General features: G+C 71.1%; 101 protein-coding genes, 2 tRNA genes, 4 pseudogenes and 1 riboswitch (1 of these 108 cut by a window edge). Of the genes and pseudogenes, 47 read left to right on the top strand and 60 right to left on the bottom strand.

Going from position 1 to position 113,272, the window contains the following annotated elements; all coding sequences use genetic code 11:
* Positions 1–705: the 3' portion of a hypothetical protein gene (locus LOK55_RS08870; protein ID WP_036288955.1), read on the top strand. It extends 549 nt beyond the left edge of the window; 705 of the gene's 1,254 nt are visible here — the last part of the coding sequence; its start codon lies off the left edge, out of view; it ends in the stop codon at positions 703–705.
* 238 nt (positions 706–943) lie between these two features.
* Here LOK55_RS08870 and LOK55_RS08865 read toward each other — a convergent pair.
* From LOK55_RS08865 to LOK55_RS08840, 6 genes are all read right to left on the bottom strand, one after another.
* Positions 944–1,032: transfer RNA gene (locus tag LOK55_RS08865), tRNA-Ser, on the bottom strand.
* 88 nt (positions 1,033–1,120) lie between these two features.
* Complete coding sequence (locus tag LOK55_RS08860; protein ID WP_229935083.1) at positions 1,121–2,413, bottom strand: LCP family protein; 1,293 nt, start codon at positions 2,411–2,413, stop codon at positions 1,121–1,123.
* A 48-nt stretch (positions 2,414–2,461) separates the two neighbouring features.
* Positions 2,462–2,546: transfer RNA gene (locus tag LOK55_RS08855), tRNA-Ser, on the bottom strand.
* A 156-nt stretch (positions 2,547–2,702) separates the two neighbouring features.
* A complete protein-coding gene (locus LOK55_RS08850; protein ID WP_141381309.1) occupies positions 2,703–3,632 on the bottom strand; it encodes an HAD family hydrolase in 930 nt (309 codons plus the stop codon).
* Complete coding sequence (gene serS, locus LOK55_RS08845; RefSeq protein WP_141381310.1) at positions 3,629–4,909, bottom strand: serine--tRNA ligase; 1,281 nt, start codon at positions 4,907–4,909, stop codon at positions 3,629–3,631. The genes LOK55_RS08850 and serS overlap by 4 nt, the downstream gene beginning before the upstream one ends.
* 9 nt (positions 4,910–4,918) lie before the next feature.
* Positions 4,919–5,065 (bottom strand): hypothetical protein, encoded by a 147-nt coding sequence (locus LOK55_RS08840; protein ID WP_229935082.1) that lies wholly within the window; start codon positions 5,063–5,065, stop codon positions 4,919–4,921.
* A gap of 41 nt (positions 5,066–5,106) precedes the next feature.
* Between LOK55_RS08840 and LOK55_RS08835 the strand changes: the two genes are divergently transcribed.
* The 3 genes from LOK55_RS08835 (at position 5,107) to LOK55_RS08825 (ending at position 8,883) form a co-directional block, all read left to right on the top strand.
* Positions 5,107–6,108 carry a diacylglycerol kinase family protein gene (locus LOK55_RS08835; RefSeq protein ID WP_229935081.1) on the top strand — a complete coding sequence of 334 codons (1,002 nt, stop codon included), beginning with the start codon at positions 5,107–5,109 and terminating at the stop codon, positions 6,106–6,108.
* Between the two features lie 94 nt (positions 6,109–6,202).
* Positions 6,203–7,546, top strand: coding sequence for a deoxyribodipyrimidine photo-lyase (locus tag LOK55_RS08830; protein WP_229935080.1), 1,344 nt, complete (start codon positions 6,203–6,205; stop codon positions 7,544–7,546).
* A 287-nt stretch (positions 7,547–7,833) separates the two neighbouring features.
* Positions 7,834–8,883, top strand: a complete 1,050-nt coding sequence (locus LOK55_RS08825) for an LLM class flavin-dependent oxidoreductase (RefSeq protein WP_229935079.1) — start codon at positions 7,834–7,836, stop codon at positions 8,881–8,883.
* Positions 8,884–8,904: 21 nt separating this feature from the next.
* Here LOK55_RS08825 and pheA read toward each other — a convergent pair whose 3' ends face one another.
* Positions 8,905–9,855: a prephenate dehydratase gene (gene pheA / locus LOK55_RS08820; RefSeq protein WP_196324369.1), complete on the bottom strand. Its 951-nt coding sequence runs from the start codon at positions 9,853–9,855 to the stop codon at positions 8,905–8,907.
* A 159-nt stretch (positions 9,856–10,014) separates the two neighbouring features.
* On the opposite strand from pheA, the gene LOK55_RS08815 reads away from it, so the two are divergent.
* The 3 genes from LOK55_RS08815 to galE all read left to right on the top strand — a co-directional run bounded on the left by LOK55_RS08815 (position 10,015) and on the right by galE (position 13,551).
* A complete protein-coding gene (locus LOK55_RS08815) occupies positions 10,015–10,662 on the top strand; it encodes a hypothetical protein (protein WP_229935078.1) in 648 nt (215 codons plus the stop codon).
* 100 nt (positions 10,663–10,762) lie between these two features.
* Positions 10,763–12,406, top strand: a complete 1,644-nt coding sequence (gene pgm, locus LOK55_RS08810) for a phosphoglucomutase (alpha-D-glucose-1,6-bisphosphate-dependent) (protein WP_229935077.1) — start codon at positions 10,763–10,765, stop codon at positions 12,404–12,406.
* A gap of 161 nt (positions 12,407–12,567) precedes the next feature.
* Positions 12,568–13,551, top strand: a complete 984-nt coding sequence (gene galE, locus LOK55_RS08805) for a UDP-glucose 4-epimerase GalE (protein WP_374107641.1) — start codon at positions 12,568–12,570, stop codon at positions 13,549–13,551.
* 36 nt (positions 13,552–13,587) lie between these two features.
* Here galE and LOK55_RS08800 read toward each other — a convergent pair whose 3' ends face one another.
* The gene (locus tag LOK55_RS08800; RefSeq protein WP_229935075.1) at positions 13,588–14,583 is read right to left on the bottom strand and encodes a LacI family DNA-binding transcriptional regulator; all 996 of its coding nucleotides are present in this window, start codon (positions 14,581–14,583) and stop codon (positions 13,588–13,590) included.
* Positions 14,584–14,747: 164 nt separating this feature from the next.
* Between LOK55_RS08800 and galT the strand changes: the two genes are divergently transcribed.
* The 5 genes from galT (at position 14,748) to LOK55_RS08775 (ending at position 19,193) form a co-directional block, all read left to right on the top strand.
* On the top strand, positions 14,748–15,890 hold the full coding sequence (gene galT, locus LOK55_RS08795; protein ID WP_229935099.1) for a galactose-1-phosphate uridylyltransferase: 1,143 nt from the start codon (positions 14,748–14,750) through the stop codon (positions 15,888–15,890).
* Positions 15,887–17,086: a galactokinase gene (gene galK / locus LOK55_RS08790; protein WP_229935074.1), complete on the top strand. Its 1,200-nt coding sequence runs from the start codon at positions 15,887–15,889 to the stop codon at positions 17,084–17,086. The genes galT and galK overlap by 4 nt, the downstream gene beginning before the upstream one ends.
* Before the next feature lie 27 nt (positions 17,087–17,113).
* Positions 17,114–17,536, top strand: coding sequence for a GNAT family N-acetyltransferase (locus LOK55_RS08785; protein WP_229935073.1), 423 nt, complete (start codon positions 17,114–17,116; stop codon positions 17,534–17,536).
* 116 nt (positions 17,537–17,652) lie between these two features.
* Positions 17,653–18,504 (top strand): alpha/beta fold hydrolase, encoded by an 852-nt coding sequence (locus LOK55_RS08780; protein ID WP_229935072.1) that lies wholly within the window; start codon positions 17,653–17,655, stop codon positions 18,502–18,504.
* Positions 18,505–18,539: 35 nt separating this feature from the next.
* Positions 18,540–19,193 carry a YdcF family protein gene (locus tag LOK55_RS08775; RefSeq protein ID WP_229935071.1) on the top strand — a complete coding sequence of 218 codons (654 nt, stop codon included), beginning with the start codon at positions 18,540–18,542 and terminating at the stop codon, positions 19,191–19,193.
* A 106-nt stretch (positions 19,194–19,299) separates the two neighbouring features.
* Here LOK55_RS08775 and LOK55_RS08770 read toward each other — a convergent pair whose 3' ends face one another.
* The 3 genes from LOK55_RS08770 to LOK55_RS08760 form a co-directional block, all read right to left on the bottom strand.
* Positions 19,300–20,211: a site-specific DNA-methyltransferase gene (locus LOK55_RS08770; RefSeq protein WP_229935070.1), complete on the bottom strand. Its 912-nt coding sequence runs from the start codon at positions 20,209–20,211 to the stop codon at positions 19,300–19,302.
* Positions 20,208–21,257 carry a lipoate--protein ligase family protein gene (locus LOK55_RS08765; RefSeq protein WP_229935069.1) on the bottom strand — a complete coding sequence of 350 codons (1,050 nt, stop codon included), beginning with the start codon at positions 21,255–21,257 and terminating at the stop codon, positions 20,208–20,210. The genes LOK55_RS08770 and LOK55_RS08765 overlap by 4 nt, the downstream gene beginning before the upstream one ends.
* A gap of 76 nt (positions 21,258–21,333) precedes the next feature.
* Positions 21,334–22,206 carry an alpha/beta hydrolase gene (locus tag LOK55_RS08760; protein ID WP_229935068.1) on the bottom strand — a complete coding sequence of 291 codons (873 nt, stop codon included), beginning with the start codon at positions 22,204–22,206 and terminating at the stop codon, positions 21,334–21,336.
* A 67-nt stretch (positions 22,207–22,273) separates the two neighbouring features.
* Here LOK55_RS08760 and LOK55_RS08755 point away from each other — a divergent pair, with 67 nt between their 5' ends.
* The 3 genes from LOK55_RS08755 (at position 22,274) to LOK55_RS08745 (ending at position 25,667) form a co-directional block, all read left to right on the top strand.
* The gene (locus LOK55_RS08755) at positions 22,274–23,776 is read left to right on the top strand and encodes an MFS transporter (protein WP_229935067.1); all 1,503 of its coding nucleotides are present in this window, start codon (positions 22,274–22,276) and stop codon (positions 23,774–23,776) included.
* 101 nt (positions 23,777–23,877) lie between these two features.
* Entirely contained in the window at positions 23,878–24,264 is a 387-nt protein-coding gene (locus tag LOK55_RS08750; RefSeq protein ID WP_374107640.1) for a MarR family winged helix-turn-helix transcriptional regulator, read from the top strand.
* Positions 24,261–25,667: an MFS transporter gene (locus LOK55_RS08745; RefSeq protein WP_229935065.1), complete on the top strand. Its 1,407-nt coding sequence runs from the start codon at positions 24,261–24,263 to the stop codon at positions 25,665–25,667. The genes LOK55_RS08750 and LOK55_RS08745 overlap by 4 nt, the downstream gene beginning before the upstream one ends.
* 323 nt (positions 25,668–25,990) lie before the next feature.
* On the opposite strand, the gene LOK55_RS08740 is transcribed toward LOK55_RS08745, so the two are convergent.
* Positions 25,991–26,245 (bottom strand): hypothetical protein, encoded by a 255-nt coding sequence (locus LOK55_RS08740; protein WP_229935064.1) that lies wholly within the window; start codon positions 26,243–26,245, stop codon positions 25,991–25,993.
* A gap of 321 nt (positions 26,246–26,566) precedes the next feature.
* On the opposite strand from LOK55_RS08740, the gene LOK55_RS08735 reads away from it, so the two are divergent.
* Positions 26,567–28,147: a carboxyl transferase domain-containing protein gene (locus tag LOK55_RS08735; RefSeq protein WP_229935063.1), complete on the top strand. Its 1,581-nt coding sequence runs from the start codon at positions 26,567–26,569 to the stop codon at positions 28,145–28,147.
* Positions 28,148–28,160: 13 nt separating this feature from the next.
* Positions 28,161–30,206: a biotin carboxylase N-terminal domain-containing protein gene (locus LOK55_RS08730; RefSeq protein ID WP_229935062.1), complete on the top strand. Its 2,046-nt coding sequence runs from the start codon at positions 28,161–28,163 to the stop codon at positions 30,204–30,206.
* Positions 30,207–30,260: 54 nt separating this feature from the next.
* Here the strand turns inward: LOK55_RS08730 and LOK55_RS08725 are convergent, their stop codons facing one another.
* From LOK55_RS08725 to ddaH, 6 genes are all read right to left on the bottom strand, one after another.
* Positions 30,261–30,839, bottom strand: a complete 579-nt coding sequence (locus tag LOK55_RS08725) for a TetR/AcrR family transcriptional regulator (protein ID WP_229935061.1) — start codon at positions 30,837–30,839, stop codon at positions 30,261–30,263.
* A 25-nt stretch (positions 30,840–30,864) separates the two neighbouring features.
* A complete protein-coding gene (locus LOK55_RS08720; protein ID WP_229935060.1) occupies positions 30,865–31,710 on the bottom strand; it encodes a transglutaminase family protein in 846 nt (281 codons plus the stop codon).
* Between the two features lie 52 nt (positions 31,711–31,762).
* Positions 31,763–32,695, bottom strand: a complete 933-nt coding sequence (locus LOK55_RS08715; protein WP_229935059.1) for an alpha-E domain-containing protein — start codon at positions 32,693–32,695, stop codon at positions 31,763–31,765.
* Positions 32,689–34,386 carry a circularly permuted type 2 ATP-grasp protein gene (locus LOK55_RS08710; RefSeq protein WP_229935058.1) on the bottom strand — a complete coding sequence of 566 codons (1,698 nt, stop codon included), beginning with the start codon at positions 34,384–34,386 and terminating at the stop codon, positions 32,689–32,691. The genes LOK55_RS08715 and LOK55_RS08710 overlap by 7 nt, the downstream gene beginning before the upstream one ends.
* Positions 34,387–34,456: 70 nt before the next feature.
* Positions 34,457–35,683: an ornithine--oxo-acid transaminase gene (rocD, locus tag LOK55_RS08705; protein WP_229935057.1), complete on the bottom strand. Its 1,227-nt coding sequence runs from the start codon at positions 35,681–35,683 to the stop codon at positions 34,457–34,459.
* A complete protein-coding gene (gene ddaH, locus LOK55_RS08700) occupies positions 35,680–36,564 on the bottom strand; it encodes a dimethylargininase (RefSeq protein ID WP_229935056.1) in 885 nt (294 codons plus the stop codon). The genes rocD and ddaH overlap by 4 nt, the downstream gene beginning before the upstream one ends.
* Positions 36,565–36,737: 173 nt before the next feature.
* Here ddaH and LOK55_RS08695 point away from each other — a divergent pair, with 173 nt between their 5' ends.
* The gene (locus LOK55_RS08695) at positions 36,738–37,502 is read left to right on the top strand and encodes a hypothetical protein (RefSeq protein ID WP_229935055.1); all 765 of its coding nucleotides are present in this window, start codon (positions 36,738–36,740) and stop codon (positions 37,500–37,502) included.
* Positions 37,503–37,724: 222 nt separating this feature from the next.
* Here the strand turns inward: LOK55_RS08695 and LOK55_RS08690 are convergent, their stop codons facing one another.
* Entirely contained in the window at positions 37,725–41,462 is a 3,738-nt protein-coding gene (locus tag LOK55_RS08690) for a bifunctional proline dehydrogenase/L-glutamate gamma-semialdehyde dehydrogenase (protein ID WP_229935054.1), read from the bottom strand.
* A gap of 136 nt (positions 41,463–41,598) precedes the next feature.
* Between LOK55_RS08690 and LOK55_RS08685 the strand changes: the two genes are divergently transcribed.
* The gene (locus LOK55_RS08685; RefSeq protein WP_229935053.1) at positions 41,599–42,483 is read left to right on the top strand and encodes a LysR family transcriptional regulator; all 885 of its coding nucleotides are present in this window, start codon (positions 41,599–41,601) and stop codon (positions 42,481–42,483) included.
* Between the two features lie 37 nt (positions 42,484–42,520).
* On the opposite strand, the gene LOK55_RS08680 is transcribed toward LOK55_RS08685, so the two are convergent.
* Positions 42,521–43,081, bottom strand: a complete 561-nt coding sequence (locus LOK55_RS08680) for a thioesterase family protein (RefSeq protein WP_229935052.1) — start codon at positions 43,079–43,081, stop codon at positions 42,521–42,523.
* Between the two features lie 130 nt (positions 43,082–43,211).
* Between LOK55_RS08680 and LOK55_RS08675 the strand changes: the two genes are divergently transcribed.
* On the top strand, positions 43,212–43,742 hold the full coding sequence (locus tag LOK55_RS08675) for a GNAT family N-acetyltransferase (protein ID WP_229935051.1): 531 nt from the start codon (positions 43,212–43,214) through the stop codon (positions 43,740–43,742).
* 55 nt (positions 43,743–43,797) lie between these two features.
* Here LOK55_RS08675 and LOK55_RS08670 read toward each other — a convergent pair whose 3' ends face one another.
* The 12 genes from LOK55_RS08670 to LOK55_RS08615 all read right to left on the bottom strand — a co-directional run bounded on the left by LOK55_RS08670 (position 43,798) and on the right by LOK55_RS08615 (position 63,260).
* Entirely contained in the window at positions 43,798–45,579 is a 1,782-nt protein-coding gene (locus LOK55_RS08670) for a cytochrome b/b6 domain-containing protein (protein WP_229935050.1), read from the bottom strand.
* Positions 45,579–46,577, bottom strand: coding sequence for an electron transfer flavoprotein subunit alpha/FixB family protein (locus LOK55_RS08665; RefSeq protein ID WP_229935049.1), 999 nt, complete (start codon positions 46,575–46,577; stop codon positions 45,579–45,581). Before LOK55_RS08665 ends, LOK55_RS08670 begins: the two co-directional genes overlap by 1 nt.
* 10 nt (positions 46,578–46,587) lie before the next feature.
* The gene (locus tag LOK55_RS08660; RefSeq protein WP_229935048.1) at positions 46,588–47,364 is read right to left on the bottom strand and encodes an electron transfer flavoprotein subunit beta/FixA family protein; all 777 of its coding nucleotides are present in this window, start codon (positions 47,362–47,364) and stop codon (positions 46,588–46,590) included.
* A gap of 127 nt (positions 47,365–47,491) precedes the next feature.
* A complete protein-coding gene (locus LOK55_RS08655; RefSeq protein WP_229935047.1) occupies positions 47,492–48,268 on the bottom strand; it encodes an enoyl-CoA hydratase-related protein in 777 nt (258 codons plus the stop codon).
* Between the two features lie 4 nt (positions 48,269–48,272).
* Positions 48,273–49,430, bottom strand: a complete 1,158-nt coding sequence (locus LOK55_RS08650; protein WP_229935046.1) for an acyl-CoA dehydrogenase family protein — start codon at positions 49,428–49,430, stop codon at positions 48,273–48,275.
* A gap of 148 nt (positions 49,431–49,578) precedes the next feature.
* A complete protein-coding gene (locus tag LOK55_RS08645; protein ID WP_229935098.1) occupies positions 49,579–50,760 on the bottom strand; it encodes a thiolase family protein in 1,182 nt (393 codons plus the stop codon).
* Positions 50,761–50,851: 91 nt separating this feature from the next.
* Positions 50,852–56,911, bottom strand: a complete 6,060-nt coding sequence (gene pulA, locus LOK55_RS08640) for a pullulanase-type alpha-1,6-glucosidase (RefSeq protein WP_229935045.1) — start codon at positions 56,909–56,911, stop codon at positions 50,852–50,854.
* Positions 56,912–57,112: 201 nt separating this feature from the next.
* Positions 57,113–58,303: a bifunctional 2-methylcitrate synthase/citrate synthase gene (locus tag LOK55_RS08635; RefSeq protein ID WP_229935044.1), complete on the bottom strand. Its 1,191-nt coding sequence runs from the start codon at positions 58,301–58,303 to the stop codon at positions 57,113–57,115.
* Positions 58,300–59,202 (bottom strand): methylisocitrate lyase, encoded by a 903-nt coding sequence (gene prpB, locus LOK55_RS08630; RefSeq protein ID WP_229935043.1) that lies wholly within the window; start codon positions 59,200–59,202, stop codon positions 58,300–58,302. The genes LOK55_RS08635 and prpB overlap by 4 nt, the downstream gene beginning before the upstream one ends.
* Before the next feature lie 151 nt (positions 59,203–59,353).
* Positions 59,354–60,880 (bottom strand): MmgE/PrpD family protein, encoded by a 1,527-nt coding sequence (locus LOK55_RS08625; protein WP_229935042.1) that lies wholly within the window; start codon positions 60,878–60,880, stop codon positions 59,354–59,356.
* A complete protein-coding gene (locus LOK55_RS08620) occupies positions 60,877–61,515 on the bottom strand; it encodes a GntR family transcriptional regulator (protein ID WP_229935041.1) in 639 nt (212 codons plus the stop codon). The genes LOK55_RS08625 and LOK55_RS08620 overlap by 4 nt, the downstream gene beginning before the upstream one ends.
* Positions 61,516–61,622: 107 nt before the next feature.
* The gene (locus LOK55_RS08615; protein WP_308066655.1) at positions 61,623–63,260 is read right to left on the bottom strand and encodes a PucR family transcriptional regulator ligand-binding domain-containing protein; all 1,638 of its coding nucleotides are present in this window, start codon (positions 63,258–63,260) and stop codon (positions 61,623–61,625) included.
* 145 nt (positions 63,261–63,405) lie between these two features.
* Between LOK55_RS08615 and LOK55_RS08610 the strand changes: the two genes are divergently transcribed.
* Genes LOK55_RS08610 through LOK55_RS08600 form a run of 3 tightly spaced genes read left to right on the top strand, consistent with a single transcriptional unit; the run spans position 63,406 to position 67,719 of the window.
* Entirely contained in the window at positions 63,406–64,893 is a 1,488-nt protein-coding gene (locus tag LOK55_RS08610) for a CoA-acylating methylmalonate-semialdehyde dehydrogenase (RefSeq protein WP_229935039.1), read from the top strand.
* 25 nt (positions 64,894–64,918) lie between these two features.
* Positions 64,919–66,286, top strand: coding sequence for an aspartate aminotransferase family protein (locus LOK55_RS08605; RefSeq protein ID WP_229935038.1), 1,368 nt, complete (start codon positions 64,919–64,921; stop codon positions 66,284–66,286).
* A complete protein-coding gene (locus tag LOK55_RS08600; RefSeq protein ID WP_229935037.1) occupies positions 66,283–67,719 on the top strand; it encodes an aminobutyraldehyde dehydrogenase in 1,437 nt (478 codons plus the stop codon). The genes LOK55_RS08605 and LOK55_RS08600 overlap by 4 nt, the downstream gene beginning before the upstream one ends.
* On the opposite strand, the gene LOK55_RS08595 is transcribed toward LOK55_RS08600, so the two are convergent.
* The gene (locus LOK55_RS08595; protein WP_005047783.1) at positions 67,700–68,329 is read right to left on the bottom strand and encodes a TetR/AcrR family transcriptional regulator; all 630 of its coding nucleotides are present in this window, start codon (positions 68,327–68,329) and stop codon (positions 67,700–67,702) included. The genes LOK55_RS08600 and LOK55_RS08595 overlap by 20 nt on opposite strands.
* Before the next feature lie 76 nt (positions 68,330–68,405).
* Between LOK55_RS08595 and LOK55_RS08590 the strand changes: the two genes are divergently transcribed.
* The 5 genes from LOK55_RS08590 to LOK55_RS08570 all read left to right on the top strand — a co-directional run bounded on the left by LOK55_RS08590 (position 68,406) and on the right by LOK55_RS08570 (position 74,481).
* Complete coding sequence (locus LOK55_RS08590; RefSeq protein WP_229935036.1) at positions 68,406–69,452, top strand: agmatine/peptidylarginine deiminase; 1,047 nt, start codon at positions 68,406–68,408, stop codon at positions 69,450–69,452.
* Complete coding sequence (locus LOK55_RS08585; RefSeq protein ID WP_229935035.1) at positions 69,449–71,161, top strand: amidase; 1,713 nt, start codon at positions 69,449–69,451, stop codon at positions 71,159–71,161. The genes LOK55_RS08590 and LOK55_RS08585 overlap by 4 nt, the downstream gene beginning before the upstream one ends.
* The gene (locus LOK55_RS08580) at positions 71,158–72,534 is read left to right on the top strand and encodes an aminotransferase class V-fold PLP-dependent enzyme (RefSeq protein WP_229935034.1); all 1,377 of its coding nucleotides are present in this window, start codon (positions 71,158–71,160) and stop codon (positions 72,532–72,534) included. The genes LOK55_RS08585 and LOK55_RS08580 overlap by 4 nt, the downstream gene beginning before the upstream one ends.
* Before the next feature lie 85 nt (positions 72,535–72,619).
* Complete coding sequence (locus LOK55_RS08575) at positions 72,620–73,102, top strand: Lrp/AsnC family transcriptional regulator (protein ID WP_196384588.1); 483 nt, start codon at positions 72,620–72,622, stop codon at positions 73,100–73,102.
* Entirely contained in the window at positions 73,099–74,481 is a 1,383-nt protein-coding gene (locus tag LOK55_RS08570) for an aspartate aminotransferase family protein (RefSeq protein ID WP_229935033.1), read from the top strand. Before LOK55_RS08575 ends, LOK55_RS08570 begins: the two co-directional genes overlap by 4 nt.
* Positions 74,482–74,549: 68 nt before the next feature.
* Here the strand turns inward: LOK55_RS08570 and ald are convergent, their stop codons facing one another.
* Positions 74,550–75,623 (bottom strand): alanine dehydrogenase, encoded by a 1,074-nt coding sequence (gene ald / locus LOK55_RS08565; protein WP_229935032.1) that lies wholly within the window; start codon positions 75,621–75,623, stop codon positions 74,550–74,552.
* A 142-nt stretch (positions 75,624–75,765) separates the two neighbouring features.
* On the opposite strand from ald, the gene LOK55_RS08560 reads away from it, so the two are divergent.
* From LOK55_RS08560 to LOK55_RS08550, 3 genes and pseudogenes are all read left to right on the top strand, one after another.
* A complete protein-coding gene (locus LOK55_RS08560; protein ID WP_229935031.1) occupies positions 75,766–76,239 on the top strand; it encodes an Lrp/AsnC family transcriptional regulator in 474 nt (157 codons plus the stop codon).
* A gap of 220 nt (positions 76,240–76,459) precedes the next feature.
* Complete coding sequence (locus LOK55_RS08555; protein WP_229935030.1) at positions 76,460–77,818, top strand: APC family permease; 1,359 nt, start codon at positions 76,460–76,462, stop codon at positions 77,816–77,818.
* A 37-nt stretch (positions 77,819–77,855) separates the two neighbouring features.
* Positions 77,856–78,263 (top strand): annotated as a pseudogene (locus LOK55_RS08550) (ATP-binding cassette domain-containing protein); the annotation flags it as partial.
* Between the two features lie 132 nt (positions 78,264–78,395).
* On the opposite strand, the gene LOK55_RS08545 reads toward LOK55_RS08550, so the two are convergent.
* Both LOK55_RS08545 and LOK55_RS08540 read right to left on the bottom strand, forming a co-directional pair.
* Entirely contained in the window at positions 78,396–79,202 is an 807-nt protein-coding gene (locus tag LOK55_RS08545) for an MBL fold metallo-hydrolase (RefSeq protein ID WP_229935029.1), read from the bottom strand.
* A gap of 135 nt (positions 79,203–79,337) precedes the next feature.
* A complete protein-coding gene (locus tag LOK55_RS08540; RefSeq protein ID WP_229935028.1) occupies positions 79,338–79,499 on the bottom strand; it encodes a hypothetical protein in 162 nt (53 codons plus the stop codon).
* A gap of 73 nt (positions 79,500–79,572) precedes the next feature.
* Between LOK55_RS08540 and LOK55_RS08535 the strand changes: the two genes are divergently transcribed.
* Complete coding sequence (locus LOK55_RS08535; RefSeq protein WP_229935027.1) at positions 79,573–80,106, top strand: ribonuclease H; 534 nt, start codon at positions 79,573–79,575, stop codon at positions 80,104–80,106.
* Here the strand turns inward: LOK55_RS08535 and LOK55_RS08530 are convergent.
* The 8 genes from LOK55_RS08530 to LOK55_RS08495 all read right to left on the bottom strand — a co-directional run bounded on the left by LOK55_RS08530 (position 80,103) and on the right by LOK55_RS08495 (position 86,968).
* The gene (locus tag LOK55_RS08530) at positions 80,103–80,465 is read right to left on the bottom strand and encodes a VOC family protein (RefSeq protein WP_229935026.1); all 363 of its coding nucleotides are present in this window, start codon (positions 80,463–80,465) and stop codon (positions 80,103–80,105) included. The genes LOK55_RS08535 and LOK55_RS08530 overlap by 4 nt on opposite strands.
* 57 nt (positions 80,466–80,522) lie before the next feature.
* Complete coding sequence (locus tag LOK55_RS08525; protein ID WP_229935025.1) at positions 80,523–81,014, bottom strand: NUDIX domain-containing protein; 492 nt, start codon at positions 81,012–81,014, stop codon at positions 80,523–80,525.
* Between the two features lie 34 nt (positions 81,015–81,048).
* Positions 81,049–82,062: an aldo/keto reductase family protein gene (locus LOK55_RS08520; protein WP_229935024.1), complete on the bottom strand. Its 1,014-nt coding sequence runs from the start codon at positions 82,060–82,062 to the stop codon at positions 81,049–81,051.
* Positions 82,063–82,208: 146 nt separating this feature from the next.
* The gene (locus tag LOK55_RS08515) at positions 82,209–83,399 is read right to left on the bottom strand and encodes an FAD-binding oxidoreductase (RefSeq protein ID WP_229935023.1); all 1,191 of its coding nucleotides are present in this window, start codon (positions 83,397–83,399) and stop codon (positions 82,209–82,211) included.
* Complete coding sequence (locus tag LOK55_RS08510) at positions 83,396–84,484, bottom strand: Gfo/Idh/MocA family oxidoreductase (RefSeq protein WP_229935022.1); 1,089 nt, start codon at positions 84,482–84,484, stop codon at positions 83,396–83,398. The genes LOK55_RS08515 and LOK55_RS08510 overlap by 4 nt, the downstream gene beginning before the upstream one ends.
* Positions 84,484–85,254: an amino acid ABC transporter ATP-binding protein gene (locus LOK55_RS08505; protein WP_308066654.1), complete on the bottom strand. Its 771-nt coding sequence runs from the start codon at positions 85,252–85,254 to the stop codon at positions 84,484–84,486. Before LOK55_RS08505 ends, LOK55_RS08510 begins: the two co-directional genes overlap by 1 nt.
* Positions 85,251–86,027, bottom strand: coding sequence for an amino acid ABC transporter permease (locus LOK55_RS08500; protein ID WP_229935096.1), 777 nt, complete (start codon positions 86,025–86,027; stop codon positions 85,251–85,253). The genes LOK55_RS08505 and LOK55_RS08500 overlap by 4 nt, the downstream gene beginning before the upstream one ends.
* A gap of 65 nt (positions 86,028–86,092) precedes the next feature.
* Positions 86,093–86,968, bottom strand: a complete 876-nt coding sequence (locus LOK55_RS08495; protein ID WP_229935021.1) for an ABC transporter substrate-binding protein — start codon at positions 86,966–86,968, stop codon at positions 86,093–86,095.
* Between the two features lie 190 nt (positions 86,969–87,158).
* On the opposite strand from LOK55_RS08495, the gene LOK55_RS08490 reads away from it, so the two are divergent.
* The gene (locus LOK55_RS08490) at positions 87,159–88,244 is read left to right on the top strand and encodes a LacI family DNA-binding transcriptional regulator (RefSeq protein ID WP_229935020.1); all 1,086 of its coding nucleotides are present in this window, start codon (positions 87,159–87,161) and stop codon (positions 88,242–88,244) included.
* A gap of 15 nt (positions 88,245–88,259) precedes the next feature.
* Here the strand turns inward: LOK55_RS08490 and rlmN are convergent, their stop codons facing one another.
* Positions 88,260–89,516, bottom strand: coding sequence for a 23S rRNA (adenine(2503)-C(2))-methyltransferase RlmN (gene rlmN / locus LOK55_RS08485; protein ID WP_229935019.1), 1,257 nt, complete (start codon positions 89,514–89,516; stop codon positions 88,260–88,262).
* 106 nt (positions 89,517–89,622) lie between these two features.
* Here rlmN and LOK55_RS08480 point away from each other — a divergent pair.
* The 4 genes and pseudogenes from LOK55_RS08480 to LOK55_RS08465 all read left to right on the top strand — a co-directional run.
* Positions 89,623–89,763: pseudogene (locus LOK55_RS08480) on the top strand (CAT RNA binding domain-containing protein); the annotation flags it as partial.
* A gap of 260 nt (positions 89,764–90,023) precedes the next feature.
* Positions 90,024–90,146 (top strand): annotated as a pseudogene (locus LOK55_RS08475) (family 1 glycosylhydrolase); the annotation flags it as partial.
* A complete protein-coding gene (locus LOK55_RS08470) occupies positions 90,135–90,383 on the top strand; it encodes an HAD family hydrolase (RefSeq protein ID WP_229935095.1) in 249 nt (82 codons plus the stop codon). The pseudogene LOK55_RS08475 and the gene LOK55_RS08470, both read left to right, overlap by 12 nt.
* Before the next feature lie 81 nt (positions 90,384–90,464).
* Positions 90,465–91,355: a Cof-type HAD-IIB family hydrolase gene (locus tag LOK55_RS08465; protein WP_141380901.1), complete on the top strand. Its 891-nt coding sequence runs from the start codon at positions 90,465–90,467 to the stop codon at positions 91,353–91,355.
* Positions 91,356–91,547: 192 nt separating this feature from the next.
* On the opposite strand, the gene LOK55_RS08460 is transcribed toward LOK55_RS08465, so the two are convergent.
* The 3 genes from LOK55_RS08460 to LOK55_RS08450 form a co-directional block, all read right to left on the bottom strand.
* A complete protein-coding gene (locus tag LOK55_RS08460; protein WP_229935018.1) occupies positions 91,548–92,384 on the bottom strand; it encodes an NAD(P)-dependent oxidoreductase in 837 nt (278 codons plus the stop codon).
* Positions 92,381–93,223 carry an enoyl-CoA hydratase/isomerase family protein gene (locus tag LOK55_RS08455; protein WP_229935017.1) on the bottom strand — a complete coding sequence of 281 codons (843 nt, stop codon included), beginning with the start codon at positions 93,221–93,223 and terminating at the stop codon, positions 92,381–92,383. The genes LOK55_RS08460 and LOK55_RS08455 overlap by 4 nt, the downstream gene beginning before the upstream one ends.
* 157 nt (positions 93,224–93,380) lie before the next feature.
* Entirely contained in the window at positions 93,381–94,142 is a 762-nt protein-coding gene (locus LOK55_RS08450) for an SDR family NAD(P)-dependent oxidoreductase (protein WP_229935016.1), read from the bottom strand.
* Between the two features lie 156 nt (positions 94,143–94,298).
* On the opposite strand from LOK55_RS08450, the pseudogene LOK55_RS08445 reads away from it, so the two are divergent.
* Both LOK55_RS08445 and LOK55_RS08440 read left to right on the top strand, forming a co-directional pair.
* Positions 94,299–94,634, top strand: a pseudogene (locus LOK55_RS08445) (phosphotransferase); the annotation flags it as partial.
* Between the two features lie 20 nt (positions 94,635–94,654).
* Positions 94,655–95,059: an MmcQ/YjbR family DNA-binding protein gene (locus LOK55_RS08440; protein ID WP_196324167.1), complete on the top strand. Its 405-nt coding sequence runs from the start codon at positions 94,655–94,657 to the stop codon at positions 95,057–95,059.
* Between the two features lie 103 nt (positions 95,060–95,162).
* On the opposite strand, the gene glpK is transcribed toward LOK55_RS08440, so the two are convergent.
* The 3 genes from glpK to LOK55_RS08425 all read right to left on the bottom strand — a co-directional run bounded on the left by glpK (position 95,163) and on the right by LOK55_RS08425 (position 99,348).
* Positions 95,163–96,677 carry a glycerol kinase GlpK gene (gene glpK / locus LOK55_RS08435; protein ID WP_229935015.1) on the bottom strand — a complete coding sequence of 505 codons (1,515 nt, stop codon included), beginning with the start codon at positions 96,675–96,677 and terminating at the stop codon, positions 95,163–95,165.
* Between the two features lie 73 nt (positions 96,678–96,750).
* On the bottom strand, positions 96,751–97,515 hold the full coding sequence (locus LOK55_RS08430; RefSeq protein WP_229935014.1) for an MIP/aquaporin family protein: 765 nt from the start codon (positions 97,513–97,515) through the stop codon (positions 96,751–96,753).
* Between the two features lie 114 nt (positions 97,516–97,629).
* Entirely contained in the window at positions 97,630–99,348 is a 1,719-nt protein-coding gene (locus tag LOK55_RS08425; protein ID WP_229935013.1) for a glycerol-3-phosphate dehydrogenase/oxidase, read from the bottom strand.
* Positions 99,349–99,470: 122 nt separating this feature from the next.
* Here LOK55_RS08425 and LOK55_RS08420 point away from each other — a divergent pair, with 122 nt between their 5' ends.
* Complete coding sequence (locus LOK55_RS08420) at positions 99,471–100,433, top strand: sugar-binding transcriptional regulator (protein WP_229935012.1); 963 nt, start codon at positions 99,471–99,473, stop codon at positions 100,431–100,433.
* 86 nt (positions 100,434–100,519) lie between these two features.
* On the opposite strand, the gene LOK55_RS08415 is transcribed toward LOK55_RS08420, so the two are convergent.
* From LOK55_RS08415 to LOK55_RS08405, 3 genes are all read right to left on the bottom strand, one after another.
* Positions 100,520–101,263, bottom strand: a complete 744-nt coding sequence (locus tag LOK55_RS08415; RefSeq protein WP_229935094.1) for an energy-coupling factor transporter transmembrane protein EcfT — start codon at positions 101,261–101,263, stop codon at positions 100,520–100,522.
* 80 nt (positions 101,264–101,343) lie between these two features.
* Entirely contained in the window at positions 101,344–102,873 is a 1,530-nt protein-coding gene (locus LOK55_RS08410) for an ABC transporter ATP-binding protein (RefSeq protein WP_229935011.1), read from the bottom strand.
* Positions 102,874–102,941: 68 nt separating this feature from the next.
* Entirely contained in the window at positions 102,942–103,595 is a 654-nt protein-coding gene (locus tag LOK55_RS08405; protein WP_229935010.1) for an ECF transporter S component, read from the bottom strand.
* A riboswitch (TPP riboswitch) is annotated at positions 103,588–103,697 on the bottom strand. Its footprint overlaps the gene before it by 8 nt.
* Positions 103,698–103,730: 33 nt before the next feature.
* Here LOK55_RS08405 and LOK55_RS08400 point away from each other — a divergent pair.
* The 4 genes from LOK55_RS08400 (at position 103,731) to LOK55_RS08385 (ending at position 106,391) form a co-directional block, all read left to right on the top strand.
* A complete protein-coding gene (locus tag LOK55_RS08400) occupies positions 103,731–105,227 on the top strand; it encodes a D-alanyl-D-alanine carboxypeptidase family protein (protein WP_229935009.1) in 1,497 nt (498 codons plus the stop codon).
* Between the two features lie 74 nt (positions 105,228–105,301).
* Complete coding sequence (locus tag LOK55_RS08395; RefSeq protein WP_229935008.1) at positions 105,302–105,778, top strand: DUF2975 domain-containing protein; 477 nt, start codon at positions 105,302–105,304, stop codon at positions 105,776–105,778.
* The gene (locus LOK55_RS08390; protein WP_196325183.1) at positions 105,778–106,011 is read left to right on the top strand and encodes a helix-turn-helix transcriptional regulator; all 234 of its coding nucleotides are present in this window, start codon (positions 105,778–105,780) and stop codon (positions 106,009–106,011) included. Before LOK55_RS08395 ends, LOK55_RS08390 begins: the two co-directional genes overlap by 1 nt.
* 5 nt (positions 106,012–106,016) lie before the next feature.
* On the top strand, positions 106,017–106,391 hold the full coding sequence (locus tag LOK55_RS08385; RefSeq protein ID WP_229935007.1) for a hypothetical protein: 375 nt from the start codon (positions 106,017–106,019) through the stop codon (positions 106,389–106,391).
* A 98-nt stretch (positions 106,392–106,489) separates the two neighbouring features.
* Here LOK55_RS08385 and LOK55_RS08380 read toward each other — a convergent pair whose 3' ends face one another.
* Genes LOK55_RS08380 through LOK55_RS08360 form a run of 5 tightly spaced genes read right to left on the bottom strand, consistent with a single transcriptional unit; the run spans position 106,490 to position 111,724 of the window.
* Complete coding sequence (locus tag LOK55_RS08380; protein WP_229935006.1) at positions 106,490–108,082, bottom strand: SLC13 family permease; 1,593 nt, start codon at positions 108,080–108,082, stop codon at positions 106,490–106,492.
* A gap of 32 nt (positions 108,083–108,114) precedes the next feature.
* Positions 108,115–108,621 (bottom strand): MarR family winged helix-turn-helix transcriptional regulator, encoded by a 507-nt coding sequence (locus LOK55_RS08375; RefSeq protein WP_229935005.1) that lies wholly within the window; start codon positions 108,619–108,621, stop codon positions 108,115–108,117.
* 26 nt (positions 108,622–108,647) lie between these two features.
* Positions 108,648–109,121 carry a MarR family winged helix-turn-helix transcriptional regulator gene (locus tag LOK55_RS08370; RefSeq protein ID WP_229935004.1) on the bottom strand — a complete coding sequence of 158 codons (474 nt, stop codon included), beginning with the start codon at positions 109,119–109,121 and terminating at the stop codon, positions 108,648–108,650.
* 1 nt (position 109,122) lies between these two features.
* Complete coding sequence (locus tag LOK55_RS08365; protein ID WP_374107639.1) at positions 109,123–110,934, bottom strand: DHA2 family efflux MFS transporter permease subunit; 1,812 nt, start codon at positions 110,932–110,934, stop codon at positions 109,123–109,125.
* Positions 110,935–110,959: 25 nt separating this feature from the next.
* The gene (locus LOK55_RS08360; protein ID WP_229935002.1) at positions 110,960–111,724 is read right to left on the bottom strand and encodes an EI24 domain-containing protein; all 765 of its coding nucleotides are present in this window, start codon (positions 111,722–111,724) and stop codon (positions 110,960–110,962) included.
* Between the two features lie 249 nt (positions 111,725–111,973).
* Between LOK55_RS08360 and LOK55_RS08355 the strand changes: the two genes are divergently transcribed.
* Genes LOK55_RS08355 through LOK55_RS08345 form a run of 3 tightly spaced genes read left to right on the top strand, consistent with a single transcriptional unit; the run spans position 111,974 to position 112,981 of the window.
* The gene (locus tag LOK55_RS08355) at positions 111,974–112,294 is read left to right on the top strand and encodes a hypothetical protein (protein WP_229935001.1); all 321 of its coding nucleotides are present in this window, start codon (positions 111,974–111,976) and stop codon (positions 112,292–112,294) included.
* The gene (locus LOK55_RS08350; protein ID WP_229935000.1) at positions 112,281–112,787 is read left to right on the top strand and encodes a PKD domain-containing protein; all 507 of its coding nucleotides are present in this window, start codon (positions 112,281–112,283) and stop codon (positions 112,785–112,787) included. The genes LOK55_RS08355 and LOK55_RS08350 overlap by 14 nt, the downstream gene beginning before the upstream one ends.
* The gene (locus LOK55_RS08345) at positions 112,709–112,981 is read left to right on the top strand and encodes a transposase (protein ID WP_374107638.1); all 273 of its coding nucleotides are present in this window, start codon (positions 112,709–112,711) and stop codon (positions 112,979–112,981) included. The genes LOK55_RS08350 and LOK55_RS08345 overlap by 79 nt, the downstream gene beginning before the upstream one ends.
* Here the strand turns inward: LOK55_RS08345 and LOK55_RS08340 are convergent.
* Positions 112,943–113,272: integrase core domain-containing protein (locus tag LOK55_RS08340; protein WP_229934999.1), on the bottom strand; the 330-nt coding region annotated here is incomplete at its 5' end. The genes LOK55_RS08345 and LOK55_RS08340 overlap by 39 nt on opposite strands.

The following is a 113,272-nucleotide window of genomic DNA, read 5'->3' as shown; positions in this document are numbered from 1 at the left end:
CACGGTGACGAGGAGGCGATCGTCCGCACTCACGGCGGAGACATGCCACGCGCACACCTGCACGCCGCCGCCGCCGAAGCACTCCGCGAGGCAGGACTGCCGGGCCGCGCGACCGTCATCGCACACGAGGGCATGACCCTCCCCGGCGGAGCGCACCAACAGCAGGAGTGCGGCGAGCTCTGGGCGGCGCTGGCCATCGAGACAGGTGCAGACGCCGCGGACGCGGCATCCGAGGTGTTCGAACGATGGCCCACAGCGAGCAACGCGGAAGCGTTGCAGGCAGCCTCAGGACAGAACTGGCCAGCGATCCGCGAGCACGCGATCGAGCGGATGCGCGAACGCCCCTGGGAGCTGATCGCGTACCTGACAGATGCCGACGACCTCGCGCGCGCATGGACCGAAGCGCTCCGAGCATCCGCGAACAGCAAGTCTCTCCACGCGTCGCAGTGGGACGACCTCGTCGGCCGATACAGCAAGATCGACCCCGTGGCCGTGCTCCCCGTCATGGCGCAGCTCATCGACGACCGCCTCATCGAGGCGAACACCCGCGCCTACCCCGGCGCCGTGCGAAGGATGACGAAACTACGCGCCGCGGCCCGCGCCGCCGGACGCCCCGAGATCGCCGACGACTACCTCGCTGACGTACGCCGCCGCAACGCCCGGCGCCCGTCCCTGATCAAGCGAATGGATGCCGCCGGACTCTGATCCATCAGACCCGTCGCGATTGCAACCGCTCGGAGGAGACGGAGGGATTTGCACTCTCCGGCTCGCGCTCACGCGGGAGAAACGGCGAGTCGAACGACCGCGCGGCGAGCAGAAAGCTACGTAAGCCCGCACATGATCGCCAGAATGCTCAACACCAACCACGACCGCAACGCGGCACAAATGGCAGATTTCGTGGCAGTATCGGAACGAAACAGACTCTGATCAGGCATTTTTAGAGCGGAGACGGAGGGATTTGAACCCTCGGTCCCCATAAGGGGACTCCACCTTAGCAGGGTGGTGCACTAGGCCTGACTATGCGACGTCTCCAGGCATCCGGTCGCGAAACAGCGCGGATGCACCCGGCAATCATAACCGGTTCGCGCGCTCGCGCCGAACCAACCCGGGCCGACCCGACTCAGCGCTCGGCCTGGGTGCAGGTGACCTGCGCGGCCGTCTGGCCCGTGATCGACGGGGGCAGAGCCACAGCGGTCTCCGTCGGCGCCGCCGGATCGGTGGCCGCGGCGTCCGGAGCGGCGGTGTCGGCCGGCGCGGGCGTCTCCGCGGTGGGAGGGGCGGTCGCCTCGCCGACGACTGCCGTGCCGTACCCGTCGCTCGTCGATCCGGTCAGTTGCAGCGGCTGGTTGGCCGCCAGCGCCGCGAACAGCACGTCGGCCGCCTCGGTGACCGGCTGCACGCGTGCGCCGCCCTCGCCGTACACCGTCGGGTACTGCACGAACACGATGTCCGAATAGGGGACGCTCCGCACGGCCATCGCGATCTGCACCATGCGCTGGGGGTTGGCCAGCGACTTGCTGAGCACGACCTGCCCCTCGGTGACCTGCTTCACGGCGGTGGTCGCGAGATTGAACAGTGTCGCGGGGTTGCTGAGCACCCCATCGGACTGCAGCTTGCGCACCATCGAGCTCATGAACTGCTGCTGGTTCGAGATACGCCCGAGGTCGGAGCCGTCGCCGATGCCGTGCCGGATCCGCAGGAACTGCAACGCCTCCACGCCCTGCAGCGTGTGCGTGCCCGCCGTCAGATTGAGCCCCGTGTGCGAATCGCTGATGTCGTCGGCGACGCAGACGTCGACGCCCCCGATGGCATCCGACATCTTGATGACGCCCGACCAGCGCGTCGCCGCGGCGTAGGTGATGTCGACGCCGGTGAGGTTCTCGATCGTCGCCACCGAGCACGACAGCCCGCCGTACATGTACGACACGTTCAGCATCTGCGCGCTCATCGCCGAGTACTCCGTGCCGTCCTCACCGGTGCACGCGGGGATCGGCACGATCATGTCGCGCGGGAACGAGACCACCGTGACGCGCCGGGGCGCGTCGCTGATGTGCACCAGCAGGGTCACGTCGTTGCGCTCGCCCTCGGTGTCGTCGTTCATGCACGCCGTGGACAGCGCCGCGTTCGCGCCCTCGCACGAGTCGGTGCCGACGATCAGCATGTTCACGCCGCCTTCGACCTCTCCGATCGCCGGCGGCAAGGTCGTGTCGTCGTCTCCGATCGACACGCCCGCGTCGCTCACGGCCTGCGCGGCATCCCACACGGTGTACGCGCCGATCGCGCTCACGCTCAGCACAGCGACCGCGACGATCGCCCCGAGCACGGTGAGGATCTGCAGGAACGGGTTCGGCGAGCGGAGCACGCCGTGCCGCGCGACAGGCTGGCGCCCTGAACGGTCGGTGCGTGCGCTCACGGGCGTCCTTTCAATGCACCGGAGCGGACTCTCGCCCTCTCCGTGAAGCGGAGGGTGTGGGATTCGAACCCACGGGACATTACTGCCCACTGGTTTTCAAGACCAGGTCCATCGGCCGCTCGGACAACCCTCCCGGCGAACGCACCCTGCGGCACGCCCGTCGAACCGGCGTCGAGTCTAGTCGAGACGACCCCTCATCTTCCCGCGTACGCCTGAGCGCGCCCTGAACGGAGCGCCAGCAAGCCCTCGGAGCCTGATCAGAGCGCGCCGAGGCCGCGGTGGATCACAATCAGAGGGCGCGGAGCACGTCGGCGACCCCGCCGGAGTGCACGGATGCCGTGGTCTCGCTCGCCTCGCGGCGCACCTCGTCGGGGCCCTGGCCCATCGCCACCGCCCGGCCGCCGTGCTCGCGCGCCCACCGGAACATCTCCACGTCGTTGCGTCCGTCGCCCATCACGAGCACGCGCTCGGGCTCGATGCCGAGCCACGTGCGCACCTTCTCGAGCGCCGTCGACTTGTCGACGCCCTGCGGCGCGATGTCGAGCCACGCCGACCAGCCCACGGCGTACGAGACCCCGCTCAACCCGATGCGGGAGACGAGATCGACGAAGTCGTCGTCGGTCTCGTCGGGAGAGACGACCACCACGCGGCACACCGGCTGCGCGGAGAGTTCGTCGAACGAGACCCGGCGGGCGCGGACGAGGTTCCAGTCATCCATGTATTCGGTGTACAGCCGCTCGCCGCCGGCCAGCTCGACGAGGTACTTCGCGTCGGGCAGGTGTTCGCGCAGCAGCGTCAGCACGGCGGTCGGGTCGAACGTCTCGACGTGGAAGCGCTCGTAGACGCTCTCCTCGCCGAGATCGCCGGGGGCCCGCTTCATGATGACGGCCCCGTTCGAGCACACCGCGTACTCCGGCGCGAGCTCGAGAACGTGCTGGATGCCTCGTGTGCCCTCCCACGACCGGCCGGTCGCCAGCATCACCTCGTGGCCGGCCCGGTGCGCGTGCGTGATCGCCTCGACCACGCCGGGACTGAGCGTCTCGTCCTCGAGCAGCACCGTGCCGTCGACGTCGAGCGCGATCAGCAGCCGCTCCGTGGGAACCACCGGGTTCTCGGCATCCTCGGCGATCTCCTCGACCAGCCGGGCCGCCTCGCGCGGAGGCACCACTTCGACCGACCCCGTCGCGGGCAGGTGCTCCTCCGACCCGGGCGCCGTCATGCGATCGGCTCCGCGACCTCGAGACCGCCGAGGTACGGCCGCAGCACCTCGGGGATCACGACCGACCCGTCGGCGCGCTGATGCGTCTCGAGGATCGCCACGATCCACCGCGTCGTCGCGAGCGTGCCGTTGAGGGTCGCGACGGGCGCCGGCTTGCCGGGACCCGCGCCCTCGGTCACCGGGCGGTAGCGCACGTCGAGGCGGCGGGCCTGATACGTGGTGCAGTTCGAGGTCGAGGTGAGCTCGCGATAGGCATCCTGCGTCGGCACCCACGCCTCGACGTCATACTTGCGCGCCGCCGACGAGCCCAGGTCGCCCGCAGCCACGTCGATCACGCGGTAGCTGAGCCCGAGATCCTGCAGCATCTGCTCCTGCAGGGCGACGAGGCGCAGGTGCTCCGCCTCGGCGTCCTCGGGCGTCGTGTAGACGAACATCTCGAGCTTGTTGAACTGGTGCACGCGGATGATGCCGCGGGTGTCCTTGCCGTAGGAGCCGGCCTCGCGGCGGTAGCAGGTCGACCAGCCGGCATAGCGCTTCGCGCCGGATGCCACGTCGATGATCTCGCCCATGTGGTAGCCGGCGAGGGGCACCTCGCTCGTGCCGACGAGGTAGAGGTCGTCGGCTTCGAGCTTGTAGACCTCGTCGGCGTGCTGGCCGAGGAAGCCCGTGCCGCGCATCACCTCGGGGCGCACGAGCGTCGGCGGGATCATCGGGATGAACCCGGCGTCGACGGCGCGCTGCAGCGCGAGCGACATGAGCGCGTACTCGAGGCGCGCGCCGATGCCGGTGAGGAAGTAGAAGCGCGAGCCCGACACCTTGGTGCCGCGCTCCATGTCGATCGCGCCGAGCTTCTCGCCGAGGGCGAGGTGGTCGAGCGGCTCGAAGTCGAACGTCGCCGGCTCGCCGTGGGTGCGGAGGGTGACGAAGTCCTCTTCGCCGCCGGCGGGCACCCCCTCGATGACGATGTTCTCGATGCGGGCGAGCGCCTCGTCGGCGGCGGCCTCGGCCTCGGTGACGGCCTGCTGCGCCTGCTTGACGCGGTCGCTCAGGTCTTTGGCCTGCGCGACGAGGGCGGGCTTGTCTTCCTTGGATGCCTGGGCGACGGTCTTGCCGTGCGCGTTCTGCTCGGCGCGCAACTGCTCGAACGCGGTGATCGCCGCGCGGCGGGTGCGGTCTGCGGCGAGCGCGTCGTCGACCGTGTCGGGCGACTCGCCCCGCGCCTCCTGCGAGCGCTTGACGAGGTCGGGGTTGTCGCGAAGCAGTGCCAGATCGATCACCCGTCGAGTCTAGTTCGGCGTGTTCGCCCCGTCGGGCCCGCTCGCGACAGGAGTGCCGGCGCCCGCGACCGGCGCCGCTGGGCCGGGGTTCACGAGCACATTGTCGGCGGTGGTCTTCTCGGCCTCGATGCGAAGGTCCCACGACGGCTTGCGCACCGCGACGAAGATGAGCGGCCGGGGGCGGCTATCGTGGGCGCATGGCGTCCCCTGATCCCTCCTCCGATCGTCGCGCGGCGCTCGTCTACAACCCGATCAAGGTCGAGGTCGACGAGCTGCGCGCCACGGTGACCGAGCACGCTGCCGCGGCGGGCTGGGATGAGCCGCTCTTCTACGAGACGACGGTCGACGATCTGGGCGACGGGGTGACGAAGGAGGCACTGGATGCCGGGGCATCCGCTGTGCTCGTCGCCGGCGGCGACGGCACCGTGCGGGCCGTGAGCCAGGCGATGGCGAACGTCCACGTACCGCTCACGATCGTGCCGAGCGGCACCGGAAACCTGCTCGCCCGCAACCTCGGCCTGCCGCTGACCGACCCTGCGGCGATGGTCGCCGCGGCCTTCGACGGGGACGTGCACGCGATCGATGTCGGATATGCCCGCCTGACGCGCCCGGACGGCGACCACGAGGAGCATGCGTTCGTCGTGATGGGCGGCATGGGCCTCGACGCCGCGATGATCGCCAACACGAGCGGCGACCTCAAGAAGAAGGTCGGCTGGGTCGCGTACGTCGACGGCGCCGCGCGCTCGCTCGTGAAGGCCAAGCCGTTCCCGATCATGTACCAGGTGCTCGGTCACCGCATGCATCGTGCGCAGGTGCAGAGCGTGCTGTTCGCGAACTGCGGGTCACTGCCCGCGGGGCTCGAGTTGATACCCGAGGCATCCGTGTCGGACGGCGACCTCGACATCGTGATCTTCCAGCCCAAGACCGCCCTCGGCTGGCTGGCCGTGTGGCGGAAGGTGGCGTGGGACAACAGCGTGCTGCGCCGGTTCCGCACCGGGCGGCGCATTCTGCGGCTGCGCACGAAGGACAACTCGGTGCGCTACGCGAAGGGCCCGGGCATCGAGCTGGCCGCCTCGGCGGCGCAGCCGGTGCAGCTCGACGGCGACGAGTTCGGCGAGGCCACCGCTGTGAGCGTGCGCGTCGAGGAGAGGGCGCTCCGCCTCGCCGTGCCGACCGGGCACACCTCGCCGAACCTCTGACGAGTCGGGCGCGGCGGGTCGGCTCGCGGCGGGTCTCTTCGAGCGCGCGTCAAGGGGGTGCGCCGGTGTGAGGCAGCCCGGCACGATGGATGCCATGGCCTCCCCCTCGCTCGTCTGGTTCCGCGACGACCTGCGCCTGGCCGACAACCCGGCGCTGCGCGCCGCCACCGACCGGGGCGAGCCGGTGGTCGCGGTCTTCGTGCTCGACGAGGTCTCCCCCGGCATCCGTCCGCTCGGCGGCGCCGCGCGCTGGTGGCTGCACCACTCGCTCGTCGAGCTCGGCGAGCGGCTGCGTGCGAAGGGGTCGGTGCTCGTGCTGCGCCGCGGCGCCGCGGCCGAGGTGGTCCCCGCCCTCGCCCGCGAGATCGGCGCGGGGGCGGTGTTCTGGAACCGGCGCTACGGCGGCCCGGAGCGCACCGTCGACGCCGCCATCAAGGAGGAGCTGCGCGCGGACGGGGTCGAGGTGGCGTCGTTCGCCGGCTCCCTGCTGTACGAGCCGTGGACCGTGCGCACCGGCGCCGGCACCCCGTACGGGGTCTTCACCCCGTTCTGGAACGCGTGCCGGCAGCTGCCCGCGCCGCGCGCTCCCCTGCCCGAGCCGCGCACGCTGACCGGCCCGGCGTCAGCCCCGACATCCGACGACCTCGCCGATTGGGAGCTGCTGCCGACCCGGCCGGATTGGGCCGCGGGCCTGCGGGAGCGGTGGACGCCGGGCGAAGTCGGCGCGCGAGCGCGGCTGCGGGAGTTCTTGGGTGAGGATGCCGCCGATTATGACCGCGCGCGCGACGAACCGGCCGCGGGGGCGACCTCGTTGCTCTCACCGCGGCTGCGGTGGGGCGAGCTGAGTCCGTTCCAGGTAGGGCACGCGGCGGTGGGGTCGGGCGAGCCCGTCGGCGGGTTCCTCACCGAGCTCGGCTGGCGGGAGTTCGCGTGGCACACGCTGTTCCACTTCCCGGACCTCGCGACGAAGAACCTCCGCTCCGCGTTCGACGCGTTCCCGTGGCCGCCGCTCCGGCCGACGCACCTGCGGGCGTGGCAGCGCAGCGAGACCGGCATCGCTCTGGTCGACGCCGGGATGCGGGAGCTGTGGGCCACGGGGTTCATGCACAACCGGGTGCGGATGGTCGTGGCATCCTTCCTCGTCAAGAACCTGCTCATCGACTGGCGACGCGGCGAGGAGTGGTTCTGGGACACCCTCGTCGACGCCGACGCCGCCAACAACCCCTTCAACTGGCAGTGGGTCGCCGGATCGGGCGCCGACGCGGCGCCCTACTTCCGCATCTTCAACCCCGAGCTGCAGGCGAAGAAGTTCGACGCGGATGGCCGATACGTCAGAGAGTGGGCGCCGGAATCGGCGGCCCGCGAGCCGATCGTCGACCTCGTCGCATCCCGAAAGGCCGCCCTCGCCGCCTACGAGGCGGTCAAGCGCGCGGGGTGAGAGGGGCGATGCGGTCCCCGCGAGCGGCGGCCGTCAGCCGTGGTGACCCACGGTGAGCCAGGCTCGCTGTGACGTATGCAGGATCGCCGGCCGCGGCGGCACCGGCCCACCCCGGAATTCCGCGGGTCGGCGCACGGCGCGGGCGCGGATCTCCTGCATACGTCACGGCGTCAGCCCTTGACGGCGCCGCCCGAGTCGCTTCGACATGCACGACACCGTACGCAAGATCTTGCAGAACGGCGCAAATGCTTGCGGGAATACCGGCGTGGCGCCGGCGGTTGGGCCTCATGATGACCCCTGCACTCTCCGTCCTCGATCTCGTCCCCGTCCGCACCGGCCAGACCAGTGCGCAGGCCGTGGCCGCCTCGCTCGATCTCGCCGCCCGCGCCGACGCGCTCGGCTACCGCCGGTACTGGTTCGCCGAGCACCACAACATGCCCGCGGTCGCCTCGACCTCGCCGCCGGTGCTCGTGGCCGCGGCCGCGGCGCGCACGACGCGTCTGAAGGTCGGATCGGGCGGCGTCATGCTGCCCAACCACGCGCCGCTCGTGGTCGCCGAGCAGTTCGCGGCGCTCGAGGCGATCGCGCCGGGACGGATCGACCTCGGCATCGGGCGCGCCCCGGGCAGCGACCCCGTGATCACGCAGCTGCTGCGCATGTCGGGGACGACGAGCGACGTCGACCGGTTCCCCGACCACATCCGTGACATCCTGGCCCTCACCTCGGCCGAAGGCGCCGGCTACCGGCTCACCGGCCGCCCCGACGGCGACGACCGGTACAGCGTGCACGCGACCCCGGCGGCGACCGGCGCACCCGAGGTCTGGCTGCTCGGGTCATCCGACTACTCCGCCCAGCTCGCCGCCGCCTTCGGCCTGCCGTACGTGTTCGCGAACCACTTCTCGGGCGAGGGACTCGAGCGGGCCCTCGACCTGTACCGGCAGAACTTCCAGCCGTCCGAGCACCTCGACGCTCCCCGCACCTTCCTCACCGCGAACGCGGTCGTCGCCGACACGGCGGCCGAGGCCGAAGAGCGCATGCTGCCGCAGGCGCGCATGATGGCGCGGCTGCGCGGCGGACGCCCGCTCGTCGCGCTCGAGACGGTCGAAGAGGCCGCCCGCGCCGAGGCATCCGACCACCTCGCCGCGCCCCTCATCGAGGCCCTCCGCCGCCGCTGGTTCGTGGGCGCGGGCGACGAGGCGCGCACCGCCGTCACCGCCTTCGCCACCGCGCACGGCGTCGACGAGGTCATGATCTCGCCCGTCGCGGGCGCCTACGACGCCGAGCCGATGGATGCCCCCGCCGGCCGCGCGCGCACGCTCGAGCTGCTCGCCGGCTGAGCCGGGCCGGGCCGGGCCGGGCTAGGCGTCGGGGGCGCCGGAGATGAGGCCGCGCAACCAGTCGCGGGCCTCGATGAAGACGTCGTCGGAGTAGCGCTCCGGGTAGTGCACGATCGCCCGGTCGGCGCGCGGGTACGAGCCGAGGAAGATGACCTTCGGGCTGAACCGGCGGAGCCCCAGCAGCGCGTCGGCCATGCGCTCGTCGTGGATGTGGCCGTCGGCGTCGATCACGAACCGGTACCGGCCGAGCGCGTCGCCGATCGGACGCGAGGCGAGCAGCGACAGATTGATCCCGCGCGTCGCGAACTGCTCGAGCAGCTCGAGCAGGGCGCCGGGATACTCCTCGGGGAGCTCGACGATCAGCGAGGTCTTGTCGGCTCCGGTCGGCGCGGGCGCCGCGACCGTGCGGCTCACCAGCACGAACCGCGTGACGGCGTTCGGGTTGTCGCCGATGCCGTCCGCGAGCAGTTCGAGGTCGTAGTGCTCGAGGATGCCCGGAGGCGCGATCGCGGCGTCGGCGTCGCTCACGCCGTCGACGATCCCGACCGCCGAGGCGACGTTCGAGGCGGCGGGCAGATGCGCGTGCTCGGGCAGGTGCTCACCGAGCCAGCGGAGGCACTGCGCGTAGGCGACGGGATGCGCGGCGACGAGCTGCACGTCGCTGAGGCGCACCCCCGGACGCGCGACGAGCACGAAGTTCACCGGGACGAGGTACTCCCCCACGATCCGCAGCCCCGGCATGGTCGCCAGCGCGTCCTGCGCGGTCGACACCCCGCCGTCGACCGAGTTCTCGATCGCGATCATCGCGGCATCCGAGCGCCCCTCGACGACGTCGGCGAGAGCCTCGCCGACGTTGCGCACCGGGCGCCAGATCTGGTCGCGCGCCTCAGGCACCTGCGCGAGCGCGGCCTCGGTGAAGGTCCCCGCCGGTCCCAGGTAGCTGTACGTGCGACGCGTGGGCGTGGATGCCACGGTGTCGGCCGCGACGGAACGGACAGCGGAGCCCTCGAGCGTCTCGTCGGGCGCGGATGTCTCGTCGGGCGCGGGGGTCACGCCGACAGCCTAGTTGCGCTGGGCACCGCGCGGGCCCGGCTGCCGGCTCGCCGCCCCGCGCCCCGTACCCTGGAGCACATGACCCGCCGCACGATCACCCCCGCCGTGACCGCCGTCTTCGCCGCCGCCCTCGCGCTGAGCCTGAGCGCCTGCGTGCCCGAGGGCGCGCAGCCGAGCCCGAGCGCGAGCACCGGATCAGCCTCGGCGACGCCGTCGGCCTCGGCCTCGGCATCCACCGCCCCCTCCGCCAGCGCGAGCCCGAGCGCCGACGCGAGCGCGTGCCTGGCCGGCGACTGGACGATGGACCAGGGTGCGCTGGAGTCGTACTACTCCGACGTGAACGCGCTGCTCGACGGGGCCGGCATCGCCTTCACCCCCGAAGGCTCGGCCGCGCTGACGCTGACCCCGGAGGGCACGTTCGCATGGACCCCCGACGTCCAGGTCAACGCGGAGGTGGCGGGCACGACGATCGTGATCTCAGTCGGCGGCACCGCGAACGGCACCTACACCGCCACCGGCGACCGCATCACGGCGACCTCGCCGGTGTCCGACGGGCTCGTCGTGTCCGCGAGCATCGACGGTGCCGAGACCGATCCGGGCGAGGTCGCCCAGCAGGTCGCGGGTGCCCCGCTCACCGACGCCTCGTACACCTGCGCGGGAGACACCCTCACGCTGGGGTCGTCGATCGCCGGCGGCACGGCGACCGCCGTCCTGCACCGCGGCTGAGCGCGGGACGCGGCGCGCCCGCGGGTCCCGACGTGGCGCGACGCAGGCCGTCGCGTGACGCGCCCGCGCGAGATGCGCGCGGCAGTGCCAGACTGAACCCATGAGCCGCGCAGGACAGCCAGCCGAAGCATCCGATCTCATCGACATCGACGAACTGATCGCCGCGTACTACGACCGAAAGCCGGATGCCTCGGTGCCCGAGCAGCGGGTCGTCTTCGGCACGAGCGGTCACCGCGGTTCGTCGCTGTCGACGAGCTTCAACGAGGACCACATCCTCGCAACCACGCAGGCGATCGTCGACTACCGCACGGCGCAGGGCATCGCCGGGCCGCTGTTCCTCGGCCGCGACACGCACGCACTCTCGCGCCCCGCCGAGCGCAGCGCGATCGAGGTGCTCGTCGCGAACGGGGTCGACGTGCGCGTCGATTCGCGGGATTCCTGGGTGCCGACGCCGGCGCTCAGCCACGCGATCCTCACCTACAACCGCGGTCGTGACGCGGGCGACGCCGGTCGCGCCGACGGCATCGTCGTGACCCCGAGCCACAACCCGCCGCGGGACGGCGGCTTCAAGTACAACCCGCCGCACGGCGGCCCCGCCGACACCGACGCGACGGGATGGATCGCCGACCGGGCCAACGCCCTCATCGCCGCCGGACTCGACGGGGTGAAGCGCACCCGCTTCGCCGACATCGACACCGCGGCGCTCGGCAGCTACGACTTCCGCGAGGGCTACGTCGCCGACCTCGAGAACATCATCGACGTCGCCGCGATCAAGAACGCGGGCATCCGCATCGGCGCCGACCCGCTCGGCGGGGCATCCGTCGAGTACTGGGCGCTGATCGGCGAGCGTTATGGGCTCGACCTCACGGTCGTGAACCCCGAGGTCGACCCGACGTGGCGGTTCATGACTCTCGACTGGGACGAGAAGATCCGCATGGATCCCTCGTCGCCCTCGGCCATGGCATCCCTCGTCGCGCGGCGCCACGAGTACGACATCCTCACCGGCAACGACGCCGACGCCGACCGGCACGGCATCGTGACGCCCGACGCGGGGCTGATGAACCCGAACCACTACCTCGCCGTCGCGATCGACTACCTCTACGCGAACCGCCCCGGCTGGCCCGCGGAGGCCGCCGTCGGCAAGACGGTCGTCTCGTCGATGATCATCGACCGGGTCGTCGCCGCGCTCGGTCGGCAGCTGTACGAGGTGCCGGTCGGGTTCAAGTGGTTCGTGCCGGGGCTGCTCGACGGGTCTATCGCCTTCGGCGGCGAGGAGTCGGCCGGAGCCTCGTTCCTGCGGTTCGACGGCACCGTGTGGACGACCGACAAGGATGGCATCCTGCTGTGCCTGCTCGCGTCGGAGATCCTCGCGGTCACGGGCAAGACGCCGTCGCAGCGCTACGCGGAGCTCGAGGCCGAGTTCGGGTCGTCGGCGTACCAGCGCGTGGACGCGCCGGCCACGCCCGCGCAGAAGGCGGCGCTCGCGAAGCTGTCGCCGGATGCCGTGACGGCGACGGAGCTGGCCGGCGAGCCGATCACGGCGAAGCTGTCGCACGCGCCCGGCAACGGCGCGCCGATCGGCGGGCTGAAGGTGCAGACCGAGCACGCGTGGTTCGCCGCGCGGCCCTCGGGCACGGAGGACGTGTACAAGCTGTACGCCGAGTCGCTGCGCGGCCCCGAGCACCTGCGCGAGGTGCTGTCCGAGGCCCGCGCCGTCGTGTCGGAGGCCCTCGGCGGGGCGTAGGGCGCGCCGCGCGCTGCGCCGCGCCTCATCGTCGAGAAACCATCCATAGCCCGAGAAACCACGCGCGACGTGGTTTCTCGACGCGGGGATGGTTTCTCGTGCGGCGTAGGCGTCGCGCGCTTGGCGAGGAGTGACCGTGCACATCGGGCAGGATGGATGGCATGACGACGTGGTTGGTCACCGGAGGAGCCGGATACATCGGAGCGCACGTGGTGCGCGCACTGCAGGCGGCGGGCATCGCGCCCGTCGTGGTCGACGATCTGTCGAGCGGGCATGCCGCGTTCGTCCCGGACGGGGTTCCGTTCGTGCAGGGCACGATCCTCGACCGCGACCTGCTGGTCGCCACGATGCGCGAGCACGCGGTGACGGGGGTCATCCACGTCGCCGGGTTCAAGTACGCCGGCGTCTCGGTGCAGCGTCCGCTGCACACTTACGAGCAGAACGTCGAGGGCACGCGCATCGTGCTCGCCGCGATGGCGGATGCCGGTGTGCACAACATCGTCTTCTCCTCGAGCGCCGCGGTGTTCGGCACCCCGGCCGTGCCGCTCGTCGTCGAAGAGCTGCCCAAGCGCCCGACCTCGCCCTACGGCGAGTCGAAGCTCATCGGCGAGTGGCTGCTGCGCGATCAGGGGGTGGCGACAGCCTCCTCCGGCGCGCCCCTCCGGCACACGTCGCTGCGCTACTTCAACGTCGTCGGCTCCGCCGACCCGACCGTCTACGACACGAGCCCGCACAACCTCTTCCCGATCGTCTTCGAGAAGCTCCTCGCCGGCGAGACCCCGCAGATCAACGGCGACGACTACGACACCCCCGACGGCACGAACGTGCGCGACTACGTCCACGTCGGCGACATCGCCGCGGCCCACGTCGTCGCCGCGCAGCGACTGGAATCCGGCGCCCCGATCGAGCCCGCCTACAACCTCGGCTCGCAGAACGGGCTCAGCGTGAAGGAGATCATGGATGCCATGGCCCGGGTCACCGGCATCCCCTTCACCGCGGCGATCGGCCCGCGCCGACCCGGCGACCCCGACCGCATCGTCGCGACCGGTGAGCTCGCCGCACGCGACCTCGACTGGCAGAACCGCTACACCGTCGACGAGATGGTCCGGACGGGCTGGGAGGCCCGCCGCGCCGCGCAGGTCTGAGCGCTCCGCCGCGGCGAGCCGCTCAGGACTGGTTGCTCACGCGCTCGCGCGGCGGATCAGCTCGGGGACCAGCACAACGGGCGCGACCGCCGCACCCGCGAGGCGCGCGACGAGCGCGTCGATCGCGGCGGCACCGAGGGCGTCGAAGTCCTGACGGATCGTCGTGAGCGGAGGGCGATAGTCCGCGGCATCCGCGACGTCGTCGAAGCCGACCACCGCGACGTCGTCGGGCACGCGCCGGCCCCGGTCGGAGAGCGCCCGGAGAGCCCCGAGCGCCATCTGATCGTTCGCGGCGAACAGCGCCGTGACCTCATCGCCGAACCCGGCGACGGCGGCGTGCCCGGATGCCGCGGTCCAGTCGCCGCGCACGAGATCGGGCACCGGCCGCCCGGCCGCCTCCAGCGCGTCGCGCCAGCCGCGCTCGCGCTCGGCGGCGGCGAACGAGTCGGCGGGCCCGGCGAGATGGTGCACCGTCGCGTGACCGAGGGTCAGGAGGTGCTCCGTCGCGGCGCGCGCGCCGGCGACGTGGTCGGTCTGCACGGTCACGAACCGCGGCGCGGCGACGAGGTCGTCGGGCGGCGCGTCGACCACGACGAGCGCGAGCCCCTCGGGCACGTCGATCCCGCGCGCGAGCGCCGTCGCCTCATTGAGGATCACCGCCCCGTCGATGCCCTGATCGCGCAGCCGCGCGAAGCCGTCGGCAACCGCACCACGACCGGTCGCGGTGACCACCGTCAGGGCGAAGCCCTGCGCCGCCGCCGCGTCGGCGAGCGCCTGCAGCATCCGCGAGTTGCCGACGGAGGCCAGGGGCGACACGATCAGGCCGATCGTGTCGGTGCGGCCGGTGCGGAGAGCCCGGGCAGCGCGGTGCATGCGATAGCCGAGCCGCTCCATCGTCGCCTCGACGCGCGCGCGCGTCGCGGGGTCGACTCGGGGGCTGCCGTTGGCCACGCGGGAGACCGTCTGCCCCGACACCCCGGCCTCGGCGGCGACGTCGGCCATCGACACGCGGCGCTGGGGGCCGTCGACCATGTGAACACCTCCGGAGATCCGTTCATGTTGACGATAACACGGGCGTCGATTACCGTGTGATCGTGAAAACTCCTGAGTTCGTCACCAACCTCGCCGCCGCCGCCACCCCGGCCGCCGCCGCCTCCCCGGCCGCCGCCGCCTCCCCGGCCGCCGACACCCCGGCCATCACCCTCGGCGCCGGCGTGGTCAAACGCCCCACCCGTCTCGCGGACGGGCGCGAGCTCATCTACTACGACGACCCGGGCACCGCGCTCGGCCCGCACCGCGCCGTCGACGAGCGCGTGCTCGACCCGCGCCCCGACACCGCCACCATGCGTCAGGACGTGCTGACCGGAGACTGGATCTCGGTCGCCGCCGCCCGCCAGAACCGCGCGTTCCTGCCGCCCGCCGAGCTCGACCCGCTCGCCCCGCAGGGGCCGGCGAACCCGTCCGAGATCCCGTCGGTCTACGACGTCGCGGTCTTCGAGAACCGCTCCCCCTCGTTCGGCCCCGCCCTCGCCGAGGCGATCGGCGACGTCCCCGCCGCGGCCGACCCGCCGCGGGGACTCGACGACCTCGCCCGCCTCGGGCTCGGCCGCACCCGCACGAGCGTCGGCCGGTGCGAGGTCGTGTGCTTCTCGCCCGACCGAGCCGGCTCGTTCGGCACGCAGACGGTCACGCGCGCCCGTACCGTGATCGAGGCGTGGGCCGACCGCACCGCGGCACTGTCGGCGCTTCCCGGCGTGCAGCAGGTGTTCCCGTTCGAGAACCGCGGCGAAGCGATCGGGGTGACCCTGCACCACCCGCACGGCCAGATCTACTCGTACCCGTACATCACGCCGCGCACGCAGCGTCTGCTCGATTCGATCGACCGCACGGCGCCCGACCTGTTCGAGCGCATCCTCGCGTTTGAGCAGGAGGGCCCCCGCGTCGTGCTGCGCGGTGAGTACTGGACCGCCTTCGTGCCGTTCGCGGCGCGCTGGCCCCTCGAGCTGCACGTGCTGCCGCACCGTCACGTCGCCGACCTGGCGGCCCTCGACGACGCGGAGCGCGACGAGCTCGCGCCGTTCTACCTGAGGTTGCTGCGCGGCATCGACGCGATGTACGACACGCCCACGCCCTACATCGCGGCGTGGCACCAGGCGCCGGTGCGCGCCGGACGGCATGCCGTCCGCCTCAATCTGCAGATCACGAGCCCGCGACGCGCCGCCGACAGACTGAAATACCTCGCCGGGTCGGAGGCCGCCATGGGCGCCTGGATCGGCGACGTGCCCCCCGAAACCGCCGCAGACCGGCTCCGCGAAGCCGTCGAAGGAGTGCAGCTGTGACGACCGATGCGAACGCCCGCCGCCTCTTCGCCGACCTGACCGGTCACGATCCCGTGGGCCTCTGGTCGGCACCGGGGCGCGTGAATCTCATCGGCGAGCACACCGACTACAACGACGGGTTCGTGTTCCCGTTCGCGATCGACTTCCGCACGGTCGTCGCGGTCGGCACGCGCGACGACGGGCGCATCCGGGTCGTCTCGACCTTCGACGAGGTACCGGTCGAGGTCGCCCTCGCCGATCTCGACACGCTCTTCCCCGACCGCCGCGACGAGGTCGTCGAGTGGGCGCGCTATCCGCTGGGGGTCGCGTGGGCGCTGCAGCACGCGCGGGGTGCCCGCGACGGCGGCGGGGCGGATGCCTCGGCATCCCTCTCCGGAATCGACATCGCGGTCGCCTCCGACGTGCCGGTCGGTGCAGGTCTCTCGTCGTCGGCAGCGATCGAGGGCGCGAGTGCCGCGGCGCTGAACGACATCTGGAACCTCGGCGAGAGCCGTGTCGCGCTCGCGCGGGCGGGCCGGCGGGCCGAGAACGAGGCCGTCGGAGCCCCCACCGGGATCATGGACCAGATGGCCGCGATGCTCGGAGAGCGCGACGCAGGGATCTTCCTCGACTGCCGGTCGCTCGAGGCCGAGGTGGTCGAGCTCGGTTTCGCGCCGGCGGGCCTCGAGGTCCTCGTCATCGACACGCGCGTGACGCACGCGCACTCCACGGGCGGGTACGGCGAGCGCCGCGCCGCCTGTGAGCGGGGTGCGGCGATCATGGGGGTCGAGGCGCTGCGCGACCTCACGACCGACGACCTGCCGCGCGCGCAGGAGCTCATGGACGACGTCACCTTCCGACGCGTCCGCCACGTCGTCACGGAGGACGAACGGGTACAGGACGCGGTGCGGACGCTCCGCGCCGAGGGGCCTCGCGCGATCGGCGGACTGCTGGATGCCTCGCACGCCTCGATGCGCGACGATTTCGAGATCTCGGTCCCCGAGCTCGACCTCGCCGTCGACACGGCGCGCGCGGCGGGAGCCGTCGGCGCCCGCATGACCGGCGGCGGTTTCGGCGGGGCTGCGATCGCGCTCGTCGACCGCGAGCTCGTGCCGTCGGTGACGGCGGCGGTCGAGGCGGCCTTCGCGGAGGCGGGGTTCGGCGCCCCGCACATCTTCACGGTGCATCCCTCTGCCGGCGCCCGCCGCGACGCCTGAATCGCCGCGGCGCATAAGGTGAGGGGAATGCGCGAACCGTCACCCCCAGCCCCCGGAATCCGCCTGCGGCTGTTCCAGCTCGCCGATGCCCGCGCCCTCGCTGAGGCGTACACGAGGAATCGCGACCACCTCGCGCCGTGGGAACCGCTGCGCTCCGAGGATTTCTTCGGCGAAGCGTGGCAGGCGGACGACAGCGCGGGCTTGGGGTACTGGGTCGATCGCGGGCACACCGGGCGCGGGCTCGCCACCGCGACGGTGAGATCCCTGCTCGCCTGGGTACGGGACGATCTGCACTTGCACCGCGTCGAGGCGAGCACGCTGGTGCACAACGTCGGCTCGCAGCGCGTGCTCGCCAAGGCGGGGTTCGAGCCGATCGGCATGGCGCCGAGGTATCTCAGGGTCGCCGGCGAGTGGCAGGATCACAACCTCTATCAAACGATCCTCTCCTAAGCCGTCTGCGGCCTGGGCGGCCCTGACGTGGGGCGCAAGCCCCTGGCATCCGCGACGCCCGGCCCGTAGCGTCGACGTCGTGGGCGGCACCCGGCCTCCTGCGGAGGGAGCACATCGTGGCCTACGTGACCGTCGCGACCGAGAACTCGACCGACGTCGAGATCTTCTACACCGATCAGGGGCCGGCGGACGCCCAGCCGGTCGTGCTGATCCACGGCTTCCCCCTGAACGGCGAGTCGTGGGATCTGCAGAGCCGCGCCCTGCAGGACGCCGGGTTCCGCGTGATCGCGTACGACCGGCGCGGGTTCGGCGCCTCGTCGAAGACCGCGACGGGATCGGACTACGACACGTTCGCCGCCGACCTGCACGCCCTCATCGAAGAGCTCGAGCTCGAGGATGCCGTGCTCGTCGGCTTCTCGATGGGCACCGGCGAGATCGCCCGCTACCTCTCCCGCTACGGCGCGGGCCGCATCGCGAAGGCGGCCTTCTTCGGATCGCTCGAGCCGTATCTGCTCATCACCGACGACAACCCCGACGGCGCCGGCGACCAGGCCTTCTTCGACGGAACAGCCGATGCCGTGGCGAAAGACCGCTACGCGTTCCTCACCGGCTTCTTCCGCGACTTCTACAACCTCGACGACCTCCTCGGCGAGCGCATCTCGCAGGAGGCCGTCGACGCGAGCGTGCAGGTCGCGAACCTCGCGGGGAACGCCGCGATCGCCGCGGCTCCCCTGACGTGGCCGACCGACTTTCGTGGAGACATCCCCGCCATCACCGTGCCGACGCTCATCGTGCACGGCACGGCCGACAACATCCTGCCGATCGATGCGACGGCGCGGCGCTTCACGGAGCTGCTGCCCGACGCCACCCCGCTGACCTATGTGGAGATCGAGGGTGCCCCGCACGGCCTCTTGCGCACCCACGGCGCCGAGGTGAACGAGGCACTGCTGGCATTCCTGCGCGAGTGAGCGCCGGTGAGTCGGCGGGTCGGCGGCGGTGGTGGATGCCCCGCCGCGGCCCGCTCATGGTCGGCGCCGCCCTCGGCGCCGCAGGAGTCGCGCTGCTGACCTTCGGCGAGGTGCAGGCCTGGCGTGCCTCGCGTTCCGACTACCCGGCACCCGACGAGCGTCGGTCGGGTCCGCCGGACGGCCGCGACGTCGTGCTCGTGCTCGGTTTCCGCTCTCGCGACGACGGGCGCCTCAATGCACTGCAGGCCTGGCGCACGCGCATCGCACGCCGCTCCGCCCCGCCCGGCGCGCTGTTCGTCTTCAGCGGCGGCGCGGTGCGCGGCGACCGGCCCGAGGCCGAGGTGATGGCGCAGTACGGGGTCGCACGCCTGGGCATCCCCGCGGGCGACGTCGAGATCGAGCCGCACGCGACGTCGACGCTCGAGAACCTGACGCTCTCGCTGCCATGTCTCGCCGGGGCCCGGACCATCCGCATCGTCTCGAACACCGCACACGCCCGCCGCGCCCGGCGATACCTGGAAGGGCTCGACCCGGTTCTGTGGCGACGGCTGCGCCCGAGCGCCGACTACCGGACGCTCGAACTCGGACCCCTCCGGCTCGCGCTGACCTTCTACGACTTCGTCGCCGGTCGCCGAGCGGGTCGTGAGCCGGCCGAGCGGGCGGCACTCGCCGCGGCCGACGGCGGGTGAGCCGCGGGTGGGACGGCGGGTGGGCCGGGGCGGCCGGCGGCAGATGCGCCGCGGCGGCCGGAACCTCTCCGCTCGCGACGACCCCGCGCCGCGCGCGGACCGGGCGTCAGACCGTGCTCTCCCCGCGCACGACAGCTTCCGGAATCCGCCGCCGCATGACCGCGACCGCGTCGGGATTCTCGTCGACGAGCACGGCGTCCCGCTCGAGCGCCGCGGCGACGGCGCCCGTCGTGCCGCTGCCGGCGAAGAGATCGAGCACCCGGTCGCCGGGCCGGCTGGATGCCTGGACGATCCGTCGCAGGATGCCTTCCGGCTTCTGCGTCGGGTAGCCCGTCTTCTCGCGCCCGCTCGTCGGTACGATCGTGTGCCACCAGACATCCGTCGGCAGCTTTCCTCGTGCGGCCTTCTCCGGTGTCACGAGTCCCGGCGCCATGTACGGCTCGCGGTCGACGGCGTCGGAGTCGAAGAAGTAGGCCTTCGGGTCTTTCACGTAGACGAGGATCGTGTCGTGCTTGGTCGGCCATCGTCGACGCGACTTCGCGCCGTAGTCGTATGCCCAGATCAGCTCGTTGAGAAAGCACTCGCGGCCGAACAGGGCGTCGAGCATGACCTTGGCGTAGTGCGCCTCGCGGTAGTCGAGGTGCAGATAGAGCGTGCCGTCGTCTGCGAGCAGGCGCCACGCCTCACGCAGGCGCGGCTCGAGGAAGTCCCAGTAGTCTCCCCACCGGTCGTCGTAACGGCGCAGGTCGCCGCGCAGCCGCGCGTAGCTCGTGCCGCGGAACCCGGTCTTGATCGGCGCGTCGGCAAAACTCCTTCGATCCGCCGCGTCGGCGGCTGATTCAGTGCTTCCCGAACCGGCGGAGGCGTGGATCGGAGGAGTTCTGCCGGCCGATTCGACCGCTTTGCCCTGCGCGCGGCCGGTGTTGAACGGCGGATCGAGGTAGATCAGGGTGAACGATGCGGTCGGCAGGGAACGCGCCACCTCGAGGTTGTCGCCGTGGATGATCTCGATCGTCACGGGACACGGTGCAGCCACGCGTCGGTGGCGAACTTGGATGCCACGAGCGCTTCGGCCTCGGCGTATTCCTCGGGGGTGATATGTCCGACTTCGGCACCGTACAGGGTCGTGAACGTCTCTTTCAGCCGCGCGATGATCGCCTCTCGCGGCAGGCCCGTCTGCGCACGGAGCGGGTCGACCCGCTTCGCAGCCGAGGTCGTGCCCTTGTCGCTCAGCTTCTCGCGACCGATCCGCAGCACCTCGGTCATGACCTGGCCGTCCATGTCGTACGACATCGTCGCGTGGTGCAGCACGCCGCCGCCCGCGAGCCGCTTCTGCGCGGCGCCGCCGATCTTGCCCTTCGGCGAAGAGATGTCGTTCAGCGGCTGATAGGTCGCATCGATGCCGAGCGAGCGCAGCGCCTGCAGCGCCCAGTCGTCGAGGAAGGCGTACGAGTCGGCGAAGGTCATGCCCGCGACGAGGGATGCCGGCACGTACAGCGAGTACGTGACGATCGAGCCCGCGCCCATCATCATCGCGCCGCCGCCGGAGATGCGGCGGACGACGTCGTAGCCGTGGCGCGCGGCGCCCTCGGGGTCGACCTCGTTGCGGTACGACTGGAACGAGCCGATCACGACGGCCGATTCGTCCCACTCCCAGATGCGGAGGGTGGGGTTGCGGAGCCCGGCGCCCACGCGCGCGGTGAGCACCTCGTCGAGGGCGAGGTTCATGCGGGGAGAGACGGCCTTCTCGTGCACGACCTCCCAGGTGAAGTCCTTCCACCCGGGTGCCGTGACAAGGGCCCGGCGCACCGCGGTGCCGACCGACTCGGGGGTGAACCCGAGCAGCTGCGCGCCCTCGGGGAGGGCGGCGCGCACCGCCGCGGCGATGGCCGCGGCATCCGTCTCGACCGGCAGCCCGGTGACGGCGGCGTCGATGTCCTGCAGGGCGTCGTCGGGCTCGAGGAAGAAGTCGCCGGCGAGGTGGAAGTCGCTGATGCGGCCGCCCTCCACCTCGAGATCGACGACGACGAGCTTGCCGCCCGGAACCTTGTACTCACCGTGCATGATCCCAGCCTAGGCCGCGCGCCCGGTGGTCCGGCGGGATCAGGCGGCGGCCCGGGCGGTGGGGTCCGGCGGCGGCTCAGCCGCGCGCGGGGAAGCGGGGGTCGAGCCAGGCCAGCAGGTCGGCGATCACCTGATCGCGCGTCACGTCGTTGAAGATCTCGTGCCGCACGTCGGGGTAGACGAGGGTCGCGACGTCGGTGAGCCCCGAGCGGGTGCGGTAGGCGTCGGCGAGGCGATGCACGGCGTGCGGTCCGCCGACGGTGTCATCGCGCCCGACCATGAGCAGCACCGGCACATCGGCGGCGAGGTCCCGCGCCGGCCTTCCGAGCAGCTGCAGCGTATTGACCGGGCCGAACAGCTTCTGCAGCGATTCGGAGGTGGTGAGCGGGTCGGCGATGAAGTCGTCGACGACCTTCTGGTCGGAGGCGAGCCACTCCAGCCCGTTCGCCCCGGGTCCGTTCCACGGCTTGTTGAGGTCGCCGGCGTTCATCGACCCCGGCCAGCGCAGCGACGATCCGCTGAGGATCACCGCGTCGTACGCGTCGGCGTGCTCGTCGACGAGCATCTGGGTGAGGAACGATCCCCACGAGTGCCCGAGGATGATCAACGGCAGGTCGGGGTTCTCGTCGCGGATGAGCTCGGTCAGCTGCCAGCACGCGGCCTTCGCGGCCGGCATGCCGCCGCGGCCGAGCCGGCCGAGCTTAGAGGCGTCGCCGCCGTGCTGCTCCATGCCGGTGCGGCCGTGCCCGCGGTGGTCGTCGGCGTAGACGAGGTATCCCGCTTCGACGAGGTCGCCGATCATCGCGCGGTAGCGTCCGGCGTGCTCGCCGACGCCGTGCAGCACGTAGACCGCCGCGCGCGGCGTGCGCTCAGGCGTGTACACGTCATAGAAGATGCGGATGCCCGTGGCATCCGTGAACGTCCGCTCGTCAGCGCTCGCCGGTGACATGCGGTCAGTGTAGTGGGAGGCCCTTTCGCGCGGGGCTTCCGCGCGGTCCTTCCGCCCGGGGCTTACGGTGTTCGCGTCGCTGCTGCTGCTGTTCGGCTCGCTCGCCGACCGCGTCGGGCGACGACGACTGCTGCTGATCGGCGTCGTCCTGTTCGCCGGGGCCTCGGTCGCGGCGGCCCTCGCGCCGACCGGCGACCTGCTGATCCTCGCCCGTCTCGTGCAGGGCGTGGGCGGAGCGATGATGCTGCCGAGCACGCTGTCGCTCCTGAATGCGACGTTCCGCGGCCGCGAGCGGGGCATCGCCTTCGCGGTGTGGGGATCGACGATCGGCGGCATGGCCGCGGTCGGCCCACTCCTCGGCGGCTGGCTCACCACGTCGTTCTCGTGGCGCTGGGCGTTCGGCATCAACGTGCCCCTCGGGATCATCATCATCGTGGGCGTGCTGTGGGCGGTCGCCGAGTCGCGGTCGGAGCAGCGCACGGGGCTCGACAGCGTCGGCGCGATCCTCTCGGTCGCGCTCTTCGGCTCGCTCGTGTTCGGACTCATCGAGGGCCGCACCCTCGGGTGGTGGACGGTCGATGATCCCTTCACGATCGGCGACTGGACGTGGCCGTGGACCCTCTCCCCCGTTCCGGTGGCCTTTGCGATCGCCGCGCTCGCGCTGATCGCGTTCGTCGCCTGGTCGCGCCGCCGTGCCCGCGAGGAGCGCTCGACGCTCCTCGACCCGCGGCTCTTCTCGATCGCGACGTTCCGCAGCGGCAACGTCGCCGCCCTCGTCGTCGCGCTCGGCGAGTTCGGCATCATCCTGTCCCTCCCCCTCTGGCTGCAGTTCGTGCGCGGATTCGACGCCCTGCAGACGGGGCTGATCCTCATCGCCCTGGCCGCCGGCTCGTTCGTCGCGAGCGGCTTCGCGGGGGCATCCAGCGGGAAGATCAGTCCGGTGCGCGTCGTGCGCCTCGGCCTTGTCGCGGAGATCGTCGGTGTGATCGCGGTGGGTGTCGTGGTCGGCGCGGATGCCGGTGAGCACGGTCTCTGGGGCTGGCTGCTGCCGGCGCTGCTCGTCTACGGCATCGGCGTCGGCCTCGCCACCGCGCAGCTCACCGGCGTCATCCTGCAGGACGTGCCGGTCGCGCTGTCGGGCCAGGGATCGGGCACGCAGTCGACCGCCCGTCAGGTCGGCTCGGCGCTCGGCATCGCGATCCTCGGCACCGTGCTGTTCTCGTCGACAGCGGGCATCCTCTCGCACTCCCTCGACGAGCGCGGGCTCGAGGCGGCGCAGCGCGATCAGGTGGTCTCCGCGGTCGTCGACAGCTCGGGCGCGGCGATCTCCGGCCTCGCGTCCGACCCCGCGACCGCCGAGATCGGCGGCGACGCGAAGGTCGCGTTCTCCGATGCGACCCGGCTCGCGGCGTTCACCGCGGCGGGGTTCCTCGTGATCGGCCTGGTCGCCACGATCCCGCTCGGGCGGGGTCAGCGCCGGGGGTCGGGCGATGGGGACCCGGGCGGGGTGGGGGACTCGGCCGAGGCGGGGTCGGACACGGGGGCGCGGGCGGCGGAATCCGGGGAGTAGCCGGCGTCAGCTCACCCTTTACTTAGCACAGCTAATGAGCTATGCTAAGTATCTGTATGAACAGTGATCCCGCATCGGCCGATGAGGCCTCAGATTTCCGCATGGCCACCTTCCGGCTCGCCCGCCGCCTGCGCTCGCAGCGCGCGGTCGACTCGATGAGCGACGGGCAGTTCGCCGTCCTGGCGGCACTGTCGAACCACGGACCGCACACCCTCAGCGAGCTCGCCGACCGCGAGCGCGTCTCGGCGCCGTCAATGAACCGCACCGTCAACTGCCTCGAGGAGTCGGGGTACCTCACCCGCACCCCCGACGTGGCCGACCGGCGCAAGGTCAACATCGCCCTCACCGACGCGGGCCGCGGCGTCGTCGCCGAGACCGTGCGCCGCCGCGACTCGTGGCTCGAGCAGGCCTTCGCCGCCCTCAGCCCCGCGCAGCGCGCGACGCTGCACGACGCGGCCGCCATCATGCGAGAGGTGGCGGCGCGATGAGCAGGAGAACCGCACACGCGAAGACGGGGAACGCGATGTTCCGCTCCTTCGCCATCTTCAACTACCGCGTCTGGTTCATTGGCGCCCTCGTCTCGAATGTGGGCGCCTGGATGCAGGCGACCGCGCTCAGCTGGGTCGTGCTCACCGTCCTCACCGACAACGACGCGGGCGCGATGGGGCTCACGATGGCGCTGCAGTTCGCGCCGCCGCTGCTCCTCGTCAGCGTGACCGGGTGGGTCGCCGACCGGTTCGACCGACGCCGGCTGCTCATGGTGACGCAGTCGTCGCTCCTTATCCTCGGCGCGATCATCGGCGTGTTGCTGCTGAATGGGCTGATGACCCTGCCGCTCATGTACGTGTTCGCGCTACTGCTCGGGTTCGTCGCCGCGTTCGACAATCCCACGCGGCAGGCGTTCGTCTCCGACCTCGTCGACCGGGAGAACGCGTCGAACGCCGTCGCGCTGAACGCGGCATCCTTCAACGTCGCCCGCATGATCGGGCCGGCCGTCGCCGGCATCGTGATCGTCGCGGTCGGCACCGGCTGGGTGTTCCTCGTGAACGCCGTGACGTTCCTCGCGATGCTCGTGGCACTGTGGCTCATCCGGGTCGACGAACTCGTGCCGCGCGTGAAGGCGACCGGCGCGTCGCGGCTGGCCGACGGGTTCCGCTACGTCGGCGGCCGCCCCGACCTGCTCGTGACGTTCGTGATGGTGTTCCTCCTCGGCGCGTTCGGCATGAACTTCCCGATCTTCGCCTCGACGATGGCGCTCGAGTTCGGCCAGTCGGCCGACGGCTACGGGCTGCTGAGCTCGATCCTCGCGATCGGCTCGCTCGCCGGCGCGCTGCTGGCCGCCCGGCGCGATCGCGCGCGGATCCGCCTCGTCATCATGGGCATGGGGCTGTTCGGCGTCTCGATCGGGCTGTCGGCGCTCATGCCGACGTACTGGCTCTACGCGGCGGCCCTCATGGTGACGGGGTTCGCGAGCGTGACGACGCTCACGACGGCGAACGGCTACGTGCAGACGACGACCGACCCGGCGCTGCGCGGCCGCGTGCTCGCGCTGTACATGGCGATCCTCATGGGCGGCACCCCGCTCGGCGCTCCCGTCGTCGGCTGGGTCGCGGCGGAGTTCGGCCCGCGGGTCGCGATCCTGCTCGGCGCGGTGATGGCGCTCGTCGCCTTCGGCATCGGGTTCGGATGGCTGGTGTTGTCCGGGCGCCTGCACCGGCACGAGACGCGCCGCTTCGCCCTGTCGCTCGACGAGACGCGGCCGATCTCGATCGTCGACCCCGTCGCCCCCGAGGAGTTCAGCGACGAGGTCGCCGCGACCACGCCGATCTCGCTCCCCGACGTGCGCGTGCCCGAGCTCACCCGCGACACCCCCCGCCGCCGCACCGCCTGACCCTGGGCTCCCCTACTCCCCCGCGAGCCGCTACGCCGCGTGCCACCCACCACGATCTGTACCGCCCGCCGCGTAGCGGCTCGGCCACCGCGTAGCGGCTCGGCCACCGCGTAGCGGCTCGGCGTCGGGTTCGGCTCGGGCCCCGGCGGGCACAGCCCCCACCGAGAAACTCCCGCCCTGAGAAACCACGCACCAGGTGGTGTCTCGACTCGCCGCTGGTTTCTCACGCCGGAGCCGCGCTGCCCGGCCTCCTCCACTCCTGGGATGCAAGCCACCTGGCACCACGCCCCGTCCCCCATGCCAACCCCACGCCCCGCGAGCCGCTACGCGGCGTGCCAGCCGTCACGGTCTGCACCGCCCGCGGCGTAGCGGCTCGGCCGCGGAGTGGCGGCTCGGCGACGCGGCGGGGAGAGGAGCACCATGACCGAGATGCGGCGCGACCCGCGCAGGGCGACACCGCCGGATGCCTCGTGCCCCGGCATCCTCGTCGCCGTTCCGCGCAGCGGCGGACGTACCAGCGTGATCGTGACGACCGTCGCCGTCATGAGCCAGGCGGTCACGGCACCGGCGATCGCCACCGCCGTCCCCGCGGCGCCCCACCCCGCCCCCCGACGACGCTCTCGACCGCCGCACCGCTAACGAAGAGGGAGAGCGCGGCCATGCCGACCGCGACAACGACCCACACGGGGCGCGGTAGCAGCATCTCGAAGGCGGTCGCGGGCATCGTCCGCGTCGCGCGGCCGCGCGCCGTCTCGGAGGTCATCCGCCCATCCTGTGCCGCAGGCATCCGGACGGTCAACCGCGCGCCGACACTGGACAACTCGATTACCGATCAGTAATCTGAATGCGGTTACTGATCAGTAATCGAGCGAGCGCACCGCGAGGAAGGGCGAGCCGTCATGCCCACGATCGACCAGGAGCCGGGAAGAACCTCCTATCGCGACCTCGTCGACGGCCTCCGCGAGCGCACCGCGCACGTCGCCCGAGGCGGCTCGCCGGCCTCGCGTGCCCGCCATGTCGCCCGCGGCAAGCTGCTCGCGCGCGACCGCATCGACGCCCTGCTCGACCGCGGTTCGCCGTTCCTCGAACTCGCGCCGCTCGCCGCATGCGACCTCGGCGACGACTGGCCGGCGGCCGGGGTGATCGCCGGCATCGGCCTCGTCGAAGGCCGACACGTGATGGTCATCGCCAACGACGCGACGGTGAAGGGCGGCACCTACCACCCGCTGACGGTGAAGAAGCACCTGCGCGCGCAGGAGGTCGCCGCCGAGAACCGGCTGCCGTGCATCTCCCTCGTCGACTCGGGCGGCGCGTTCCTGCCGATGCAGGACGAGGTCTTCCCCGATCGCGACCACTTCGGGCGCATCTTCTACAACCAGGCGCGGATGTCCCGCGACGGCATCGCCCAGATCGCCGCCGTCATGGGGTCATCCACCGCCGGCGGCGCGTACGTGCCCGCGATGAGCGACGAGACCGTGATCGTCCGGGATCAGGGCACCATCTTCCTCGGCGGCCCGCCGCTCGTGAAGGCCGCCACGGGCGAAGTCGTGACGGCCGAAGAACTCGGCGGCGGCGTCACCCATACGCGCATCTCGGGCGTCGCCGACCACTTGGCCGAGAACGACGCGCACGCCCTCCAGATCGTGCGCGACATCGTCGACACCCTCCCCCGCCCCGCATCGCTGCCCTACGACCTCGGGCCCGCCGACCCACCGCTGCACGACCCCGACACGCTCGCCGACGTCGTCCCGGTCGAGCTCACAACCCCGTACGACGCGCGCGAGATCATCACGCGCCTCGTCGACGGCGGCCGGTTCACCGAGTTCAAACGCGAGTACGGCGACACCCTCGTCACCGGCTTCGCGCACATCCACGGGCATCCGGTCGGCATCCTCGCCAACAACGGGGTGCTGTTCGCCGAATCGGCCCTGAAAGGCGCGCACTTCATCGAGCTGTGCGACCAGCGCGGCATCCCGCTGCTGTTCCTGCAGAACATCACCGGCTTCATGGTCGGGCGCGAGTACGAGCACGGCGGCATCGCCAAGCACGGCGCCAAGATGGTGAACGCCGTCGCCTGCGCCCGCGTGCCGAAGCTCACCGTCGTCGTCGGCGGATCGTTCGGCGCGGGCACGTACTCCATGTGCGGGCGCGCGTACTCGCCGCGGTTCCTGTGGCTGTGGCCGGGGGCGCGCGTCTCGGTGATGGGCGGCCCGCAGGCGGCATCCGTCCTCTCCACGGTGCGTGGGGAGCAGTTGGATGCCGCGGGCACCACTTGGTCCGATGACGAGCGCGTCGCGTTCGAGCAGCCCATCCGCGAGCAGTACGAGCGCCAGGGCAGCCCCTATTACTCGACCTCGCGGCTGTGGGACGACGGCGTGATCGAGCCCGCGCAGACGCGCGACGTGCTCGGCCTCGCCCTCGACGTCGTCTCCCGCACCCCCATCGCCGATGCGCCCGGCTACGGCGTCTTCCGGATGTGATGCCATGACCGCCATGCCGTCCCGCACCATCTCGAAGGTCCTCATCGCCAATCGCGGCGAGATCGCTGTGCGGATCATCCGCACGCTCCGGAGCCTCGGCATCCGCTCGGTCGCGGTCTACAGCGACGCCGACGCGGGCGCGCTGCACGTGCGCCTCGCCGACGAGGCGGTGCGACTCGGGCCCGCCCCCGCGGCGGAGAGCTACCTCTCGATCGAGCGGGTGCTGGATGCCGCGCGCCGCACGGGCGCCGACGCGATCCACCCGGGGTTCGGCTTCCTCGCCGAGAACGCCGCGTTCGCCCGCGCGTGCGCCGACGCGGGCATCGTCTTCATCGGGCCGGGCGCCGAGGCGATCGAGGTCATGGGCGACAAGATCTCCGCGAAGCGCACCGTCGAGGCCCGCGGCGTTCCGACGGTGCCCGGGCTCGCGCGCCCCGGGCTCACCGACGACGAGCTGATCGCGGGGGCCGCCGACGTCGGCTTCCCCGTGCTCATCAAGCCGTCGGCGGGCGGCGGCGGCAAGGGCATGCACGTCGTCGCGGACGCGTCTGGGCTGCCGGCGGCGGTCGCGGCGGCGCGACGCGAGGCCGCGGCATCCTTCGGCGACGACACCCTGTTTCTCGAGCGCTACGTGACGACGCCCCGGCACATCGAGGTGCAGATCCTGGCCGATGCGCACGGCGCGGTCGTGCATCTCGGCGAGCGCGAGTGCTCGCTGCAGCGCCGCCACCAGAAGGTCGTGGAGGAGGCACCGTCGCCGCTTCTGGATGCCGCGACGCGGGCGCGGATCGGCGCCGCCGCCTGCGAGACCGCGCGGAGCGTCGGGTACGTCGGCGCGGGAACGGTGGAGTTCATCGTGCCCGGCGATTCCCCCGACGAGTTCTTCTTCATGGAGATGAACACGCGCCTGCAGGTCGAGCACCCGGTCACCGAGCTCGTCACGGGCCTCGACCTCGTCGAACTGCAGCTGCGGATCGCCGCGGGCGAGCCGCTGCCGTTCACGCAGGACGAGGTCACGCTCGACGGCCACGCGATCGAGGTGCGCGTGTATGCCGAGGATCCGCGGGCGGGGTTCCTGCCGACGGGCGGGCACGTCGAGCGCGTCGTGCACCCGTCGGGCGTCGGCATCCGCGTGGACACCTCGCTCGAAGACGGCCTCGACGTCTCGACTGACTACGACCCGATGCTCGCGAAGATCATCGCCTCGGGCCCGGATCGAGAGGAGGCACGGCGGCGCCTGGTCGCGGCGCTGGCCGACACCGCGATCTTCGGGTTCGAGACCAACCTCACGTTCCTGCGGCTGCTGCTCGAGCGCCCCGAGATGATCGCGGGAGACCTCGACACCGGCCTCATCGCCCGTGTCTTCGACGAGCTCGCCTTCCCCGCCGTCGCCCCGCGCGCCTTCGCGGAGGCGGCGCTCATCCTGCACGCCCGCGATGCGGCCGACGCGGCCAGGGCGGCGGCAGGGTCGGGCGCAGGGCGGACCGCGCCGACCGGGCCGTGGGCGCGCGTCGACGGGTGGCGGCTCGGCGGCGCGGCGCCGAGCGTGTTCGATCTCGAGGCGGGCGCGGACGTCGAACGGGTCCGCGTGTGGGCGTCCCCGCTGCGGGTCGCGGTCGGGGACGCGGATGCCGCCGCTGATTCCACCGTCGCGAGCGTCGCCGTCGAGGCCGGCCGGGCGACTGTGAGCATCGGCGGCGTGGCGCGGTCGTTCCCGTTCGCCGTGGGCACCGACGGCGTGTGGCTGAGCGACGGCGGCGAGGCCGTACACGTGCGCGAGCGTCGTGAGTCGTACGGCGCGGTCGCGGCATCCGATGCCTCGCCGACCCTCGTCTCACCGCTTCCCGGCACGGTCGTCATGGTGTCGGTGGCAGACGGCGACCGCGTCGACGCGGGTGATGCGGTGGCCGTCGTGGAGGCGATGAAGATGGAGCACGTGCTGCGCGCGACGGTCGCCGGCACCGTGCGGCTCGGCGTCGCCGTCGGCGACCAGGTGACCCGCAGCGGGATCGTCGCGACGATCGAGGCGACCGAAGCGGTCGACTCCGACGACGCCTGAGCGGGCGCGGCGACCCGGCGGCACGCCGGCGGCGACACCGACGCCCCGCGCCCCCTACCCCTCGACGAGCGCGCGCAGCGCCATGGCCGCGAGGATCCGGCCGGCGTCCGCCTGCGTGGCGGGCGCGGAGTACGGCGTCGAGTTCAGCAGTCCGAAGGTGCCGAGCAGGCGCACCTGACGCTCGGGCTCGGTGAGGTCGGGGCAGACTCGGGCGAGCACGCCGTCCCAGATCTGCACGTACTCCCGCTGCAGCCCGCGCACGCGACGGTTGACCTCCACCGGCAGCTGGGCGAGCTCGCGGTCCTGGATGCGGATGATGTCGGGCTCGCTCGTGGCGAAGTCGATGTGGAAGCCGATGAGCGCGACGAGCGTCGCGTGCGCAGAAAGGTCGCCGCCGAGGATGTCCCGTGCCCCCGCGACGAGCTGCTCACTCGCGCCCTGCAGCAGCTCCTGCAGCAGCTCGTCCTTGCTGCGGACGTAGTTGTACAGCGCGGGCCCGCTCATGCCCACGGCATCCCCGAGCTCCACGGTGGACACCGCGGCGAACCCGCGCTCAGCGAACAGGCTCGCGGCCGCCCGCAGCAGGTCGGCGCGGCGGCTCGCCTTCTGCGACGCACGCCATCCCGATCCCATAGCGCGAGTCTACGGGCGCCCGCGCCTACGCCTCGCGGGTGATCGTCACCTGCACGTGCAGGTCGCTCTTGTACGGACCGGCGTAGACACCGCGCAGCGGCGGCACGTCGTTGTAGTCGCGGCCCCGGCCGACGAGCACGTGCCGGTCGCCGATCTCGATGCGGTTGGTGGGGTCGAAGCCCTCCCAGTCGCCCGTGAACCACTCCACCCACGCGTGCGACTCGCCGGTCACCGGCACCCCGACCTCGGCGTGCGCGCTCGGGTGCAGGTAGCCCGAGACGTAGCGTGCGGGGATGCCGACCTCGCGAAGGGCTCCGAGGGTGATGTGCGTGATGTCCTGGCAGACGCCCTTGCGCTCGCCCCACGCCTCGGCGCCGGTCGAGTGCACGCCGGTGATGCCCGGCATGTACTCCATGGCATCCCCGATCGCCGTCGCGATCGCGAGCGCCGCCCGACCCGGGTTGTCGTGCTGCCCGGCGATCGATCGCGCGATCTCGGCGACCTCGGGGTGCGGGTCGGTGCGGCTGGTCTGCCCGAGCATCTCGACGGTCGACACGGCGCGGCCGCTCTCCCGCTCGAGGCGATCCCAGCCGATGTCGGGGAACTCGACCGGCCGCGGGCGCACCTCGACGAGCGAGCGGGCGGTGATGTCGAGGGCGCTGTGGCCGGCGAGCACATCGAATGCCGCGACACGCGTGCCGAAGTAGTCGGCGTAGTAGTTCACACTCGTCGCCGGGTCGATGTCGAGCTGCGAATTCAGCACGAATTGGGCGTCGGTCGAGCTCGGCAGCATGCGCGCCTCGTTGTACGACGCGCCGACGTCGCCCGGGTAGCGGAACCCGGTCGCATGCTCGATCCGCAGTCGCATCATCGCCGGCTCACCCGCCCGCCGGCGGCGCGCGCCGCCTCCGCCTGTCGAAGGGTCATGAGGTCTCTCCGATCCAGCTGGGCTCGGCATGCGTGGGGAAGAACCGGTCGCGGATCGCCTCCGACGCCTCGCGGGTCACCTTCTGCACCTGCTCCATGTGCTCGGGCAGGTCGCGCAGGATCTCGTCGATCGGCCGGTACTCGAGGTCGTTGCGGATGCGTCCGAGCGCCCGCAGCACCGTGTTGGAGTGCCCGACGCGATCGGCGACGGGATCGATCGCGCTCATGCAGTTCTCCGCGACGGTGATCGAGTGGATGACCGACCGCGGGAACAGCCGGTCGAGCAGCAGGAACTCGGCCGCGTTGGCCGCGCTCGGCATGCCGCGGTAGGTGCGCAGGTACGCCTCGTAGGCGCCGCACGAGCGCAGAATGGTCGTCCACGACGGGCCGGATGCCTCGGTCAGCGCCCGCGTCGCGAGCAGCCGCGCGGTCATGTCGGTGCGCTCGATCGCGCGCCCGAGCGTGAGGAACTGCCAGGCCTCGTCGCGGCTCGTCGACGAGTCGGTGACGCCGACGGCGAGCGCCGACCGCTCGCGCACCCACTGGAAGAACTCGTGCGCCTTCTCGTTGTTGATACGCCGAGGCATCCGCGAATACGTCGTGTTCAGCGTCTCCCAGAGCTCGGTCGACACGATCTCGCGGGCGCGGCGCGCGTTCTCGCGGGCCGACTGCACGGCGTAGGCGATGCTCGACGGGTTGGTGCGGTCGATGGCGAGGCTCGTGAGCACGTCGCCGCGGGTGACGCGCACGTCGTCGGTCGGGGCCACCGACCCCATCACGCCCATGAGCGAGCGGCAGGCGGTGTCTTCGTCGATCCAGGGGTCTTCGAGCAGCAGTTGCAGGTGCACGTCGAGGATGCGCGCCGTGCCGTCGCTGCGCTCGATGTAGCGCCCGATCCAGAAGAGCGACTCGGCGATGCGGCTCAGCATGCGGCACCTCGCGAGGGCGTCGCGCCGGCGGCGCCGGACTGCTGCTGCTGTTCCTGCTGCTCGGCGAGCGGTCCGGGCGTGCCGGGTGCGGTCGCGAGCGGGCCCTGCGCGTCGTAGATGATCGGGATCGCCTGCGTGACGGATGCCTGGTCGGCCACGAGCTCCGCGAGGCCACCAGGCTCCTGCAGCTCGCGCGGGCCGCGGCGCGGAGCGTCGCCGCCGACGATCCAGGTGTCTTTCGACCCGCCGCCCTGCGACGAGTTCACCACGAGCTGTCCCTCGGGGAGGGCGACGCGGGTGAGGCCGCCGGGCAGCACCCACACCTCATCGCCGTTGTTGACGGCGAAGGGGCGGAGGTCGGCGTGGCGCGGGCGCATGCCGTCTTCGACGAGTGTCGGGATCGTCGAGAGCATCACGACCGGCTGCGCGATCCAGCCGCGGGGGTCGGCGATGAGCTTCTTGCGGAGCTTCTCGAGCTCGGCGGGCGAGGCATCCGGTCCGACGACGAGCCCCTTGCCGCCCGAGCCGTCGACCGGTTTGACGACGAGCTCGTCGAGCCGGTCGAGCACCTCTTCGAGCGCGTCGGGCTCTTCGAGCCGCCACGTGTCGACGTTCTTCAGGATCGGGTCTTCGGCGAGGTAGTAGCGGATGAGGTCGGGAACGTACGTGTAGAGCAGCTTGTCGTCGGCGACGCCGTTGCCGACGGCGTTGGCGATCGTGACGTTGCCCAGGCGCGCCGCGAGCATGAGGCCGGGGGCGCCCAGCATCGAGTCGGCACGGAACTGCAGCGGGTCGAGGAAGTCGTCGTCGACCCGGCGGTAGATGACATCGACCCGCTTGGGGCCGCGCGTCGTGCGCATGAACACCTTGCCGCCCATGCACTGCAGGTCGCGCCCCTCGACGAGCTCGACGCCCATGAGGCGGGCGAGCAGCGTGTGCTCGAAGTAGGCCGAGTTGTAGACGCCCGGTGTCAGCACGACGACGTTCGGGTCGTCGACGCCGGGCGGCGCGGCGTTCCGCAGCGCCTGGAGCAGCTTGTTCGGGTAGTCGCCGACCGGCTGCACGCGCATCGAGTGGAACAGCTCGGGCAGGGTCTGCGCCATGACGCGGCGGTTCGAGATGACGTAGCTGACGCCGGAGGGCACGCGCACGTTGTCTTCGAGCACCCGCATCTCGCCGTGCTCGTCGCGGATGAGGTCGATGCCGGCGACCTGGATGCGCACGCCGTTGGCGGAGTGGATGCCCGCCGCCTGGCGGTAGAAGTACTGCGAGCTGGCGATGAGCGCCGCCGGCAGCACGCCGTCACGGACGCAGTACTGGCGGCCGTACGCGTCGTCGAGGAACGCCTCGAGTGCCTTCACGCGCTGCTGCACGCCCTTCTCGACGCGCGCCCACTCGTCGTAGGCGATGACGCGCGGCACCGCGTCGAGCGGGAACGGGCGCTCTTCGCCGGCGAAGTCGAAGGTCACGCCCTGCGCCAGGTACGAGCTGGCGAGCGACTCGGTGCGCCCGCGCAACTCTTCTTGCGTCAGTCGCGCGAGCGCCTGATGCAGCTCTTTGTACGCCGCACGCGACGCTCCGCCTTCGCCGGCGTGCTCGGGCGCCTCGAACATCTCGTCGAACGGCGGCACCCCCGACGCGGTCTTGCGCGGCGCGAGTGTCGAGCCGTAGCCGTCGAACAGATCACCCATCCTTCGACACTAGTCGGCGACGTGTTTCGTGAGTGTGACGGATGCCCCGGCATCCAGGTCTCAGGCGGCGTCAGCCGGCGAGGACGAGGCGGAGCTGCTCGACGGCCCAGTCGAGCTCGGTCGCGCGGACGACGAGCGGCGGCGCGATGCGGATCGTCTGCCCGTGGGTGTCTTTCACGAGCACGCCGCGGTGCAGCAGCCGCTCGGCGATCTCGCGGCCGGTGCCGTAGGCGGGATCGATGTCGACGCCGGCCCACAGGCCCGCGACACGGATGCCGGTGACCCCGGCGCCCACGAGGGCCTCAAGCGCCTGCTCGAGGTGCTCGCCGAGTGCCTGGGCACGCGTCTGGAACTCTCCCGAGGCGAGCATCTCGACCACCTGCTGCCCCACGGCGCAGGCGAGCGGGTTGCCCCCGAAGGTCGACCCGTGCTCGCCGGGGCGAATCACGCCCAGCACCGCGGCGTCGGCCACGATCGCCGACAGCGGCACGATGCCGCCGCCGAGCGCCTTGCCGAGCAGGTACACATCCGGCACGACCTCTTCACGGTCGCACGCGAACGTCGTTCCGACGCGGGCGAGACCCGACTGGATCTCGTCGGCGATGAAGAGCACATTCTTCTCGTCGCAGATCTCGCGGATGCGCCGCAGGTACCCTTCGGGCGGGATCACGACGCCCGCCTCGCCCTGGATGGGCTCGACCAGCACCGCGGCGGTGTTCTCGTCGATCGCGCGGGCGATGGCCTCGGCATCCCCGTACGGCACCGACACGAAGCCGGGCGTGAACGGCCCGAAGCCCGCGCGCGCCTGCGGGTCGTCGCTGAAGCCGACGATCGTCGTCGTGCGCCCGTGGAAGTTGCCGTCGGCGACGACGATCGAGGCCGCGCCCTCCGGCACGCCCTTGACGCGGTACGCCCAGGCGCGGGCGAGCTTGATGCCCGTCTCGACGGCCTCGGCGCCGGTGTTCATCGGGAGCACCATGTCTTTGCCGCAGAGCGCCGCGAGGGCGTCGGCGAACGGTCCGAGCCGGTCGTTGTGGAACGCGCGGCTGGTGAGCGTGACGCGGCCGAGCTGCTCGGTCGCGGCGGCGACGAGCGCGGGGTGGCGGTGCCCGAAGTTCAGCGCGGAGTACGCCGACAGCAGGTCGAGGTACCGCTTGCCCTCGATGTCGGTCACCCACGCGCCCTCGCCGCGAGCGACGACGACCGGCAGCGGGTGGTAGTTGTGCGCGACATGCGCGTTCTCGGCGGCGATCAGCTCGCCGGTGAGGGCGTCGGCAGGGGAGGTGGTCGTGGTCATCGCTTTCCTCGCAGTTCGAGCGTGCAGCACTTGATCCCGCCGCCGCCGAGCAGCAGCTCCGACAGGTCGACGAGCACGGGGTGGTAGCCGCGCTCCCGCAGCTGGGCTACGAAGCCCGTCGCGCGCGGCGAGATGAAGACGTTGTAGCCGTCGGATGCCGAGTTGAGGCCGAACACGGCACCGTCGGCATCCGACACCTCGATCGCGTCAGGGTAGCGCTCCCGCAGCACGGCGAGCGAGGGCTCGTCGAACGCGCTGGGCAGGTAGGCGATGTTCGCCTTCTCCACGCCGCCCGGACCCTCGACCGGGTCGAGCACCGAGATGGCGGTGTCGAGGTGGTAGAACCGCGGGTCGATGAGGCGCAGCGAGACGACCTCGCGGCCGAAGACTCCCGCGACCTCGGCGTGGCTGTCGCCGGTCGAGCGGAATCCGGTGCCGGCGAGGATCGTGTCGCCGACGAGGAGGAAGTCGCCCTCGCCCTCCTGCACCGAGACGGGCTCGACCACGTCGAAGCCGTGCGCGGCGAACCAGTCCATGAACGGACGCTCCTCGCCGCGGCGCTCGTCGACGCGGAAGCGCACGCCGAGCGCGCGCCCGTCGACGATGAAGCCGCCGTTGGCGGTGTAGACCATGTCGGGCAGGCCCGGGACGGGGTCGATGAGCTCGACCTCGTGACCGAGCGCGACATACGTGTCGTAGAGCGTCTGCCACTGCGCCAGCGCTTTGGCGGTGTCGGTGGGCTTGGCGGGCTCCATCCACGGGTTGATCCGGTAGCTCACCGTGAAGTGCTCGGGGCGGCACATCAGGTAGCGGCGGTGCTGGGCGATGCGAGCCGGGGCCGCGGGTGCGGCCTGCGCGGCGGGTGCGGACGAAAGGGACATCTCGCTCCTCGATTCCTTGATCTTCGAAGGGCGGCGGACGCTGTCCAGAGGCCCGTCGGCGCTTCGACTCGTTCCGACGGGGCGGAGAGGAAAGGTCGGGCGGGCACGCCGGGATCCATTGTGCCAGAATCGGCCCTGCCGTCGACGAGCACCGGTGAGTAGATTTCTTTTCCATGGGGAGAAGAACAGGGGACGAGACCCGGGCACTGCTGCTGCGGGTCGGGATGCAGATGCTGCTCGAGCGCGGGGTGTCGGCGGGGGTGCAGCACATCCGGCTGCAGGACGTGCTGCGGCACGCGGGGCTCACCACGGGCGCCGCCTACCGGCTGTGGGCCGATCAGAACGACTACCAGCGCGACCTCGCCGTCGCGATGGTGCGGCTGCGCCTGAGCGGGCCGACCGACTATGCGCGCGCCGCCGTCGGCGAACTGGTGGCGGCCGGCGCGGACGGCGACGACGTCATCCGCGCCGCGGCCGAGGCGCACGTGCGCATCGCCGCCGTCGACACCGACGACCCCGCCGACGCCCTGGACGCCCAGCAGTTCCTCATCTCGCTGGCGCTGCGCACGACGGCGCAGACGTGGCCGGAGCTGAAGGATGCCAGCCGGCAGCGCCACCGCGAATCGATCGCCGCGTTCGCGGAGTTCTACGCCTCGCTGATGGAGGCGTACGGGCTCCGGATGAAGGCGCCTCTGACGGTGGCCGACTTCACCGAGGCGATGGCGGCGATGGGCGAGGGCTTCGCGGTGCGCACCCTGGAGGGGATCGACCATCCCCGCGTCACGGCGGCGGTGGGCGACGAGGTGCCCGAGGGCGACTGGACGCTGTTCGCGCTCGGCGTGCGGGCCCTCGTCAACGAGTTCATGACGCCCGTCACGGACGGCGACAGCGGGGACGATGACAGCGGCGACGGGGGCGGGAGCTCTGGGGTCGAGTGAATCCCCCAACCCCAGAGCGACACTCCCCCCGGCGTGTCAATTGACGGCCAGACCAACGTCACTGCGTGCCCACAGGATTTGAGTGCCCGCAGCGACTGAATCAGCGTCGTGCTGACACCGGTCTCCGTCGGCGCTCCCCAGATGCGCCACTCACATCGTTGCTCGCGAGGGCTCCCGAGACCAGAAAGATAACTTGTTTCTCTCCGGCCCGGACGACGGGGATCAGATGACCGCTTCGCTCCACGGGTCGGGGTTGCCGAACCGGTGCGCCGTGATCGAGATCGCCTGCTCGTGCAGGAAGGGCAGCAGCTCGATCCGTCCCGCCGTGGTCACCTCGTTCGCGTACACCGCGATGTCGGGGTCGCCGCCGGTCGCGTCGGCGAGCGCGGTGCGGGCCGCGGCGACCGACTCCTCGGCGCCGATGATCCGCACGCGCGAGGTGCCCGCTGCGCGCACGCGCTCGATCCACTCGTCGTCGGTCTCGAGGTACACCGGCACGTCGAGGTCGCCGAGCGCGCGCCGCACCGCCGCGGGAAGCCCCACCGGGGCGCTCAGGCTGAAGCCGCCGCCCGCGCGCACGCCCGCGACCACGACCCGCAGCAGCGCCTGCCACGAGGCATCCTTCGTCGCCCGCACCGCCACCTCGACGGGACGGTAGCGGAACAGGTTCCGCTCGACCTTCAGTTGCGACACGTCGCGCACGCGGCCGAACTCGCGGTCCCACACGACGGCGTCGGAGAGCGCGCCGCGGCGCAGCCACTCGAACGCCTCGTAGTCGAGCGAGGGCTGGGCGGCCTCGATGAGCGAGGTGATGCGGGTGTCGAGCCCGCGCAGGTGCAGCGTCGACGAGGGCGCACCGCCCGTGGCGGAGCGCCACGAGCCGAGTCCGATCAGGTAGTTCGGGCCGCCCGCCTTGGTGCCCGCGCCGACCGACGAGCGCTTCCAGCCGCCGAACGGCTGCCGCTGCACGATCGCGCCGGTGATGCCGCGGTTGACGTAGAGGTTGCCCGCCTCGACGCCGTCGAGCCACCGGGCGAGGTCGTCGGGGTCCTGCGTGTAGAGCCCCGCGGTGAGTCCGTAGGCGACGGCGTTCTGCAGCTCGATCGCCTCCTCCAGCGAGGCGGCGTGCATGACGCCGAGCATCGGTCCGAAGAACTCCTCGAGGTGCGTGCGCGAGCCCGGGCGCACGCCCACGCGGATGCCGGGCCGCCACAGCCGCCCGGCGTACTCGGGCGCCACGTCGTCGATCTCCTCCGGAACGACGAGCCACTGCTCGCCCTCTTCGAGCTCCGTGAGCGCCCAGGCGAGCTTGCCGCGGGGCGGCTCGACGACCGGGCCGACCTCGGTGCGCGGGTCGGCCGGCGTGCCGACGCGGAGCGACCGCGTGGCATCCACGAGCTGCCGCGCGAAGCGCTCCGAGCGCGCGACCGGGCCGACGAGGATCGCGAGCGACGCGGCCGAGCACTTCTGGCCGGCGTGGCCGAACGCGCTCTTGACGAGGTCGGATGCCGCGAGGTCGAGATCGGCCGACGGCATGATGATCATGGCGTTCTTGCCGCTCGTCTCGGCGAGCAGCGGCAGCTCGGGTCGCCACGAGCGGAACAGCGCCGCCGTGTCCCACGAACCGGTGAGGATGACGCGGTCGACATCGTCGTGCGCGATGAGCTGCCGGCCGAGGCCGCCCTCGTCGATGTCGGCGAGGGCGAGCACCTCGCGCGCGATCCCGGCCTCGTCGAACGCCTGCCAGAGCGCCTCTGTCACGACGGCGGCGCACCGGCGGGCCTGCGGCGCGGGCTTGAACACGACGCCCGACCCCGCGGCGAGCGCGGCGAGCACGCCCCCGGCCGGGATCGCGATCGGGAAGTTCCACGGCGGGGTGACGACGGTGAGGCGCGCCGGGACGAACACGGCGCCGGGCACCCGGTCGAGCTCCCGCGCGGTGGCGGCGTAGTAGTTCGCGAAGTCGACGGCCTCGCTGATCTCGACGTCGGCCTCGGCGAAGACCTTGCCGGTCTCGGACGCCGCGACCTCGATCAGCTCGCCGCGGCGGGCCTCCAGGGCGCGGGCCGCGGCCTGCAGCACGGCGGCGCGCTCGGCGGCGGGAGTCTGGCCCCACGCGCTCGCGGCGGTGCGCACGCGCTGGACGGTCTCTTCGAGGTCGTCGCCGGAGTCGATCCGCGCAGCGGCGATCGTCGCGTCGCCGGCCGCGGACGTCTCGATGCGCGCCAGAATCTCGCTCGCCCAGACGCGGTTGGCGGGGAGGGCCGGGTCGGAGTCGGGGGTGTTGGCGAAGCCCGCCGCGCCGCCCTCGGCGCCGGCCTTCGCCGATCCCAGCGCCTCGCGACCGGCGAAGACGGCCGTGTCGACGAACTCCTCGCCGCCGAACACCTGCGCCCGGGCGGAGTCGTCGCCCTCGCCGCCGCGGGCGATGCCGAGCACGACCTGGGTCAGGTCGGCGTCGTCGACGTCGTCGGTGTCGGCGGCGTCGCGGGTCGTGGCCTCGGGCGCGGCGGATGCGTCGGCGGGTTCCTCCCCAGCCTCGGCGGCGCGGTCCTGGCGGCGGCGCGGGCTCGCGGGCAGGGTGTCGTCGGCGGCGCGCTCGAGCGACGCGACGAACCGGTCGCGCTCGCGGACGAACATCGCCGGGTCGACCGCGAGGTCGAACGCGGCGGAGAGGAAGTTCTCGCTCGACGCGTTCTCCTCGAGCCGGCGCACGAGGTAGCTGATGGCGACGTCGAACTCGTCGGGGCGGACGACCGGCACGTACAGCAGCACGTGGCCGACCTCGCGCGTCACGGCCTCGACCTGGCCCTGGGCCATACCGAGCAGCATCTCGAACTCGACGTCGGCGGTGACGCCGCGCTCCCCCGCGAGCAGCCACGCGTAGGCGATGTCGAAGAGGTTGTGCCCGGCGACCCCGATGCGGACGGCCCGGGTGTGCTCGGGGCGCAGGGCCTCGTCGAGGCAGCGCAGGTACGAGGCATCCGTGTCGAGCTTCGACGCGTGGGTCGCAAGGGCCCAACCGTGGATCGTGGCATCCACCCGCTCCATCGCGAGGTTCGCGCCCTTGACGAGCCGCACCTTGATGCGCGCGCCGCCCGCGTCGACGCGCTCGGTCGCCCATTCGGTGAGGCGGCGGAGGGCCGGCAGCGCGTCGGGCAGGTAGGCCTGCAGCACGATGCCCGCCTCGAGCTGCTGCAGCCGGGGGTCTTCGAGGATGCGCGTGAACACCGCGATCGTGAGGTCGAGGTCGCGGTACTCCTCCATGTCGAGGTTGATGAAGGTCGGCGCCGTGCCGCCGCGGCCGGCGGCGGTGAGGTAGAGCGGCAGCAGACGCTCGACGACGGTGTCGACCGTCTCGTCGAAAGCCCACATCGAGATGTGGCTCGCGATCGCCGAGACCTTCACCGAGACGTAGTCGACATCGTCGCGGCGGATGAGCTCGTGGATGCCCTCGAGGCGGCGCAGCGCCTCGTGCTCGCCGAGCACCGCCTCGCCGAGCAGGTTGAGGTTGAGCCGCGCCCCCGACTCGCGGATCTTCGCGAGCGCCGGACCGAGCTTGTCGGGCCGCGCGTCGACGACGAGGTGGCCGACCATCTCGCGCAGCACGCGCCGCGCGATCGGCACGACGGGCGTCGGCAGCACGGGCGCGAGGGCGCCGCCGGTGCGGACGGCGGCGCGAAGGTACCAGGGCAGGAACTCCGGCACGAGGGGCGCGACGCGCTGCAGGTTGGATGCCGCGGCGCTGCGCGACTCGGGACGCATGACGCCGTCGACGAACCCGATCGTGAAGGGCAGACCGTTCGGGTCTTTCAGCACGCCCGCGAGCCGCTCGGCGGCCGGATCGGCCTGCACGTCGGCCGCTTCGGCGACCCAGCGCTCGGCGAGCGCGATCGCCTGGTCGGTGAGGTCGGGGAGGGCGTCGTCGATGGTCACATCTCCAGCCTGCACTGTCGTCATCCGATCAGCATGCGGCACGCGTATAGTTCGACAAAAGCGATGATCCATGATGGATATCGTTCGACTTCATCGATGGATGCCTAGGCGGCGTCGCCGTGCGGCTCACACGAGGCGCGGGCGAGAGCGGAGGGACGGCGTGTTCGAGCTGAGACGGCTCCGACTGCTGCACGAGCTGTCGCTGCGCGGCACCCTCGCGGCGGTCGCCGACGCGCTCTCCTACAGCCCCTCGACGATCTCGCAGCAGCTCGCCCAGCTCGAGCGCGACGCCGGCATCGCCCTGCTCGTGCCCGACGGGCGGCGCGTGCGCCTCACCGAGCAGGGGGCGGCCCTCGCCGCGCACGCCGCACGCGCCCTCGACGCCGACGAGGAGATGCGCGCCGAGCTCGAACGGCTGCAGCCGGGCATCGCCCCCGTGCGGGTGGCGGTGCTGCAGACGGCGGCGCGCACCATCGTGCCGACCGCGCTGACGCTCCTCGCCGAGCGCGCCCCGATGCTGCGCGTGGAGCTGGCCGAAGTGCCGCCCGAGGAGGGGCTGTTCGAGCTGTCCGCGCGCGGGTTCGACCTCGCGATCGCGGAGCAGTATCCGGGGCTCACCCGCGCGCACCGCCCCGACCTCGAGCGCCACACCCTCGGCCTCGATCCGCTCCGGCTCGCCACGCGCGGCGCGGCCGCCCCGCTCGGCGACCTCGCCGACCGCGCCTGGGTGATGGAGCCGGTCGGCACCGCCGCGCGGGAGTGGGCCGTGCAGCAGTGCCGCGCGGCGGGGTTCGAGCCCGACGTGCGCTTCTCCCTCGCCGACCTCGGCGCGCACGTCGCGCTCATCGCTTCCGGGCACGCGGTCGGCATGCTCCCCGACCTGCTGTGGAACGGATCACGCCCGCCCGTGACGCTCGGCGCGCTGCCGGGCGACCCGGCCCGGGAGATCTTCGCCGCCTCGCGCCGGTCGGGCGCCGGCCGACCCGGCATCCGGCTCGTGCGTGACGCGATCGCCGACGCCTTCGACGGGCTCGGCGCCGCCTGAGCCGTCGCGCGTCGGTCCTCCCGACGGCGGGTGAGGATCAGTCCCAGGTGCTCGGCGCGGGCGCCTTCGTCGAGGGGAGGGCCGCACCCGCGGCCCAATCCGCGATCCACTGCGGCAGCGCCGGCAGGTCGTCGGGGCGGCCGAGCGCGGCGAACAGCTCGTCGGTGTTGACCACTCCCCCGCCCCTGCGCAGGAACCGCGCGCGCACGATCATCTCGGCGTACACCTCGCCGCCGACCACTGCCCGGTGGATCTGGTAGACCGCCTTGTCGTCGTGGCCGTACAGGCGCGACTCGACCGTGAACCGCTGCCACAGCTGCAGCGACTTGCGGAAGGTCACCGTCTCACTGGCGACCACCGCGTACCAGCCGTGCGCGTTCATGGCATCCCACAGCCCCGTACGGATGAGCAGGTCGAACCGTCCGAGGTCGAACAGCGACGCGTACCGTCCGTTGTTCATGTGCATGAGCAGGTCGATGTCGGTCGGGAGAGTCCGCAGCCGGACACGGCCGACGCTCCGCGGCGGGATCGGTCCGTTGCGGTGCAGCAGCACCTTCGCGCGCCAGATCGTCAGCAGGGTTCGCCACCACACATTCACTCGGGGGACACTAGCGCCACCGGCGGTCGGATCGCGAAAACCGTTGTGGGAGACGCACAATCGCCGAACGCCATGACGAGTGCGAAGGCACCGATTTGGCGCGGGGTCGGGGCGGACGTAGAGTCTGGCCATGGAAGCCACCTCCGACACTTCTTCCGAAGTCACAGCGCAGACCGACACCGTCGTCCGTCCCGTTCGCGACGTCGATGCCGAGGCTCTCGGGCGGGTGCACGCCACCTGCTGGCACGAGACCTACGACCACCTCATCAGCAAGGCCGCGCTCGAGAACGTGTCGCCGAAGCGCCTCGCCGAGCTGTGGACCCACTGGGTCTCGCAGGGCCCCGACTTCAAAATGTTCGCGGCGCTCGTCGACGGAGAGATCGTTGGCTTCGTCGGCTCGGGCCCCGCACGCGACCGCGACGCCCCGCGCCCGCGCGAGCTGTACTTCATCTACCTGCTCGACGCGTATCACGGCACCGGCGTCGGACAGCGCCTGTTCGACGCGGCCGTCGAGAAGGACGAGCCGGTGTACCTCTGGGTCGCCGACGACAACCCCCGCGCGCACCGCTTCTACACGCGCAACGGCTTCACCCTCGACGGCGCGACCCACACCGAGCCCTTCCTCGGCGAGACGCTCACCGAGGTGCGCTTCACCCGCTGATCGTCCGCGCGGCCCGGCGCCGCGCCGGTCGCCGCGCGAGCGGGCACCCGCCGCGTCAGCGGCCGCTGACCGTGCCGAACAGTCGCGCGATCGGTGCGATCGTCATCGGGCGAGCCGCGATCCAGGCCGCGGCGATGGCCACGAGCGAGAGCATGAACATCCAGAACCCGGTCCAGTTGTCGGCGTAGGCGACGCCGTCGACCGAGCCCTGCGCCGCGTACATGTGGTTGAGGTTGCGCAGCGCCCCCGTCGCGAACACGAGCGCGACGTGGATGATGATGAACACGACGAAGAACAGCATCGTCGGGAAGTGCACCTTGCGCGCCCATTCGATCGGGATCGCGGCGGAGAGCTTCGCGTTCTTCTTCGGCCACAGGCCGCTCATCCGGAACCCGCTCGCGATGGCGAGGGGCGCCGCGAGGAACACCGTGGAGAAGTAGGCGAGCTGCTGCAGCGAGTTGTAGTTCACCCAGCCGTTCTCGGTGGGCCAGTCGAGCGACACGTACTGCAGCGCGGCGCTCAGCGCGTTCGGGAAGACCTCCCAGCTGGTGGGCACGATCCGCATCCACTGCCCGGTGACGAACAGCAGGACGACGAAGACGACGCCGTTGAGGATCCAGAAGATGTCGAGCGCCTGGTGGAACCAGATCGTCAGGCTCGTCTTGCCCTTGGGGTCGTTCTTGGGCGCCCAGAAGACCGCCGGCCGCTTCTCGTTCCGGATCGTCAGACCCGAGCGGATGATCAGCACCATCAGGAACACGTTGAAGAAGTGCTGCCAGCCGAGCCACGCGGGGATGCCGACGGGCGCCCCCTCGGGCAGGTGGTACTCGCCGGGGTAGGTCGCGAGGAAGTCCTGCATGGCGTCGAGGCTCAGCAGGAAGCGGACGAGCGCGACCGCCATGCCCGCGGCCAGCAGCAGCCCGAGGCCGCCGACGATGACGACACCCGCCCACTGTCCCTTCGTGAACGGCCCGATGCGCTTCGGCTTGGGCTCGGGCGTGGGCCGGTGGCTCGCGGCGCGCCCAGGCCACACCGTGCGCGGCACGGTGAGCGGAGCACGCGCCTCGTCGGCGGTCGCGACGGCGGTCGAGGTGGGCGCGGTGGATGCCACGGGGGTGGATGCCACGGCGGCGGCGGGAGTGGATGCCTCGACGGAGACGGCGGCAACGGCGGGCGCATCGGCGACCGGCGCAGCGGTCTGAGCGGAGGCGAGAGGCGCGGCGACCGGGGCGGCGGCGCGCGCCGCGCCGGCCGGAGGCCAGGGGTCGCCGCCCGTGGTGCGGGGCAGTCCGCGGCGGAGCGGTTCGCCGGCGGTCGACGCGGCGGCAGCGGCCACGGCGTGGCCTGCAGCGGTCGCGCCGGTGGCGGCTCCCGAGACGGCGGCCGGTACGGCAGCAGCGACTTCGGTCGGCGTCGCAGCAGCGGCGGCCGCCGTCGCTGCGGGGGCGGCGGGCGACGCGGTCGTCGCGGCGACGGCGGATGCCGGCGGCCACGCCTCTCCCCCGCGGGTGCGCGGCAAGCCGCGGCGCAGCGGCGTCGATACGGCGGCGGTGGCCGGGGCCGCGGGCGACGCGGCCGCGGCAGTCACGGCTGGCGCCGATGCGTCGACCGTCGGCTCAGCAGCAGAAGCGACGGGTGCCGGCGAGACGCTCGCCGCGCCATCCGCCGATGCGAGCGCGGGCGTCGCCGCGACCGTCGCCGTGGCATCCACGACCTCACCCGTCTCCGGCGCGGGCGTCGCCCCCGCGGGCACGATGCCGGCGGGCGGCCACGCGTCGCCGCCCGCGACGCGGGGCAGGCCGCGCCGCAGCGCCGAGGGCGAACCCGACGAGACCATTACGCCTTCTTCGCCCGGTCGGCGTCGAGCGCCGCGATGAGCTGGGGAACGACCTGGAACACGTCGCCGACGATGCCGTAATCGGCGATTTCGAAGATCGGCGCATCGCCGTCTTTATTGATCGCGACGATCGTCTTGGCGGTCTGCATGCCGGCCTTGTGCTGGATCGCGCCCGAGATGCCGAGAGCGACATACAGTTGCGGGGCGACCGACACACCGGTCTGGCCGACCTGGGCCGAGTAGGGCACGTAACCGGCATCCACCGCGGCGCGCGAGGCACCCACGGCCGCGCCGAGGGCGTCGGCGAGCTGTTCGACGAGCACGAACTTCTCGGCCGAGCCGAGGCCGCGCCCACCCGAGACGACCTTCGCGGCGCCGCGGAGCTCGGGCCGCGACGAAGTCGCCACCTCGGCCGTGAATCCGGTGACGGATGCCGCGGGCGCGCCCGACGGCGTCACCTCGAGCGGCACGATCACGGGAGAGGCGACCGCGTCGGCGCGCGCGTCGATCGCGCCCTGGCGCACCGTGATGACCGGAGCGGAGAACGTCGGCGCCGAGGTCGCGTTGTACGCGCCGCCGTAGACGGAGTGCTGGGCGAGCACGCCCTCGTCGTCACGGGCGACGCCGACGGCGTCGACGGAGAGGGCCGAGTGCGAGCGGACGGCGAACCGGCCCGCGACGTCGCGGCCTTCGATCGAGTTCGACACGAGCACGGCGTCGGGGCGCACGAGCGCGGCCGCCGCGGCGAGGGCGTCGACGACCGGCACGGTCAGCGCGCCGTCCGCGCCGCCGAGGTCGGCCGTGAGCACCGTCGCGGCACCGCGCTCACCGGCGGCCGCGGCGAGCGCGGCCTGCGCGTCGCCGGGGGCCACGACGAGCGCGACGGGCGTGCCGACCTGCGCGGCCGCGCCGAGCAGTCCGGCCGCCGACGACGCGAGCTCGCCCGAAGGCGTGACGTCGAGGACGACGAGAATCGAGTCTGCAGCGAAATCCACCATGATCTGCCCCTTACGCCAGACGGTTCTCGATGAGGTACGCGGCGAGCTTCTCGCCCGCGTCACCCTCGTCGGTGATCTTGACACCCGCACCGCGCGCGGGCTTCTCGCTCACCTGCGTGAGGATCGACTGCGGCGCCGCGGCCGGGTCGATGTCGACATCGAGATCGGCGAGCGACACCGTCTCGAACGGCTTCTTCTTCGCCGCCATGATGCCCTTGAAGTTCGGGAACCGGGCATCCGGCAGTGCCTCGGTGATCGAGATCACGGCCGGCAGCGCGGCGGTCACCTGCGCGACACCGCCGTCGGTGGCACGGGTGCCCGACACCTCGCTCGCCGAGATCGTCACCGAGGAGAGGGCGGTCGCCTGCGGCACGCCGAGGTGTTCGGCGAGCATGGCGGGGATGACGCCGCCCGAGCCGTCGGTGGAGAGGTTGCCGGTGATGACGAGGTCGAAGCCGGCGCGGCGCACGGCGGCGGCGAGCACCGTCGCGGTGACGCCGAGGTCGGCACCGGCGAGCGCCGGGTCGACGACCTGCAGCGCCGAGGCGGCGCCCATCGCGAGGCCCTTGCGGATGGTCGCCGACGCCTCCTCGGGCGCCATCGACACGACCTGCACCTCGGTGCCGGGGTTCGCGTCGGCGTAGCTCAGCGCCACCTCGAGGGCCCGCTCGCCGATCTCGTCGAGCACGCGCTCGGACGCCGCTCGGTCGGCGAGACCGGTCTCGAGATCGAGCTTTCGGTCGCCATAGGTGTCGGGGACTTCTTTGACCAGCACCACGATCTTCATCGGTTCTCCTTCGCGATGGGACCATCCTACGAGATGCGACGCAGTCTCGCTAAGCGTGAGACTGAGAATCATCGGGCATGGATGCCTCGGACCGGCATCCGACGTCGGAGTGGCGCCCCGGGCGACCTCAGCGGTGCGTGAAGTTCGCGGCGCGCTTCTCGCGGAAGGCGGCCATGCCCTCCTTCTGGTCGTCGAGGGCGAACAGCGACGTGAAGAGAGCGCGCTCGAAGCGCAGCCCCTCGGCGGCGGTCGTCTCCTGCGAGGCGCGCAGCGCCTCCTTGGCGGCGTAGGCCACGGGCAGCGACTTCGACGCGATGGCCTCGGCGACCCGCTCCGCCTCGGCGAGCAGGTCGCCCGCGGGCACGACGCGCGAGACGAGGCCGGCACGCTCGGCTTCCGTGGCATCCATCGTGCGCCCGGTGAGCACGAGCTCGGCGGCCTTGTAGTAGCCGACCGCACGGGTGAGGCGCTGGGTGCCCCCGAGGCCGGGGATGACGCCGAGGTTGATCTCCGGCTGGCCGAAGGTGGCGGTGTCGGCGGCGAGGATGACGTCGCACGTCATCGCGAGTTCGCACCCGCCGCCGAGCGCGTAGCCGGCGACCGCCGCGACGACGGGCGTGCGCACCCGGCTGAACTCCTCGAGGCCGGCGAACGGGTTTCGCAGCGACATCTCAACGGGCGTCTTGTCGGCCATCTCCTTGATGTCGGCGCCGGCCGCGAACGCCCGCGGAGAGCCGGTGAGCACGATGGCGCCGATCTGCTCGTCGGCATCGAACACGGATGCCGCGTGGGCGAGTTCGCTCACGAGCGTGGAGTTGAGGGCGTTGAGCGCCTCGGGGCGGTTGAGGGTGATCCAGCCCACGCGTCCGCGCTGCTCGACCAGGATCGTCGTGTAGTCCGTCATGGGGTCATGCTCCCACGACGGCGCGGCCGATGATGACCCGCATGATCTCGTTCGTGCCCTCGAGGATCTGGTGCACCCGCAGATCGCGGACGACCTTCTCGATGCCGTACTCGTGCAGGTAGCCGTAGCCGCCGTGCAGCTGCAGCGCGCGGTTGGCGACGTCGAAGCCGGCGTCGGTCGCGAAGCGCTTGGCCATCGCGCACTGCGCGGCCGCGTCGGGCGCTCCCTCGTCGATCGCGCGCGCCGCGTCGCGCACGAGGGCGCGCGCGGCCTGCAGCTCGGTCGCCATGTCGGCGAGCGTGAACACGACCGACTGCCGCTCGGCGAGCGCCTCGCCGAAGGTGAACCGCTCGTGCACATAGCGCACGGCCCGGTCGAGCGCCCACTGCGCCCCGCCGAGCGAGCACGCGGCGATGTTGACGCGGCCGCCGTTCAGGCCCTTCATCGCGATGCGGAAGCCGCCGCCGAGCTCACCGAGGATCGCCGCGGCCGGCACCCGCACCTCGTCGAGGATCACCTGCCGGGTCGGCTGCGCGTTCCAGCCCATCTTCTGCTCGTTCGGGCCGAAGCTCAGCCCCGGGGCGTCCGCCGGGACGAGGAACGCGGTGATGCCCTTCGCGCCGGGCTCGCCGGTGCGGGCCATGACGACGTAGACGGATGCCTCGCCGGCACCCGAGATGAACTGCTTGACACCGGTCAGCACGTAGTCGTCGCCGTCGGCGATTGCACTCGTGGTGAGGGCGGCGGCGTCGGAGCCCGCGCCCGGCTCGGTGAGGCAGTACGCCCCGAGATCGCGCATCGTGACGAGCCGCGGCAGCCACTCCTGCCGCTGCGCCTCGGTGGCGTTCGTGTCGATCATCCACGCGACCATGTTGTGGATCGAGATGTAGGCGGCGATCGCCGGGTCGCCCACGGCGAGCTGCTCGAAGATCGCCGCCGCATCGGTGCGCCGCAGACCGGTGCCGCCGACGTCGTCGCGCACGTAGATACCGCCGAGACCCAGCTCACCCGCCTCGGCGAGCACGTCGCGCGGGAAGTGCTTGCGCCGATCCCAGTCGAGCGCGTTCGGCGCAAGACGCGACTGCGCGAACTCGCGCACCGCGTCGATGATGGCGGCGCGCTCCTCGTCGGTCAGAGCGGCAGGGGTCACAGTCATGCTCATACAGTCACGTCCTCGTGAGACAGATCGACATCTTCGTCGCGGCCCGGTAGGGCACATTGCTCAGTGTAGACGAGTACCGCCCGCGGCGGGAGGGGCGGGTTCTGCCTCTGCCGAGGCATCCTTCTCCCTCCCGCACCGGCGCCCGGGCTCAGAGTCGCTCGATGATCGTCGCGTTCGCCATGCCGCCGCCCTCGCACATGGTCTGCAGGCCGTACCGCCCGCCGGTGGCCTCGAGCGTCGCGAGCAGCGTGCCGAGCAACCGGGTGCCGCTCGAGCCCAGCGCGTGGCCGAGCGCGATGGCGCCACCCCACGGGTTGAGCTTCTCCGGGTCGGCGCCTACCTCCGCCGCCCAGGCGAGGGGCACCGAGGCGAACGCCTCGTTGACCTCGTAGGCGTCGAGGTCGTCCATGCCGAGCCCCGACCGCTCGAGGATGCGCCGCGTGGCGGGGATCGGCCCGGTGAGCATGAGGAGCGGATCGTCGCCCACGACGGCGAAGGAGTGGAACCGGGCCCGCGGCGTGAGGCCGAGCTCGTTCGTCTTCTCCTCGCTCATGATGAGCACGGCGGAGGCGCCGTCGGTCAGCGGCGACGAGTTGCCGGGCGTGATGCGCCAGTCGAGCTCGGGGAAGCGCGCGGCCAGGGCATCCGTGCGGAACGCGGGCGCGAGCCCGGCGAGACCCTCGACGCTCGTGCCCGGGCGCACGGTCTCGTCGGCGGTCACCTCGCCCTCCTCCGTGGGCACCGGAAGCAGCTGCGAGTCGAAGCGCCCCTCGGCGGCGGCACGGGCGGCGCGCGCGTGCGACTGCGCCGCGTAGGCGTCGAGATCGTCGCGGCTGAGGCCCCAGCGCTCGGCGATCAGCTCAGCCGAGACGCCCTGGTTGACGAGCCCCTCGGGGTAGCGCTCGTGCAGGCGCGGCGAGAAGGGCGACCCGGCGACGGATGCCGCGATGCCGAGCGGCACACGGCTCATCGACTCGACGCCGCCGGCGATGACGATGTCGTACTGGCCGGCCATCACGCCCTGTGCGGCGAAGTGCGCCGCCTGCTGGCTCGAGCCGCACTGCCGGTCGATCGTGGTCGCCGGCACCCGCTCGTCGAAGCCGGCGGCGAGCACCGCCTGCCGGGCGATGTTCATCGTCTGCTCGCCCACCTGGCTCACACAGCCGAGCAGCACGTCGTCGATCTGACGGGAGTCGAGTCCGTTGCGTTCGAGCGTCGCGCGCAGCACGTGCGCGGCGAGGTCGACCGGATGGATGCCGCTGAGCGCCCCGCCCGGCTTGCCGCGCCCCGACGGGGTGCGGACGGCGTCGACGATGACGGCGGTGCGCATGTTCATGGCATCCATCCTGTCTCCTGCCCGCGCGCGTGTCAGCACGCGCACCGGTCAGCGGCCCGCCGCCCGTCCGCGCCGTCCGCGCCCGTCAGTACGCGACGACGGGCAGCACCCCCCTCGCGCGGGAGTCGAGCCAGCCGGGGGCACCGGTGAAGGTGACCCGCACGACGTGCAGGCCGCGGCGGAGCGCCGGCAGCGTCACCGAGAACCGGCCGCGGTCGTCGGCATCCAGGGTCACCGTCGCGACGGTCGTGCCGTTGTCGGTCACGGTGACGGTGCCGACGGGCGCGCTGCGGTCGTCGGCCGTGACCTTGCCCGACACACTGACCGACGACCCGTGGCGCACGAGCAGTCGGCTCGGCTGCGCGATCACGTGGGTCGCGACCGGCTGGGCCTCGGTCAGCACCGCGACGGAGCGGGCCGGCACCGTGACGGTGCCCGTGGCGGCATCCCATGTCGTCGTCTTCACGACGGCATCCGACCCGTTCGCCTGCGCCGACGTGAGCGTGAACGAGCGCCCCGACAGCGCGGGCACGGTCTGCGTGGTCGCTTCGGGCGACGCGTTGAAGACGACGAGCGCACCGGCCAGGTCGGGATCGACGTCGGCGCCGACCGTGTCGTCGACGAGCATCGTGATCACGCCCGGCGTCGCGCCGGCGCCGCTGTTCGGGAACGACACCTTCTGCTCGATGCGGTCGGCCGAGCCGAGTCGCAGGAGGGGCACCTCGCCCCGCACCCGCAGCAGGTCGAGGGCGGATGCCTCCGCCGCGGCCATGTCCGCCGGCCCGGGCTTCAGGGCGGGGTCCGCGAGCAGCGGCTGCATGACGGCCCACTTCTCCTGGTTGTCGGCGGCCGGGGGCAGCCCCGACCCGAACGTCGATTCCTGACCGGTCCAGTCGATCCGGTTGAACCAGTCGCCCGAGTTGTAGCTGTTGCGGTCGAGCGACTTCGACCGCAGCAGCTCGGTGCCCGCGTGCCAGAACGACGGGGTCTGCGACAGCGTCACGGTCGCGAGCGACAGGGTGTTCATCCGCACCCGGTCGGCCATCGTCGTGTCTTTCGGCAGCTTCAGCACGCCGAGGTCGTACAGCGTCTCGTTGTCGTGCGCGTCGACGTAGCTGATGATCTCCTCGGGCTCGTCGGCATAGCCCGCCGCCTGCCCGTTGTAGTCGAGCTCCGCTCCCTTCTTCACGCTGCCGTCGGCGGTCGTCAGGGCGAAGTCGGCGAGGTTTCCGGCGAGTCCGAGCCCCACGAGGTCGGTCTGGTGACCGAGGTCGGCGAGCGCCTGCTCGGGGGTGCCGTTGATCGGGTCGCCGTTCGGGTCGGTCGCGAGCCCCGTGCCGTACCCCTGGCGGAAGGTCGAGCCGGCGTCGACGGGGCTGCCGCCGTGCACCGCATCGCGGAGGCGATCGCTGAACGTGCCGATGCCGGTGCCGCCGAGGTTCCCCTGCCGCGCCTGCACGAACAGGGCGTCGTCCTGCACTTCGCCGAAGTTCCAGCCCTCTCCGTAGAGGTACACCTTCTTCCCGTCGACGCCGTCCTTCTTGAGGGTCAGCTCGTCGAGTGCGGCCCGGATGGCGAGCATGTTGTCCTTCGAGTGGTGCCCCATCAGGTCGAACCGGAAGCCGTCGACCTTGTACTCCTTCGCCCACAGCACGACGGAGTCGACCATGAGCTTCTGCGCGACGGCGTGCTCGGTGGCGACGTTCTGGCAGCACGTGGAGGTCTGCACGGCGCCGTTGCCGTCGAGGCGCTGGTAGTAGCCCGGCACGACCTTGTCGAGCACCGACGTGTCCGCCTGCCCCGAGGCCGAGGTGTGGTTGTACACCTCGTCGAGCACGACCTGCAGCCCCATCTTGCGGAGCGACCCGACCATCGTCCGGAACTCGCCCACGCGCGCCCCACCCTCGGCGTTCACCGCGTACGAGCCCTCGGGCGCCTGGAAGTGGAACGGGTCGTAGCCCCAGTTGAACCCGTCGGTGTCGGCGACCGCCGCGACGCAGGCCTGCTGCTCGGCGGAGTCGGGCGCGAACGACGCGAGGTCGCACGCGGGCACCGCCTGCTGGGCGCGGTTCTCCTCGATCGTCGCGATGTCGAACGACGGCAGCAGGTGCACCGTGTTGATGCCGGCGGATGCCAGCTGCTTCAGCTGCTGCGTGCCGGCGCTGTCCCGGGCGAAGGCGAGGTAGGTGCCGCGCTCGGTCTCGGGCACCGTCTCGTCGCCGATCGAGAAGTCGCGGATGTGCAGCTCGTAGATGGCACGGTCGACGTCGCGCGCGATCACCGGCGCCTTCGTCTTCTTCCACACCTTCGGCGCCCACGCGGGGTCGGCGAGGTCGATCGCGACCGACCGGGTCGAGTTCGTCGTGAGCGCGACCGCGTACGGGTCCGTGACCTGGTTCGTCTCGACCTTCCCGGTCGTCGGGGCGTAGACCGCGACCTCCCAGAGGTACTCGTCGCCGGTCAGCGCCTTCCCGCCCGTGACGCTCCAGGTGCCCGATGCCGAATCGAAGGATGCCTCGCGCCGCGCGGGATCGCCCGTCGCACCGGCATCCCACGTCAGGAGCGTCGCCGTCTGCGCCGTCGGCGCCCAGACGCGGAAGGTCGGCTTGGATCCGCGGAAGGAGACCCCCAGGTCGTCGTCAGCGACGGCGTCGGCGTAGAGGTCGTCGAGCACGCCCGGGATCTGCACGCCGGTGTAGGCGGTGAGCTTGCCGTCGGCACCGCGCTGCGCGACGGCGAGCTGCCCGCGCAGGAGCGTCGCGACGGCGTCGCGGTCCTGCCCCTCGACGTGCAGGGCGACGAAGCCGGAGAGAGCCGGGAAGCGCGCGCGCTGCGCGTCGGTCAGCCCGTCGCCGACGCGTGTCAGCGTCACCGGGTCGCCGTCCATCCCGGTGACGTCGCCGTCCGAGACGGCGAGCGCCGCCGTGGCCGAGCCGTACAGCTGCCAGGTCGCACCGACGGCGGGTGCGCCGAGCTCGCCGGGCCACGCGATCGTGTCGGCGTCGATCCAGTGCGCGCGCGACTGGCCGGTGCCGGGGAGCGCCGGGTCGGCCGAGACGATCTCGAGCAGGTGCGTCGCCACGTCGTAGCGGAACGAGACGCGCTTGCCCTCGGTGGCCGAGAACGCGATGTTCGCGCCGTCGCGCGCGCCGTCGGCGCCGTAGTTCTCCGCCCAGCTGAGCCCGTGCGCGACCTTCAGCTCGTACGAGCCGGTCGGCAGCTTCGTCGTCGAGAACTCGTAGACGCCGTCGCGGTCGCCGTCGAACATCATCGCGCGCAGGCAGTCGGGCGCCCAGTCGCCCGCGCAGCCGAGCTCCGACTGGAACGAGCCTGCGAGGGTGACGACGGGGCCGTCATCGCTCGACCGCACGACCTTCGTGCGCGGGTCGAACCAGAAGGTCACCGGTCCGCCGGCGTGGCGGAGGACGAGGTTCGGGCCGCTCGCGACGCCGCCCTGGCCGTAGTTCTCGTCCCAGCTCTTCTCGGTCGCGACTTTGTACTCGTAGTCGCCGGCGGGCAGGTCGACCGACAGCCGCCAGATGCCGTCGACCTGGGTCATCTGCGCCTGATCGCAGTCGGGCGCCCAGTCGCCCGCGCAGCCCATCTCGGTGTTCAGCGACCCCGGAATGCTCACGAAGTCGTAGGGTGTCGCGTCGTCGGGCTCTTCCGGCGTGGGCTCCTCGGTGAGGTTGACGCGGTTCCCGACCGACGCGTAGGTGGACGCCGCGGAGCGGTGGCCGGCGGCATCCGTCGACACGGCGCGGTACTCGACGAGCGTGCCCGCCGCGAGCCCCGCGACGTCGTGGAAGACGCCGGGCGTCGTGTCCTCGGCCGTGCCGAGTGGGTGCCACTCGTCACCGCCGACGACGCGCCAGGCGAAGCTCGTCTGCCGCCACGACTGGTCGGCGGTCGCCGAGACGGCGACCTGACCCGACAGCCCCGCACCGGCGGCCGGCGCCGTCACCTCGAGGGGCGCAGGCGCGGCGGGGGCTGTCACGGCGGCGTCCGCGCGGTAGACGACCGCGGAGAGGGCGGGAACCGTGACGGCGGCCGTGGCGTCGGCGCCGGTCGTGAGCGAGCCCGTCGAGCCGTAGACACCCGTGAACGAGGCATCCGCCGTCAGCGTCGGCACCGTGACGGTCGCCTCGGATGCCGTGTTGTTGAGCGCGACGAGGTACTCGACCTTCTCGTCGGCGCCGACGCGCGAGAAGGCGTACACGCCGTCTTTCGCGTACCGCTCGATCTGCGCGCCGTCGACGAGCGCCGGATGCTGCGCGCGCAGCGCCGAGAGCCCGGCGATGTGCGTGTACAGGGCGGTGTCGGTGCCGTAGCGGTCGGCCGATCCCACCGGCGTGCCGTCGATCAGGGTCTGGTTCTGATACTCCGGCACCTCGCTCGCGAACAGGGTCTGCCGGGCGCTCTTGTCGCCGCCGGGGTCGGCCCCGGTGAAGCCCTGCTCGTCGCCGTAGTAGACGACCGGCTGGCCGCGGCTGAGGAACAGCAGGTCGTGCGCGAGCAGATCGCGCCCCGAGGCATCCGGCGTGTTCTTCAGGAAGTAGCCGATCCGCCCCATGTCGTGATTGCCGAGGAAGGTCGGCAGCGCCGTCGCCGACGAGTCGGGCGTCGTGTAGCGGTCGTCGCCGGCGAACATCTTCTGCAGCACCTGCGCGTCGCCGCCCTTGGCGAAGCTCGTCGCGGCCGACTGGAACGCGAAGTCGAGCACCGAGTTCATGTCGGTGTCGCGCACGTACGGCGAGAGCACGGCGGGGTCGGCGTCGTACACCTCGCCGAACATGAAGAAGTCGGGCTTGCCCTGACTGTGCGCGTAGTCGAGCACCTTGGCCGTCCACTGCTGCCAGAACGGGAAGTCGACGTGCTTGGCCGTGTCGATGCGGAATCCGTCGATGCCGAGGTCGATCCACGACTCGTACACGTCGGCGAAGCCGTTCACGACGGCCGGGTTCTCGGTCATGAGGTCGTCGAGCCCGGAGAAGTCGCCGTACGTCGTCGACTCGCCCTGATAGGTGGAGTCACCGCGGTTGTGGTACAGCGTGACGTCGTTGAGCCAGGCCGGCACCTTCACGTTCGCCTCGGCCGGGTCGACGACGGGGGTGTACGGGAAGCTCGTGGCCGCATCCATCGTCGGGAACGTGTCGGTGCCGGCGAAGTCGGCGGGGTCGAAGGCGTTCCCCGCGGCATCGGTGTACGGCTTCGTCGCCTGGTCGATGTAGGTGTACTGGTTCTCGGCGTACGAGATGACGTCGGCGGTGTGGTTCGTGATGATGTCGAAGTAGACGTCGATGCCACGGCTGTGCGCGTCGTCGATGAAGGCCTTCAGCTCGTCGTTCGTGCCGAGGTGCGGGTCGATGCGGGTGAAGTCGGTGATCCAGTAGCCGTGGTACCCGGCGCTCGCGTTCTCGCCCTCGCCCTGGACGGGCTTGTTCATGAAGCTCGGCGTCAGCCAGATCGCGTTCGTGCCGAGTCCCGCGATGTAGTCGAGGTTCGCGCGCAGGCCTGCGATGTCGCCGCCGTTGTAGAAGCCGCTCGAGGTCGGGTCGAACCCGGTGGTGAGGCGGTCGCCGGTGAGGCCGCCGGTGTCGTTCGCGGTGTCGCCGTTGGCGAACCGGTCGGTCATGACGAAGTAGAACTGCTTGCCGTCGCCGGCCTGGCGCACGGGCGCGGAGACGATCGCGTCGTCGGCAGCGGTGTACCCGGATGCCAAGGTGGTGGTCTCGATCGCGATGCGGTGCGAGGTGTCGTCGTAGACGAAGCGGAGCGAGGCCGGTCCGGCGATGGTGAGCGGGATGTTCGCTCCCCCGGCCGCGCCGTCGGCGCCGTAGCTCTCGTCCCACGCGCCGTTCAGCGCGATCTTGTACTCGTACGTGCCCGCCGGCACGTCGAACGTGCGCGCGTACTGCGTGGTGCCGTCGACCGGTTCGAGCGTGGTCGCGGCGCACGCGGGATCCCAGTCGCCGGGGCATCCCAGCTCGCTCTGCAGGTCGCCGACGAGCGTGGGCACGCGATCGGCGGCGAGGGTGGGCGCGGCAGTGACGGCGACGGCGCCGGCCCCGACGAGGACGGCGGCGGCGAGCAGCGCGAACGCGCGCCGCGCGGGGGTGGACACGGTCGTCGTCGACTGAGGCACGCGGAGCTCCCGGGGTGTGCGGGCACGGGCACGGCACCGTGCCCTGAGCAGGTACCCCCGACGCTACTGGGACCGGTCACAGTTCGGTATGAGAATCCTCTCATTCAGCCACGATCCGGGTGTGAGGCATCCTCGCCCCGACCCGGTGCCGCCGGGCGCGCTGCGCCGGCGCGGGGCGGGACGAGGATGCTTCGAGCCGGATCAGCCCTCGGCTTCGGCGGCGCGGAGCGTGATCGTCGAGGTGCCGGCCTCGTCGACGAAGCCCGCGATGCGCCGCTCGTCGGGGCCGACGTACTCCGACAGCGGACGGATGAGCGCGTTCGACGCGGCCTGCTCCATGATGTGCGCGGTCCAGCCGACCACCCGCGCCGCGACGAACAGCGGCGTGAAGGTCAGGGTGTCGAACCCGATCAGGTTGTACGCGGGACCCGACGGGTAGTCGAGGTTCGGGTAGATGCCCTTCCGCTCGACGAACTCGCGCTCGAGCGTCGTGTACAGCGCCTCGACGTCGGGGCGGTCGTAGTAGTCGATGAGGGTGTCGAGCGCCGCCTTCATGGTCGGTACCCGCGAGTCGCCGTGCTTGTAGACGCGGTGCCCGAATCCCATGATCTTGCGCTTCTCGGCGAGCGCGCGGTCGAGCCAGGCCTCCACCTCGTCGGCGTCGCCGATCTCGTCGAAGATGTGCAGCACGGCCTCGTTCGCCCCGCCGTGGAGCGGCCCCTTGAGCGCGCCGATCGCGCCGACGACGGCCGAGTACAGGTCGGACAGGGTCGAGGTGATGACGCGCGCGGTGAACGTCGAGGCGTTGAACGAGTGCTCGGCGTACAGGATCATCGAGCGGTTGAAGGCATCCACCACGACGTCGTCGAACTCCTCCCCGAAGGTCATCCAGAGGAAGTTGGCGGCGTAGTCGAGATCGTCGCGCGGCGCGATGAGCTCCTCGCCGCGGCGACGGCGCTGGCCGTAGGCCACGATCGCCGGCAGCGCCGCGAACAGGCGAATCGAGCGCTCGAGGTTCTCCTCGGGCGTGCCCGTGGCGTCGAGCACCGAGCCCGTGCCGGCGAGGTCGCGGGCGCCCAGCACGCTGACCGCCGTGCGCACCTCGTCCATCGGGTGCGCGTCGAGCGGCGTCAGGTCGATCGCCGCCTTCACGTCATCCTGCAGGGCGCGGTGCGCGCGCTCGGTCGACCGCAGCGCCGCGAGCTGCTCGTCCGTCGGCAGGTCGCCGTTCCACAGCAGGTAGGCGACCGCCTCGGCCGACTGGGTGGCGGCCAGCTCGTGCACGGGGTAGCCGCGGTACAGCAGCGAGTTGGTCTCGGGGTTGACCTTGCTGATCGCCGTGACGTCGGCGACGACCCCGGCGAGTCCCTTGTGAATGTCGGGCATGGTCACTCCTTCGTGATCTGAAAGTTGAAGACGCTCTGGTCGAAGTGGTTGTACGCCTCGTAGTCGATGAGGTCGTACAGGTCGGCGCGGTGCTGCATCTCCCCCAGCCGCCCGGTGAGGCGTCCCTCGTCGTTCAGCGTATCGAGTGCGCGACCGGCGGCGCCCATCGCCATGCGCAGCAGCGACACCGGCCAGATGACGATCTGCACCCCGGCATCCCGCAGCGCATCGACGGCGAACAGCTCGCTCTTGCCGAACTCGGTCATGTTGGCGAGGATCGGCACGTCGACCGCCTTCGCGACCGCTTCGAACTCGGCGAGATCGCGCATCGCCTCGGGGAAGATGGCGTCCGCCCCGGCATCCACCAGCGCCTTCGCGCGGTCGATCGCGGCGCCGAGGCCCTCGACGGCACGGATGTCGGTGCGCGCCATGATGAGGAAGTTCGGGTCGCGGCGCGCGTCGACGGCGGCGCGGATTCGTTTGAGGGCCGTGTTCTCGTCGACGACCTGCTTGCCGTCGAGGTGGCCGCAGCGCTTCGGGTTGACCTGGTCTTCGATGTGGGTGCCGGCGATCCCGGCATCCTCGAGCGTCTGGATCGTGCGGGCGACGTTCATCGGCTCGCCGAAGCCGGTGTCGGCGTCGATGATCGCGGGGAGCTCGGTCATGCGGGCGATCTGCTGCCCGCGCCCGGCGACCTCGGTGAGCGTCGTCAGGCCGATGTCGGGCAGGCCCAGGTCGGCCGACAGCACGGCGCCCGAGATGTAGACGCCTTCGAAGCCCTTCTGCTCGATCAGCCGGGCCGACAGCGGGTTGAACGCCCCGGGGAAACGCAGCAGCTCGCCCGCGGCGAGCCGCTCGCGCAGCAGGCGCCGCTTCTCGGCGGCCGGAGTCTGCGCGTACAGCATCAGGCCAGCCCTCCCGCCGCGCGCCCTGCTCTGGTCGCCGTTGTACCGAATGCAGGATCAGACCACAGCTTTCGCGCCTGCAGAGCCCGATTCGGGGCGGTGTGTGTGGTCTGATCCTGCAAACGGTACGGCGCGCACGTGCGAGCGGACATCAGAACAGCCCCTTCGGCGCGGGCACGGATGCCAGGACGCCCGGCCGGGCGACGATGTTGAGCTCCCGCACCTCGTCGACGGTCAGCTCGGGCAGCCGCTCGGCGAGGCCGAGGAACCGGTCGATCTCCTCCGGCGCGAGCACGGGCTCCGCGAGCAGGCGGAACTTCGCGATGTAGTCGGCGCGGGCGAACGGCCGGGCCCCGAGCGGATGGGCGTCCGCGACGGCGATCTCATCGGTGATCGTCGAGCCGTCGGCGAGGGTGATCTCCACACGTCCGCCGAAGGCCTTCTCGTCGGGGTCTTCGGAGTGGTAGCGGCGCGTCCACTCGGCATCCTCCGCCGTCGTGATCTTCTGCCACAGCGCGACCGTGTCTTCGCGGGCGGCACGAGCGGGCAGGTACGAGTCGACGTGGTGCCAGCCGCCGTCTTGCAGCGCGACGGCGAAGATGTACGGGATCGAGTGGTCGAGGGTCTCGCGGGAGGCCTGCGGGTCGTACTTCTGCGGATCGTTCGCGCCCGAGCCGATCACGTGGTGGGTGTGGTGGCTCGTGTACAGCACGATGCTCTCCACCTTCGCCGGGTCGGCGAGCTCGGGGTGGGGGCCGTGGAGCTTTCGGGCCAGGTCGATCCACGCCTGCGCCTGATACTCGGCCGAGTGCTCCTTCGTGTAGGAGTCGAGGATCGCACGCTTGGGCTCGCCGGGGGCGGGGAGCGGCACGTCGTACGAGGCATCCGGGCCGTCGAGCATCCACGCGATGACGCCGTCCTCACCTTCGTAGATGGGGCTCGGCGAGGTCTGCCCGCGCATCGCCCGGTCGACGGCTTCGACCGCCATCTTGCCGGCGAAGGCGGGGGCGTGCGCCTTCCACGTGGAGATCTCGCCCTTGCGGGACTGACGGGTGGCCGTCGTCGTGTGGAGGGCCTGGCTCACGGCCTGGTAGATCGTCGCCTCGTCGAGGCCGAGCAGGGTGCCGATGCCGGCCGCGGCCGAGGGGCCGAGGTGGGCGACGTGGTCGATCTTGTGCTTGTGCAGCGAGATGGCGCGCACGAGGTCCATCTGGATCTCGTATCCGGTCGCGATGCCACGGACGAGCGCCGCGCCGTCGGCGCCGACGTGCTGGGCGACCGCGACGATCGGGGGGATGTTGTCGCCCGGGTGCGAGTACTCGGCCGCGAGGAACGTGTCGTGGTAGTCGAGTTCGCGGACCGCGACGCCGTTCGCCCAGGCCGCCCACTCGGGGCTCGAGAGGGTCTCGTTGGGCTCGCCGAAGACGGTCGAGCCATGCCCGTTGCGGCTCACCGGGTGATCGAGGGCCTGCGCGCGCGCCGCGGCCACGGGGCCGCGGGTGAGCGAGGCGGCGGCGACGGCGGCGTTGTCGATCACGCGGTTGATGATCATGTCGACGACGGCGGGCTCGACCGCGACGGGGTCGGCGGCGACCTCCGCGATCTTCCAGGCGAGCTGGTCTTCGCGCGCAAGGTTCTCCTCCGAGCGGTGGACGCGCACGTGGTGGGTGACGGTCATGGGGTTCCTTCCGTGGACGGCAGCGAGGCGAGGATCGAGGTCAGGGCGTTGTACAGGTGCACGTGCGTGGCGTGGGCGGCGAGGTCGCCGTCGCCCACGGCGATCGCGGCGGCGATGAGGCGGTGCTCGGCGACGGATGCCGCGAGGCGGTCGGGGTTGTCGCGCGCGAGGCGGCGCACACGCACCAGGTGGGTGCGCACGTTCTTCAGCGCCGCCGTGAGGTAGTCGTTCTCGACGGCCGCGTCGAGCGTTTCGTCGAAGCGCGCGATGAGCGCGTAATAGGCGTCGGGGTCGGCGGCGGCTTCCGTGCGGGCGAACTCACCGGCCAACGCCGCGAACAGCGCTCCCTCTGCCCCGCCGGCGGCGAGGCGCGCAGCCGTCTCCTCCAGGGCGCGGCGCACCTCGAAGAGCTCGCGGATGTCGCCGGCATCGATGTCGCTGACCACCGTCAGTCGCGGAGACGGCTGCACGACGAGGCCGTCGGCGAGGAGGCGCCCGAGTGCTTCGCGCAGCGGCGTGCGGCTGACGCCCAGGCGGACGGACTGCTCGACTTCGGCGAGCACCGTGCCGGGCGCCAGATCGCCGGACTGGATCTCGTCGAGGAGCACCCGGTAGGCACGGTCACTGGCACGCACGCGTTCTCCTCTCGACACCCATAGTGTATACATCAGCGAGGCTGCGAGGAAGCGATGACCAATTTCGGCGCCCTAATGCATACAGAAGGCGACAGCCGCGTACGGATTCACCCGGCCGCGTGCAGCCGATGGGTCAGCACGGCGACATGGAGAGCAGCGACCTGCTCCCCATCGTCGAAATCGACGCCGAGAAGGTCTTCGAGCAGGGCGATGCGCTGATAGAACACCGATCGCGACAGGTGCGCCGCTTCGGCGGCCGCCGTGCGGTTGGACGGATGCGCGAGCAGCGCCGTCAGCACCTCGAGAAGGTCGCCGCCCCGAGCGCGGCCGTCGGCCAGCACCGGATCGAGCATCCGCTCCGCGTGCGCGATGAGGCGATGATCGTCGCGCAGCGCCGCCACCACCCGGGTGAGGGGACGCTCGGCCACGCGCCGGCCGTCCGCGCCGCGGCGGGAAGCACCACGCAAGCTGTCATCGGCACCGACGAGGTCGATCGTCTCGCGAAGGCCCGCGACGAGCGTTCCGACCGCGCGCTCGTACGCGGCCGCGGGCTCGAGCGCGGGGATGACCGCGCCCGGGCCGAGCACGACCCGCGCCCGCGCCGACGTCGACCCCGCCCGCAGGGCGTCTTCGAGTGCGACGGCGAATGCGTCGGCACGGTTGTCGGCAGCGCTCGTCGCGCGGCCCGCGACCGCCAGGATCAGCGGCGTGCGCACCAGCGCCGACCCGTCGTCGAGGGTCGTGCTCGTGCCGCACACGACGCGCGCGCCGATCGCCGCGGCGGCGATGTCGGCGGCGGCCGCGACCGTGACCGCGTCGCCGCCCCGGCCCGACGACACGAGGGCGACCACCGCGAAGGCCACCGTGCCGACGAGGGGCATGCCCGCGGCATCCAATCGCGCCGCCACCGCGGACAGGCTGGTGAATCGTCCGTCGATCAGCGCGTCGACCACGCGCCGACGCCCCAGCCGCGACCACTCCTCGCCGCCGGGATCGGCGAGCCTGCCGAGGGCGAGCGCGGTGGCCGCCTGCTCGAGCACGGCGTCGCGTCCGGCGAGGTGGGCGGCGCCGGGCAGCGCCACGAGCCATCCCCAGCGGATGCCGCGGGCCTCCACCGGTACGATCGTGCGCCCCTCCCGGTCGGGTGCCGCGGCGGCGGCGCGGGACCGACGCGCCCAGTCGCGGAGCGTGCGGGTCTCGGTGGCACCGCCGACGTGGGCGACGACGACCTCGTGTCCGACGCTCTCCAACACCACCGGGGCGGCCAGCGTGAGACCGACCTGCTCGACGATGAACTCCGTCGGCGCCCCGCGCAGCGCAAGTCCCGTGAACAGGGTGCGCACCGCGTCGCGGGCTTCCAGAGCCGCCGTCTGGTCGGCGATGATCCGGCGGTGCACGGCCTCGGTGATGGTGACGAACTTCACCTCTCGGTGCAGCACGATCAGCGCGATGTCGGCGCTGCGTGCGGCATCGGCCAGCACCGCCGGCACATAGCGGTAGTGGGCGCCCAGCTCGAGCACGATGCCCGCAGCCCCCACCTCAGCCAGCTGCGCGACGAAGTGCGCCAGCCGTCGCGGATCGTCCGGCCACCCCGAACCGGTGGACAGGAGCAGCTCTCCGCCTTCGAGCAGTCGCGCGACATCCGCGCTGTCGGAGACGTGCACCCAGCGCACGGGCGCCTCCAGGGCGGCTCCGCCGACCACGACGACCGGGGCGCCGGGCACGAAGGCGTCGAGGGCCAGCACCTCGGAGACGGTCGGCAGAACAGCGGCCGGACGTTCTGTCCGAGAACCGTCCACATCGCGACGATCGGACACCTGCGTCTCCCCCCTGTGCTCCGTCAGCATAAGCATGTCACGACCCGGTCGAACTGTCCGAACAGGAGCCCTCATGGACCTCATCCGTCATCACATCGCCGGCCAGTCCGTCGGATCGACCGAACGCACCGGCCCCATCTACGACCCCGCGACCGGTGCCGTGCAGGCCGAGGTCGCCTTCGCGTCGACCGCCGAGACGGATGCCGCGATCGCGGCGGCCGCGGCGGCGCTGCCGGCCTGGCGCGCCACGAGCCTCATCAAGCGAGCCGACGTCTTCTTCCGCCTCCGCCACCTGCTGGTCGAGCGCGCCGACGAGCTGGCCGCGATCATCACCGCCGAGCACGGCAAGGTGCTCTCCGACGCGAAGGGCGAGATCAGCCGCGGCATCGAGAACGTCGAGTTCGCGGCGGGACTGGTCCACCTTCTGAAGGGCGAGCACGCCGAACAGGTCTCGCGCGGCGTCGACGTGCACTCGGTGAAGCAGCCGGTGGGCGTGGTGGGCGCGATCACGCCGTTCAACTTCCCCGTGATGGTGCCGCTGTGGATGACGGCATCCGCCATCGCCTGCGGCAACACGGTGGTGCTCAAGCCGAGCGAGAAGGACCCCTCCGCCGCCCTCTTCCTGGCGCGTCTGTACGAGGAGGCGGGCCTTCCCGCCGGCGTCCTCAACGTCGTGCACGGTGACAAGGTGGCCGTCGACGCGATCCTCGACTCCCCCACCGTCCGTGCCGTCAGCTTCGTCGGCTCGACCCCGATCGCCCGCTCGATCTACGAGCGGGCCGCCGCGGCCGGCAAGCGCGTGCAGGCCCTCGGCGGCGCGAAGAACCACATGGTCGTCATGCCCGACGCCGATCTGGACGCCGCGGCCGACGCCGCCGTCTCGGCCGCCTACGGGTCGGCCGGCGAGCGCTGCATGGCCGTCTCGGTCCTCGTCGCGGTCGGAGACGACGTCGCCGACGCCCTCGTGACGAAGGTCGCGGAGCGCATCGCCGGGCTGACCATCGGGCCGGGCACGGATGCCGCGAGCGAGATGGGACCGCTCATCACCCGCGAGCACCGCGACAAGGTGGCCTCGTACGTCGCCGGCGCCGCCGCCGAGGGCGCGACGGTCGTCGTCGACGGCACCGCACAGCGCTTCGAGGGCGATGGCTTCTTCATCGGCGTCTCGCTCGTCGACCGGGTCGCCCCCGGCATGAAGGTCTACGACGAGGAGATCTTCGGCCCCGTGCTCTCCGTCGCCCGCGTCGCGACGTACGACGAGGCGGTCGCTCTCATCAACGCGAGTCCGTTCGCGAACGGCACCGCGGTGTTCACGCGCGACGGCGGCACCGCCCGCCAGTTCGAGTTCGACATCGAAGTCGGTATGGTCGGCATCAACGTGCCGATCCCGGTGCCGGTGGGCGCGTTCTCGTTCGGCGGGTGGCGCAACTCCTTGTTCGGCGATTCGCACATCTACGGCCCGGAGTCGATCCACTTCTACACGCGGAGCAAGGTCGTGACGACCCGCTGGCCCGACCCCAGCGAGAGCCAGATCAGCCTCGGCTTCCCGAGCAACCACTGAGTCCGCGGCATCCGGAGGAGACATCATGAGCACCATCGACCCGATCGCCGACCCGGCGGCCGACGCCGCCGTCCGCGGCGACGACCGCAGCCACGTCTTCCACTCGTGGAGCGCGCAGGCGCTCATCGACCCGCTGCCGGTCGCGGGAGGCGAAGGCGCGACGTTCTGGGACTACGCGGGAAACCGCTACCTCGACTTCTCGTCGCAGCTGGTGAACCTCAACCTCGGCCACCAGCATCCCGACCTCGTCGCGGCGATCCAGGAGCAGGCGGGTCGCCTGGCCACGATCCAGCCGTCGATGGCCAACGCCACGCGCGGCGAACTGGCGCGCCGCATCAGCGAGATCGCTCCCGACGGATTCTCGAAGGTGTTCTTCACCAACGGCGGAGCCGATGCCAACGAGAACGCGGTCCGGATGGCGCGCCTGGTCACCGGCAAGCGCAAGGTGCTGGCGATGTACCGCAGCTATCACGGCAACACCTCGACCGCGATCACCCTCACGGGCGACCCGCGCCGGTGGGCCAACGAGCCGGCCGACGCCTCGGTCGTGCATTTCTTCGGCCCGTACGCCTACCGGTCGCCGTTCCACGCGGACTCGCCGGAGCAGGAGGCCGAGCGTGCGCTCGCCCACCTCGAGCAGACGATCATCCTGGAAGGCGCCTCGACCATCGGCGCGATCATCATCGAGTCGGTCGTCGGCACCAACGGCGTGCTGATCCCGCCGCCGGGCTACCTGCCGGGAGTGCGCGAGCTCTGCGACCGCTACGGCATCGTCTACATCGCCGACGAGGTCATGGTCGGCTTCGGACGCCTGGGCACCTGGTGGGGGTTCGAGAACTTCGACGTCGTGCCCGACCTCATCACCTTCGCGAAGGGCGTGAACTCGGGCTACGTGCCGCTGGGCGGCGTCGTCATCTCCGACCGGATCGCCGCGCACTTCGACACGGTCTCTTTCCCGGGAGGGCTGACCTACTCCGGTCACCCGCTGGCCTGCGCCCCGGGTGTGGCGACCTTCGAGGTCTTCCGCCGCGACGGCATCCTGGAGCGCGTCCGCGACCTCGGCGAGCGCGTCGTGCGCCCGCGACTGGAGCGGATGGCCGAACGGCATCCGTCGGTCGGGGAGGTCCGCGGTCTGGGCCTGTTCTGGGCGATCGAGCTCGTGCGCGACCGGCACAGTCGCGAGCCGCTCGTGTCGTTCAACGCGTCGGGGGCGGATGCCGCCCCGATGGCCGCGTTCGCGGCGGCGTGCAAGAAGGCGGGCCTGTGGCCGTTCACGCACTTCAACCGCGTGCACGTGGCGCCGCCGCTGATCATCTCGGAGGACGACCTGGTGCGCGGCCTCGACGTCATCGACCGCGCGCTGGAGGTCACCGACGCCGAGGTGGCGTCGTGACCGCGTCGACAGCGGTGCTCCGCAACATCATCGACGGCGTGCCGGTCGCGTCATCGGGTACGGCTCTGCCGCTCGTGAGCCCCGTGACCGGCGAGGTCTACGGCCACGCTCCGGTCTCGACGGCGGCGGAGGTGGATGCCGCGTTCGCGGCGGCATCCCGCGCCTTCGACACGTGGAAGCGGACGACGCCCGCCCAGCGCCAACTGCTGCTGTTCCGCCTCGCTGATGCGCTGGAGGCGCACGCGGAGGAGTTCGCCGATCTGGAGTCGCAGGACACCGGAAAGCTGCGCGCGAGCCTCGTCGCCGACGAGATCGTGCAGTCGGTGGACCAGCTCCGCTTCTTCGCGGGCGCAGCCCGTGACCTCGACGGGCGGGCGGCGGCGGAGTACGCGGAGGGTTTCACGTCGTACGTCCGCCGCGAGCCGATCGGTGTGGTCGCGCAGGTGACGCCGTGGAACTACCCGCTGAACATGGCGGTGTGGAAGATCGGTCCTGCCCTCGCGGCGGGCAACACCGTCGTGCTGAAGCCGAGCGAGACGACGCCGCAGACCACGGTGCGCCTCGCCGAGCTCGCCGCCGAGATCCTCCCCGCGGGGGTTCTCAACGTCGTGCTCGGCGATCGGGAGACCGGTCGGATGCTGGTCGAGCACCCCACCCCGCAGCTCGTCGCGATCACCGGCTCGGTGCGCGCCGGGATGCAGGTGGCCGCCTCGGCCGCGCGGGACCTCAAGCGCGTGCACCTCGAGCTCGGCGGCAAAGCGCCGGCGCTCGTGTTCGCCGACGCCGACCTCGATCGGGCCGCGCGAGGCATCGTGGAGGCCGCGTTCTTCAACGCCGGCCAGGACTGCACGGCCGCGACGCGCGTGCTCGTGGATGCCGCGGTGCACGACCAGCTGGTCGCGAAGCTCGTCGCCCACACCCGCGATCACGCGAAGACGGGCGCGCCGGATGACCCGGAGGCCTTCTTCGGCCCGGTGAACAACCCCGACCAGCTCGCGCGGGTGCAGGGGTTCGTCGACCGGCTGCCGTCGCACGCGTCGATCGCGATCGGCGGGCGCCGACAGGGCGACATCGGCTGCTTCTTCGAAGCGACGATCGTCACGGGCATCCGCCAGGACGACGAGGTCGTGCAGCAGGAGATCTTCGGCCCGGTGCTCACGGTGCAGCCGTTCGCGTCGGAGGAGGACGCGCTCGCGCTGGCCAACGGGGTGCCGTACGCACTCGCGGCATCCGTCTGGACGCGCGAGCACGCGCGGGCACTGCGGTTCTCCCGCGACCTCGACTTCGGCTGCGTCTGGATCAACGCGCACATCCCGTTCGTCTCCGACATGCCCCACGGCGGCTTCAAGCACTCCGGGTACGGCAAGGACCTCTCGATCTACGGCTTCGAGGACTACACCCGCCTCAAGCACGTCATGGCGAGTCTGGACTGAACGCACCGACCTCGACGCCGAGCAGTCCCGCCGCGGCACGGAGCACGGGCGACACCGGATCGATACCCGCACCCCAACCGACGAGGCCGTGCGCGCCGAGTCCGTCGATCATGGCGAGCAGGTGCCAGGCCAGCGGCTCTGCGTCACCCGCCGGGATGACGCCGGCCGCCATCCCCCGAGAGACCTCCTCCGCGATCAGCGCACGCCAGGCGTCCATCGCCGCGCGCACCCGCTCGGCGAGCGGAGCGTTGCGCGTGCCCAGTGCCCACGCCTGCACCCAGACGAGGGTGACGTCGCGGCGTGCGGGATCCAGCGTCGTCCGCAGCAGCGCGCCGATCCGCACGGGAGCGGCAGCGTCGGGAAGCAACGCCCGCACCTCCTCGAGCTCGCCGGCGACGATGTCGAAGAAGGTGTCGGCGACCAGGTCGTCCATGCTCGGGATGTAGTGGGCGACCAACCCGGAGGCCACGCCGATGCGCGTCGCAACAGCGCGCAGCGTCACGGCATCCAGCCCGTCGGCGAGCGCGAGTTCGCGCGCAGCGCCCGCGATCTGCTCCCGGCGCTGCTCGGCGCTCAATCGTGCGCGCCCGGTGGTTGACGTCTGCGGCATCGGCTCGCTACCCTCCGATGAGTTGATCATGTGATCAATAAGCTACTCCAGGACCGCACGAGAGTCGAGGATGCCGATGAGCTGGCGGATGCCGAGCGAGACCGCGCCGCACGCGCGCACGTGGATGGCCTTCCCCGTGGAGGGACCGACCCTGGGCGACACCGACACCGAGCGCGAAGAGGGCTACGCGGCGTGGACGGAAGTCGCCGCGGCCATCGCCCGCTTCGAGCCGGTGACGATGGTCGTCGATCCGTCCGAGCTCGCGCGCGCCCGGAGGATGCTGCCGGGTGACGTCACGGTCCTGGAAGCGCCCGTCGACGAGTTCTGGATGCGCGACCACGGCCCCACGTTCGTGATCGACGACGAACGCCCCGGCGTCCTCGGCGCGGTCGACTGGATCTTCAACGGCTGGGGCGCACACGACTGGGCACGCTGGGAACGCTCCGCCGAGCACGCCCGCATCGTCGCGGCCGAGGTCGGCGCGGAACTCATCTCCTCGACCCTGGTCGCCGAAGGCGGCGGCTTCCACGTCGACGGCGAGGGCACGGTGCTGCTGACCGACACGGTGCAGCTCGACCCGCGGCGCAACCCCTACGCCGATCGCGCGCGCGTCGAAGCGGAGCTCGCCCGCACCCTCGGCACGACGACGGCGATCTGGCTGCCGCGCGGCCTCACCCGCGACTACGACGATTTCGGCACGAACGGCCACGTCGACATCGTCGCGACCTTCCCCTCCCCCGGTCGCGTGCTCCTGCACACGCAGCGCGACGCGGCGCACCCCGACCACGCCGTCAGTGCCGCGCTCCGCGAACTGCTCTCCACTCAGACCGACGCCGCCGGACGCCGTCTCGAGGTCGTCGAGCTGCCCGCGCCGGCGACCCTGCGCGACGACGAGGGCTTCGTCGACTGGAGCTACGTCAACCACCTCGTCGTGGGCGGCGGCGTCATCGCCTGCGGCTTCGGCGAGGACAAAGCGGATGCCGAGGCCCGCGCGATCCTCGCCGACGCCTACCCGGGGCGCGAGATCGTCACGGTCGACGCCCGCCCGATCTTCGCGCGCGGCGGCGGCATCCACTGCATCACGCAGCAGCAGCCGGCCCTGCCGCGCGAGGTGACCTCGTGATCGACGTCGTCGACGCCTCGATCGCCGAGCTGCGCGCCGCCCTCGAAGACGGGCGTGCGACGGCCGTCGAACTCGTCGAGGCCTACCTCGCGCGCATCGACGCCTACGACACACCCGCCACCCCGACCGCCCTCAACGCGGTCGTCGTCCGCAACCCCGACGCGCTCGCGGAAGCCGCGGCATCCGACGAGCGCCGCGCCCGCGGCGAGACCCTCTCACCCCTGGACGGCATCCCCTACACGGCGAAGGACAGCTACCTCGTGCGGGGACTCACCGCCGCGGCGGGCTCCCCCGCCTTCGCCGAACTGGTCGCCCAGCGCGACGCCTTCACGATCGAGCGCCTGCGGGCGGGCGGGGCGATCTGCCTGGGACTCACAAACATGCCGCCGATGGCCAACGGCGGCATGCAGCGCGGCGTCTACGGACGGGCGGAGAGCCCGTACTCCGCAGACTGGCTGACCGCACCGTTCGGCTCCGGATCGTCGAACGGGTCGGGCACGGCGACCGCGGCATCCTTCGCGGCCTTCGGACTCGGCGAGGAGACGTGGTCGAGCGGCCGCGGGCCCGCGAGCAACAACGCGCTGTGCGCCTACACGCCCTCGCGCGGCGTCATCTCCACCCGCGGGAACTGGCCGCTCGTGCCCACGATGGACGTCGTCGTCCCCCACACCCGGACGATGGCCGACCTGCTCGAAGTGCTCGACGTGATCGTCGCGGACGACCCCGACACCCGCGGCGACTTCTGGCGCACACAGCCATGGATCCCGCTGCCGGCGCCGTCCGCCGTGCGCCCGGACGACTACCGTGCGCTCGGCGCGGGCGCGTCGGTGGCGGGCCTGCGCCTCGGCATCCCTCGGATGTACATCAACGCCGACCCGGATGCCGGGACCTCCCCCGCCCCGGGCATCGGCGGCCCGACCGGCCGGCGCATCCAGACCCGCGCGTCGATCATCGCACTGTGGGAGCAGACGCGGGCTTCCCTCGAGGCGGCGGGGGCGGAGGTCGTCGAGGTGGACTTCCCCGTGGTCAGCACCTACGAGGGCGACCGGCCGGAAGCGCCGACCATCGCGACGCGCGGATTCGTCTCGCCCGCCTACCTGCGGCGCGAGATCGTCGACCTGTCGGCGTGGGCGTGGGAGGACTTCCTGTCCGCGAACGGCGACCCCGCTCTGTCCTCCCTCACGAACGTCGACGGCGCACGGATCTTCCCGCACCCCGCGGGGGCGCTCCCCGACCGCTACACCGGGTTCGACGACGACATCGCGACCTACCCCGACTGGGTGCGGGAGAACCCCGGAATGACCTGGCGCGACATGCCGGAGCTCGAAGAGGGGCTGAGGGGCCTGGAGCGCACCCGGCGGGTCGACCTGGAGGAATGGATGGCCGGCCTCGGGCTCGACGCGGTCGTCTTCCCCGCCGTCGCCGACGTCGGACCCGCCGACATGGACGTGAACCCGGCCTCCGCCGAGCTCGGCTGGCGCAACGGCGTCTGGGTCGCGAACGGCAACCTCGCCATCCGTCACCTCGGCATCCCGACCGTGACGGTGCCGATGGGGCTCATGGACGACATCCGAATGCCGATCGGCCTCACGATCGCGGGACGCGCGCGCGACGACGCCGCACTCCTGCGCCTCGGCTGCGCGATCGAGACACTCGCCCCCGAACGACCGGTGCCGCCGCGCACCCCCGCACTGAAAGACCGCACATGACCGACGCCGCCCGCATGCACGATGTCACCCCCGAGACGCGCCGCATCGTCGACCTCGTGCTCGACTACTCCCGCGAACGCCTGCTCGCGCAGGACACCCCGCTCGACAAGCCGCTGCCCGCCGCCGAACTCAGCCGCCTGGCGGGGCGGACGATCTCCGAAGAGGGGGTCGGCGCCGAGCGCGCACTCGGGGTGTTCACGCACGTCCTGGCCCCGGCATGCATCACGACCGACGACCCGCGGTATCTCTCCTTCATCCCGACCGCGCCCACGAAGTCGGCGGCGGCGTTCGACCTCGTCGTGTCGGCGAGCGCACTCTACGGCGGCTCCTGGCTGGAGGGCGCCGGCGCCGTGCACGCCGAGAACGAGGTGCTGCGCTGGCTGGCCGACGAGTTCGGCCTGCCGGCATCCGCGGGCGGCGTCTTCGTGCAGGGCGGCACGCTCGGCAACCTCTCCGCCCTTGTCGCCGCGCGGGAAGCGGCGCGCGCGCACCGCGCCGACACCGGCGCCGCCGCGCCGACCCGCTGGGCGGTCGTCTGCAGTTCGCAGGCGCACTCCTCGATCGCCTCGGCTGCGCGGGTGATGGACGTCGACGTCATCACGGTGCCCACGGATGCCGACGGGGTGCTGCGCGGCGACGCCGTCGCGGAGGTGCTCGCCGACGTGCACGAGCGGGTGTTCGCCGTCGTCGCGACCGCCGGCTCGACCAACTTCGGCATCGTGGACGACATCGCCGGCGTCGCCGCGGCAGCACACGCCCACGACATCTGGCTGCACGTCGACGGCGCCTACGGCCTCGCGGGCATGCTGTCACCGCTGGCCCGTCACCTGTACGCCGGCGTCGAGCAGGCCGACTCGGTGATCGTCGATCCGCACAAGTGGCTGTTCGCCCCGTTCGACGCCTGCGCTCTCATCTACCGCGACCCCGAGCAGGGCCGACGCGCGCACACGCAGCACGCGGAGTACCTCGACACCCTGACCGACCGCTCCGACTACAGCCCGTCCGACTACGCGGCCCACCTCACCCGCCGCGCCCGGGGGCTTCCGCTGTGGTTCTCGCTCGCCACCCACGGCGCAGCCGCCTACCGCGAGGCGGTCAGCGCCTCGATCGTGCTCGCCCGGCGGATCGCCGACGAGATCGCGACGCGGCCCGGGTTCTCCCTCGTCCGCGAGCCGCAACTGGGCGTCGTCGTGTTCGAGCGCGACGGCTGGACGCGCGCCGAGTACGAGGCGTGGTCGCAGCGCCTGCTCGACGTGCAGCACGCCTTCGTCACGCCGTCGAGCCACGAGGGCCGCGCCAACGCCCGGTTCGCGATCCTCAACCCCCGCACCACGTTCGAGGACCTCACCGGCATCCTCGACACCATGCACTGACCGCCGGACGTCGCACGGGAGCCAGCCCGCTGACTTCTGAATCAGTCTTGATAATTCACTGTCGCGATTGATATCGTCGCCGATCATGCCCCAAACGACGGAAACCGCGCCTTCGCGTCGACAGGCCCTGGATGCCGCGTCCAAAGCGATCATCGAGCAGCTGCAGGAGGACGGGCGACGACCGTACGCCGAGATCGCGAAGGCCGTCGGTCTCAGCGAAGCAGCGACGCGCCAGCGCGTGCAGAAGCTCGTCGACCAGGGCGTGATGCAGATCGTCGCCGTCACCGACCCGCTCCAGCTCGGCTTCGCCCGTCAGGCGATGATCGGCATCCGCATCGCCGGCGACACCCGCGGCATCGCCGCGCAGTTGTCGACCCTGCCGGGGATCAGCTACGTGGTGTCGACGGCGGGATCGTTCGATCTGCTCGTCGAGGTCGTCTGCGAGAACGACGACGACCTCATGGACCTGCTCAACGAGCAGATCCGCGCCCTTCCCGAGGTGGTCTCGACCGAGACCTTCGTCTACCTCAAACTCCACCGTCAGCTCTACAACTGGGGGACACGATGACCATCGACGACGCCGACCTGCAGGCCAAGGCCCGCGACCACCTCTGGATGCACTTCGCACGCCAGTCGGTGATGACCGAGGGCCCCGGAGTGCCCATCATCGTCAAGGGCGAGGGCCACCACATCTGGGACTCGCGCGGCAAGCGCTATATCGACGGGCTCGCGGGCCTGTTCGTCGTGAACGCGGGGCACGGCCGGCGCCGCATCGCGCAGGCGGCCGCGAAGCAGGCGGAGGAGCTCGCCTTCTTCCCGCTGTGGTCGTACGCCCACCCCTCCGGCATCGAGGCCGCCGACCGCATCGCGAACCTCGCCCCCGGCGACCTGAACCACGTGTTCTTCTCGTCCGGCGGCGGCGAGGCCGTCGAGACGGCGTTCAAGCTCGCCAAGCACTACTGGAAGCTGCAGGGCAAGCCCACCAAGCACAAGGTCATCTCGCGCGCCATCGCCTACCACGGCACGACGCAGGGCGCCCTCGCGATCACGGGCCTGCCCGTCATGAAGCACATGTTCGAGCCGGTCACCCCGGGCGGATTCCGCGTGCCGAACACGAACTACTACCGCGCCGAAGAGTCGGGGTTCGGGGGCGGCACGCCCGAAGAGTTCGGGCTGTGGGCCGCCGACCGCATCGAGCAGATGATCCAGTTCGAGGGACCCGAGACGGTCGCCGCGGTGTTCCTCGAGCCGGTGCAGAACGCCGGCGGCTGCTTTCCCGCCCCGGCCGGCTACTTCCAGCGGGTGCGCGAGATCTGCGACCGCTACGACGTGCTGCTCGTCTCTGACGAGGTGATCTGCGCCTTCGGACGCCTCGGCCACTACTTCGGGGCCCAGGCCTACGACTACCAGCCCGACATGATCACGTTCGCGAAGGCCGTCACCAGCGGCTACGCGCCGCTGGGCGGTACGATCGTGAACGACCGCGTCTACGAGCCCTTCGCGCACGGCGACCTGTCGTTCCCGCACGGCTACACCTTCGGCGGACACCCCGTCTCGGCGGCCGTCGCGCTGGAGAACCTCGATGTGTTCGAGGAGGAGAAGCTGCTGGAGAACGTGCGCGAGAACTCGCCCGTGTTCCGCGCGACGCTCGAGAAGCTGCTCGACCTGCCCATCGTCGGCGATGTGCGCGGCGACGGGTACTTCTTCGGCATCGAGCTGGTCAAAGACAAGGCCACGAAGGAGACCTTCGACGACGACGAGTCCGAGCGACTGCTGCGCGGCTTCCTCTCCAAGGCGCTGTTCGACGCGGGGCTCTACTGCCGCGCCGACGACCGCGGCGACCCCGTGATCCAGCTCGCCCCGCCGCTCACCATCGGCCCGGCCGAGTTCGACGAGATCGAGCAGATCCTGCGCTCCGTGCTCACGGAGGCCTGGTCCCGCCTCTGACCGGGATCACGAACTCCGCATCCGATCGCGTGATCGGATGCGGAGTTCGTGCGTATCTGCGGCGTTCGTCAGGCCAGGATGCGGGTGTCGATCACCTCGCCGCCGCGGATCGACAAGCCCGCACGAAGAGACGCGTCAGCGGCGAGCGCGGCGTCGGTGCCGAGGTCGGCGAGCGCGAGCGTGTAGCGCAGCGTCGCGTTCGTGAGCGCGAGGGTCGAGGTCAGCGGCACGGCCCCGGGCATGTTGGCGACGGCGTAGTAGATCGCATCGTGCACCCGGTAGGTCGGGTCGGTGTGCGTGGTCGCGTGCGTACCCTCGAAGCAGCCACCCTGGTCGACCGCGATGTCCACGAGCACCGAGCCCGGCCGCATGCGCTCGACCATGTCGAGCGTCACGAGCTTCGGCGCCGCGGCGCCGGGCACGAGCACCGAGCCGATGACGAGGTCGGCGTCGGCGACGAGGTCGGCGATGGTCGAACGCGTCGACACCCGCGTGTCCACACGGCCGTCGAAACGTTCGTCCAGGCGCCGCAACTGCGGGATCGACAGGTCGACGATCGTGACGTGTGCCCCCAGTCCCACGGCCATCTGCGCGGCGTGGGTGCCGGCGACGCCGCCGCCGATCACGACGACCCGCCCGCGCGGGGTGCCGGGGACGCCTCCGAGCAGGATGCCGCGGCCACCGGCCGGGCCCAGCAGCTGCTGCGCACCGACCTGCACCGACAGTCGCCCGGCGATCTCGCTCATGGGCGCGAGCAGGGGCAGCGATCGGTCGGGCAGTTGCACGGTCTCGTACGCGATCGCGGTGGTACCGGCAGCCAGGAGCGCCTGCGTGAGCGCCGGCGCGGCCGCCAGGTGCAGGTAGGTGAACAGCGTCAGGTCCTTACGGAGGAATCCGTACTCCGGCGCGATGGGCTCCTTGACCTTGACGAGCAGGTCGGCGGCGCCCCAGACGTCGGCGGCCTCGGAGACGATCTCGGCTCCGGCAGCACGGTAGGCGTCGTCGCTGAGGCCCGACCCGACGCCGGCGCCGCTCTGGATGAGCACACGGTGGCCGTGCGCCGAGAGCTCGTCGACGCCGGTGGGCGTCATGCCGACGCGGCGCTCGCTGTCTTTGATCTCTGCGGGAACACCGATGATCATGTGCGGGACTCCTTCAAAATGGTCCGCGGAAAGGGGAGTGGAGCGGTGCAGCGCGATCACGATGTCAGCCCGCTCGATGCACGACAAGAGCATCCGAAGATTCAGTGAAAACAGTCACTCCGATTCGAACTATGCTCGGCACATGGCCGTCTCCTCCGCAGATATATCGATGGATGCCGCTGATCTCCGACTCATCGACGAGTTGCGCAGCGACGCCCGTCAGCCGCTGAGCCGCCTCGCCGCGACGCTGGGATTGGCGGCATCCACCGTGCACGCGCGCATCTCGCGGCTCGTCTCCCGCGGGGTGATCCGCCGCTTCACGGTCGACGTCGACCCCGCCGCGCTGGGCTATCGCACCGAGGCTCTCGTCTCGGTGCGGATCCGTCCGGGGGCGCGCGCCCAGCTGACCCGGTTCGCCGAGGAGCTGCGCACCCACCCCGACGTCGCCCAGTACTTCTACGTCGCCGGCGCAGAGGACTTCGTGATCCACTTCCGCGGGCGTGACAGCGCCGACCTGCGCTCCTTCGTCACCGACCACCTCTCCACGCACTCGATCGTCGCGGCGACCAACACGAGCCTCATCTTCGAGCGCACGGACGGGCTGCGCGGGGTCTGAGCCCGCACCCTTCGTCCGCGAACGGACGATCCTCGGTCGAATCGTCCGAACATGGCGCCGACGCGTCATCAGCGGTGACGGCGACGCTACACAAACGAAACAGGCCGACCCTAGTATTTCGAGCACCCGAAACGCCTCATCATCAGGAGGAATCACGAACGAGTCACTCGCCGCCACGTCGGCATCCTCTCGCTCCGCCACCCTTGCCCGCTCGCTGGGGGTGTGGTCGATCGTCGGCCTCGGCCTCGGCTACATGACGCCCACGGTCGTGTTCGACACCTTCGGCAACGTCGCCGTCGAGACCAACAACGTCGTGCCCGCCGCGTACGCCCTGGCCCTCGTCGTCATGGGCTTCACGGCGATCAGCTACGGCAAGATGGTCGGGGTCATGCCGAGCGCCGGCTCCGCGTACACGTACGTCCGCGAATCGATGCACCCGAGTCTCGGGTTCCTCGTCGGCTGGACGTCACTCATCGACTACCTGCTGCTGCCGATGGTCAACGCTCTGATCCTCCGCAGCTACATGGAGGCGCTCTTCCCCGACATCCCGGGATGGGTGTGGGTCGTGGCCTTCACCGCGGGTGTCACCGGGATCATCTACCTGACGATGCGCGGCACCTCCAACGTCAACATGATCCTGCTGATCTTCTCGATCGTGGTCATGGCGGTGTTCGTCGTCATGGTCATCGTGCAGTTGGTGCAGGGCGCCGGCGCCGGCACGGTCGCCTCCGTGCAGCCGTTCTTCCACCCCGAGGTCGAGTTCGGCGCGGTGCTGGCCGGTGCGACTATCGTCTGCTTCTCGTTCATCGGCTTCGACGCGGTGACGATGTACGCGGAGGAGGCGAAGAACCCGAAGACCATGCCGCGCGCGATCCTACTGACCGTGCTGGTGGGCGGCGCGATCTTCCTCGTCGCGGCCTACTTCACGCAGCTGCGCTTCCCGGCCCACGAGGCGTTCCCGCCCGAGGCGATCGCCGACTCGACGCTGCCGGAGATCGGCTCGCAGGTCGGCGGCATCGTGCTGCAGTCGGTGCTGACGGCGGCGGGCTTCGCAGCCACGCTGGCGTCGTGGCTCGCCTCGCACGCGTCGGTCGCTCGCATGCTGCTGGTCATGGGCCGCAACGGCGTGCTGCCCAAGCGCTTCTTCGGCTACATCAGTCCGCGCACCCACACACCCGCCTTCACGGTGGTGCTGGTCGGCATCGTGAGCCTGGCGGCCATCGCCTTCACCCTCGATCAGATCGTCGACTACATCAACTACGGCGCCCTCATCGCGTTCACCTTCGTGAACATCTCGGTGATCGCCTGGTTCGCGGTTCGCCAGGGACGTCGACGGACGCCGCGCGACATCATCAACTACATCGTGATGCCCGCGATCGGCATGGCGCTGACCGGACTGCTGTGGGTGAACCTGGACGACCACGCGCTCATCGTCGGCCTCATCTGGACGGGGCTCGGGCTCGTATATCTCGTCTTCCTCACCCGAGGGTTCCGTCGCCCCGTGGTGTCGTTCGATGAGAACCAGCCGGTCACCGGTTTCAACAAGATCGTCGAACCTGGGCCGCGCTCGCAGATCTGAGTTCCATCCCGGCCCCTCTCGGCGTAGCATCCGGCTCATCACCGACGTGATCCGCACGGAGTCACTGACCAAACGCTACGGGCGCGGCCACGCGCTCGACGGGCTCGATCTCGTCGTCGAGGAGGGCCGGGTGCACGGCTTCCTCGGACCCAACGGCGCCGGCAAGTCGACCACCATCCGCATCCGCCTCGGCCTCGCACGTCCCACCTCGGGCACGGCGACCGTACTCGACGCCGACCCGTGGGGCGACGCCGCGCGTCTGCATCGACGGGTGGCGTCGGTTTCCGGCGACGTCAGTCTCTGGCCGAACATCTCCCGCGGCGAGGCCATCGATCTGCTCAGTCGCCTCCGCGGCGGAGGCACCGGCCCGCACTACGCCACCGCGCGGCGGCGACTGTGCGACGCCTTCCAGCTCGACACCCGCACGAAAGGACGCGCCTACTCGACGCGCTCGGCGCGATCGATGCGGGCATCGCGCGTCGGCTCGCTCGTCCGGCCTGTCCGCCCGGAGCGCGCACGCCGATGCTCGTGCGATCCATCGCGGCCGCGGTCCACCGGCATCCCGCTCTCGTCGCGCTCACCGTGGGCGAGCTCGTGGACGTGGCGCCGGCCGGAGCCGGGGCGCGTCAGAGCGCGAGCGGCACGCCCGCCACGGGAACGAGCAGCCTGTCGGCGAGTCCCGCGTAGGCGAACTCCCGCTCGAGGCGGTCGATCGTCTCGGTGAAGTGGTGCCAGCCCTCGGCGTGCACCGGGACGATGATCGCGTCTCCCAGCGCCCGCGCCGCCTCGACCGCGGTGCGGGCGTTGAGCGTGAGGTCGGCGTCGCCGAAGCGGCCGACATTGGCGGCGCCGGCGCACAGGACGGCGATGTCGATCGGCCGAGGCGGCCGGCGATCTCGCCGACGAGCGCGGGCGCGGCGTTGTCGCCGGCGACGTAGACGACGGGCCGGCCCGGGGCGCGCACGACGAAGCCCGTGACGGGCGCGGAGAGCTCTTCCGCGCCCTCGGGGCCGTGGAGGGCGGGCACCGCGGTGATCTCGACGTCACCGACGGCATGGGACTGCCACGGCTCGAGCCCGCGCACGCCGTCGAGGCGCGAAGCCGCCGCAGGCGTGGACAGGACGACTCCCGCGCGCGGCAGGAACGCGCGCCCCGCGGCATCCAGGTTGTCGGGATGCTGGTCGTGCGAGAGCAGCACGACGTCGATCGCACCGACCTCGTCGGCTCCGAGGGCGGGGCCCATGAGCTTGTGCAGCGTGACCGAGCCGGACGGGTAGTCGCCCGGCTCGTCGAACGTCGGGTCGGTGAGCAGGCGGATGCCGCCGTACTCGATGATCGCGGTCGGGCCGCCGATGAGGGTGAGCGCAGGGCGGGAGATCGTCATGCTCCCATTGTCGTCGCGGGGGCGTGCCGCCGGGCCCGACGAACTTCGCAGAATGTCACGTACTCCGCATCCGATCGCCCAGATGGATGCGGAGTTCGTCGGTTTCTGCGGACTTCGCGCGGCGCTCGTCCGGGGTCAGCCGCCCAGGACCATCATCCGATCGGGGTCGGGCAGGGCGGCGCGTTCCACGAGGTCGCGGCTGCGCCCGAGAGCCCAGTACGCCTCTTCCGAGAGCCATCGGTGGACGACGTCCAGGTCGATCTCGTCCAGTTCGGTCGTCACGCGCACGCCGGTCATGTCGTCAGTGTACGAGAGCGGCCACCACGGCCCCGCGGCATCCGGCGTCTGCTCCATCGAGTACCGTCGAACGGTGACGACTCCCGACACCTACACCGTGGCCACCGACGGCGCCTGCAAGGGCAATCCGGGGCCGACGGGATGGGCGTGGGTCGGCGAGGACGGTCACTGGGCGGCGGGCGCCATCCCCGTCGGCACCAACAACATCGGCGAGCTCATGGGGCTGCTGAAGGCGATCGAGGACCATGCCGATGTCGCGCACCTGATCGTGCAGGCCGACTCGAAGTACGCGATCGACACGTACGCGTCCTGGATGGACGGGCACCGCCGACGCGGGTGGAAGACCTCGACCGGCGCACCGACGAAGAACCGGGATCTGCTCGAACAGCTGATCGCGGCCCGAGACGCCCGCCGCGCGGCGGGCTTGCCCGACGTCGTCCTGGAACATGTCCGCGGGCACCAGGGACACGTGCTCAACGAGTGGGCCGACGAGCGCGCCGTCCGCGGCGCCGAGCACGCCGCGAAGGGCACCGCGAGCGCGTGGTCGTCATTGGGCGGTCTGCACCCGCAGCTCGACGTGTCGGCGGCGCCGAAGAAGAAGCGCTAGTCCTGGGTCGTCCCCTCGAACAGGCCGATGTGGTTGCCGTCGGGGTCGACGATCACCGCCCACCAGCTCTTCGCCGTGATCGGCTGCTTGCCCATCGCGACGCTCGCCCCGGCCGCCTCGGCCTTCGCGATCGTGTCGTCGATCGAGTCGACCTCGACGTACGACCGCGGCTGGGTGAAGCCGTCCTCCCGCGGCGCCAGTCCGCCGCCGCTGATGCCGTTGGGAGCGGCCCACATCGGGTAGCCCTCGAAGCCCGGCGGCTCGGCGATCTGCCAGCCGAAGAGATCCGAGTAGAACGCCGCGGCTTTCGCCAGGTCCGCGACCGGAATGTCGATGTGGGTGATGTCGCCGTGCGCCATGAGGGCCCCTTCCGCCGCGCACAGTCTCCCCCCGCGCGCGGCGCCACCACAAGAGGGTCAGTCGGCGAGCAACGCCTCCAGCGCATCGATCGCCGGACGTTGACCGGCGACGAGGCGCATCCTCGCCTGTGCCAGCGGCATCCACGCCACGCGATCCACCTCGGGAAAGCGCTGCCGCTTCCCGGAGCGCGGCGGCCACTCCATCTCGAACGCGCCGAACTCCAGCGTCGCAAGATCGTCGTCGGATGCCGCGAAGCCGGGAGCCTCACCGCAGAACACGGTGACGTTCTTGGCGCCCGATGCGTACGCGAACGTGCCGAGCTGGACCAACGCGATGTCGGGCGGATCGACGCCGAGCTCCTCGCGGAACTCGCGCGCCGCGGCATCCGCCGCCGACTCCGTCCGCGGGTCGAACTCGCCTTTCGGGATCGACCACGCGCCCTCGTCCTTGCGGGACCAGAACGGACCGCCCATGTGTGCGACGAGCGCCGACACCGCGCCGTCCGGATCGACCCGGTACAGCAGGATGCCGGCGCTCGTCGTGACCATGAGCGTCACGTTCCGCGGCCCGCGTCCCGCCGATTCAGAGCGGACGCGAGGCGGGCGAGACGGAGTAGGTCTCTTCCGGGTCGGTGACGGCGACGGGCGCGAGGGCCGCGTCGATCGCCGACAGGACCTCGGCGTCGAGCACGACGCCGGACGCCTTGACCGAGTCCTCGAGCTGCTCCGGGCGCGAGGCGCCGACGAGGGCTGCCGACACGTTCGGGTTCTGCAGCACCCACGCGATCGCGAGCTGCGGCATGGTGAGACCCGCCTGCTCGGCGATCGGCTTGAGCTTCTGCACGGCGGCGAGCGTGTCGTCCTGCAGGAAGCGCTTGATGAAGTTCGCCCCGCTCTTCTCGTCGGTCGCGCGCGAGCCGTCGGGAACGGGCTGCCCGGGCAGGTACTTGCCGCTGAGCACGCCCTGCGCCATCGGCGACCAGACGATCTGCGAGATGCCGAGCTCCTCCGAGGTCGGCACGACCTTGCCCTCGATGACGCGCCACAGCGCCGAGTACTGCGGCTGGTTGCTCACGAGCTGGAACTTCAGCTCCTTGGCGAGAGCGGCGCCCTCGCGCAGCTGCTCGGCCGTCCACTCGCTGACGCCGATGTAGAGCGCCTTGCCCTGGCGGACGATGTCGGCGAAGGCCTGCATCGTCTCTTCGAGCGGGGTCTCGTAATCGTAGCGGTGCGCCTGGTAGAGGTCGACGTAGTCGACCTCGAGGCGACGGAGCGATCCGTGGATGCCGTCGAAGATGTGCTTGCGCGAGAGACCGGTGTCGTTCGGGCCCTTGCGCCCGATCGGCCAGTAGACCTTCGTGAAGATCTCGAGGTTCTCGCGCGGCTGGCCCTTCAGGGCCTTGGCCAGCACGACCTCGGCGGCCGTGTTGGCATAGGCGTCGGCGGTGTCGAACGAGGTGATCCCGAGATCGAGTGCCTTGTGCACCGTCGCGATCGCCGCATCGTCGCCGACCTGCGAGGCGTGGGTCACCCAGTTGCCGTAGGTGATCTCCGAGATCTTGAATCCGCTGTTGCCGAGGTACCGATAGTCGACCATTCCCCCACGCTACCCGCGCCTGCACCCCCCTCGGGCCAATCCGCGAGGGGTCGCGACACGCGGTGTCATGCGTGGTCCACGCCGCGTGTCGCGACCCCTCGCGGGAGGTGGGTGGGGTCGAAAGGCCCGGCATCCGTCACGCTGATTCAGATGCTGACCGGTGCCCAGGCGCCGGATCCGACCTCGCCGACCTGCGCGGCGCCGTCGAACCGGCCGAGCCGGAACGCATCCAGCACGGGCGACGGCGTGCCCGTCACGACTTCCTCGGCGACGAGCTCACCGAGGATCAGACCGAGGGTGGCGCCGGAGTGAGTGAACAGTACGGACAGGCCGTCGATCTGTGGGACGGCACCGACGACAGGCTCGCCGTCGCCGGGGATCGGCTTCAGCCCGGCGCCGATGCGGTCGGCGCGCAGCGTCGGATGGCCCGCGAGGACGCGCGACGCCTCCTCGAGCAGCCCCTGCACCGAGGCATCCGGAACGGTGAGCGACCCGTCGTCTGCGACGACGATCGACTTCTCCGCCCAGTCTGCGTCGAGCACCAGTCGCCCGTCGGGCATGGGACGCACCGCGACCCGTGGAGTGTTCAGGACCGTTCGCACGCGCGGCTCCACCGGCTCGGTGATGACGACGAACGCGGCGGGAGTGGCATCCGGAATCGTCACGCCGAGCGCGGCGAGCTGCGTCGGAACGTGCCCCCCGGTGGCGAGTACGACGCGATCGGCGCTGATGCGCGTGCCGTCACCGAGGATCACGCCGGTCGCGACGCCGTCCTGGACGTCCACCCGCACCTCGCCTGCGCCCTCGATGAACTCCGCTCCGTCGGCGACGGCCTCGGCCACGAGGGCGGCGACGAGATGAGGCAGGTTCACCCAACCCTCGCCCGCGTTGAAGATGGCGCCTTCGGCGGGAACGGTCGACGCGTCCACATCGGGGGCGAGGATGGCAACGCGGGCACTGTCGACCCAGCGCGAGTCGTAGCCGGCGGCGCGCTCATATGCGAAGGTGGGCGCAAAGCTCTCGCCCGCGGCCTCGTCCGCCCACTTCAGGGCGCCGTCGAAGCGCAGGTAGGCGGCGCTGTCGGGATGGCGCGCGCTCCAGGTGCGGTACCGGTCGATGCCGATCAGCCTGAGATACCGGTACTCCGGCGTTCGCGCCCCCGACGAGTTGAGCCACGCGATCGATCGCCCCGACGCGCCGTCGGCGGCCTTGCCGTCCGTCACGAGCGTCACCCGTGCGCCGGCGCGAGCCAGGTGAGCGGTCGTCGAGGCGCCCAGGATGCCGGCGCCGATCACGACGACGCGAGGGGAGGCCGGGGTGGCGGTGGGGGGAGTCATTGGTGTCCTTTCATCGATGGGGTGCGCTCGTCGGCGCGGTGAAGTGCGGTCTCGAGGTGGAGGCGCTCGATGAGCTCGAGCACGACGACTGAGTCGGCGGGGTCGACCGGCAGCGGCGCACCCTCGTGGATGCTGTCGGCGAGCAGCCGGTAAAAGGCCCCGTAGTCGCCCCGAAGGGAAGGCAGAGGCGCGGCCGAGCCGCCGACCCCGAACCTCCCCCATCGCTCGACGGGGGTCAGGCCGAAGTCCTCATCGAGCGGCGACGCCCCATCGCCGAGGGCAGCCTCCTGCCCGTCGAGCCCGAAGCTCGTGTAGCCGCTCTGGGAGCCGAGAACGTGGAAACGCGCGCCGAGCAGCGGCGCCAGCGAGTTCATCCACAGGTGCGAGATCGTCCCCGACGCATGCCGCAGCGCCACGAACGCATCATCTTCCGCGACGCCGTCCGGCCGGTTGACGGCGAGTTCCGCGCGCGCCTCGACGACCGGCCCGAACAGCTGCAGCGCCTGGTCGATGAGATGGGTGCCGAGGTCGAACAGGATGCCTCCGCCCTCGGCGACGGATGCCTCGGCCTTCCACGAGGCGCGCATCTCGGGCTTGTACCACTCGAAGCGCGACTCGAAGCGGCGCACCGCTCCGAGGCGGCCGGAGCGCACCAGCTCCGAGACGGTGCGGAAGTCACCGTCCCAGCGCCGGTTCTGGAAGACCGTGAGCGCTCGTCCCGTGCGCTCGGCATGCGCGATGAGGTCGCGGCCCTCTGCCGCCGTCACGGCGAACGGCTTGTCGACAACGACATCGAGTCCGGCATCCATCGCTCGTGCCGCGATGTCGGCATGGGTCGCCGGGGGCGCGCCGATGACCGCGAGATCCAGGTCGTCGGCACGCGCCCACAGCTCGGCCACCGACGCGACAACGGATGCGGCGGGGTAGCTCTGGGCGGCGGCGGCGGCGCGTGCCGGGTCGCCGGTGACGATCAGATCGAGCGAGTAGGCCGGGTCTGCGGCGAGGAACGGGGCGTGGAAGACCCGTCCGGACACGCCGAATCCGACGACGGCCGTGCGGATCGGCGGCGGCGCGGCATCCGCCATCACAGCACCTCCGAGAGGAAGCGTCTCAGCCGATCGCTCTGGGGCGCATCGAACAGCCGGGCCGGTTCGCCTGCCTCGACCACCTTTCCTTCGTCCATGAACACGACCTGGTCGGCCACTTTGCGCGCGAAACCCATCTCGTGCGTGACGACCAGCATCGTCATGCCGCGCTGGGCGAGGTTCGCCATGAGGTTGAGCACGCCCTTGACCAGTTCGGGGTCGAGGGCGCTCGTTGCCTCGTCGAACAGCATGACCTCCGGTTCCATCGCCAGCGCGCGAGCGATCGCGACGCGCTGCTGCTGACCGCCGGAGAGGTCGCGCGGCCGGTGATCGGCACGTTCCGCCAGGCCGACCTCGGTCAGCCGCTCGTGCGCGATCAGGCGCGCCTCGGCCTTGGAGAGCCCCTTGACATTGCGCAGGGCGAGAGCGACGTTGTCGAGCGCGGAGTGGTCGGGGAAGAGGTTGAAGTGCTGGAAGACCAGGCCGATGCGACGCCGGACGGCGTCGGGCTTCTGCGAGAGAATGCTCTTGCCGCTGAGCAGAACGTCGCCGGACTTCGGTTCGTGCAGTCGGTTCACGCCGCGCAGCAGTGTGGACTTGCCCGATCCGGAGGGGCCGATGATGCAGGTGGTCGTGCCCTGCGGGACGTTCACGCTGACGCCGCGCAGCACGTCGATATCGCCGTAGGCCATCGTCAGGTCCCGTAGTTCGAGGCTCGATCCCTCGTAGAAGTGGCCGCCCGAGACAGGGACGGGAGAGGTGTAGGTCATGAGTTCTCTCCGTAGGTGAGAGTGATCTCTTCGACCTCGTCCAGACCGCTCTTGGGTGCAGTGGCCTTGCGGCGGCCGGTGCGGAACCGGTTGTCGAAGTAGTTCACGAGGTGGGTGAGCGGAACGGTGATGACGAGGTAGAACAGGCCCGCCATGACCAAGGGCGACAGATTACCGGTGAGCACGGCGGCATCCTGCCCGACGCGGAACAGCTCGCGCTCGCTCACGAGCAGCCCCAGGAAGTAGACGAGCGAGGAGTCCTTGACGATCGCGATGAACTGGTTCACGAGCGCGGGCAGTACGCGTCGCACGCCTTGCGGCACCACGACCAGGCGCATCGCACTGCCGTAGCTGATCCCCAGCGCCCGGCAGGCTTCGAGCTGACCGCGGTCGATCGACTGGATGCCGGCGCGGAAGATTTCGCCGATGTACGCGGATGCGATGAGGCTCAGTGCGAGGATGCCCAGCGGGTACGGCGATGGTCCGAACAGCTGCTGACTGAGCCGCGCGAACCCCTGCCCGATCAGCAGGATCGTGAGGATGGCGGGGAGACCACGGAAGATGTCGGTGTAGACCCGGGCCGGCCACCGCAGCCAGCGGGTCTTCGAGATCCCCATGATCGCGACGACCATGCCCAGCACGATGCCGATGACGGTCGCCCACACAGAGATCACGAGGGTGTTGACCAGACCGGTGCCGAGCAGTTGAGGGAACACCTGCCACATCGCGTCGAAGTCGAAGAAGGTCTTGATGATGTTGTCGAGCCAGTCCATAAGGCGCTCCATCTCTCAGTGGACGTGCGGGCCGGATGCCGGGGCTCCGGCCCGCACGTTCACGGTCAGTTGGTCGGGGTCGCGCTCGGGGTCGCGGTCTGCTCCGACGAGGGGAGGTATTGATCGGGCATCGGCGAGCCCGGGAACCACTTCTGGTAGAGCGTCTTCCACGTGCCGTCCTCCATGGCGGCGTGAAGGGCCTCGTTCAGAGCGGTCTGGAACGCCGTGTTGCCCTTGGCGATCGCGAAGCCCGCGGGTGCGTCGAACGAGGGAATATCGATCGCGTTGACGAGTCCGTACTGCGTGGCGTACTCCTTCGCCGCTTCGTAGTCGAGGAAGTGCGCGTCGATCGAGCCGCTGTTGACGGCGGAGATCGCGGCGTTGTTGTCGGGGAAGCGCACGAGATCGGTGTCGGTGAAGTTCTTGACCGCGTATGCCTCCTGGAGAGTGCCCTGCACGACGCCCAGCCGCTTGCCGGCGAGGCTGCTCTCGTCGGTGATGCCGGAATCGGGCGACGCCATGACCGTGAGGTAGCCGGCGAGGTACCCGTCGGAGAAGTCGACGGTCTTCTTGCGCTCGTCGGTGATGCCGATGGCGGCGACGCCGACGTCGAACTGACCATTGGCGACCGCGGCGAGCAGCCCCGAGAAGTCCTGGCCGGTGAACACGACCTCGTCGATGCCGATGCGGTGAGCCACGTCGGTGAACAGCTCGACGTCGAACCCGGTGAACTGACCTGCCTCGTCGGTGAACGTGTACGGCTTCGCGTCGCCGAGGCTGGCCACCCGGATCTCGCCCGGCGTGATCAATCCATATGGGTTCTCGGTCTCGCCACCCGAGGCTCCGCTGCCCCCGGAGGGCGAGCAGGCCGCGAGCGAGATCGCCGCCGCGACGGCGGCAGCCGTGAGGGCGGTACGACGGAGTGTGGAGCGGATGCTCATGTGGTGTCCTCTCTGAGCAGCAAGTGCATAGGTGGTGTGGATGATTGCGGAGACCGGTCTCAGTCCCTTAGCGTTGAGACCGGTCTCTTTGCGGTTTCTGGGACCGTACAAAATCGAACCGGTCCGCGTCAAGAGAAACTTTTGCGCCTTCACGAGTTCGTAACATGGGGTCAGCACCCAGGGAGGCGATGTGAGCGGCTTGGAGACGGGGGCCCGCGAAGCGACGGTCAGCGATGTGGCGCGCGTCGCGCGCGTGTCCAAGGCCACGGCGGCGCGAGCTCTCGGCGACTACGGCGCCGTCAGCGATGCCGTTCGCGACCGCGTGCACAAGGCCGCGGAGCAGCTCGGCTACCGGCCCAACCAGCTGGCCCGGTCGATGACGACCCGCCGATCGCAGACCATCGGCATCGTGCTGGGCGACATCGAAAACCCCTACTTCGCCGCGGCGACCCGCGGGGCCGCGGATGTCGCCGCTGCCGCTGGCTACGACGTCATCCTGTCCAACTCGGACGAGCGGCCTGAGGTCGAGGCGAAAGCCATCGCTGTGCTGCTCGCAAAGCGGGTCGACGGCATGCTCGTTGCTCCCGCCTCGTCACTCGCACCCGGCAATCTGCGACCGGTCATCGAGGCCCGACGCCCGCTCGTGCTCTTCGACCGCACCGTCGTGGGCATCGAGGCCGACGCCGTCGTGACCGGCAACCGCGCTGCCGCGCAGCAGCTGACGGAGTTGCTGCTGGACGTCGGCCATCGACGCATCGCATTCATCACCACGCTGCCCCACGACGGGCCCTTCCGCAGGGCCGACGAGCTGTCCATGTCGGCGGTGGCCGAACGCGTCGACGGCTTCCTCGGAGCGCTCACCGCAGCGGGCATCGCCCAGCCCGCCTCGTTCGTGCACCTGAACGCGCCGCGCGCCGGCGTCGACACGCTGGTCGCCGGCCTCCTGCAGAGCGACAACGCCCCGACGGCGATCATCGCCTCCGACAGCCTCATCGCCCTGGCCGCTTTCCGTGCGGCGCAACGGCTCGGGCAATCCATCCCCGATCAGCTCTCCCTCGTGTCCTTCGACGACGCGGACTGGATGAGCGTGACGATGCCCGGCATCACCGTCATGGAACAGCCCATCCACCGGGTCGGAGCCGAAGGCGCGCGCATCCTGCTCCGCCGCCTCGCGGGCGATCCCAGCCCCGCGGCGACCGTCGTCTTCGCGCAACGGCTCATCGAGCGGGGTTCCGTCGCCGCCCCCGCCCACGTCGCCACATCGGTGCGGGCATAGCCGCGGCGGAACGCTTCAGTCGAGGACCGGCACCGTCGCCGCGACGTCGCGGTCTTCCTCGGTCGCGACGAGCTGGCCGCACGCGCCGTCGATCTCCTTGCCGCGGGTGTCGCGGAGGGTCGTCGGGATCCCGGCCTCGTTGAGGCGGCGTACGAACTCGTTCTGCACCGCGGGCTCCGACGCGGTCCACACCGAACCGGGCGTCGGGTTCAGCGGGATCGGGTTGACGTGCACCCAGCCGCGACCGCGCTCGTTGAGCTTGGATGCCAGCAGGTCGGCCCGCCACGCGTGGTCGTTCATGTCCTTGATGAGCGCGTACTCGATCGACACGCGCCGACCGGTCTTGTCGAAGTAGCCGCGGGCGGCGTCGAGGGCCTCGTCGACCTTCCAGCGCGAGTTGATCGGAATCATCTCGTCGCGGAGGTGATCGTCGGGGGCGTGGAGCGACAGGGCGAAGGTCACCGGGATGTCTTCGGCGGCGAGCTTGTTGATCGCGGGCACGAGTCCGACCGTCGACACCGTGATGCCGCGCGCGCTCATGCCGAGGCCGTGCTTCTTGTCGACCATGGTGCGGACGGCCTGCATGACGCGGTTGTAGTTGGCGAGCGGCTCGCCCATCCCCATGAAGACGATGTTGGTGACGCGCTCATCGTCGTGGCCGACGCGGCGCGGGTCGCCGAGGCCGCCTTCGGCGATCAGCCGGTTGGCGCGCACGACCTGCTCGACGATCTCGGCGGCGGACATGTTGCGGGTGAGGCCCGCCTGTCCCGTCGCGCAGAACGGGCAGTTCATGCCGCATCCGGCCTGGCTCGACACGCACAGCGTGATGCGTCCGGGATAGCGCATGAGCACGGACTCGACGAGGGCGCCGTCGTGCAGCTTCCAGAGGAACTTGATCGTGTCGCCGCGGTCGGTCTCGAGCCGGCGCACCTCGGTGAGCAGGTTCGGCAGCATCTCGTGCACGAGCTCTTCACGACCGGATGCCGGGAGGTCGGTCATCTGCGCGGGGTCGGACGTGTAGTGCTGGAAGTAGTGCTTCTCGAGCTGCCCGGCGCGGAAGCCCGGCAGACCGAGGGCTTTGACCTTCTCGACCCGCTGCTCGGGGGTCATGTCGGCGAGGTGCGCGGGCGGCATGCCCTTCTTCGGCGCGGCGAACTGCAGGAGGGGTTTGCCCTCGGCATCCACCTTCTGGGTCCAGCCCTCCGTCCGCGGGCGCACCTGACGCGGCGTCTCGCGCGGTGTCGTCGAGCGGACGGGGGTGGATTCAGTCATGCATCCAGGGTACGGGCTACCGGCTGGACGACCGCCGGATTCACGGCGCACGAGCACTCCGAGCCAGACCCGCCAGCACCGCCGCGACCGCCCGTAGACTTCCTCCATGCCCGATGAGCCGCGCTCCACCTCTGTGAAGCGAGTGCCGGTGCACAAGGTGATCAACAACAACGTCGTCGTCTGGATCGACGAATCGGGGCGCGAGCGGGTGCTCATGGGCCGAGGCCTCGGCTTCCAGCTCAAGCCCGCCGATCGGATCAATCTCGCGAAGGTCGAGAAGACGTTCATCCTCGACGAGGGCGAGGCCCGCGAGCGCGAGCTTCGGCTGCTGGGAGACGTACCGTACCCGGTGATCGAGGCCGTCAGTCGCGCCACCGACGCGGCGGAGCACTCCCTCGGGCGGGCACTCGGACGGCTTCGCGGTCGCAGTGATCGATCACCTGCAGTTCGTGCTGGAACGGCTCGAGAAGGGGGTGCGCATCCCCTCGACCGCCATGCCCGAGCTGCGCGTGCGGTGTCGACGTGCTCGGCTACACCACGTGGGGCTGCATCGACCTCGTGTCGGCGTCGACCGCGCAGATGTCCAAGCGCTACGGCTTCGTCTACGTCGACCGCAACGTGAGGTCGCCCCGCGGCGTGCACAAGGGCGCGGCGATCGGGGCGATCCTCGAGCGGCTCGACATCGACCCGGCTGACGCGATCGGCGTCGGCGACAACTGGAACGACGCCGAGATGTTCGAGGTGTGCGGCACCGCGATCGTGATGGGCAACGCCGTCGACGGCGTGAAGGCCCTCGCCGATCAGGTCACCACCTCGATCGACGACGACGGCATCTGGAACGCGTTCGAGCGCAACCGCCTCATCTGAGGTCGTTGCCGGCAGTGTTTCCGGATCTGGATGCGGGGCAGACGCTCCGCGCCCAGACTCCGTTCACCGGCATGCGACAGGATGGACGCCGTGACCTCTCCGGATTCCTCCCCGCGCATCGTGTTCATCGACGTCGACGGGACGATCCTCGAGCACGGCTCCGTGATCGCGCCGTCGACGGTCACCGCGATCCGCGCGGCGCGCCGTGGCGGGGCGATCGTCTACCTCTGCACGGGGCGGTCGGCCGGTGACATCCACCCGGCCGTCCGCGAGATCGGCTTCGATGGCGTGGTCAGCAACGGCGGCGCGTTCGCCGTGCGGATCGATGCCGACGGCACCGAGGAGCAGCTGGTCTCCCACCTCATGCCGCGCGCGGCGACGGAGCGGATGATCGGGTATTTCGAAGACCACGGCATCCACTACTTCCTGCAGACCGACGACGGGGTCCACGCGTCGGAGGGCGTCGGTGCGGCGGCCGACGAGTTCTTCCGGCAGCGTCGCGAGCGGCACACCGAAGACCTGCGCGCTCTCGGCCTCGACGATGACGATGCGCCGCTGCCGGCGATCAGCTATCGCCCTCTCGGCGAGGTCGACCTCGACCAGGTGGTGAAGGCGACGTTCATCAGCGCCGACTCCGACACGCTCGCCCACGCGCAGCGCGAGCTCGGCGACACGTTCCACGTCATCCCGGGCTCGATCCCGATGCCCGGCGGCTCGAACGGCGAGATCGCGCTGCTCGGCGTCAACAAGGGGTCGGCGATCCTCGAGGTGCTGGAGATCCTCGGGATCGACGCGAGCGACGCCGTCGGCATCGGCGACAGCTGGAACGACGTCGAGATGTTCGAGGTCGTCGGCACGGCCGTGGCGATGGGCGGGGCCGACCCCGACCTGCAGGCCAAGGCCGACTTCGTCACCTCGGGCGTGCTCGACGACGGCGTGCACCGCGCGCTCGTCCGCGTCGGCCTCGTCTGACCCGCGTGATCGCGCCCCGCGCCGCGCCGCGATCACCGAGAAACCACATCCCGCCCGAGAAACCACGGCCCACGTGGTTTCTCACGTACCAGATGGTTTCTCACGCGCGAGCGTGGTTTCTCACCGGTGGATGCCGGGGCGCAGGCAGACCGGTGACGCGGATCGGCGGCGACGAGGCCCGAGGGCTGGGCGTCAGAGGAAGATATCGGGGAACAGCTCCGAGTCGGGGGTGCCGGGGACGGCGGCGTAGCCGGAGAAGTCGGTGACACCGGCATCCCTCAGCACCTCTTCGACGATGAGCGTCTGACCGGTGTACTCGCGCGAGGGCTTCAGCAGCACCTCGTAGGCCGCATCGGCGTAGACCTCGGGCGTGCGGCTGACCTTCATCATGCGGTCGCCGCCGAGCGCGAACTGCACCGCCGCCGTCGCGATCGTCGTCTCGGGCCAGAGCGTGTTGGCGGCGATCCCGTCGTCGGCGAACTCGGCCGCGAACCCGAGCGTCGCCATCGTCATGCCGTACTTCGCGAGCGTGTACCCGGCGTGGGCGCCGAGCCAGCGCGGCGTGATGTTCAGGGGCGGCGACAGCGACAGGATGTGCGGGTTCGGGGCATCCTTCAGGATCGGCACGGCCGCGCGCGACAGCATGAACGTGCCGCGCACGTTGACGTCCTGCATGAGGTCGTACTTCCTCGCGGCGAGGTCGAGCGACCCCGACAGGTCGATCACCGACGCGTTGTTGATGACGATGTCGATGCCGCCGAACTCGCCCTGCGTCGTCAGCACGGCCTCGGTAATGTCGTCGTCGTTGCGCACATCACCGACGATCGGCAGCGCGCGGCCGCCCGCCGCCTCGATCTGCTCCGCCGCGGAGTGCACCGTGCCCTCGAGCTTCGGGTGCGGGGTGTCGGTCTTCGCCATGAGCGCGATGTTCGCGCCGTCGCGCGCGGCACGCAGCGCGATCGCGAGCCCGATGCCGCGGCTGCCGCCCGACATCAGGATGGTCTTGCCGGCGAGGGTCTGAGCGGTCATCGGGACTCCTTCGTGCTGGTCGTGCTGGTCGCGCTGGCGGCACCGGCCGCGCTGGTCGCGCCGGCGGCGCCGGTCGCGCTCTTGCGGGATGCCGCGGCGAACCCCGCGACGCGGGTCTGCGCGGCATCGGTGTCGAACGCGGCGCCGATCGTCTGCGCCTCGTCGGCAAGGTTGCCGTCGAACGCGCGCCGCGCCCCCGCGCGGAGGAGGCGCTTGGCCTGCCCGAACGCCGCGGTGGCATTGTCGAGCCAGAACGTCGCGATCTCGGCGGCGCGCGCACCCGGGTCATCCGCGACCTCGGTCACGAGGCCCCAGTCGAGCGCCGTGGCGGCGTCGATCGTCTCGTCCTGCAGCAGCAGCCGCAGCGCGCGGGTCTGGCCGATCGCGGCGGGCAGGAGCGTCGAGACCCCGAGGTCGGGCGTGAGGCCGATGTTCGCGTAGCGGCTGACGAACTTCGCGCGCGGGCTCGCGACGACGTAGTCGGCCGTCAGCATGAGGCCGAGGCCGCCGCCCGCGACCGCGCCCTGCACGGCGGCGACGATCGGCTTGTCCGATTCGACGAACGCGCGGATGCCGTCGTGGATGACCCCGGCCATGGCGCTGACGTCGGAGCCGGCCGACCCCGACGTCGACATCTCGATCACGTCGCCGCCGGCGCAGAACGCGGGGCCGCTCGCGTCGATCAGCACGGCGCCGACCTCGGGGTCGGCGGTGATCTCGCGCGCGAGGTCGCGCCAGCGCTGCCCCATCTCGAACCCCATCGCGTTGAGCGACGCCGGACGGTTGAAGGTGAGGTGGGCGAGCGCGCCCTCGCGGGCGTACAGGATCGATTCGGTCACGGGCGGGTCTCCTTGCCGGACGGGGCGGGCGGTGTCGGCGGGCACTTTCTCAGGAGCGATCGGGTCTGGGTGGCGATGCCTCCGCGGAAATCCGCGGCCCGCCGCCCGCGCGCCGCGCGTCTCTCCTGAGAAAGTGCACGCACGGGCGCGGCATCCATCACTTGGGCGCCATCCGGATCGCGCCGTCGAGGCGGATCGTCTCGCCGTTGAGGTAGCCGTTGCGGACGATCTCGAGAACGAGCGAGGCGTACTCGTCGGGCTTGCCGAGGCGCTGCGGATACGGCACCTGCTGGCCGAGGCTCGCCTGGGCGGCTTCGGGGAGGCCCGCGAGCATCGGGGTCTCCATGATCCCGGGCGCGATCGTGCACACGCGGATGCCGTAGCGCGCGAGCTCGCGCGCGATCGGCAGCGTCATCGCGTGGACGCCGCCCTTGGATGCCGAGTAGGCGGGCTGCCCGATCTGACCGTCGAATGCGGCGACGGACGCCGTGTTGACGATCACCCCGCGGTCTCCGCCGTCGGTCGGCTGGGTGCGGGCGATCGCCGCTGACGCCTGCCCGATGACGTTGTACGTGCCGATGAGGTTGACGCGGACGATCTTCTCGAAGTGCGCGAGATCGGTCGGCACCCCTTCGCGATCGAGGACTTTGGCGGGCGGCGCGATGCCGGCGCAGTTGACGACGACACGTAGCGGCCCGTGCTCGCCGGCTGTGGCGACCGCGGCGGCGACCTGGGCCGGGTCGGTCACGTCGGCGGGGGCGAAGGTGCCGCCGAGTTCGGCGGCGCGCTCGGCGCCGGGCGACGACGGCAGGTCGACGATGACGACGTGGGCGCCCGCGCCGGCGAGGCGGGTCGCGGTGGCGAGTCCCAGTCCGCTGGCGCCGCCCGTGACGAGGGCGGATGCTCCGGCGATGTCCATGTGTGTGCTCTCCTTCGAACTCGACGCTCAGCCTACCCGGCGACACGCCGTTTCAGGAACCGAGGCACTCAGTCCCACGGGTGGTCGCGGGCCGTGCGCCCGACGCCGCGGGGCACCGGCCCCGGCAGGATGGATGCCATGAGCATCCCCTCGTCCGACATCGCGGTGCCGGCGCGCGTCGCCGGCGCCGCAGCCCGGGGCATCCAGGTGCCGAGCGCTCTCCGCACTCCCCCGCCGATCGACCTCGCCGTCGTCTGCCACGGCGACGCCTGCGTGCCGAACACCCTGCTCGGCGACGACGGCCGGTGGATCGCGCATGTCGACCTCGGCGCGCTCCGCGTCGCCGACCGCTGGGGCGACATCGCCGTCGCGGCCATGAGCACTGAGTGGAACTACGGACCCGGATGGCACGACGCGCTCATCGCGGCCTATGGCGTCGACCCCGACCGGGAGCGCCTCTCCTACTACCGCGACCTCTGGAACGCGACCTGATCGCGAGGCATGATGAGCGGATGGCGCATCCGCTGATGTTCGATGAGGCCGACCCGCTGCTCGCGCGCGTGCGGGATCTCGCGCTCGCGCTGCCCGAGGCGGCCGAGAAGGTGACGCACGGGCGTCCGACGTTCTTCACGACGAAGGTGTTCACGTACTACGGCGGCCGCCCGCGCGGCGACACCGCCGACCGTCACGACGCGGCCCTCGTCTTCCGCCCCGATCCCGCCGACGAGCCCGCCCTCCGGCAGGACGCCCGCTTCTGGGAGCCGGCGTATCTCTGGCCGCACGGCTGGCTCGCGCTCGACCTCGATGACGACACCGACTGGGCCGAGGTCGCAGAACTCATGGATGCCTCGTACCGCCTGACCGCGCCGAAGCGGCTGATCACGGCGCTCGACGCCGCGACGCCACCGCCCGGTTGACGCCACCGCCCGGCCAACGCCAACGCCCGGCTCACGCCACCGCCGGTCAACGCCACAGCGCGCGGCATCCCCCCAAGGATGCCGCGCGCCGGGGCGTCACGCGTCAGCGCACGTCCTCGTTGACCCAGTCCATCGACTTCTGGACGGCCTGCTTCCAGAGGCGCAGCTGACGCTCCCGCTCCTCGACGTCGTCGTTGGGCGTCCAACGACGGTCCTCCTGCCAGTTGGCGCGGAGTTCATCGAGGTCGTTCCAGAACCCGACGGCGAGGCCCGCCGCGTACGCCGCCCCCAGGGCGGTGGTCTCGGCCACCACCGGGCGCACGACAGGCACGCCCAGGATGTCAGCCTGGAACTGCATGAGCGTGTCGTTGGCGATCATGCCGCCGTCGACCTTGAGCTCGGTGAGGTCGACACCCGAGTCGGCGTTGACCGCGTCGAGCACCTCGCGCGTCTGGAACGCGGTCGCCTCGAGGGCGGCGCGGGCCAGGTGGCCGCGGTTGGCGTAGCGCGTCAGGCCGAGGATCGCGCCGCGGGCGTCGGGACGCCAGTACGGCGCGAACAGACCCGAGAACGCCGGCACGAAGTACACGCCGCCGTTGTCCTCGACGGTCGTGGCGAGCGCCTCGACCTCGGGTGCCGAGGTGATGATGCCGAGCTGGTCGCGCAGCCACTGCACGAGCGAACCGGTGACGGCGATCGAGCCCTCCAGCGCGTAGTGAGCCGGCTCGTCACCGAGCTTGTAGCCCACCGTCGTCAGCAGACCGTTCTCGCTCTTGACGATCTCGGTGCCGGTCTGGAAGATCAGGAAGTTGCCCGTGCCGTAGGTGTTCTTGCTCTCACCCGCGTCGAATGCAGCCTGGCCGAACGTCGCCGCCTGCTGGTCGCCGAGGATGCCCGCGACGGGCGTCTCGCGCAGCAGCGACGCGTCGCGCGCCTCGCCGTAGACCTCGCTCGAGGAGCGGATCTCCGGCATCATCGAGCGCGGCACGCCGAAGTCGCCGAGGATGTCGTCGCGCCACTCGAGCGTCTTCAGGTCCATGAAGAGCGTGCGCGAGGCGTTGGTGACGTCGGTGGCGTGCACGCCGCCTTCGGGGCCGCCGGTGAGGTTCCACAGCACCCACGTGTCGGTCGTGCCGAAGATGAGGTCACCCGCCTCCGCCTTCTCGCGCGCACCTTCGACGTTCTCGAGGATCCAGACGATCTTGGTGCCCGAGAAGTACGTCGCCAGGGGCAGCCCGACGATGTCCTTGTACTTCTCGACGCCCTCGTCGCCGGCGAGCCGGTCGACGATCGGCTGGGTGCGGGTGTCCTGCCAGACGATCGCGTTGTACACCGGGATGCCGGTGTTCTTGTCCCAGACGACGGCGGTCTCACGCTGGTTGGTGATGCCGATCGCGGCGATGTCGTGACGGGTGAGGTTCGCGCGACCGAGCGCGATACCGATCACCTCGCGCATGTTGTCGCGGATCTCGATCGGGTCGTGCTCGACCCAACCGGCACGCGGCATGATCTGCTCGTGCTCCTTCTGTCCGACCGAGATGATCGATCCCTTCTTGTCGAAGATGATCGCGCGGCTGGATGTGGTGCCCTGGTCGAGGGCGATGATGTAGTCGGCCATGGTGACTTCCTTGTCTTTCGGGTTGGATGCCGGATGGTGCGGATGACTGGTGCGGTCTGCGTCCGTGCGCCGGTCAGGCGACGGTCTTCACGAGGTGCAGCAGCACGGGTGCGGCGAACGCGGCGATGGCGCCACCGATGAGCGGGCCCACCACGGGGACCCAGGCGTACGACCAGTCGCTCGAGCCCTTGCCCTTGATGGGCAGCACCGCGTGGGCGATGCGGGGGCCGAGGTCACGGGCGGGGTTGATCGCGTAGCCGGTGGGGCCACCGAGCGACGCGCCGATGCCGACCACGAGCAGGGCCACGGGCACCGCGGAGAGCGGGCCGAGGGCGCCGGGCACGCCGATCTGCACGTCGCCGTAGTCGGCGAAGGCGAAGATCCCGAAGACCAGGACGAACGTGCCGATGATCTCGGTGATGAGGTTCCAGCCGTACGAGCGGATCGCGGGGCCGGTCGAGAAGACGCCCAGCTTGTTGGCCGGGTCGGGCTCCTCGTCGAAGTGCTGCTTGTACGCCAGCCAGCACAGTACGGCACCGATGAAGGCACCGATCAGCTGCGCCGAGACGGCGATGAGGAACTGCACGCCGCTGATCTTGCCCGCGATGAGCAGGCCGAGCGAGACGGCGGGGTTCAGCTGCGCGCCCGAGTACGCCGAGACGAGCACACCGGCGAACACCGCGAGGCCCCAGCCCCAGTTGATCATCAGGGTGCCGCCGCCGAGGCCCTTGGACTTGGCGAGGATGACGTTGGCGACAACGCCGCCACCGAGCAGGAGCAGCATCGCCGTTCCCACGAGTTCGGACAGGAAATAGAGTCCGAGGTTGACTTCTTGCATGTCGACATTGACCTTTCAGCAGGGTGCGCGAGCGACGCCGCCGCGCAGAGGATGTTCGCCTGAGGATGGGTTGCCGGCGTCAGGCACGCCGGGGTTCGGATGGTCGGTAGCGGGTCAGGCGTGCTGCGGGGCGAGCGACGCCGTGCTGACGTCGATGCGGTGCGCGTCGCGCAGCGTCACGGTGGCGGCGGCGACCTGGGCATCCGTCTCGTCGGCATCCCACCCGAGAGCGGGGGCCGCGGCCTTCGCGACCTCGACGAGCGTGTCGCCGGTCACCCCGCCGACGAAGGCGATCGAGGTGCGGCGCAGCAGCAGGTCGATGAGCGAGACGACCTCTTCGCGCGCGGCGAGCAGGGCGATCTCTTCTTGCGAGTAGCCGGGGGCGTGCGCGAGGGGGTGCTGCGTGACGGGCAGGCTCGACAGCAGCTCGGCCGCGTAGGTGCCGTAACGCTCGAGCATGCGATCGGCGAACTCGGCCGCGTGCGCACCCCGGTGCGCCTCGACCCACCGGCGCCGGTCGGCGTCGGTGCGCGGGTAGCCGGCGCCTCCGCCGATCGCGAGATCCGTCGTCGAGACCGTGCGGGAACGACCCAGGAGCTGCATCACGTCGGTGGAGATGTGCTCGGACAGCGCCCGGAACGTCGTCCACTTGCCGCCCACGAGGCTCAGCACGTGCACGCCGTCGAGCCGAGCGCGCTCGATGCGGTAGTCACGGGAAACGAACCCGGGGGCGACGTCGTCGTGACGGGGCAGCGGGCGGATGCCGGAGAACGTGTAGACGATCTGCTCGCGCGAGACCGAGATGTGCGGGAACACCTGCGCGATGAGGTCGAAGAAGTAGTCGATCTCATCGTCGGTGCACACGGTCGGCTTCGACGGGTCGGCGTCGATGTCGGTGGTTCCGACCATGACGCGGCCCTTGAGCGGGTAGATCAGCACGATGCGCCCGTCGGATGCCTCGAAGAAGATCTCGTTGCCCCGGGTCGCGTCGAGCAGCTCGGCGTTTTCGAGGACGATGTGCGAGCCCTTCGTGCCGCCCATGAAGCGCGTGGCCTGACCGAGCGCGGCGTTCGTGAGGTCGGTCCACGGTCCGCTGGTGTTGACGATCACCTTCGCGGTGAACGGGAACTGCTCGCCGGTGACCTCGTCGCGGATGATGACGGACGAGCCGTCGGAGCCGACGACCGGTGCGTAGTTCGCGGCGCGCGCCGACTCTTCGCGCAGGCCGTCGCGCAGCACGTCGAGCGCGAGGCGCTCGGGGTCGTGCATCGACGCGTCGTAGTAGGTCGCGGTGTAGGCGAACCGGCCGTCGAGGTCGGGGAAGAGCTCGTGCGACTTCTTGCGGCCGTGGAAACGGTGCCGGGGCACCGCGCCGCCGTCGCGCGAGAACGTGTCGTAGATGATGAGGCCGATCTTGATGAGCAGCGCTCCGCGCTCGCGCGGCTTGCCGCGCCCGTGCGAGACGAGCAGACGGAAAGGGGCGGTGAGGATACCGGAGAACGTCTTGTGGATCGGGATGGTGGTCGGCAGCGGCTTGACGTAGTGCGGCGCGTTGCGCACGAGACGGTTGCGCTCCGTGACCGATTCGCGCACGAGCCGGAACTCGCCGTTCTCGAGGTAGCGCACGCCGCCGTGCACCATGTGGCTGGATGCCGACGAGGCGCCGCTCACGTAGTCGCCGCGCTCGACGAGCGCGACGTCGACGCCCTGCAGGGCGAGGTCACGGAAGGTCGCGATTCCGTTGATGCCGCCGCCGATGATGAGCACATCTGCCTGCGGGCGGTCTTTGAGGGCCTGGATGTTCGAGCGGTTCGTCGTCGCTGACGCGGTCATGGCACTTCCTTTTTCACGGCTGGTGAGACCTAGACTGGAGCGCGCTGAACGAATTCACAAGGGGCATGAACGAACGTGCACCACACCGACTTCTCTGCACGAATATGCAGCCAAGGGGAAGCATGAGCGGAATCGAAGCCGACGCGCGCACGCGCGAGGCCTTGCACGTGGCCCAGCTGTACTACGAGCGCGATCGCACGATGGAACAGATCGCGGCGGAGCTGAACGTGTCGCGGTCATCCGTGTCGCGACTGCTCTCCTACGCGCGCGAGATCGGGCTCGTCGAGATCACGGTGCACTCGCCCCAGCAGGGCAGCACGGCCGTCGCCCGGCGCGTCGCGGAGCGCTACGGCATCTCGGTGCACGTCGTGAGCTCGCCCCCGCGCACGCCCGACGCCGAGAAGCTCGAGCGCACGGCTCGGTCGGCGGCGCGCGCTCTCGCCGCGACGCTCGACCCCAATGCATCCATCGGCGTCGCCTGGGGCGCGACGGTGTCGGCGATCGCGCGGCACCTGCCGCCGAAGCGCCTCTACAACTCGCAGATCGTGCAGATGAACGGCGCCGCCAACGAGATCACCTCGGGCATCGCCTACTCGGGCGCCATCCTGGAGCGGTTCGGGCAGAGCTTCGGCGCCGACGTGCAGCAGTTCCCCGTGCCGGCGCTGTTCGACGACCCGTCGACGAAGCAGCTGATGTGGCGGGAGCGCTCGGTGCGACGCGTGCTGGATGCCCAGGCGCGCGTGCAGGTGTTCGTGTTCGGGCTCGGCTCGCCGACCGCCGACGTGCCCTCGCACGTCTACTCGGGCGGGTACCTCAGCGGCGACGACCTCCACTCGCTCATGCGCGACGGCATCGTCGGCGACTGTGCGACGGTGTTCTACCGCATCGACGGCAGCTCGTCGGGCATCCGCCTGAACGAGCGCTCGAGCGGGCCGAGCCTCGATGCGATCCGGCGGATCCCGCGGCGGCTGTGCGCGGTGTCGAGTCTGTCGAAGCTCGACGCGCTGAAGGGCGCGCTCGCCGCGCAGCTGATCACCGAGCTCGTGATCGAGGAGAGCCTCGCCCGGCGACTGCTCGAGGGCTGAGCGCGAGAGCCCGCGACGGGCTCAACGACAGGTCCCGCGACGGCCGCGGCGACAGCCACGGCAACGCCCTCAGCGCGGATACCAGGTCAGCCGGGGCCGAGGATGAAATTCCAGGCGCCGGTCGCGACGGCGACGGTAACCGCGATCACGGCGATCGCGGCGCCGACGGCGATGAGCGCCCACTCCCGGCCGCCGAATCGCGACGCTCGTGCCCACGTGCGGGGGCCGGGGGCGCCGAACGCGCGGGCCTCCATCGCCGTGGCGAGGGCCGAGCCGCGGCGGATGGCGAGCACGAACAGGGCGAAGGCCGCCGAGACCGCACGCCGCACCCGGCCGGTGTCGGCGACGCCGCGCGCTCGACGCGCGCGCTCGAGCGCCCGCCAATCGGAGGCGAGCAGACCGAGCAGGCGCATGCCGGCGAGCGCGCCCAGCACGAACCGCGCCGGCAGGCGCACGACCTGCGCCAGCCCGTCGGCGAGGTCGGTCGGATCGACGGTGACGAACAGCACGACCGCCGGCAGGCCGATCGCGAGCACGCGCAGGAAGGTCGCGACGGCGAGCAGCAGCGATCCCTCACTGATGCGCACCAGCATCCATTCGACGTACACCTCGCCGCTCGTCACGCCGTACAGCGCGACGGTCGCTGCGCCGGTGAACGCGCCGAGCCAGACCGGCAGCGTCCGCAGCCAGAAGGTGCGCCACGGCAGCCCGGCCGCGAGCAGCAGCGGAATCTCGAGCACGAGGGCGACACCCGCCGACACCGGGTCGATCGACAGCACCAGCACGACCGCGATGAGCAGCGCCGCGGCGAGCTTGGCGACCGGATTGATCGTGGCGAACGCGCGCCGGGAAGAAGAAGAAGAGGAGCGGGAGGAGGATGCCGCGGCGGAGCCGGCGACCGCGTCGACGCTCACGGAGTCCGCCCGCCGTCGCCGGTCGGCGCGGCCGCACCGACGCGCAGCCGCCGCGCGTGGAGCGCGTCGAGCACCTGCTCGTCGTGGGTGACGACGACCACGGCGAGCGGACCGCGGTCGTCGACGCCGTCGCGCAGCGCCGCGATCATCGCGACGAGCTCGGTCCAGGTGCGGGCATCCTGCCCGAACGTCGGCTCGTCGAGCACCAGCACGCGGGGGCGGGTGGCGAGCACGGCACCGACGGTCAGGCGCCGCTTCTGTCCGCCCGAGAGGGTGTACGGGTTGGCGGCGGCGAGCGGCGCGAGTCGCAGCCGCTCGAGCAGGTCGTCGACCCGTTCGGCGATCTCGTCTTCCGGCACCCCGAGCGCCCTCGACCCCACCTCGAGCTCGCCACGCACCGTGCGGGCGAGCAGCTGATGCTCGGGCTCCTGGAACACCGTGCCGATGCGGGTCAGCAGGTCTTTCGAGCTCCAGGCGAACGGATCCTCGGCGCGCGGCACAGGACGGCGGCGCGGTCTGCGGCGGGAGCGCCCGCGCACCCCCGCGGCGAGGGCGGCGGATGCCTCGACCTCGCCCGCGAGCGGGGCGAGCAGTCCCGCGAGGGTCAGGGCGAGGGTCGACTTGCCCGCGCCGTTGCGCCCCACGATCCCGAGCACCTCGCCGGCGCGCACGTCGAAGCTCAGCGGTCCGGCGGCGGCGACAACGCGCTCGCGGCCGACCACGAGCTCCCGCGCCGACAGCAGCACCTCGCCCGGCGGCCCGGGCGGGGGCGGCAGCGGGAGCGCCGCCTGGGGCAGCCAGACGCCGGCTTCGGCGAGCGCCGCCGCCTGCGCGTCGAGCACGCCGGCGGGCGCGCCGTCGGCGATGACGCCCGCCTCACCGAGCACGATCACCCGATCGATGAGCGGCAGCCACACGTCGACGCGGTGCTCGATCACGACAAGCGTGGCACCCGTCTCGGCGAGCACCCGCCCGACGGCGTCGCGCACCTCGCGCACGCCCTCGGGGTCGAGGTTCGCGGTCGGTTCGTCGAGCAGGATCGCCCCGGGTCGCATCGCGACGACCCCGGCGAGCGCGAGGCGCTGCTTCTGCCCTCCCGACAGGTTCGCCGTGGAGCGGTCGGTCGGGACGTCGAGGCCGACGGCGGCGAGCGCCGCGTGCACGCGCGGCCAGATGTCGGCGGGCGGCACGCCCAGGTTCTCGCACCCGAAGGCGACGTCGTCGCCCACCCGCGCGAGGATCGTCTGACTGTCGGGGTCCTGCAGCACCATGCCCGCCCGGCCGCGCACCGATGCGGCGAGCGCCCCGTCGACGAGCAGCTCGCCCTCGTGCTCGCCCTCGTCCGCGCCGCCGAGGATGCCCGCGATGCCCTGCAGCAGCGTCGACTTGCCCGCGCCCGAGGCGCCGAGCAGCAGCACCCGCTCCCCCGGCGCGATGCGGAACGAGGCATCCCGCACCGCCCACGCCTGACGCGTCGCATACCGCCAGCCCCACCCGCGCGCCTCGATGGCGGCGGGGGCGGTCACGCCGGCACCGGTCACACCGGCAGCGCCCGGATCGCCCGTGCCCCGGGTCCCCTCGGTCTGGGCGGCGGTCACACGCGTGCGGTGGCCTCGCGTCCCGACGCGAATCTGCTGAGCGCGCCGGTGGAGGCCAGGGCCTTCATGAGCAGCCACCCGCCGAGACCGGCGATGACAACTCCGGAGATCGTCGTGGAGGTGATGTAGACGGCGGTGAACGGCACGTCGGCGCCGGGGTACCAGAGGATGCGGTCGTTGATGCCGCAGGCGAGGCCGGATGCCGCGCCGGCGAGGAGAGCGACGGGAAGGGTCCACACCTTATACAGGAAGACCAGGAAGACGATCTCGGCACCGAGGCCCTGGACGAGGCCCGACGCGATCGTCAGCGGGCCCCACGCGTTGCCGACGAGGGCGGAGATGACGGCGGCGACCGTCTCGGTGTAGAGCGCCGCACCCGGCTTTCTGATGATGAGGCCGCCGAGCACCCCGGCGATCAGCCACGGACCGGCGAGCAGGCCCTGCAGGCCGGGGAGCAGCGGCTTGAGTACGGAGGCGGGGCCTTCATAGCCGACGTTCCACAAGAGGAAGATGAGCGCGCACGCGACCGCGATCACACTGGCGACGACGATGTCGACGATGCGCCAGCGGAAGCGGCCCGACGTGGGCGATCCGCCAGGCGGCGTCGCGGACGACGATGTGACGGTGGACGAAGACGCCGAAGCGTGCATGTTCTCTCCTCCCTGCGCCGGCATGATCCGGATCAGGTTCGACGGTCGAAGCGTGGATCGCTTCCTCTCAGCCCGGCTCACCGGACTCCCGTGGTTGTGACGTCGAGTATATCCATCAGCAGGTAGTTTTAGCGGGTGACCATCGAAGACGCGCCCCCGTCGTCGCGGCGCGCGCGTCGCGAAGCGCGTGCCGCCCGCGCCGCGGCGCCTGCGGGCGCGGCGCCCACGGCAGGGGATGGCGCGGACTCGACGGCGTCGACGGATGGCTCGGCGCGCGTCGCACCGGCATCCGGTCACCTCGCGCTCGGCTGGCTCGCCGACGACGACGTCACCGCCCGGAGCGCGCCGCGAGACCTCGCCGGGGCATCGAACCCCTACACCGTCGCCTCGGTCGACCTGCTTGCCCGCCGGCCGCGCCGCTCGCCGCTGCGGCCGGGCGTCGTGCTGCCGTTCCTCGGCGCCCTCGCCCTGGTCGGCGCGTACGCGGCGGCGACGCTGCTCTGGCCGCTCTATGCGGTCGCGCCCGTCGTCGACAAGGTCGCCGTCGCCGATCTCACCTCCCCGGCGACCGCGGTGACGTGGCCGGCCGAAGGCTCCGCGGCGGTCGGTGTCGCGGGCTTCGACGGCGCGGCCGCGTCGACCGGCGACCGCGCGCCGATGGCGAGCATCACGAAGCTCGTCACGTCGCTGATGATCCTCGAGCAGCTGCCGCTCGCCCCCGGCGAGAGCGGCCCCGAGTACGCCTTCACCGAGAGCGACCACGACGAGTACTACGACTACCTCTATGCCGACGAGTCGGCGCTCGACGTGCCGGTCGACGGCACGCTGACGGAATATCAGATGCTGCAGGGCATCCTGATCGGCTCGGCCGGCAACTACACCGACCGTCTCGCGAGCACGATCTGGCCGAACGACTCCGTGTTCGCGCGCGCGGCGGCGGAATGGCTCGAGCGGCACGGCCTGAGCGGCATCACCGTGGTCGAGCCGACGGGCATCGACCCCGAGAACGCCGCCGATCCCGCCTCGCTCATCACGCTCGCCCGCTACGCGCTGGCCGACCCTGTCGTCGCCGAGATCGTGCGAACACCCGTCGTGACACTGCCCGGCGCCGGCGAGGTCGTGAACACGAACGACCTGCTGAGCGACCCCGCCGTCGTCGGCATCAAGACGGGCAGCCTCGACATCGGCTACAACCTGCTCGCCGCCCGCGAGCAGCCCGTCGGCGACGCGACCGTGCGTGCCTACGCCGTGACGCTGACCCAGCCGACCGACGAGGCGCGCGACGCCGAGACAGCGCGCCTGCTCGCCGAGGTGGGCGCCGAGGCATCCCAGCCGCGAGTGCTCCCCGCCGGCACCCTCGCCGGCACGGTGTCGACGCTGTGGGGCGCCACGGCGTCGATCCTGACCGACGCCGACGCCTCACTGCTGCTGTGGAACGGCGCGACCGCGCCCGTCGAGTCCGACATCTCGCTGGGCGATGCGCGCACCGCCGGGGCAGCGGTCGGCACGGTCAGCCTGACCGGCCCGCTGGGCTCGGCGAGCGCGGGGCTGCGGCTCACCGACGACATTCCCGAGCCGGATGCCTGGTGGCGCCTCACCCACCCCCTGCAGCTCTGGGGGCTCGCCGACTGATCCGACCTTGACCGTCGCCGAAGCGTCGTCTATCGTTTCTCGATAGATATCTCTCGTTCGACGGTAGGGTGCGCATGTCTCGCTGGTCTGTCTTCACCGTCCGCGTGCTCGTGGTGCTGGCTTTCGCGCTGATCCTGCTCTTTCAGGTGCTCGTCGTGCCCTCGATCATCGCGCAGTCGGCATACATGTACCCGATGTTCGCGTACCTGCAGGTTCCGGCGATCATAGGCTCGGTCATGTTGCTCGCGTGCGGCCAGGTGGTGCTCGTCTGCGTGTGGCGGCTGGTCGATCTCGTCGCCGAGGGGCGCATCTTCGATCGGCGGGCATTCGCCTGGGTCGACACGGTGATCGTCGCCCTCTGGGCCGCCGTCGGCCTCATCATCGTGGGCGCTGTCGTGGTCAACGTCACGGGCGCCACGGGCCCGGGCCTTTTCTACCCGATCATCATCGGTGTGGTGTTCGGCACCGGTGCGGCCCTCGTCATGGGCATCATGCGCCGGCTGCTGCACCAGGCCACCGATCTGCGCGGCGAACTCGACGAGGTCGTCTGATGGCGATCCGCATCGACATCGACGTGCTGCTCGCGCGGCGCCGCATGAGCGTAGGCGAGTTCGCCGACGCGATCGGGATCACCCCCGCCAACGTCGCCGTCCTGAAGAACGGGCGCGCGAAGGCCGTGCGCTTCTCGACGCTCGACGCGATCTGCCGGGTGCTCGAGTGCCAACCCGGCGACGTGCTCGCATGGGTGCCTGATGAGGTCGAGACCCGCACGGCCGCATCGTGACCGCAATGGAGCGACAGAATGACGGCCTCGGCTGGTTCGGCTGGTTCCTCGCGCTCGCGGGGTCGGGATGGGCTCTGCTCGTCGTCACGGCGACCTGGTTCTTCGGACAGCGCGAATCGGTGGACGCGCGCTGCATCCTCGACGGCGTGGGCCCCGATTTGGCTGCGTACGCCGCCGCGGGGACCTTTCCCGAGGCCGTCATCCCAACCGGCTCGTTCGGGTGGTTCCCGCTCGGCTGGACGTGCCGCTGGGAGCTCGGGTCGGCAATCTACACCTACGCGCCCGGCTGGGGGCCCACACTGCTCGCCGCGCCAGGCGTGATCATCGCGCTCATCCCGGTCTTGTTCTGGCTCGCCGGGTGCCGACGCCGACGCCGGTGAGCGGGGAGGAGGGTTTCGATACGCGTCGCTGCGCGCCGCTACTCAACCTTGACGCGCAGCCGCGTCGACGCCGCTGCGCGGCATTGAGCGGGCGCGGGTCAGAACGGCCAGACGACGGGCACGTAGAGCACGGCGACGAGGAGGTAGCCGATCATGAGCGGGATGCCGAGGCGCCAGTAGTCGCCGAAGCGGTAGCCGCCGGGCTGCAGCACCATGAGGTTCGCGGGGGTGGCGACCGGGGTCAGGAAGGCGGCGGCGCCGGCGACGGTCAGGGCCATCATGAACGGCAACACGCTGAGATCGAGGCTCTGCGCGGTCGCGACGGCGATCGGCGTGACGATCAGCACGGTCGCGACGTTCGAGATGAACTGCCCGAGCACCATCGTCAGCAGGCACAGCACCAGCAGCGCGAGCTGGGGCGAACTCGACCCGATGATCCCGAGCACCACGTCGGCGACCCGGCCCGCCGCGCCGGTCGAGATGAAGGCGGCCGACAGGGGCACCATGCCGGCGATGAGGATGACCGTCGTCCACGAGATCGCACGGTACGTCTGCGGGATGGTGAGCACCCCCGTCAGCACGATCGCCCCCGCCGCGAGCAGGCCCGCCACGGCGGGCGGCACGAGTCCGGTCGCGAGGAGCACCACCATGAGCGCCAAGATCACGAGCGCCCGCTTGGCGCCCCGGCCGAGCGGCACGGCGCGCTGCAACGACTGGGGCGGGGTCACCGCGATGACGTCGGGCGACTGCGCGTAGCGGGTGAGCGCCGCCCACGGGCCCTGCACGAGCACGGCGTCGCCCGCCTGCAGCACGAGCGAGCCCGTCACCCCGGTGCCGCGCGAGGCGTTGGGGCCGTCGTCGTCGCCGCGGCGGACGGCCAGGATCACGAGGTCTTCGTCGCGGGTCGTCATGCCGGCCGACACCGTGCGGCCGATGAGGCGCGACCGGGGCGCCACCAGCACCTCGGCGACCCCCTCTTTCGCGCTGAAGACCACGCCGGTGTCGAGGTCGACGTCGTAGCTGGCGCGGAGCGTCTGCGCGTGCTCGTTGGGGTCGGGCACGTCGCCGAAGTGCTCGGGCGATCTCGACGGCAGCAGGCGCTCACCGCCGAGCGCGACGACCGAGATCGTGAGCACCACGAGCGGCACCCCGACCAGCGCGAACTCGAAGAATCCGAACTCGCGGCCGCCCGCCGCGGCGGCGGCCTCGGAGACCACGATGTTCACCGGCGTGCCCGTCAGGGTCAGCAGCGAGCCGGCGCTCGCGGCGAAGGCGAGCGGAATGAGCAGCTTCGAGGGCACGATGCCCGCGCGCACCGCCACCACGACGACGACGGGGAGGAGCGCCGCGACGGCACCGTTGATCGAGATGAAGGCCGCGAGCACCGCGGCCATCGCGCCGATCACGACGGTGAGGCGCACGCGCCCGCGGCCGGCGCGCGTCACGACCTGCTGGCCGAGCCAGGCCGTCACCCCCGTGGCATCCAGCGACTCGCTCACCACGAACAGGCTCGCGATGAACAGGACGGTCGGGTCGCCGAAGCCCGCGAGCGACTCGTTCAACGTCAGCACGCCGGTCGCCCACAGGGCGAGAGCGACGCCGAGCGAGACGACCGCGAGCGGCACGCGACCACTCACGAACGCGACGATCGCGACCGCGAGGATCAGGAAGGTCCAGGTGGCGGGATCCATGGGTCGGCGCGTGTCGGGTCGGCGAGCGGCGGTCAGCGGGCGAGGTCGCGGAGCAGGTCGGAGACGCGGCCGAGGTCGTCGACCGACCAGTGGGTCAGCCGCTCGCCCATGCGGGTCTGGTACCGGCGGCGCGCGAGGGCGAGACGCTCGCGGGCGGTGTCGGTGGCGGCGAGCACACGGGCGCGCCGGTCGTCGGCGTCGGGGCGGCTCTCGACGAGGCCCAGGTCTTCGAGCTGGCGCACGTGCCGGCTCACGGCCGATTTGTCGGTCTGCAGTCGGTCGACGATCGCGGTGGCCGACGTGGCCTTGCCGCTCGCGATCGCGACGAGCACCTGATAGCCGAGCGGCTGCAGGTCGGGATGCACCTGCGCGGCCGCGTCGCGCCAGCTCGCGCGAATGCGCCCGATCACGCCGCCGAGCTCTTGCTCGAGGCGGCCGATCGCCGCGTCGCGGCTTTCCGCCGGCAGATCGCCGGCACTGAGGCCGGCCGCCGCGCCGCAGGCATCGGTGGATGCCGAGGGTGCGGTGGTGGCGCTCATGCTGGCCAGTGTACGGCTGAAGCCGATCAGAGTTCCGAGAGGCAGCGGATCGCTTTGATGGCGGCGGCGAGCTCATCGGGCGTGAGGCCGTCGAGGGCCGCCCGCAGCCGCTCGGCGTGGTCGGCGCGCAGCGCCCGCAAGGCCTCGTGCGCGAGAGGGGTTGCGGCGAGCACGCGCTGGCGGCCGTCGCCCTCATCGGGGCGTGATACCACGAGGCCGAGCTCTTCGAGGGCCTTCACCTGCCGGCTCACCACCGACTTGTCCATCTCGAACGCCTCTGCCACGAGGTGGGCATTGGTCACCCCGGCGCGGGCGACGAACCCGAGCAGTTTGTAGCCGGCGGGCTGCAGATCGGGGTGCACACGCGCCGCCGACTCTTTCCACAGCAACCGGGCCCGGGTGAACAAGAGGTTCACTTGCCACTGGAACTCTGCCAGCGACTCGTCCTCTGCGGCGCCGATCGCATCGGCGCCCTCCCGGGCCGCGGTTGCCGTGGTCATCTCAACTCCTGCGCAGCTGCTCGTCGCGCGGCTCGTCGCCGCGCAGTTCGTCATCACTGAGCACCGCGACGCTCCCGGTCGACGTCTGCCATTGCGCTCCGTCGGCCGACTGCAGGCGCACGGCACCGGTGGCGGTGGATGCCCCGACCTCGGCCTCGGCGACGCCGATCGCCGACTCTTCGGCCTGGTCGCGCAGCTGTTCGGCGGCGGTCTTGGTCGACAGCGGCTTGTTCTTCAGGAACGCGATCGCGATGATCGCGAGCACGGCGAGCGGGATCGCGATGACGAAGACGTCGGCGATGCCGTGGCCGTACGCCGACTCGACGAGCGAGCGGATCGTGTCGGGCAGGGCCGACACCTTCGGCACGTCGCCGGAGCCGAGAGCCTTCAGGGCGTCGACCTCTTCGGGGGTGGTCGGGACGAAGCCGGTGAGACCGTCCTTCATGTAATCGGTGACCTTGGTGGCAAGCATCGACCCCATGACGGTCACGCCGATGGTGCCGGCGATCGTGCGGAAGAAGTTGACGTTCGACGACGCGGCGCCCAGCTGCGTCGGCGGGGTGTCGTTCTGCACGATCAGCGTGAGGTTCTGCATGACCATGCCGAGGCCCGCGCCGAGCACGAACATGTAGACGGCGACGAGCGAGAACGGGGTGTCGTAGCGCAGCGTCGACATGAGCGTCACGCCCACCAGGGTGAGGATCGAGCCCGTGAGCATCCAGCCCTTCCACTTGCCGAAGCGGCTCACCAGCTGGCCGATCACGATCGAGGCGCCCATCTGCCCGATGATCATCGGAATCGTCATGAGGCCCGACTCGGTCGGTGTGGCACCGCGCGCGAGCTGGAAGTACTGCGCGAGGAACACCGAAGTGGCGAACATCGAGACGCCGATGGCGATGGATGCCACGACCGACAGCGTGAAGGTGCGGTTGCGGAAGAGCGACATCGGCACGATGGGCTCGGGCACGAAGAACTCGACAACGACGAAGGCGATGATGCCGACGACAGCGATGATGCCGAGCGTCCAACTGGTGCCCGAGTTCCACTCGAACTGGCTGCCGCCCATCGACACCCAGATGAGCAGGGTCGAGACGCCGACGGCGAGCAGGACGATGCCGAAGTAGTCGATCGAGACCTTGGCGCGGTTCGGCTTGGGCAGGTGGAGCGTGAACTGCAGGAGGACGAGGGCGACGATGGCGAAGGGGACGCCCACGAAGAAGTTGGCGCGCCAGCCCCACCAGTCGGTGATGAGCCCGCCCAGCAGCGGGCCGCCGATCGTGCCGAGGGCCATGATGCCGCCGACGACACCCATGTACTTGCCGCGCTCGCGCGGCGAGATGATGAGCGCCACCGCGATCATGACGAGCGACATGAGGCCGCCGACGCCGATGCCCTGGATGACACGGACGGCGATGAGCATGTTCGTGTCGGTCGAGAAGCCCGCGATGACGGTTCCGACGGTGAAGAGGATGAGCGAGAGCTGGATGAGGATCTTGCGGTCGACGAGGTCGGCGAGCTTTCCCCAGATCGGGGTGGAGACGGCGGTGGCCAGAAGGCTCGCCGTGATGACCCACGTGTACTGCGACTGGGTGCCACCGAGGTCGGCGATGATGACCGGCATCGAGGTCGAGACGACCGTGCCCGAGAGCACCGCGACGAACATGCCGACGATGAGGCCCGAGATGGCGGTGAACACCTCGCGCGCCGAGCGCGAGGCGGGTGTGTGATGAGTGTGATGAACGTGACGAGACGTGTCTGCGCCGGTCAAAGTGAGGTCCTGCTCCTTGCTGGAAGGTTGATCGACGTCAACCATACCTCAATTAGTTGCCTATTGTCTACTATGGACGTCGGTCAACCTTCTCCGGTGCCATCGCCGTAGCGTCGGCCAGCAGCTCACGCCCGAGCACCGTCGCCCCCGCGACGGCCGCGGGCATCGTCGCGACCGCCCCGAGCGGCACGAGGAAGCACAGCTGCGTGGCGACGCCGAAGCCGAGAACGCGGGCGCGGTGGCGCCGGCGGAGAGCGCGGCGCTCTGCGGCCTGGATGCCACGCGCCGCCAACGCACGGGTCGTCAGCTCGTCGGCGAGCAGCCAGCCCGACATGCCGACGGCGGCGACGAAGCCGAGCACTCCTCCGACGACGGGGACGAGGCCGCAGAGCGCCGCGAGGATCGCGCAGCCGATGCCCCGGACGAACAGCGCGAGCCCATCGCGGGCCGCGCGCCAGAACCCGGTGCGGTCCTCGAGGTCCGGCGTGCCGAGGTCGCTTTCGACGGCGCGCCAGATCCGCTCGTAGAACGGGTCGCCGATGACGAGGGTCAGCGCCGTGAACGACACCGCCGCGAGCACGATCGCCGCACCCAGCATCGCCGTGCCGACCGCGACGCGCAGGACTCCTGCCCAGAAACTCGGCCAGCCGTCGGCGAACGGCGTGACCCAGTCTGTGAGCGCGGGCAGCGACAGTCCGAGTGCAACGATCGCGGCGAACAGCAGGAGCGAGGCGATCGCTGCGGGAATGAGCCCGAGCACCATGGCCTTGGGGAGACGACGCCAGTAGGCGAATCCCCTGCCGAGCAGGGCGACGCCCGCGACGAATCCACTCATCCGGCCACCCTAAGGCGAGGACGGCGAAATCGTTCGCACTGCCCGCTTGCGGATCGCGTCGAGGATGTCGATTCGCTGAAGTCGGTCCGTGCGGGAATCAGACGTCCCGTCAGTTGACGGATCCATAGGTCGATGCGTCGAAGTGATATATCGCATGAGAACGCTTTAATCTTTCCTGCCGCGTGCAATAGCGTAACGGTCAATCTGATCGCGAATTACTGGGGGCACGGTGCGGTTCAAGCGGATGACGTGGCGGTTGCGGCTTCGATCGCGCTTGTGTTGGCGGGAGTTCTCCCCGCCAGCGCCGCCGATGAGGCGGAGTCGGGTAGCACGTCGAATGTCGTCGGCGACCCCGAGTACAACGTCCTCGGTGAGACGCCGACGCAGCCGGACGCTCGCGCGCGCATGTCGGTTGCCACGCCTACACGGATCACGTTCTCGGAGAACCCGGTCGGCACCTACGTGCAGAGCCTTTATGTGGCCACCCACGGCGTTCAATTCGGTCCGACTGCTTTCATCGCCACCGACGGAGCTAACCCGCGAGTGGACGATCGAGATGTTCGGCGCTGATGTTGACCCCGAGGGCGAGCCGGTGGACCTCGTAGTCACCGACACTCCGGACTGGAACGCCGAGCCGGTCGCTGACATCAATGTCACCCGGATCGACGACGACACCTACCGCTTCGATGCGACCGGTTCCACCGACGCCGATGGCGAGATCACGGGCTACGAGTGGGACTTCGGTGACAGCGTGACCATGGTCTCGGGCGCCGTCGTAGAGCACACCCTCGCGCCGGGCGACTTCAAGGTCGCGCTGGTGGTCACCGATGACGACGGCGGGCTCGACCTCACCACGACCGAAGGGACCATCACGGTCGCCGAACCGAATCGTGCCTCCGACATCGTCATCCGATCAGGGGGCTTGACCCCTGATCTTGGACACGCTGATTCCAGCACGATGCTGGGGAAGCGAGAATCTGAGGGATGGCAAGGAAGAACTACACGGACGAGTTCCGGCAGCGTGCGGTGGATTTGTACGAGTCCACGCCGGGCGCGACGCTGAAAGCGATCGCGGCCGATTTGGGGATCTCCCGTGGTGCGTTGAAGGAATGGGTCGACAAGCTCGGATCCGGGACCGCTGCGGCCGGTTCGGTGTCGCCGCCGGTGTCGGTGCGGTCGGAGTCGCAGGCGGCGAGGATCATCCGGTTGGAAGCCGAGTTAGCTGTACTTCCCCGTGAGGTTGTGAACGCGGGCTGAGGGGGTCTGGCCGCCGATCCCGGTGTGGGGTCTGTGGTGATTGTAGTGATGCAGCCAGGTCTCGTAGGCCGCGGCTCGCTCTGCTTCGCTGGCGTAGGGCTTGGCGTAGGCCCATTCGGCGGCGAGGGTGCGGTTGAAGCGTTCGACCTTCCCGTTGGTCTGCGGCCGATACGGCTTTGTCCACTTGTGCTTCACACCGTCGCCGAGCGCGTCCGCGAACGCGTGTGACCGGTAGCACGCGCCGTTGTCTGTCATCACGGCGGTGACCGTGACTCCGAGGCTCGCGAAGAA

This window comes from Microbacterium sp. F2E (assembly GCF_020905435.1).
GTDB lineage: Bacteria > Actinomycetota > Actinomycetes > Actinomycetales > Microbacteriaceae > Microbacterium > Microbacterium lacticum.
This window is presented reverse-complemented; position numbering and strand designations above follow the sequence as displayed.

Excerpts from the sequence above, each read along its gene's own strand:
- LOK55_RS08365 (WP_374107639.1), bottom strand. The coding sequence starts at position 110,934 with ATGGTTGACGTCGATCAACCTTCCAGCAAGGAGCAGGACCTCACTTTG.
- LOK55_RS08785 (WP_229935073.1), top strand. The coding sequence starts at position 17,114 with ATGCGCGAACCGTCACCCCCAGCCCCCGGAATCCGCCTGCGGCTGTTC.
- LOK55_RS08690 (WP_229935054.1), bottom strand. The coding sequence starts at position 41,462 with ATGACGACAGTGCAGGCTGGAGATGTGACCATCGACGACGCCCTCCCC.
- LOK55_RS08505 (WP_308066654.1), bottom strand. The coding sequence starts at position 85,254 with ATGACCTACACCTCTCCCGTCCCTGTCTCGGGCGGCCACTTCTACGAG.
- LOK55_RS08525 (WP_229935025.1), bottom strand. The coding sequence starts at position 81,014 with ATGGTCACGACGAGCGCCGGCATCCTGCTGTACCGGGTCGATCCGGAC.
- LOK55_RS08660 (WP_229935048.1), bottom strand. The coding sequence starts at position 47,364 with ATGAAGATCGTGGTGCTGGTCAAAGAAGTCCCCGACACCTATGGCGAC.
- LOK55_RS08830 (WP_229935080.1), top strand. The coding sequence starts at position 6,203 with ATGGCCTCCCCCTCGCTCGTCTGGTTCCGCGACGACCTGCGCCTGGCC.
- LOK55_RS08515 (WP_229935023.1), bottom strand. The coding sequence starts at position 83,399 with ATGACTCCCCCCACCGCCACCCCGGCCTCCCCTCGCGTCGTCGTGATC.
- LOK55_RS08695 (WP_229935055.1), top strand. The coding sequence starts at position 36,738 with ATGGGGAGAAGAACAGGGGACGAGACCCGGGCACTGCTGCTGCGGGTC.
- LOK55_RS08745 (WP_229935065.1), top strand. The coding sequence starts at position 24,261 with ATGAGCAGGAGAACCGCACACGCGAAGACGGGGAACGCGATGTTCCGC.
- LOK55_RS08575 (WP_196384588.1), top strand. The coding sequence starts at position 72,620 with ATGCCCCAAACGACGGAAACCGCGCCTTCGCGTCGACAGGCCCTGGAT.
- LOK55_RS08825 (WP_229935079.1), top strand. The coding sequence starts at position 7,834 with ATGATGACCCCTGCACTCTCCGTCCTCGATCTCGTCCCCGTCCGCACC.
- LOK55_RS08395 (WP_229935008.1), top strand. The coding sequence starts at position 105,302 with ATGTCTCGCTGGTCTGTCTTCACCGTCCGCGTGCTCGTGGTGCTGGCT.
- LOK55_RS08595 (WP_005047783.1), bottom strand. The coding sequence starts at position 68,329 with ATGCCGCAGACGTCAACCACCGGGCGCGCACGATTGAGCGCCGAGCAG.
- LOK55_RS08570 (WP_229935033.1), top strand. The coding sequence starts at position 73,099 with ATGACCATCGACGACGCCGACCTGCAGGCCAAGGCCCGCGACCACCTC.
- LOK55_RS08580 (WP_229935034.1), top strand. The coding sequence starts at position 71,158 with ATGACCGACGCCGCCCGCATGCACGATGTCACCCCCGAGACGCGCCGC.
- LOK55_RS08675 (WP_229935051.1), top strand. The coding sequence starts at position 43,212 with ATGGAAGCCACCTCCGACACTTCTTCCGAAGTCACAGCGCAGACCGAC.
- LOK55_RS08835 (WP_229935081.1), top strand. The coding sequence starts at position 5,107 with ATGGCGTCCCCTGATCCCTCCTCCGATCGTCGCGCGGCGCTCGTCTAC.
- LOK55_RS08590 (WP_229935036.1), top strand. The coding sequence starts at position 68,406 with ATGAGCTGGCGGATGCCGAGCGAGACCGCGCCGCACGCGCGCACGTGG.
- LOK55_RS08730 (WP_229935062.1), top strand. The coding sequence starts at position 28,161 with ATGCCGTCCCGCACCATCTCGAAGGTCCTCATCGCCAATCGCGGCGAG.
- LOK55_RS08345 (WP_374107638.1), top strand. The coding sequence starts at position 112,709 with ATGGCAAGGAAGAACTACACGGACGAGTTCCGGCAGCGTGCGGTGGAT.
- LOK55_RS08460 (WP_229935018.1), bottom strand. The coding sequence starts at position 92,384 with ATGACCGCTCAGACCCTCGCCGGCAAGACCATCCTGATGTCGGGCGGC.
- LOK55_RS08380 (WP_229935006.1), bottom strand. The coding sequence starts at position 108,082 with ATGGATCCCGCCACCTGGACCTTCCTGATCCTCGCGGTCGCGATCGTC.
- LOK55_RS08670 (WP_229935050.1), bottom strand. The coding sequence starts at position 45,579 with ATGGTCTCGTCGGGTTCGCCCTCGGCGCTGCGGCGCGGCCTGCCCCGC.
- glpK (WP_229935015.1), bottom strand. The coding sequence starts at position 96,677 with ATGGCCGACTACATCATCGCCCTCGACCAGGGCACCACATCCAGCCGC.
- LOK55_RS08850 (WP_141381309.1), bottom strand. The coding sequence starts at position 3,632 with ATGACGGCGCCCGGGTCGGAGGAGCACCTGCCCGCGACGGGGTCGGTC.
- LOK55_RS08360 (WP_229935002.1), bottom strand. The coding sequence starts at position 111,724 with ATGAGTGGATTCGTCGCGGGCGTCGCCCTGCTCGGCAGGGGATTCGCC.
- rocD (WP_229935057.1), bottom strand. The coding sequence starts at position 35,683 with ATGACCACGACCACCTCCCCTGCCGACGCCCTCACCGGCGAGCTGATC.
- LOK55_RS08645 (WP_229935098.1), bottom strand. The coding sequence starts at position 50,760 with ATGCGCACCGCCGTCATCGTCGACGCCGTCCGCACCCCGTCGGGGCGC.
- LOK55_RS08545 (WP_229935029.1), bottom strand. The coding sequence starts at position 79,202 with ATGACGATCTCCCGCCCTGCGCTCACCCTCATCGGCGGCCCGACCGCG.
- LOK55_RS08520 (WP_229935024.1), bottom strand. The coding sequence starts at position 82,062 with ATGGTCGACTATCGGTACCTCGGCAACAGCGGATTCAAGATCTCGGAG.
- galE (WP_374107641.1), top strand. The coding sequence starts at position 12,568 with ATGACGACGTGGTTGGTCACCGGAGGAGCCGGATACATCGGAGCGCAC.
- LOK55_RS08440 (WP_196324167.1), top strand. The coding sequence starts at position 94,655 with ATGGCGCATCCGCTGATGTTCGATGAGGCCGACCCGCTGCTCGCGCGC.
- LOK55_RS08760 (WP_229935068.1), bottom strand. The coding sequence starts at position 22,206 with ATGTCACCGGCGAGCGCTGACGAGCGGACGTTCACGGATGCCACGGGC.
- prpB (WP_229935043.1), bottom strand. The coding sequence starts at position 59,202 with ATGCTGTACGCGCAGACTCCGGCCGCCGAGAAGCGGCGCCTGCTGCGC.
- LOK55_RS08725 (WP_229935061.1), bottom strand. The coding sequence starts at position 30,839 with ATGGGATCGGGATGGCGTGCGTCGCAGAAGGCGAGCCGCCGCGCCGAC.
- LOK55_RS08750 (WP_374107640.1), top strand. The coding sequence starts at position 23,878 with ATGGCCACCTTCCGGCTCGCCCGCCGCCTGCGCTCGCAGCGCGCGGTC.
- LOK55_RS08450 (WP_229935016.1), bottom strand. The coding sequence starts at position 94,142 with ATGGACATCGCCGGAGCATCCGCCCTCGTCACGGGCGGCGCCAGCGGA.
- LOK55_RS08405 (WP_229935010.1), bottom strand. The coding sequence starts at position 103,595 with ATGCACGCTTCGGCGTCTTCGTCCACCGTCACATCGTCGTCCGCGACG.
- LOK55_RS08540 (WP_229935028.1), bottom strand. The coding sequence starts at position 79,499 with ATGACCGGCGTGCGCGTGACGACCGAACTGGACGAGATCGACCTGGAC.
- rlmN (WP_229935019.1), bottom strand. The coding sequence starts at position 89,516 with ATGACTGAATCCACCCCCGTCCGCTCGACGACACCGCGCGAGACGCCG.
- LOK55_RS08605 (WP_229935038.1), top strand. The coding sequence starts at position 64,919 with ATGAGCACCATCGACCCGATCGCCGACCCGGCGGCCGACGCCGCCGTC.
- LOK55_RS08720 (WP_229935060.1), bottom strand. The coding sequence starts at position 31,710 with ATGATGCGACTGCGGATCGAGCATGCGACCGGGTTCCGCTACCCGGGC.
- LOK55_RS08530 (WP_229935026.1), bottom strand. The coding sequence starts at position 80,465 with ATGGCGCACGGCGACATCACCCACATCGACATTCCGGTCGCGGACCTG.
- LOK55_RS08350 (WP_229935000.1), top strand. The coding sequence starts at position 112,281 with ATGTTCGGCGCTGATGTTGACCCCGAGGGCGAGCCGGTGGACCTCGTA.
- ald (WP_229935032.1), bottom strand. The coding sequence starts at position 75,623 with ATGATCATCGGTGTTCCCGCAGAGATCAAAGACAGCGAGCGCCGCGTC.
- LOK55_RS08425 (WP_229935013.1), bottom strand. The coding sequence starts at position 99,348 with ATGACCGCGTCAGCGACGACGAACCGCTCGAACATCCAGGCCCTCAAA.
- ddaH (WP_229935056.1), bottom strand. The coding sequence starts at position 36,564 with ATGTCCCTTTCGTCCGCACCCGCCGCGCAGGCCGCACCCGCGGCCCCG.
- LOK55_RS08385 (WP_229935007.1), top strand. The coding sequence starts at position 106,017 with ATGGAGCGACAGAATGACGGCCTCGGCTGGTTCGGCTGGTTCCTCGCG.
- LOK55_RS08390 (WP_196325183.1), top strand. The coding sequence starts at position 105,778 with ATGGCGATCCGCATCGACATCGACGTGCTGCTCGCGCGGCGCCGCATG.
- LOK55_RS08420 (WP_229935012.1), top strand. The coding sequence starts at position 99,471 with ATGAGCGGAATCGAAGCCGACGCGCGCACGCGCGAGGCCTTGCACGTG.
- LOK55_RS08710 (WP_229935058.1), bottom strand. The coding sequence starts at position 34,386 with ATGGGTGATCTGTTCGACGGCTACGGCTCGACACTCGCGCCGCGCAAG.
- LOK55_RS08465 (WP_141380901.1), top strand. The coding sequence starts at position 90,465 with ATGGACGCCGTGACCTCTCCGGATTCCTCCCCGCGCATCGTGTTCATC.
- LOK55_RS08610 (WP_229935039.1), top strand. The coding sequence starts at position 63,406 with ATGGACCTCATCCGTCATCACATCGCCGGCCAGTCCGTCGGATCGACC.
- LOK55_RS08625 (WP_229935042.1), bottom strand. The coding sequence starts at position 60,880 with ATGACCGTCACCCACCACGTGCGCGTCCACCGCTCGGAGGAGAACCTT.
- LOK55_RS08650 (WP_229935046.1), bottom strand. The coding sequence starts at position 49,430 with ATGAGCATGACTGTGACCCCTGCCGCTCTGACCGACGAGGAGCGCGCC.
- LOK55_RS08715 (WP_229935059.1), bottom strand. The coding sequence starts at position 32,695 with ATGCTGAGCCGCATCGCCGAGTCGCTCTTCTGGATCGGGCGCTACATC.
- LOK55_RS08655 (WP_229935047.1), bottom strand. The coding sequence starts at position 48,268 with ATGACGGACTACACGACGATCCTGGTCGAGCAGCGCGGACGCGTGGGC.
- LOK55_RS08370 (WP_229935004.1), bottom strand. The coding sequence starts at position 109,121 with ATGACCACGGCAACCGCGGCCCGGGAGGGCGCCGATGCGATCGGCGCC.
- LOK55_RS08735 (WP_229935063.1), top strand. The coding sequence starts at position 26,567 with ATGCCCACGATCGACCAGGAGCCGGGAAGAACCTCCTATCGCGACCTC.
- LOK55_RS08765 (WP_229935069.1), bottom strand. The coding sequence starts at position 21,257 with ATGCACGGTGAGTACAAGGTTCCGGGCGGCAAGCTCGTCGTCGTCGAT.
- pgm (WP_229935077.1), top strand. The coding sequence starts at position 10,763 with ATGAGCCGCGCAGGACAGCCAGCCGAAGCATCCGATCTCATCGACATC.
- LOK55_RS08495 (WP_229935021.1), bottom strand. The coding sequence starts at position 86,968 with ATGAGCATCCGCTCCACACTCCGTCGTACCGCCCTCACGGCTGCCGCC.
- LOK55_RS08560 (WP_229935031.1), top strand. The coding sequence starts at position 75,766 with ATGGCCGTCTCCTCCGCAGATATATCGATGGATGCCGCTGATCTCCGA.
- LOK55_RS08430 (WP_229935014.1), bottom strand. The coding sequence starts at position 97,515 with ATGCAAGAAGTCAACCTCGGACTCTATTTCCTGTCCGAACTCGTGGGA.
- LOK55_RS08500 (WP_229935096.1), bottom strand. The coding sequence starts at position 86,027 with ATGGACTGGCTCGACAACATCATCAAGACCTTCTTCGACTTCGACGCG.
- LOK55_RS08800 (WP_229935075.1), bottom strand. The coding sequence starts at position 14,583 with ATGGTCGACGGCCCCCAGCGCCGCGTGTCGATGGCCGACGTCGCCGCC.
- LOK55_RS08375 (WP_229935005.1), bottom strand. The coding sequence starts at position 108,621 with ATGAGCGCCACCACCGCACCCTCGGCATCCACCGATGCCTGCGGCGCG.
- LOK55_RS08775 (WP_229935071.1), top strand. The coding sequence starts at position 18,540 with ATGCCCCGCCGCGGCCCGCTCATGGTCGGCGCCGCCCTCGGCGCCGCA.
- LOK55_RS08665 (WP_229935049.1), bottom strand. The coding sequence starts at position 46,577 with ATGGTGGATTTCGCTGCAGACTCGATTCTCGTCGTCCTCGACGTCACG.
- LOK55_RS08510 (WP_229935022.1), bottom strand. The coding sequence starts at position 84,484 with ATGGCGGATGCCGCGCCGCCGCCGATCCGCACGGCCGTCGTCGGATTC.
- LOK55_RS08815 (WP_229935078.1), top strand. The coding sequence starts at position 10,015 with ATGACCCGCCGCACGATCACCCCCGCCGTGACCGCCGTCTTCGCCGCC.